The organism is Caulobacter sp. SRI_014 (assembly GCF_057586315.1).
The window spans coordinates 52,963-159,388 of sequence record NZ_JBYCZQ010000001.1 but is presented as its reverse complement, the minus strand read 5'-3'; the positions used below and the strand labels follow the sequence as shown (position 1 = coordinate 159,388).

115 protein-coding genes, 1 tRNA gene and 1 pseudogene (2 of these 117 running past the window's edge) are annotated in these 106,426 nt (G+C 68.7%); 44 read left to right on the top strand and 73 right to left on the bottom strand.

The annotated features are described in order from the left end of the window. From rpoD to AC2YG9_RS00860, 6 genes are all read right to left on the bottom strand, one after another. Positions 1 to 1,327, bottom strand: the 5' portion of a protein-coding gene (gene rpoD, locus AC2YG9_RS00885; protein ID WP_487296035.1) for an RNA polymerase sigma factor RpoD. The gene continues 626 nt to the left of window position 1, outside the view; the window shows 1,327 of its 1,953 coding nt (coding positions 1-1,327); it begins with the start codon at positions 1,325 to 1,327; the stop codon falls past the left edge of the window. A gap of 447 nt (positions 1,328 to 1,774) precedes the next feature. After that, positions 1,775 to 3,157 (bottom strand): peptidoglycan DD-metalloendopeptidase family protein, encoded by a 1,383-nt coding sequence (locus AC2YG9_RS00880; protein ID WP_487296034.1) that lies wholly within the window; start codon positions 3,155 to 3,157, stop codon positions 1,775 to 1,777. Positions 3,158 to 3,337: 180 nt separating this feature from the next. Beyond that, complete coding sequence (arsC, locus tag AC2YG9_RS00875) at positions 3,338 to 3,685, bottom strand: arsenate reductase (glutaredoxin) (protein WP_487296033.1); 348 nt, start codon at positions 3,683 to 3,685, stop codon at positions 3,338 to 3,340. Next, positions 3,682 to 4,347: an aquaporin gene (locus AC2YG9_RS00870; protein WP_487296032.1), complete on the bottom strand. Its 666-nt coding sequence runs from the start codon at positions 4,345 to 4,347 to the stop codon at positions 3,682 to 3,684. The genes arsC and AC2YG9_RS00870 overlap by 4 nt, the downstream gene beginning before the upstream one ends. 1 nt (position 4,348) lies before the next feature. Further along, the gene (locus tag AC2YG9_RS00865) at positions 4,349 to 4,699 is read right to left on the bottom strand and encodes an ArsR/SmtB family transcription factor (RefSeq protein ID WP_487296031.1); all 351 of its coding nucleotides are present in this window, start codon (positions 4,697 to 4,699) and stop codon (positions 4,349 to 4,351) included. Between the two features lie 43 nt (positions 4,700 to 4,742). Then, positions 4,743 to 5,174: an ArsI/CadI family heavy metal resistance metalloenzyme gene (locus AC2YG9_RS00860; protein ID WP_487296030.1), complete on the bottom strand. Its 432-nt coding sequence runs from the start codon at positions 5,172 to 5,174 to the stop codon at positions 4,743 to 4,745. A 129-nt stretch (positions 5,175 to 5,303) separates the two neighbouring features. Between AC2YG9_RS00860 and AC2YG9_RS00855 the strand changes: the two genes are divergently transcribed. Beyond that, on the top strand, positions 5,304 to 5,867 hold the full coding sequence (locus AC2YG9_RS00855) for a DUF4287 domain-containing protein (protein ID WP_487296029.1): 564 nt from the start codon (positions 5,304 to 5,306) through the stop codon (positions 5,865 to 5,867). 3 nt (positions 5,868 to 5,870) lie between these two features. Here the strand turns inward: AC2YG9_RS00855 and AC2YG9_RS00850 are convergent, their stop codons facing one another. From AC2YG9_RS00850 to AC2YG9_RS00835, 4 genes are all read right to left on the bottom strand, one after another. Continuing rightward, complete coding sequence (locus AC2YG9_RS00850; RefSeq protein WP_487296028.1) at positions 5,871 to 8,297, bottom strand: M28 family peptidase; 2,427 nt, start codon at positions 8,295 to 8,297, stop codon at positions 5,871 to 5,873. A gap of 119 nt (positions 8,298 to 8,416) precedes the next feature. After that, positions 8,417 to 9,112, bottom strand: coding sequence for a response regulator transcription factor CtrA (gene ctrA / locus AC2YG9_RS00845; protein WP_487296027.1), 696 nt, complete (start codon positions 9,110 to 9,112; stop codon positions 8,417 to 8,419). 339 nt (positions 9,113 to 9,451) lie between these two features. Beyond that, positions 9,452 to 10,360 (bottom strand): hydroxymethylglutaryl-CoA lyase, encoded by a 909-nt coding sequence (locus AC2YG9_RS00840; protein WP_487296026.1) that lies wholly within the window; start codon positions 10,358 to 10,360, stop codon positions 9,452 to 9,454. Further along, on the bottom strand, positions 10,357 to 12,117 hold the full coding sequence (locus AC2YG9_RS00835) for an ArnT family glycosyltransferase (protein ID WP_487296025.1): 1,761 nt from the start codon (positions 12,115 to 12,117) through the stop codon (positions 10,357 to 10,359). Before AC2YG9_RS00835 ends, AC2YG9_RS00840 begins: the two co-directional genes overlap by 4 nt. A gap of 221 nt (positions 12,118 to 12,338) precedes the next feature. Between AC2YG9_RS00835 and AC2YG9_RS00830 the strand changes: the two genes are divergently transcribed. The 3 genes from AC2YG9_RS00830 to AC2YG9_RS00820 all read left to right on the top strand — a co-directional run bounded on the left by AC2YG9_RS00830 (position 12,339) and on the right by AC2YG9_RS00820 (position 15,036). Further along, on the top strand, positions 12,339 to 13,061 hold the full coding sequence (locus AC2YG9_RS00830; RefSeq protein ID WP_487296024.1) for a glycosyltransferase family 2 protein: 723 nt from the start codon (positions 12,339 to 12,341) through the stop codon (positions 13,059 to 13,061). Between the two features lie 366 nt (positions 13,062 to 13,427). After that, positions 13,428 to 13,943, top strand: a complete 516-nt coding sequence (locus AC2YG9_RS00825; RefSeq protein WP_487296023.1) for a hypothetical protein — start codon at positions 13,428 to 13,430, stop codon at positions 13,941 to 13,943. A 97-nt stretch (positions 13,944 to 14,040) separates the two neighbouring features. Then, positions 14,041 to 15,036 (top strand): fatty acid desaturase, encoded by a 996-nt coding sequence (locus AC2YG9_RS00820; protein ID WP_487296022.1) that lies wholly within the window; start codon positions 14,041 to 14,043, stop codon positions 15,034 to 15,036. A 24-nt stretch (positions 15,037 to 15,060) separates the two neighbouring features. Here the strand turns inward: AC2YG9_RS00820 and AC2YG9_RS00815 are convergent, their stop codons facing one another. The 4 genes from AC2YG9_RS00815 to AC2YG9_RS00800 all read right to left on the bottom strand — a co-directional run bounded on the left by AC2YG9_RS00815 (position 15,061) and on the right by AC2YG9_RS00800 (position 20,406). Continuing rightward, entirely contained in the window at positions 15,061 to 16,110 is a 1,050-nt protein-coding gene (locus AC2YG9_RS00815; protein WP_487296021.1) for a hypothetical protein, read from the bottom strand. Positions 16,111 to 16,210: 100 nt separating this feature from the next. Continuing rightward, positions 16,211 to 17,938, bottom strand: coding sequence for a CHASE sensor domain-containing protein (locus AC2YG9_RS00810; RefSeq protein ID WP_487296020.1), 1,728 nt, complete (start codon positions 17,936 to 17,938; stop codon positions 16,211 to 16,213). Further along, on the bottom strand, positions 17,938 to 18,510 hold the full coding sequence (locus tag AC2YG9_RS00805) for a TOL_0243 family YfiR-like periplasmic protein (protein WP_487296019.1): 573 nt from the start codon (positions 18,508 to 18,510) through the stop codon (positions 17,938 to 17,940). Before AC2YG9_RS00805 ends, AC2YG9_RS00810 begins: the two co-directional genes overlap by 1 nt. Beyond that, a complete protein-coding gene (locus tag AC2YG9_RS00800; RefSeq protein ID WP_487296018.1) occupies positions 18,511 to 20,406 on the bottom strand; it encodes a TOL_0244 family TonB-dependent receptor in 1,896 nt (631 codons plus the stop codon). A gap of 206 nt (positions 20,407 to 20,612) precedes the next feature. Here AC2YG9_RS00800 and AC2YG9_RS00795 point away from each other — a divergent pair, with 206 nt between their 5' ends. After that, complete coding sequence (locus AC2YG9_RS00795) at positions 20,613 to 21,044, top strand: hypothetical protein (RefSeq protein WP_271068014.1); 432 nt, start codon at positions 20,613 to 20,615, stop codon at positions 21,042 to 21,044. Between the two features lie 141 nt (positions 21,045 to 21,185). Continuing rightward, positions 21,186 to 21,494 carry a helix-turn-helix domain-containing protein gene (locus tag AC2YG9_RS00790; protein ID WP_487296017.1) on the top strand — a complete coding sequence of 103 codons (309 nt, stop codon included), beginning with the start codon at positions 21,186 to 21,188 and terminating at the stop codon, positions 21,492 to 21,494. 170 nt (positions 21,495 to 21,664) lie between these two features. On the opposite strand, the gene AC2YG9_RS00785 is transcribed toward AC2YG9_RS00790, so the two are convergent. Continuing rightward, positions 21,665 to 22,006 carry a hypothetical protein gene (locus AC2YG9_RS00785; RefSeq protein WP_487296016.1) on the bottom strand — a complete coding sequence of 114 codons (342 nt, stop codon included), beginning with the start codon at positions 22,004 to 22,006 and terminating at the stop codon, positions 21,665 to 21,667. Positions 22,007 to 22,031: 25 nt separating this feature from the next. Next, complete coding sequence (gene phaR / locus AC2YG9_RS00780) at positions 22,032 to 22,649, bottom strand: polyhydroxyalkanoate synthesis repressor PhaR (protein ID WP_487296015.1); 618 nt, start codon at positions 22,647 to 22,649, stop codon at positions 22,032 to 22,034. 208 nt (positions 22,650 to 22,857) lie between these two features. Here phaR and AC2YG9_RS00775 point away from each other — a divergent pair, with 208 nt between their 5' ends. The 3 genes from AC2YG9_RS00775 (at position 22,858) to AC2YG9_RS00765 (ending at position 25,722) form a co-directional block, all read left to right on the top strand. Beyond that, positions 22,858 to 24,033 carry an acetyl-CoA C-acetyltransferase gene (locus AC2YG9_RS00775; RefSeq protein ID WP_487296014.1) on the top strand — a complete coding sequence of 392 codons (1,176 nt, stop codon included), beginning with the start codon at positions 22,858 to 22,860 and terminating at the stop codon, positions 24,031 to 24,033. A gap of 95 nt (positions 24,034 to 24,128) precedes the next feature. Continuing rightward, a complete protein-coding gene (gene phbB, locus AC2YG9_RS00770) occupies positions 24,129 to 24,854 on the top strand; it encodes an acetoacetyl-CoA reductase (RefSeq protein ID WP_487296013.1) in 726 nt (241 codons plus the stop codon). Between the two features lie 94 nt (positions 24,855 to 24,948). Next, positions 24,949 to 25,722, top strand: coding sequence for a DUF4908 domain-containing protein (locus AC2YG9_RS00765; protein ID WP_487296012.1), 774 nt, complete (start codon positions 24,949 to 24,951; stop codon positions 25,720 to 25,722). 239 nt (positions 25,723 to 25,961) lie between these two features. Here the strand turns inward: AC2YG9_RS00765 and AC2YG9_RS00760 are convergent, their stop codons facing one another. From AC2YG9_RS00760 to gloB, 3 genes are all read right to left on the bottom strand, one after another. Next, a complete protein-coding gene (locus AC2YG9_RS00760) occupies positions 25,962 to 26,864 on the bottom strand; it encodes a hypothetical protein (RefSeq protein ID WP_487296011.1) in 903 nt (300 codons plus the stop codon). 106 nt (positions 26,865 to 26,970) lie between these two features. Next, on the bottom strand, positions 26,971 to 27,414 hold the full coding sequence (locus tag AC2YG9_RS00755) for a cupin domain-containing protein (protein ID WP_487296010.1): 444 nt from the start codon (positions 27,412 to 27,414) through the stop codon (positions 26,971 to 26,973). After that, positions 27,411 to 28,160: a hydroxyacylglutathione hydrolase gene (gene gloB / locus AC2YG9_RS00750; RefSeq protein ID WP_487296009.1), complete on the bottom strand. Its 750-nt coding sequence runs from the start codon at positions 28,158 to 28,160 to the stop codon at positions 27,411 to 27,413. Before gloB ends, AC2YG9_RS00755 begins: the two co-directional genes overlap by 4 nt. A gap of 88 nt (positions 28,161 to 28,248) precedes the next feature. On the opposite strand from gloB, the gene AC2YG9_RS00745 reads away from it, so the two are divergent. The 5 genes from AC2YG9_RS00745 to AC2YG9_RS00725 are packed head-to-tail and all read left to right on the top strand — an operon-like array spanning position 28,249 to position 31,674. Further along, positions 28,249 to 29,016, top strand: a complete 768-nt coding sequence (locus AC2YG9_RS00745; RefSeq protein ID WP_487296008.1) for a class I SAM-dependent methyltransferase — start codon at positions 28,249 to 28,251, stop codon at positions 29,014 to 29,016. A gap of 28 nt (positions 29,017 to 29,044) precedes the next feature. Then, a complete protein-coding gene (locus AC2YG9_RS00740; RefSeq protein WP_271068025.1) occupies positions 29,045 to 29,389 on the top strand; it encodes a P-II family nitrogen regulator in 345 nt (114 codons plus the stop codon). A 23-nt stretch (positions 29,390 to 29,412) separates the two neighbouring features. Beyond that, positions 29,413 to 30,291: an S-methyl-5'-thioadenosine phosphorylase gene (gene mtnP, locus AC2YG9_RS00735; RefSeq protein WP_487296007.1), complete on the top strand. Its 879-nt coding sequence runs from the start codon at positions 29,413 to 29,415 to the stop codon at positions 30,289 to 30,291. Between the two features lie 16 nt (positions 30,292 to 30,307). Further along, a complete protein-coding gene (locus AC2YG9_RS00730; protein ID WP_487296006.1) occupies positions 30,308 to 31,021 on the top strand; it encodes a TMEM175 family protein in 714 nt (237 codons plus the stop codon). Between the two features lie 56 nt (positions 31,022 to 31,077). Continuing rightward, positions 31,078 to 31,674 (top strand): DUF1579 domain-containing protein, encoded by a 597-nt coding sequence (locus AC2YG9_RS00725; RefSeq protein ID WP_487296005.1) that lies wholly within the window; start codon positions 31,078 to 31,080, stop codon positions 31,672 to 31,674. Position 31,675: 1 nt separating this feature from the next. Here the strand turns inward: AC2YG9_RS00725 and AC2YG9_RS00720 are convergent, their stop codons facing one another. From AC2YG9_RS00720 to AC2YG9_RS00655, 14 genes are all read right to left on the bottom strand, one after another. Beyond that, positions 31,676 to 32,362: a dienelactone hydrolase family protein gene (locus tag AC2YG9_RS00720; protein ID WP_487296004.1), complete on the bottom strand. Its 687-nt coding sequence runs from the start codon at positions 32,360 to 32,362 to the stop codon at positions 31,676 to 31,678. Continuing rightward, positions 32,362 to 33,042 carry a dienelactone hydrolase family protein gene (locus tag AC2YG9_RS00715; RefSeq protein ID WP_487296003.1) on the bottom strand — a complete coding sequence of 227 codons (681 nt, stop codon included), beginning with the start codon at positions 33,040 to 33,042 and terminating at the stop codon, positions 32,362 to 32,364. The genes AC2YG9_RS00720 and AC2YG9_RS00715 overlap by 1 nt, the downstream gene beginning before the upstream one ends. Before the next feature lie 58 nt (positions 33,043 to 33,100). Then, positions 33,101 to 34,027: a hypothetical protein gene (locus AC2YG9_RS00710; RefSeq protein WP_487296002.1), complete on the bottom strand. Its 927-nt coding sequence runs from the start codon at positions 34,025 to 34,027 to the stop codon at positions 33,101 to 33,103. A gap of 69 nt (positions 34,028 to 34,096) precedes the next feature. Beyond that, the gene (locus AC2YG9_RS00705; protein ID WP_487296001.1) at positions 34,097 to 34,846 is read right to left on the bottom strand and encodes a hypothetical protein; all 750 of its coding nucleotides are present in this window, start codon (positions 34,844 to 34,846) and stop codon (positions 34,097 to 34,099) included. Between the two features lie 91 nt (positions 34,847 to 34,937). Next, positions 34,938 to 35,879, bottom strand: a complete 942-nt coding sequence (locus AC2YG9_RS00700; RefSeq protein ID WP_487296000.1) for a hypothetical protein — start codon at positions 35,877 to 35,879, stop codon at positions 34,938 to 34,940. Positions 35,880 to 35,888: 9 nt separating this feature from the next. Then, a complete protein-coding gene (locus AC2YG9_RS00695; protein WP_487295999.1) occupies positions 35,889 to 36,719 on the bottom strand; it encodes a hypothetical protein in 831 nt (276 codons plus the stop codon). A gap of 92 nt (positions 36,720 to 36,811) precedes the next feature. Next, complete coding sequence (locus AC2YG9_RS00690) at positions 36,812 to 37,564, bottom strand: SIR2 family NAD-dependent protein deacylase (protein WP_487295998.1); 753 nt, start codon at positions 37,562 to 37,564, stop codon at positions 36,812 to 36,814. A 24-nt stretch (positions 37,565 to 37,588) separates the two neighbouring features. Next, positions 37,589 to 38,683 carry a redox-regulated ATPase YchF gene (ychF, locus tag AC2YG9_RS00685; RefSeq protein WP_487295997.1) on the bottom strand — a complete coding sequence of 365 codons (1,095 nt, stop codon included), beginning with the start codon at positions 38,681 to 38,683 and terminating at the stop codon, positions 37,589 to 37,591. An 82-nt stretch (positions 38,684 to 38,765) separates the two neighbouring features. Next, entirely contained in the window at positions 38,766 to 39,524 is a 759-nt protein-coding gene (locus AC2YG9_RS00680) for a tetratricopeptide repeat protein (RefSeq protein WP_487295996.1), read from the bottom strand. 31 nt (positions 39,525 to 39,555) lie between these two features. Continuing rightward, positions 39,556 to 40,164, bottom strand: a complete 609-nt coding sequence (gene pth / locus AC2YG9_RS00675) for an aminoacyl-tRNA hydrolase (protein ID WP_487295995.1) — start codon at positions 40,162 to 40,164, stop codon at positions 39,556 to 39,558. 77 nt (positions 40,165 to 40,241) lie between these two features. Continuing rightward, a complete protein-coding gene (locus AC2YG9_RS00670) occupies positions 40,242 to 40,853 on the bottom strand; it encodes a 50S ribosomal protein L25/general stress protein Ctc (protein ID WP_487295994.1) in 612 nt (203 codons plus the stop codon). Between the two features lie 187 nt (positions 40,854 to 41,040). Continuing rightward, entirely contained in the window at positions 41,041 to 42,111 is a 1,071-nt protein-coding gene (locus AC2YG9_RS00665; RefSeq protein ID WP_487295993.1) for a hypothetical protein, read from the bottom strand. Between the two features lie 125 nt (positions 42,112 to 42,236). After that, entirely contained in the window at positions 42,237 to 43,175 is a 939-nt protein-coding gene (locus AC2YG9_RS00660) for a ribose-phosphate pyrophosphokinase (RefSeq protein ID WP_487295992.1), read from the bottom strand. 77 nt (positions 43,176 to 43,252) lie between these two features. Next, entirely contained in the window at positions 43,253 to 43,765 is a 513-nt protein-coding gene (locus tag AC2YG9_RS00655) for a CPBP family glutamic-type intramembrane protease (protein ID WP_487295991.1), read from the bottom strand. Between the two features lie 104 nt (positions 43,766 to 43,869). Here AC2YG9_RS00655 and AC2YG9_RS00650 point away from each other — a divergent pair, with 104 nt between their 5' ends. Next, positions 43,870 to 44,463, top strand: a complete 594-nt coding sequence (locus tag AC2YG9_RS00650; RefSeq protein ID WP_487295990.1) for a DUF1134 domain-containing protein — start codon at positions 43,870 to 43,872, stop codon at positions 44,461 to 44,463. 228 nt (positions 44,464 to 44,691) lie between these two features. Here AC2YG9_RS00650 and AC2YG9_RS00645 read toward each other — a convergent pair whose 3' ends face one another. Together AC2YG9_RS00645 and AC2YG9_RS00640 are read right to left on the bottom strand one after the other, a co-directional pair. Next, positions 44,692 to 45,291: a TIGR00645 family protein gene (locus AC2YG9_RS00645; protein ID WP_487295989.1), complete on the bottom strand. Its 600-nt coding sequence runs from the start codon at positions 45,289 to 45,291 to the stop codon at positions 44,692 to 44,694. A 20-nt stretch (positions 45,292 to 45,311) separates the two neighbouring features. Further along, a complete protein-coding gene (locus AC2YG9_RS00640; RefSeq protein ID WP_487295988.1) occupies positions 45,312 to 45,698 on the bottom strand; it encodes a VOC family protein in 387 nt (128 codons plus the stop codon). Here AC2YG9_RS00640 and AC2YG9_RS00635 point away from each other — a divergent pair. Beyond that, positions 45,687 to 45,858, top strand: a pseudogene (locus tag AC2YG9_RS00635) (hypothetical protein). The gene AC2YG9_RS00640 and the pseudogene AC2YG9_RS00635 overlap by 12 nt on opposite strands. Here AC2YG9_RS00635 and pheT read toward each other — a convergent pair. The 9 genes from pheT to AC2YG9_RS00590 form a co-directional block, all read right to left on the bottom strand. After that, entirely contained in the window at positions 45,855 to 48,293 is a 2,439-nt protein-coding gene (pheT, locus tag AC2YG9_RS00630; RefSeq protein WP_487295987.1) for a phenylalanine--tRNA ligase subunit beta, read from the bottom strand. The pseudogene AC2YG9_RS00635 and the gene pheT sit on opposite strands and share 4 nt — an antisense overlap. Next, a complete protein-coding gene (locus AC2YG9_RS00625) occupies positions 48,290 to 48,682 on the bottom strand; it encodes a hypothetical protein (protein WP_487295986.1) in 393 nt (130 codons plus the stop codon). Before AC2YG9_RS00625 ends, pheT begins: the two co-directional genes overlap by 4 nt. Next, positions 48,679 to 49,098, bottom strand: a complete 420-nt coding sequence (locus AC2YG9_RS00620) for a hypothetical protein (RefSeq protein ID WP_487295985.1) — start codon at positions 49,096 to 49,098, stop codon at positions 48,679 to 48,681. Before AC2YG9_RS00620 ends, AC2YG9_RS00625 begins: the two co-directional genes overlap by 4 nt. Further along, positions 49,098 to 50,210, bottom strand: a complete 1,113-nt coding sequence (pheS, locus tag AC2YG9_RS00615) for a phenylalanine--tRNA ligase subunit alpha (RefSeq protein ID WP_487295984.1) — start codon at positions 50,208 to 50,210, stop codon at positions 49,098 to 49,100. Before pheS ends, AC2YG9_RS00620 begins: the two co-directional genes overlap by 1 nt. 40 nt (positions 50,211 to 50,250) lie before the next feature. Then, complete coding sequence (locus AC2YG9_RS00610) at positions 50,251 to 51,183, bottom strand: polysaccharide deacetylase family protein (protein WP_487295983.1); 933 nt, start codon at positions 51,181 to 51,183, stop codon at positions 50,251 to 50,253. Further along, positions 51,180 to 51,650 carry a YdeI/OmpD-associated family protein gene (locus tag AC2YG9_RS00605; protein ID WP_487295982.1) on the bottom strand — a complete coding sequence of 157 codons (471 nt, stop codon included), beginning with the start codon at positions 51,648 to 51,650 and terminating at the stop codon, positions 51,180 to 51,182. The genes AC2YG9_RS00610 and AC2YG9_RS00605 overlap by 4 nt, the downstream gene beginning before the upstream one ends. 111 nt (positions 51,651 to 51,761) lie before the next feature. Further along, positions 51,762 to 52,118, bottom strand: a complete 357-nt coding sequence (gene rplT, locus AC2YG9_RS00600; protein WP_271068045.1) for a 50S ribosomal protein L20 — start codon at positions 52,116 to 52,118, stop codon at positions 51,762 to 51,764. Between the two features lie 16 nt (positions 52,119 to 52,134). Further along, positions 52,135 to 52,335, bottom strand: coding sequence for a 50S ribosomal protein L35 (rpmI, locus tag AC2YG9_RS00595; RefSeq protein WP_166575389.1), 201 nt, complete (start codon positions 52,333 to 52,335; stop codon positions 52,135 to 52,137). A 141-nt stretch (positions 52,336 to 52,476) separates the two neighbouring features. Beyond that, positions 52,477 to 52,725 (bottom strand): hypothetical protein, encoded by a 249-nt coding sequence (locus tag AC2YG9_RS00590; protein WP_487295981.1) that lies wholly within the window; start codon positions 52,723 to 52,725, stop codon positions 52,477 to 52,479. An 83-nt stretch (positions 52,726 to 52,808) separates the two neighbouring features. Here AC2YG9_RS00590 and AC2YG9_RS00585 point away from each other — a divergent pair, with 83 nt between their 5' ends. Together AC2YG9_RS00585 and AC2YG9_RS00580 are read left to right on the top strand one after the other, a co-directional pair. Further along, on the top strand, positions 52,809 to 53,198 hold the full coding sequence (locus AC2YG9_RS00585) for a VOC family protein (RefSeq protein WP_487295980.1): 390 nt from the start codon (positions 52,809 to 52,811) through the stop codon (positions 53,196 to 53,198). Continuing rightward, positions 53,195 to 54,085, top strand: a complete 891-nt coding sequence (locus AC2YG9_RS00580) for an alpha/beta hydrolase (RefSeq protein ID WP_487295979.1) — start codon at positions 53,195 to 53,197, stop codon at positions 54,083 to 54,085. Before AC2YG9_RS00585 ends, AC2YG9_RS00580 begins: the two co-directional genes overlap by 4 nt. Here the strand turns inward: AC2YG9_RS00580 and AC2YG9_RS00575 are convergent. Next, positions 54,082 to 54,606: a hypothetical protein gene (locus AC2YG9_RS00575; protein WP_487295978.1), complete on the bottom strand. Its 525-nt coding sequence runs from the start codon at positions 54,604 to 54,606 to the stop codon at positions 54,082 to 54,084. The genes AC2YG9_RS00580 and AC2YG9_RS00575 overlap by 4 nt on opposite strands. Positions 54,607 to 54,819: 213 nt before the next feature. On the opposite strand from AC2YG9_RS00575, the gene panD reads away from it, so the two are divergent. From panD to AC2YG9_RS00560, 3 genes are all read left to right on the top strand, one after another. Beyond that, entirely contained in the window at positions 54,820 to 55,176 is a 357-nt protein-coding gene (gene panD / locus AC2YG9_RS00570; protein WP_487295977.1) for an aspartate 1-decarboxylase, read from the top strand. Between the two features lie 111 nt (positions 55,177 to 55,287). After that, positions 55,288 to 55,749: a hypothetical protein gene (locus AC2YG9_RS00565; RefSeq protein WP_487295976.1), complete on the top strand. Its 462-nt coding sequence runs from the start codon at positions 55,288 to 55,290 to the stop codon at positions 55,747 to 55,749. 117 nt (positions 55,750 to 55,866) lie between these two features. After that, positions 55,867 to 56,943 carry an alkene reductase gene (locus AC2YG9_RS00560; RefSeq protein WP_487295975.1) on the top strand — a complete coding sequence of 359 codons (1,077 nt, stop codon included), beginning with the start codon at positions 55,867 to 55,869 and terminating at the stop codon, positions 56,941 to 56,943. Positions 56,944 to 56,997: 54 nt separating this feature from the next. Here the strand turns inward: AC2YG9_RS00560 and AC2YG9_RS00555 are convergent, their stop codons facing one another. The 3 genes from AC2YG9_RS00555 to AC2YG9_RS00545 are packed head-to-tail and all read right to left on the bottom strand — an operon-like array spanning position 56,998 to position 59,905. Further along, complete coding sequence (locus AC2YG9_RS00555) at positions 56,998 to 57,741, bottom strand: SIMPL domain-containing protein (RefSeq protein ID WP_487295974.1); 744 nt, start codon at positions 57,739 to 57,741, stop codon at positions 56,998 to 57,000. 56 nt (positions 57,742 to 57,797) lie between these two features. Continuing rightward, complete coding sequence (locus AC2YG9_RS00550) at positions 57,798 to 58,889, bottom strand: acyltransferase family protein (RefSeq protein WP_487295973.1); 1,092 nt, start codon at positions 58,887 to 58,889, stop codon at positions 57,798 to 57,800. Next, on the bottom strand, positions 58,886 to 59,905 hold the full coding sequence (locus tag AC2YG9_RS00545; RefSeq protein WP_487295972.1) for a sterol desaturase family protein: 1,020 nt from the start codon (positions 59,903 to 59,905) through the stop codon (positions 58,886 to 58,888). The genes AC2YG9_RS00550 and AC2YG9_RS00545 overlap by 4 nt, the downstream gene beginning before the upstream one ends. A gap of 84 nt (positions 59,906 to 59,989) precedes the next feature. On the opposite strand from AC2YG9_RS00545, the gene AC2YG9_RS00540 reads away from it, so the two are divergent. The 3 genes from AC2YG9_RS00540 (at position 59,990) to AC2YG9_RS00530 (ending at position 62,577) form a co-directional block, all read left to right on the top strand. Beyond that, positions 59,990 to 60,065: transfer RNA gene (locus AC2YG9_RS00540), tRNA-Ile, on the top strand. 67 nt (positions 60,066 to 60,132) lie between these two features. Next, complete coding sequence (locus tag AC2YG9_RS00535) at positions 60,133 to 61,212, top strand: phosphotransferase (protein WP_487295971.1); 1,080 nt, start codon at positions 60,133 to 60,135, stop codon at positions 61,210 to 61,212. A 45-nt stretch (positions 61,213 to 61,257) separates the two neighbouring features. Further along, a complete protein-coding gene (locus AC2YG9_RS00530; RefSeq protein ID WP_487295970.1) occupies positions 61,258 to 62,577 on the top strand; it encodes an acyl-CoA dehydrogenase family protein in 1,320 nt (439 codons plus the stop codon). Between the two features lie 37 nt (positions 62,578 to 62,614). On the opposite strand, the gene AC2YG9_RS00525 is transcribed toward AC2YG9_RS00530, so the two are convergent. Continuing rightward, complete coding sequence (locus AC2YG9_RS00525) at positions 62,615 to 63,028, bottom strand: EVE domain-containing protein (RefSeq protein WP_487295969.1); 414 nt, start codon at positions 63,026 to 63,028, stop codon at positions 62,615 to 62,617. A gap of 18 nt (positions 63,029 to 63,046) precedes the next feature. Next, complete coding sequence (locus AC2YG9_RS00520) at positions 63,047 to 63,727, bottom strand: VOC family protein (RefSeq protein ID WP_487295968.1); 681 nt, start codon at positions 63,725 to 63,727, stop codon at positions 63,047 to 63,049. Positions 63,728 to 63,865: 138 nt separating this feature from the next. Between AC2YG9_RS00520 and AC2YG9_RS00515 the strand changes: the two genes are divergently transcribed. Further along, the gene (locus AC2YG9_RS00515) at positions 63,866 to 65,020 is read left to right on the top strand and encodes an alpha/beta hydrolase family protein (protein WP_487295967.1); all 1,155 of its coding nucleotides are present in this window, start codon (positions 63,866 to 63,868) and stop codon (positions 65,018 to 65,020) included. On the opposite strand, the gene AC2YG9_RS00510 is transcribed toward AC2YG9_RS00515, so the two are convergent. After that, complete coding sequence (locus tag AC2YG9_RS00510) at positions 65,017 to 65,571, bottom strand: TetR/AcrR family transcriptional regulator (protein WP_487295966.1); 555 nt, start codon at positions 65,569 to 65,571, stop codon at positions 65,017 to 65,019. The two genes, AC2YG9_RS00515 and AC2YG9_RS00510, sit on opposite strands and share 4 nt — an antisense overlap. A gap of 92 nt (positions 65,572 to 65,663) precedes the next feature. On the opposite strand from AC2YG9_RS00510, the gene AC2YG9_RS00505 reads away from it, so the two are divergent. Further along, positions 65,664 to 66,830 (top strand): acyl-CoA dehydrogenase family protein, encoded by a 1,167-nt coding sequence (locus AC2YG9_RS00505; RefSeq protein ID WP_487295965.1) that lies wholly within the window; start codon positions 65,664 to 65,666, stop codon positions 66,828 to 66,830. Between the two features lie 250 nt (positions 66,831 to 67,080). Here the strand turns inward: AC2YG9_RS00505 and AC2YG9_RS00500 are convergent, their stop codons facing one another. Genes AC2YG9_RS00500 through AC2YG9_RS00490 form a run of 3 tightly spaced genes read right to left on the bottom strand, consistent with a single transcriptional unit; the run spans position 67,081 to position 69,894 of the window. Then, entirely contained in the window at positions 67,081 to 68,076 is a 996-nt protein-coding gene (locus AC2YG9_RS00500; RefSeq protein WP_487295964.1) for a glutathione S-transferase N-terminal domain-containing protein, read from the bottom strand. Between the two features lie 49 nt (positions 68,077 to 68,125). Then, positions 68,126 to 69,142, bottom strand: a complete 1,017-nt coding sequence (locus AC2YG9_RS00495; RefSeq protein WP_487295963.1) for a serine hydrolase domain-containing protein — start codon at positions 69,140 to 69,142, stop codon at positions 68,126 to 68,128. Beyond that, positions 69,142 to 69,894 (bottom strand): enoyl-CoA hydratase/isomerase family protein, encoded by a 753-nt coding sequence (locus tag AC2YG9_RS00490; protein WP_487295962.1) that lies wholly within the window; start codon positions 69,892 to 69,894, stop codon positions 69,142 to 69,144. The genes AC2YG9_RS00495 and AC2YG9_RS00490 overlap by 1 nt, the downstream gene beginning before the upstream one ends. A 123-nt stretch (positions 69,895 to 70,017) precedes the next feature. On the opposite strand from AC2YG9_RS00490, the gene kynA reads away from it, so the two are divergent. Beyond that, complete coding sequence (gene kynA / locus AC2YG9_RS00485; protein WP_487296902.1) at positions 70,018 to 70,809, top strand: tryptophan 2,3-dioxygenase; 792 nt, start codon at positions 70,018 to 70,020, stop codon at positions 70,807 to 70,809. On the opposite strand, the gene AC2YG9_RS00480 is transcribed toward kynA, so the two are convergent. Genes AC2YG9_RS00480 through AC2YG9_RS00465 form a run of 4 tightly spaced genes read right to left on the bottom strand, consistent with a single transcriptional unit; the run spans position 70,806 to position 73,803 of the window. Continuing rightward, a complete protein-coding gene (locus AC2YG9_RS00480) occupies positions 70,806 to 71,825 on the bottom strand; it encodes an FAD:protein FMN transferase (protein ID WP_487295961.1) in 1,020 nt (339 codons plus the stop codon). The genes kynA and AC2YG9_RS00480 overlap by 4 nt on opposite strands. Beyond that, positions 71,794 to 72,600 carry a DUF4198 domain-containing protein gene (locus tag AC2YG9_RS00475; RefSeq protein WP_487295960.1) on the bottom strand — a complete coding sequence of 269 codons (807 nt, stop codon included), beginning with the start codon at positions 72,598 to 72,600 and terminating at the stop codon, positions 71,794 to 71,796. The genes AC2YG9_RS00480 and AC2YG9_RS00475 overlap by 32 nt, the downstream gene beginning before the upstream one ends. An 8-nt stretch (positions 72,601 to 72,608) precedes the next feature. Further along, positions 72,609 to 73,130, bottom strand: a complete 522-nt coding sequence (locus tag AC2YG9_RS00470) for a DUF2271 domain-containing protein (protein WP_487295959.1) — start codon at positions 73,128 to 73,130, stop codon at positions 72,609 to 72,611. 7 nt (positions 73,131 to 73,137) lie between these two features. After that, positions 73,138 to 73,803, bottom strand: coding sequence for a PepSY-associated TM helix domain-containing protein (locus AC2YG9_RS00465; protein ID WP_487295958.1), 666 nt, complete (start codon positions 73,801 to 73,803; stop codon positions 73,138 to 73,140). A gap of 240 nt (positions 73,804 to 74,043) precedes the next feature. Between AC2YG9_RS00465 and AC2YG9_RS00460 the strand changes: the two genes are divergently transcribed. The 5 genes from AC2YG9_RS00460 to AC2YG9_RS00440 all read left to right on the top strand — a co-directional run bounded on the left by AC2YG9_RS00460 (position 74,044) and on the right by AC2YG9_RS00440 (position 78,363). Further along, a complete protein-coding gene (locus tag AC2YG9_RS00460; protein ID WP_487295957.1) occupies positions 74,044 to 75,009 on the top strand; it encodes a response regulator in 966 nt (321 codons plus the stop codon). Positions 75,010 to 75,045: 36 nt separating this feature from the next. Further along, the gene (locus AC2YG9_RS00455) at positions 75,046 to 75,543 is read left to right on the top strand and encodes a GAF domain-containing protein (protein ID WP_487295956.1); all 498 of its coding nucleotides are present in this window, start codon (positions 75,046 to 75,048) and stop codon (positions 75,541 to 75,543) included. 54 nt (positions 75,544 to 75,597) lie between these two features. Continuing rightward, a complete protein-coding gene (locus AC2YG9_RS00450; protein ID WP_487295955.1) occupies positions 75,598 to 76,506 on the top strand; it encodes a glycosyltransferase in 909 nt (302 codons plus the stop codon). Positions 76,507 to 76,550: 44 nt separating this feature from the next. Further along, complete coding sequence (locus AC2YG9_RS00445; protein WP_487295954.1) at positions 76,551 to 77,069, top strand: flavin reductase family protein; 519 nt, start codon at positions 76,551 to 76,553, stop codon at positions 77,067 to 77,069. Positions 77,070 to 77,190: 121 nt separating this feature from the next. Beyond that, a complete protein-coding gene (locus tag AC2YG9_RS00440; RefSeq protein ID WP_487295953.1) occupies positions 77,191 to 78,363 on the top strand; it encodes an acetyl-CoA C-acetyltransferase in 1,173 nt (390 codons plus the stop codon). Positions 78,364 to 78,426: 63 nt separating this feature from the next. Here AC2YG9_RS00440 and AC2YG9_RS00435 read toward each other — a convergent pair whose 3' ends face one another. The 4 genes from AC2YG9_RS00435 to AC2YG9_RS00420 form a co-directional block, all read right to left on the bottom strand. Further along, positions 78,427 to 79,740, bottom strand: coding sequence for a PQQ-dependent sugar dehydrogenase (locus AC2YG9_RS00435; protein ID WP_487295952.1), 1,314 nt, complete (start codon positions 79,738 to 79,740; stop codon positions 78,427 to 78,429). 43 nt (positions 79,741 to 79,783) lie between these two features. Then, entirely contained in the window at positions 79,784 to 81,103 is a 1,320-nt protein-coding gene (locus AC2YG9_RS00430) for a PQQ-dependent sugar dehydrogenase (RefSeq protein WP_487295951.1), read from the bottom strand. A gap of 71 nt (positions 81,104 to 81,174) precedes the next feature. Continuing rightward, the gene (hutC, locus tag AC2YG9_RS00425) at positions 81,175 to 81,885 is read right to left on the bottom strand and encodes a histidine utilization transcriptional repressor HutC (protein ID WP_487295950.1); all 711 of its coding nucleotides are present in this window, start codon (positions 81,883 to 81,885) and stop codon (positions 81,175 to 81,177) included. Next, the gene (locus tag AC2YG9_RS00420; RefSeq protein ID WP_487295949.1) at positions 81,882 to 83,225 is read right to left on the bottom strand and encodes a formimidoylglutamate deiminase; all 1,344 of its coding nucleotides are present in this window, start codon (positions 83,223 to 83,225) and stop codon (positions 81,882 to 81,884) included. Before AC2YG9_RS00420 ends, hutC begins: the two co-directional genes overlap by 4 nt. 67 nt (positions 83,226 to 83,292) lie before the next feature. Between AC2YG9_RS00420 and hutI the strand changes: the two genes are divergently transcribed. From hutI to hutU, 4 genes are all read left to right on the top strand, one after another. Then, on the top strand, positions 83,293 to 84,495 hold the full coding sequence (hutI, locus tag AC2YG9_RS00415; RefSeq protein ID WP_487295948.1) for an imidazolonepropionase: 1,203 nt from the start codon (positions 83,293 to 83,295) through the stop codon (positions 84,493 to 84,495). A 2-nt stretch (positions 84,496 to 84,497) separates the two neighbouring features. Then, positions 84,498 to 86,018 carry a histidine ammonia-lyase gene (gene hutH, locus AC2YG9_RS00410; RefSeq protein ID WP_487296901.1) on the top strand — a complete coding sequence of 507 codons (1,521 nt, stop codon included), beginning with the start codon at positions 84,498 to 84,500 and terminating at the stop codon, positions 86,016 to 86,018. Between the two features lie 181 nt (positions 86,019 to 86,199). After that, positions 86,200 to 87,003, top strand: coding sequence for an N-formylglutamate deformylase (gene hutG / locus AC2YG9_RS00405; protein ID WP_487295947.1), 804 nt, complete (start codon positions 86,200 to 86,202; stop codon positions 87,001 to 87,003). 13 nt (positions 87,004 to 87,016) lie between these two features. Next, the gene (hutU, locus tag AC2YG9_RS00400) at positions 87,017 to 88,675 is read left to right on the top strand and encodes a urocanate hydratase (RefSeq protein WP_487295946.1); all 1,659 of its coding nucleotides are present in this window, start codon (positions 87,017 to 87,019) and stop codon (positions 88,673 to 88,675) included. Between the two features lie 208 nt (positions 88,676 to 88,883). Here hutU and AC2YG9_RS00395 read toward each other — a convergent pair whose 3' ends face one another. Continuing rightward, complete coding sequence (locus AC2YG9_RS00395; RefSeq protein WP_487295945.1) at positions 88,884 to 89,252, bottom strand: hypothetical protein; 369 nt, start codon at positions 89,250 to 89,252, stop codon at positions 88,884 to 88,886. A gap of 162 nt (positions 89,253 to 89,414) precedes the next feature. On the opposite strand from AC2YG9_RS00395, the gene AC2YG9_RS00390 reads away from it, so the two are divergent. Together AC2YG9_RS00390 and AC2YG9_RS00385 are read left to right on the top strand one after the other, a co-directional pair. Beyond that, complete coding sequence (locus AC2YG9_RS00390) at positions 89,415 to 90,269, top strand: hypothetical protein (RefSeq protein ID WP_487295944.1); 855 nt, start codon at positions 89,415 to 89,417, stop codon at positions 90,267 to 90,269. A gap of 92 nt (positions 90,270 to 90,361) precedes the next feature. Continuing rightward, positions 90,362 to 91,153, top strand: coding sequence for an SDR family NAD(P)-dependent oxidoreductase (locus AC2YG9_RS00385; protein WP_487295943.1), 792 nt, complete (start codon positions 90,362 to 90,364; stop codon positions 91,151 to 91,153). Positions 91,154 to 91,222: 69 nt separating this feature from the next. On the opposite strand, the gene AC2YG9_RS00380 is transcribed toward AC2YG9_RS00385, so the two are convergent. Next, positions 91,223 to 93,067 (bottom strand): alpha/beta fold hydrolase, encoded by a 1,845-nt coding sequence (locus AC2YG9_RS00380; RefSeq protein WP_487295942.1) that lies wholly within the window; start codon positions 93,065 to 93,067, stop codon positions 91,223 to 91,225. 173 nt (positions 93,068 to 93,240) lie between these two features. Here AC2YG9_RS00380 and AC2YG9_RS00375 point away from each other — a divergent pair, with 173 nt between their 5' ends. Then, positions 93,241 to 94,341, top strand: coding sequence for an NADH:flavin oxidoreductase (locus tag AC2YG9_RS00375; protein WP_487295941.1), 1,101 nt, complete (start codon positions 93,241 to 93,243; stop codon positions 94,339 to 94,341). Between the two features lie 208 nt (positions 94,342 to 94,549). Here the strand turns inward: AC2YG9_RS00375 and AC2YG9_RS00370 are convergent, their stop codons facing one another. The 8 genes from AC2YG9_RS00370 to AC2YG9_RS00335 form a co-directional block, all read right to left on the bottom strand. Beyond that, positions 94,550 to 95,461, bottom strand: a complete 912-nt coding sequence (locus AC2YG9_RS00370) for an SMP-30/gluconolactonase/LRE family protein (protein ID WP_487295940.1) — start codon at positions 95,459 to 95,461, stop codon at positions 94,550 to 94,552. A gap of 83 nt (positions 95,462 to 95,544) precedes the next feature. Continuing rightward, positions 95,545 to 95,925, bottom strand: coding sequence for a hypothetical protein (locus AC2YG9_RS00365; RefSeq protein WP_487295939.1), 381 nt, complete (start codon positions 95,923 to 95,925; stop codon positions 95,545 to 95,547). Next, positions 95,922 to 96,437, bottom strand: coding sequence for a dihydrofolate reductase (locus AC2YG9_RS00360; protein WP_487295938.1), 516 nt, complete (start codon positions 96,435 to 96,437; stop codon positions 95,922 to 95,924). Before AC2YG9_RS00360 ends, AC2YG9_RS00365 begins: the two co-directional genes overlap by 4 nt. 38 nt (positions 96,438 to 96,475) lie before the next feature. After that, the gene (locus tag AC2YG9_RS00355; protein WP_487295937.1) at positions 96,476 to 97,186 is read right to left on the bottom strand and encodes a ribonuclease T2 family protein; all 711 of its coding nucleotides are present in this window, start codon (positions 97,184 to 97,186) and stop codon (positions 96,476 to 96,478) included. 40 nt (positions 97,187 to 97,226) lie between these two features. Continuing rightward, positions 97,227 to 97,769 carry a hypothetical protein gene (locus AC2YG9_RS00350; protein ID WP_487295936.1) on the bottom strand — a complete coding sequence of 181 codons (543 nt, stop codon included), beginning with the start codon at positions 97,767 to 97,769 and terminating at the stop codon, positions 97,227 to 97,229. Between the two features lie 18 nt (positions 97,770 to 97,787). After that, the gene (locus tag AC2YG9_RS00345) at positions 97,788 to 98,303 is read right to left on the bottom strand and encodes a hypothetical protein (protein ID WP_487295935.1); all 516 of its coding nucleotides are present in this window, start codon (positions 98,301 to 98,303) and stop codon (positions 97,788 to 97,790) included. Between the two features lie 2 nt (positions 98,304 to 98,305). Beyond that, positions 98,306 to 99,157, bottom strand: a complete 852-nt coding sequence (locus tag AC2YG9_RS00340) for a thymidylate synthase (RefSeq protein ID WP_487295934.1) — start codon at positions 99,155 to 99,157, stop codon at positions 98,306 to 98,308. An 80-nt stretch (positions 99,158 to 99,237) separates the two neighbouring features. Beyond that, positions 99,238 to 101,634: a hypothetical protein gene (locus AC2YG9_RS00335; RefSeq protein ID WP_487295933.1), complete on the bottom strand. Its 2,397-nt coding sequence runs from the start codon at positions 101,632 to 101,634 to the stop codon at positions 99,238 to 99,240. Between the two features lie 128 nt (positions 101,635 to 101,762). On the opposite strand from AC2YG9_RS00335, the gene AC2YG9_RS00330 reads away from it, so the two are divergent. Both AC2YG9_RS00330 and AC2YG9_RS00325 read left to right on the top strand, forming a co-directional pair. Further along, positions 101,763 to 102,659 carry a hypothetical protein gene (locus AC2YG9_RS00330; RefSeq protein WP_487295932.1) on the top strand — a complete coding sequence of 299 codons (897 nt, stop codon included), beginning with the start codon at positions 101,763 to 101,765 and terminating at the stop codon, positions 102,657 to 102,659. Between the two features lie 53 nt (positions 102,660 to 102,712). Beyond that, on the top strand, positions 102,713 to 102,976 hold the full coding sequence (locus AC2YG9_RS00325) for a hypothetical protein (protein WP_487295931.1): 264 nt from the start codon (positions 102,713 to 102,715) through the stop codon (positions 102,974 to 102,976). On the opposite strand, the gene AC2YG9_RS00320 is transcribed toward AC2YG9_RS00325, so the two are convergent. Beyond that, positions 102,977 to 103,531: a DUF924 family protein gene (locus AC2YG9_RS00320; protein ID WP_487295930.1), complete on the bottom strand. Its 555-nt coding sequence runs from the start codon at positions 103,529 to 103,531 to the stop codon at positions 102,977 to 102,979. A 168-nt stretch (positions 103,532 to 103,699) separates the two neighbouring features. On the opposite strand from AC2YG9_RS00320, the gene AC2YG9_RS00315 reads away from it, so the two are divergent. The 3 genes from AC2YG9_RS00315 to ilvC all read left to right on the top strand — a co-directional run. Beyond that, on the top strand, positions 103,700 to 104,824 hold the full coding sequence (locus AC2YG9_RS00315) for an RcnB family protein (protein ID WP_487295929.1): 1,125 nt from the start codon (positions 103,700 to 103,702) through the stop codon (positions 104,822 to 104,824). A gap of 71 nt (positions 104,825 to 104,895) precedes the next feature. Further along, entirely contained in the window at positions 104,896 to 105,522 is a 627-nt protein-coding gene (locus AC2YG9_RS00310) for a hypothetical protein (RefSeq protein ID WP_487295928.1), read from the top strand. Positions 105,523 to 105,653: 131 nt separating this feature from the next. Further along, positions 105,654 to 106,426, top strand: the 5' portion of a protein-coding gene (gene ilvC / locus AC2YG9_RS00305; protein ID WP_487295927.1) for a ketol-acid reductoisomerase. The gene runs 247 nt beyond the window's last position; 773 of the gene's 1,020 nt are visible here — the first part of the coding sequence; its start codon is at positions 105,654 to 105,656; its stop codon lies off the right edge, out of view.

Sequence of the window (106,426 nt, the reverse complement as noted above, 5' to 3'; positions counted from 1 at the left end):
GGATCAGGTCCAGGAACTGCAGGCCGCGGTTGGTGTACTTCTTGGCGATGGAGATCACGAGGCGCAGGTTGGCCTCGACCATTTCCTTCTTGGCCTGACGGGCCTCGCGCTCGCCCTTCTGCACGGTCTGGACGATGCGGCGGTAGTCGTCGATCGGCACGCCGGTTTCGGTGGCGAGCGCCGCCACTTCCTGGCGGATGTCACTGACGGAATTGACGTCGTTCTCGACGAACTTGGTCCAGCGGACGCCCAGCTGTTTGACGTTGTCCTGCCAGTTGGGGTTCAGCTCCTGGCCGAAGTAGGCCTTGAGAAACTCGGCGCGGCTGATGCCGTAGCTGTCGGCCAGGCGCAGCAGGCGCCCTTCCAGGGCCATCAGGCGCTTGTTGATCGCATAGAGCTGCTCGACCAGCGCCTCGATGCGGTTGTTGTTGAGCTTGAGGGTCTTCAGCTTGCCGACAATGGCGCTGGAGGCCTCCAGGTAGGCTTTGCGGTCGGCCTCCGACAGGTCCTCGCCGCGCAGGCGGCGGTCGACCAGCTTTTCCTGCAGCGGGCGGAAGCCCTCGAACTCGCCGGCGATGCTGTCCAGCGTCTCCATGACGCTCTCGCGCAGTTCGCCTTCCATGGCGCTGACGGTCGGACCGGCGCCGTCATCGAAGTCGTCGTCGTCCTCTTCGCCCTCGGGCTTCTCCTCGCCCTCGGCCTTTTCCTCAGCCTCGGCCGGCTCACCGTCTTCCGACGGAACGATGGGCGGGGCGGCCGGGAACATGACGCCGTAGGTGCCTTCCAGGTCGATCACTTCACGCAGAAGGATGCGCCCCGAACCCAGTTCCTCGCGCCAGACCATGATGGCTTCGAAGGTCAGGGCGCTTTCGCACAGGCCGCGGATCATCGCATCGCGGCCGGCTTCGATACGCTTGGCGATGGCGATTTCGCCCTCGCGGCTGAGCAGCTCGACGCTGCCCATCTCGCGCAGATACATCCGCACCGGGTCATCGGTGCGGTCGTAGGCGGCCTTGGTCTCGGCCTCGGTGGTGATCGAGGTCTCTTCGCGGTTTGCGACCGCGCCGCCTTCGCCGTCGCCGGCGTCTTCTTCGGCCTCGACGACGTTGACGCCCATTTCCGACAGCATGGCCAGGGTGTCTTCGATGGCGTCGGGGCTGACCTCTTCGCTGGGAAGCACCTTGTTCAGCTCGTCCATCGTGACGTAGCCGCGGGCCTTGGCCTGCTTGATGAACTTCTTGACGCCGGCATCGGTCAGGTCGAGCAGCGGGCCGTCAGCGGCGGGGGCTTCGGCGGGCTCTTGCGGCTCGGCGGTGGTGTTGCTCATCAATGTCTCCGATAGCGTCGCCAAACCCTGGGGAGTGGGCTGCGTCGCTTAAAAATTCCTGTGCGTCGATCTCTCAGGGTTCGACCGGGCCGAAAGGTTCCTGTGAGCGCCGCACATACCTGTGTCAAAACGTCGCAAGTTTCGCGCCAGGTCAGCCATGCAAAAGCGACCCGCGGAGAATCCCCCGTCGGAGCCCATGGCGTTCCGGGCGCCTCGCCACGGTTTTTCAGGCCGAAGTCCAGCGTTCCCAGGGACCTTCACGGGCGGCGACGTACGACATCATTTTCGAGCTGTGGGCGCGCGCTACGGCGGCCCGGTCGATGTCGGTCACAACCTGTGGAAATCCACATTGGGCATGTGGCTTTCCCGCCCCCGTGAGTCAAGGGGCGGGCGCGGCCGCATGCGAATGAATTTGCAAGGCTATTCGCCCGCCATCCACAGGCGGAGCTAGTTCTGCCCCTGAGCTTTCCGCAAGCCAGCCGACCTGGCGTCGGTGAAGTTGGCGGATGCCAGCTTCTTGGTGGCGGGGGTGGTGTCGTGGCCCTTGGCGGCCAGCAGGCCGTCGAGGCGGGCCTTGGAGGCCTTGAACCGGGCGACGTCGGCGCCGCTGAGGATGCTGCCGGTCGGCACCTTGGCGCCGATCGGGTTGACCCGGCCGCCCTTGAAAAAGATCTCGTAGTGAAGGTGTGGGCCGGTCGAGGCGCCGGTCGAGCCGACGTAGCCGATCACCTGGCCCTGGCTGACGTGGACGCCGGGACGGATGCCCTTGGCGTAGCGCGACATGTGGCCATAGCCGGTGGCGTAACCGCCGGCATGCTTGATCTTCACCCAGTTGCCGTAGCCGCCGTAACGGCCGGCCATCTCGATGACGCCATCGCCGGCGGCGAGGATCGGGGTGCCGGTGCCGGCTCCGAAGTCGATGCCCTGGTGCATGCGGCTGTAGCCGAGGATCGGGTGGCGGCGCATGCCGAAGCGGCTGGTGATGCGGGCCCCGTCGACGGGCGTGCGCAGCAGGGCGCTTTTGATGTTCTTGCCCAGATCGTCGAAGAACTGGACCTTCCCGTCGGTGCGGGTGAAGCCGTAGAACTTCATGCCCTTCACCTGGGCATATTGCAGGTCGCCGGCCTCGATGGTGCGGCCGCTGTCGGTCACCTTGCGGTCGAACACCAGGCAGAACTCGTCGCCTTCCTTGATGTCGCGGCTGAAGTCGATCTTGTGGCTGAACAGCTTGGCGGCCTGGCTGACGATGGCCGAGTTGGCGCCGACGACGCTGGCGCTCTCATGGAAGCTGCCCTTCATCTCGCCGCAGGCAACGGTGGTCTCCTCGCGGACCTCCTCAGCCATTTCGCGCAGGCGCAGGGCGCCGTCGAAGGTGCGCGAGACGGTGATGGTCTTGGCCTGGCCGGTGCGCATGGACAGGCCGATCAGGCGGGCCGGACCACGCTTGTTTTCGGGACGGGCGACGGAGGCGATGAAGTCCATGCCGGCGCGGATGTTGACGGTGTCCATGACGCCCGACAGCGTCTTGATCACGGCGCGGGCGTCGGCTTCGCCGACCCCGGTGCGCTGCACGGCGTCTTCCAGGGTCTCGCCGGGACGAACCTCGACGGCGATGCTTTCGCCACGGTTGAAGCCGGGCAGGGCTTCGGCCTGGGCAAAGGCCATGTGCTGCAGGGCCGCGAAGGCGGCAGGATCCATCGGCGGCGTGATTGAGGTTTCAGCAGGCTCGCCCATCCGCCAGGCCAGCGCCAGAACCGCGAAGCCGGCGATGCCGACAAACAGTTTGGGCGCAATGCGGGTGGTCGGGCGTCGCGGATCGAACTCTTGCATTCATTCCCCCGTCGCGGATCGGTCCTCTCGATAAAGACCGATCAGTCGCTTCAGAATGGTACGGCTGGGACGCCCCCCAGCAATTCACGGGCCGTCTTGCCCGGCCCGCCCCTAGAAAGGCAAGCAATATTCAGTGCTTCGGTCCATTTGTCACGCCGGTGGTTAACAAACGGCGGACTTTCAGAGCAGGTCGAGCACCGTTTCCTGCGGCCGGCATAGCGCCGCGCCCCTGGGTGTGACCACGATCGGGCGGTTCACCAGGATCGGATCGCGGACCATGGCGTCGAGAATGGCCTCTTCGGTGGCGTCCGGCGCGGTCAGGCCAAGCGCCTCGGCCTCGGTGCCGCGCTCGCGCAGGATGTCCCTGGCCGACGCGCCCATCGTGGCCAGCAGGTCCTTCAACTGCGGCTTGGTCCAGCCGGCCTTCAGGTATTCGACGACAACCGGTTCGACGCCGCGTTCCCGCAGCAGTTCGATGGTCTTGCGCGAGGTGCCGCAGGCGGGGTTGTGGAAGACGGTGACGGTCATGCGGGTCTCTCCCTTGGGATCAGCCAGCCCATCACCCCCCAGGCGAGGAGGGCGCCCAGCAGCTGGGCGACGATGAAGGCCGGCGCGGAGGCGGGGGCGATGCCGGCAAAGCTGTCGGTCAGGCTGCGGGCGACCGTCACCGCCGGGTTGGCGAACGAGGTGGAGGCGGTGAACCAGTAAGCGGCGACGATGTACAGCCCGACGATGGCCGCAACCTGATCGGGTCGCCAGCGCACAGCGCCCAGAATGGCCACGACCAGGCCGAAGGCGGCTACCGCCTCGCTGAACCACTGGTCCGGCCCGCTGCGGACATGCTGCGAGACCTGCCAGAGCGGCAGGCCGAACATGGCATGGGCGGCCCAGACGCCGGCCATGGCCCCGATGACCTGGACAATCAGGTAGACGATGGCGTCCCGCGCCGACAGCTCGCGGCGCAGGGTCATGACCAGGGTGACGGCCGGGTTGAAATGGGCCCCGGAGATCGGCCCGAAGACGGTGATCAGCACGACAAGCGCCGCCCCGGTGGCGATGGCGTTGGCCAGCAGGGCCAGGGCGACGTTGCCGCCGGCCAGCTGCTCGCCCATGACGCCGGAGCCGACCACGGCGGCCAGCAGAAGGGCCGTGCCCAGGGCCTCGGCGGCCAGTCGCCGGGGCAGGGTCATGTCAGCAGGGCCTGGTCGAACAGGCGCCGGCCTTCGCCGCCGCGATGGCCGGGTCGCAGATGGCCGGCTCGCCGCCGCAGCAGTCCTCCATCAGGAAGGCCAGCAGGGCGCTCATGGCCTCGTAGTCGGCGCGATAGATGATCGACCGGCCGTCGCGCCGCGAACTGGCCAGTCCGGCCTGGGTCAGGATGGTCAGGTTGGTCGACAGGGTGTTGGCCAGCATGCCGGCCGCCCGGCCGATGTCGCCGGCCGCCATCCCCGCCGGGCCGGCGCGAACCAGCAGGCGGAAGATGGCCAGCCGCCCCGGGTGGGCCAGGGCGGACAGGGCGGAGACGGCGTCGGTCGATTCCATGCTTCCGGAATAGCCGAAAGATGTGACGGCCGCGAGACCGGTCTCACCCACAGCAGGCGACGGCTGTTGGCGTCGTGGCCGGCTCGTTGCGGGACTCGTCCTCGCCGTAGCGGGTGGCCTCGCCAAGCGTGTGGAAGGTTTCCCAGCGCACCCCCGAGGGATCGACGACCCAGCTCTTGTCCGATTTGGCGTAGCAGCAGGTGGTCGCTTCCTGGTCGAGGGTCGTCTCGCCGGCCGCCTTTAGCCGCTGGGCGATCTCCGCCAGTTCAGCGCTGGTCTCGGCCTGGACGCCGACATGGTCGATGCCGGCCAGCCGGCCGCGCTGCGAAATTGCCAGGTTCACGCGCGGATCCTCGAGCATCCACTTGGCGTAGTCCGGCTTCACCACGGCCGGCTGGGCGCCGAACAGGGTGGAATAGAAGCCGATCGACCGGTCCAGGTCTTCGACGGCGATGTGCAGGTGCAGGCGTTTCATCGGGTTCTCCATATTTCGATAATTCGAGAAATATGGAATCAACGGGTCGGCGTCAAGAGGGACTTGACGAAATCGCTGAGTTGAACGCTCAATCAACTTCATCGAACCTGGGCTGGTGAAAGGGCTTCCATGAGCACCCTGGACGAGGCGACCCTGACCATGGTCCGCAATCTGGAGAGCAAGACCGGCAAGCCGCTAGCCGACTGGGTGGCGTTGACCAGGGGCAGTGGTCAGGAGAAGCACGGCCAGATGGTCGCCTGGCTGAAGGCCGAGCATGGCCTGGGCCACGGCTACGCCAACCTCATCGCTCTGGAGACGCGCCAGGGGGTGATCACTGCCGCCCCGGCCTCGGCAGACGAGGGCGTGGCAGCGGTCTTCGCCGGCGACAAGGCCGCCCTGCTGCCGCTGTATGAGGCCATCGAGGCCTACGCCCGCTCGCTCGGTGAGCTCGAGGTGGCGCCCAAGAAGGCCAACGTCTCCCTTCGGCGGTCCAAACAGTTCGCCCTGGTCCAGCCCTCGACCAGGACCCGGCTGGATCTGGGTCTTCAGCTGAAGGGCGTCGCCCCGGCGGGCCGGCTGGAAGCTTCCGGCTCGTTCAGCGCCATGGTCAGCCACCGGGTTCGGCTGGAAGCCGCCGCCGACTTCGACGCCGAGGTGAAGGCCTGGCTCAAGGCCGCCTGGGACGCAGCCTGAGCCCTACCAGCGGACGACGGCCTTGCCGGTCACGCCGGTGGAGCCGCTCATCCCCCAGGCCATCAGCGGGATGATCTGGCCAGGCAGGGGCGGAGCGTCCTTGGGCCAGGCCTCCAGCACCGTGCCGTAGTCGACCTCGGCCTGGCCGGCGTCGGGCTTCACCGGGCGGAAGCTGATGACCAGGGGCCGGTCGGCCCCCGCCCAGCGCAGGTGCTGCGTCTTGCCGGCGTCCGTCAGCCAGGTTGCCTTGCGGCCCTGCACTGTGACGTCGTTCACCGCCGCGCTCAGCTTGATGTTGAGACGGGAAATCCGGGCCCCGGGCGGTGGGGTCAGGACGATGGTCACCCGGCCGTCCGGCTCTATGCGGCTGGTCAGGGTGGGGGCGGCGACCGTGACGGCGGGTGTCGGGGTCATGAAGGTCGGCTGATCGTAGAGCGGCGGCAGGCTGGCCTTGACCAGGTCCTTGGCGCTGACGCCGGTGATCGGCGTCGCGAACGACTCGTTGTTCAGGAAGGTCAGCCAGGCCTTGCCAGCGTGGCTGTCGGTCACGTGCACGATGCTGTAGGCGGACGGATAGCGGCCGCTCCAGGTGTTGGTCGAACCGGCCATGGCCAGGCCGTAGCCGATGCCGATGGCGACCAGGGTGATGGCGAAGACCATCGGCCGGGACTTCTCCATCCCTCCGCCCTCGCCGAGCCGGGCGGGCAGGGCGAGAGGCCAGAGCACGAAACTGGCCAGCAGGGCGAAGACGCCGAGCAGGGCCGGGAAGTCCAGTCCCTGGGCGGTCAGATGGACATAGACGCCCAGCCAGCCGCAGACGATGGCCGCGAGCACCGCCAGCAGCGAGGTCCAGCGCCCGTCGGCGCCCCACCGGCTGGCCGCCGCGCCGACGGCGGCCAGGGTCAGGGGCCAGGCGACGAGGAAGGCGACCTGCGGGACGAAGGCCTGCAGGGCGACAGCCAGGACGAAGCCGAGGCAGAGCAGGCCGGCCCAGGTGGCGTTGCGGGGCGCCGGTCGGCCGACAACGGCCATGGACAGCAGTCCGGTCGCGACACCGAGGCCGAGGCCCACCGCATCGAAGCCGCCGAAAAGGCTGCTGAGCGCTCCGACCAGGATGCCGGTCGGCAGCAGGATCCATCGGCGCCTGGCCGGTAGGCCGATCCACATCGGGATGATCAGGGTCAGGCCGAGTCCAATGACGAAGATGGCCGTCTCCCACATCGGCCAGCCGGCGAGGATGGCGCGCTGCTCCATGAAGCCAAAGCCGACGCCGGTGGCCCGGCGGATCAGGTTGAGCGCCAGCGCCACCTCGACAAGGACAAGCAGCCCGCCGGCCGCGCCCTTGAGCCCGTCTCGCCAGTCGAGCCGCTCGCCGACCCGCCTGGCCCGCCATCCGGCCAGGACTAGCAGACCGCCGCAGATCGCCAGCACCAGCCAGCCCATGATCGGCGGATAGGCCAGGATGTGGTCGCCGAAAGTCTGGCTATAGACAGCGCTCGGCGCCCTTTTGGGCAGGGTCGGATCGAGGGCGAAGGTCTTCGTCGCGTTGAGCACCTGGTCGCCCATCGACTGCACCGAGCCCGGGTCGAGGTTGGCCACCGTCGAGGTCGGGGAGTGGTAATCGAACTGGCGGCCGATGAAGGCGAAGTTCAGGCCCGTCATCCCCATCCGCTTGGGCACGGAGAAGTCGGTGTCGTTGGGCATCTTCTCATAGAGGAAGACGGCCAGGGCGCTGCTGATCGGGCCGACGGCGGTCTTGCGGTAGCGGGCGATCAGCTCGCCGTTGTCGGCGCCGGTCTCGAACATGTTGGCCCGGCCGCCGCCGCCGCGCGCCTCCATGTTGATGATCAGGCCGGTGCGTTTGGCCAGCGGGTGCTGGTTGAACCAGGCCTCGGCGCCGCTGAGGCCCCATTCCTCGCCGTCGGTGATCAGGACGACGATGTCGCGGGCCGGCTGGATCTTCGCCGTCTGCAGGTCGCGGATGACCTCCAGGCTGACGGCCACGGCGGTGGCGTCGTCGGCGGCGCCGGGCGAGCCGGGCGCGCTGTCGTAGTGGCTCATCAGGACCAGCGGCGGCAGGCTGCGGTCCTTGCCGGGAAGGATTCCGATCAGGTTCTGCACACGGGCGCCGGCCAGCCACTGCGGGTAGTCGGGCGAGGAACTTAGGGCGTCGGTTTCCTGCACGGTGGGCGACAGGCCCAGCTGCGTCATCCGGCCCAGCAGATAGTCGCGGACCTTTGCATTGGCGGGCGAGCCGACCGGGTGCGGCTCGCGGGCGATGACGGCGATGTCGCGCAGGGCGCGTTCAGCGGAAAAGCCGGCTGCGTCCAGTGGGGCAGGTCTGGGCGTGATCGTCCCCTGCCAAGCCAGCAGCGCCGCCCCCAGCAAGGCCAGCGCCAGCCAGCCGCTCCGCATCCAGTCCTGGTTCATGACCGCTCCCCTGACCGGGGCAGGGGGCCATGGCCGGTCAGCGGGCGCAAGGCCATCCGAAACGGAAAACGCCCGCCGGTGAGGGCGGGCGTCTCCGTACGCGTAAAATCAGGAGCCGGTCAGGCGGCGACGACGCCGTCCTGCGGGTCGCGCAGCACGTAGCCGCGGCCCCAGACCGTCTCGATGTGGTGCTGGCCGCCGCTGGCCGTGGCGAGCTTCTTGCGCAGCTTGCAGATGAAGACGTCGATGATCTTCAGCTCGGGCTCGTCCATGCCGCCGTACAGGTGGTTGAGGAACATCTCCTTGGTAAGGGTCGTGCCCTTGCGCAGGGAGAGCAGCTCCAGCATCTGGTATTCCTTGCCGGTCAGGTGGACGCGTTGGCCCGCGACCTCGACCGTCTTGGCGTCCAGGTTCACGGCGATCTCGCCGGTGTTGATGATCGCCTGGGCGTGGCCCTTGGAGCGACGGACCACCGCATGGATGCGGGCGACCATCTCGTCCTTGTGGAAGGGCTTGGTCATGTAGTCGTCGGCGCCGCCGCCGAGCGTCTTGACCTTGGTGTCGATCTCCGCCGTGCCGGAGAGGATCATGATCGGGGTGTTGATCTTGCCGTTGCGCAGGGTGCGCAGGACATCCATGCCGCTCATGTCGGGCAGGTTGAGGTCCAGCAGGATGAGGTCGTAGTCGTAGATCTTGCCCAGATCGACGCCTTCCTCGCCCAGGTCCGTCGTGTAGACGTTGAACCCTTCGGACTTGAGCATGAGTTCGATCGTTTGCGCCGTGGCGCTGTCGTCCTCGATCAGCAGAACCCGCATCAATTCTCTCCCCGCGCCCAGCGGCCCGTAAAATCTTGCACCGGCGGAATCCGCCGTCCTTGCCCGCCGTTAACTTCCGGCGGGGTCGGTTTAAGACTGGTTAATGGTGAACGGCCCGTTGGAAAGAATCGTTAAGCTGATTTGCGAATCGGGGGCAACCGGGTGATTCCGCAACACGAGTCCTGGCTGAGTTGACTCTTTCGTGATCGGTCGTTCGGGGGTCTCGAAAGCCTTACAGCACAGGGGTTGGGCGCGGTCGTGGCGAGAAAGACTCACAATGTGGGCGCGACGCTTTGACTCAAGATGGCCGGCGACGGGATGTCGCGGCAAAAATTAAGGTCAGGCCGCCGCCTTCGGGAAAACACCGGCCCGCCACAGCGAAGAGGCGGGCTTCTTGCCGATCTTCTCGCCGACCCAGCCGGCGGTTTCGATCAGGCCGTTAAGATCGAGCCCGGTGTCGAACCCTGCGCGTTCCAGCATGTAGACCAGATCCTCGGTGCCGATGTTGCCGGTGGCGTTCGGGGCGAAGGGGCAGCCGCCGAGGCCGCCGACGGAGGCGTCCAGCACATCGACCCCGGCCTCGACCCCGGCGAAGGCGTTGGCCAGGCCGGTGTTGCGGGTGTCGTGGAAGTGCAGGCGCAGCCTGGTGTCGCCGGTGACGTGGCGGACGGCCTCGACACGCTTTTTCACCGTCCAGGGGTCGGCGACGCCGATGGTGTCGGCCAGGGCGATCTCGTCGACGCCGAGCGCCGCGCCGGCCCGGGCGATGGAGACGACGGTTTCCAGCGGCACCTCGCCCTCGAACGGGCAGCCGAAGGCGACCGAGATCGTCAGGGTGATCGGTGGGCCGCCTTGCGCGCGCTGCTTGGCGACGATGGCCGAGAGGGTGTCGACCTGTTCGCTGACATTGGCCGCCTGGTTGCGGATGCCGAACTCGTCGCTGGCGCAGACCACGACGTTGGCCTCGTCACAGGCGGCCGCGACGCAACGGTCCCAGCCGCGCTCGTTGAGCACCAGGCCGATGCGGCTGCGCGAAGCGTCGGAGGGCAGGGCGGCCATGATCTCCTCGGCGCCGGCCATCTGCGGAACGCGCTTGGGGTTCACGAAGCTGACCACCTCCTGGCGTTTGACGCCGCAGGCCTCCAGCCGGGTGATCAGCTCGACCTTGTCGGCGACCTCGAGAATGGCCTTCTCGTTCTGCAGCCCGTCGCGGGCGCCGACTTCGACGATCTCGATCAGGCGGCTCATTCTTCCACGTCCTTCAAGGCTTCACTGTTCTTCGGCGCCACCGGCTCGCGGGAGGCGGGCGTGGCGGCGGCCGGCTGGCGGGCCAGGTCGGTGGCCCGGGGCAGGCCGCGATAGATGGTCAGGTCCATCTCCTGGCCCTTGGCGTAGTTGAAGCCCTTCAGCCGGGTGATCGGATCGACCGGCACCCCCTCGGCCTTCATGAGCTTGAGAAACTCTTGTTGCTCCCGCTTTTCGACGATTGCGGGGCGGCCTTCGGAGAGGGCCCGGACGGCGTCCTCGGGGCCACCGAGACCGGCCTTGGTGCCCAGGGCGAAGACCAGGCTGGGCTCGGAATAGCCGGCCGTCTCGATGGGGCCGGGGGTGCGGCCGACCTGCGGGTCGAGGCCGGTGCGCTTCAGCGCCATGGCCAGGCGCGGGGCCAGCCACAGGGGCTCCAGGCGCGGCATCAGCTGGCCAACCAGAAGGGCGTGGCCCAGAGCGCCGATGACGCCGATGGTCAGCACCGTCCGCAGGTTGGACCCGCGGTAGATCATCACCGCGCCGGCAACGCCCACGGCCAGGAAGACGGCGGCGGTCAGAAGGCTCCAGACCAGGTCGGGGTTATCGCCGTATTCCTGCATGCCGTAGAGGGCGACGAAGGCCAGGGCGATACTCGCCAGGGCCAGCAGCACGACGCCGATGATGCGGCTCCAGAGCTGCGGCGCCGCCATGACGGCGGCGGCGACCAGCCAGTAGACGGCCGCATGGGTCGGCAGGGTGTAGTGCGGCAGCTTGGTCGGCAGGATCTCGAACAGGAGCCAGGTCGGGATCAGCCAGCAGAGGGCGAAGCGGACGCCGGGCTCGCCGCGCTGTTTCCAGGCCAGCATGACGGCGGCCGGGACCAGCAGGATCCAGGGGAACAGGGTCAGGGGCGCGACCAGCAGGTGATAGCCGATGGGCCCGCCGTGCCGCTCATGCCCGCCGACGAGCTTGGGCGCCAGATCGCCGCCGATGGCCGAGCCCCAGAAGGCGCCGTCGGTGGCGACAGTGATCGCCAGGGCCCATGGCCCGCAGATGCCGAGGATCAGCACCAGGCCCCAGCCCCAGCCGATGTCCTTCATCCAGCGGACCTCGCGGTCCCAGGCCCAGAGGGCGGCGAGGGTCAGCAGCAGGACCATCAGGACGACAGGCCCCTTGACCAGCATGCCGATGGCCACCGCGACCCAGAGGATCAGCTTGGTGCGCCAGGCAAAGGGTTTCCCGACCCCGCGGTGGGCGGCGTACATCCGGGCCAGGGCGGCCAGGGCGACGGTGGTGCAGGCGGCCAGGACGGAGTCGGTCTTGGCGATGAAAGCCTCGGTGCTGAGCAGGAAGCCTGCGCCGAACATGGCCCCGGCCAGCATGGCGGTGCGCTCGTTCCAGAAGGCCCGCGCGCCCCAGACACAGGCAAAGGCGGCCAGCATGGCCCCCAGCAGGGAGGGCAGACGGTAGGGCCAGATGTCGCGGTTCTCGACATCGGACAGCAGGGCGACGCTGGCCGCCTGCATCCAGTGGATGCCGACCGGCTTCTTGTCGCGGGTGCGGTCCTGGAAGTTGATCGAGACGTAGTCGTCGGTCTCCAGCATCTGGGCCGTGGCCTGGCTGAAGCGGGCCTCGTCGCGGTCGATCGGCGGCATGGCCATCAGGCCGGGCAGGCCGCACAGGAAGGCGACAAAGGCGGCGACCGCGGCGCCGCGCCAGCCCTTGGCCAGCCAGTCGAGACGGGATTCGAGGCTCATGGGGGGGTTGATAGCATTGGGTGTTGGTCTCGCATAACTCTGGACCCCCAAACCCCGCTCATCCCGACGAAAGTCGGGACCCAGTGTCCGCTATCGGATGTGGTTTCGCTCTGATTTGCGCCAGCCTGTCTTCCGGTTTGCCAGCTGGGTCCCGACTTGCGTCGGGATGAGCGGAAGAGGTGGAATTTCCACTTCCCGCAAACCCGCACTATTAGGGGCCTATGAGCACCCCCGACTATTCCATCGTCGTGCCCGTCTATGACGAAGGCGAGGCCGCCCCGGCGCTGGCCCGCGAGATCGCCGCCGCCTTCGGCGACCGGTCCTACGAGATGATCTTCGTCAACGACGCCAGCAAGGACGATACCCAGGCCCGGCTTACGGCGCTGAAGGGCGAGATCCCGCAGCTGCGCGTCCTGGCCCACCGCAAGAACAGCGGCCAGAGCCGGGCCATCCGCTCAGGCATTCTCGAGGCTCGGGCCCCGATCATCGTCACCCTTGACGGCGACGGCCAGAACGACCCGGCCGACGCCCCGCGCCTGGCCGAACGGCTGAAGGCCTCGCCGGTGGAACTGGCCCTGGTTGGCGGCGAGCGGGTCAAGCGCCAGGACAGCGAGGCCAAGCGCTGGGCCAGCCGCTGGGCCAACCGCATCCGCCGCCGGCTGCTCAACGACAACTGCAACGACACCGGCTGTGGGCTGAAGGCGTTCCGGCGCGAGGCGTTCCTGCGGCTCCCCTATTTTGATCACATCCACCGCTACCTGCCGGCCCTGATGCTGCGCGAGGGCTATGAGGTGGCGTTCGAGCCGGTCAACCATCGCCACCGCGAGACCGGGGTGTCGAAGTACAACAACTGGGGCCGGCTGAAGGCCTCGGTCAGCGATCTGCTCGGCGTCATGTGGCTCAACACCCGGGCGCGCAATCCGCAGGGTGTCGACGAGGTCTAGGCGGCCCTTGCGGGTGGTCTGGCCAATCGAAGCGATTATAGCACGGATAGGGGCTGGGCGGTTCGGCTTTTATTGTGTCTATTCAATAGGTTGATATGGCCGCACCGGCCTGCTGGATGCCCCTCTGGGGTCGGCGTTCAGCGCCGAACTGACCTACCGAGGACCACCCTGCGCCGATGGGTGAGAGGGGACAGATTGAATCGCCGCGCCCCGTTGAAGCGGCCGTGAGTCCGGCGCGGGCGGCCATGCAATGTGTCCCCGTTTCCGACGATGAATAAGTCTAGACATATTGCCGAGCGACAGTGCTTGACGCCGATCTACAAGTGTAGCTTCAATGATTTAAGTTTGTAGCCCGGAGGTCTTCCCATGCGCGCCGCCGCTGTCCTTCTGATCCCGCTCGTCCTGCTGGCAGCCTGCGACGGCAAGGCGGCGGGGGAGCGCTACAAGGCCCGGGCGGCGGCGATCGATCCGCCGCACCTGTGGTCGGTCGAGGTGGTTCCGGCACAGGCGGGCGTGGCGGCGGTCAGGCTCTGCGCCGACAGCCGTATCCACGAGGGCCTGAACCGCCCGACGGTGACGGCCGGCGACACCCCCTGCCGGCCGCTCGGCGCCGAGGTGGTCTCCGGCGACACCCGCATCCAGCGCTGCGAGCTGAACGGCGAGACCTGGGTCGCCACCGCCTCCGTCAAGGGCGACCTGACCCGCGACTTCGTCTCCGTCCAGGCCGCCGAACCGGTGAGCGGAGACGGCGGCTACAGCCAGACGCGGCGCTACCGGCGGATCGGCGAGTGCCCGGAGGGCTGGAACGTCGGCGACAGCACCGACCAGCAGGGGAACCATGTGAAGGGGCGCTCGGGGCTGGCGGCGCTGATCGGGGGATAAGGCCGCTCCGGCGCCGGCGCGCGGGAACAAAGGCCGGCGAGCGGGCTTAGCTATTGGTCGGCGCCCATGCGGTGCGGCGCGCGCAGCCAGAGACCCCATGCCTTCACTTCCGGAAGACCGGGCCGTCCGCCAGGCCCTTGCCGCCTATCAGGCGCCTGAAACCCGCCGCAGCCTGTTGGAACTGTGGATCACCGCCCTGCCGCTGGCCCTGCTGTGGATCCTGGCGGCCAAGGGGGTGGCCCACGGCCATTGGTGGTCGCTGCTGCTGGCCCTGCCGGCCGGCGCCTTTCTGGTGCGGTTGTTCCTGATCCAGCATGATTGCGGCCACCGGTCCTGGTTCGCCTCGACCGCCGCCAACGACTGGACCGGCCGGGTCATCGGCGTGCTGACGGTGACGCCCTACGACTACTGGCGGCGCACCCACGCCATCCATCACGCCACCTCGGGCGACCTGGACCGCCGCTCGCTGGGCGGGGTCGAGACGCTGACGGTCGAGGAGTACCGGGCCCTGCCGCCGCTGCGCCGGGCCGCCTATCGCTTCTACCGGAATCCGCTGGTCATCCTGGGGCTGGGACCGGCCTATCTGTTCGCCCTGCAGCACCGCATTCCGGTCGGTCTGATGAAGGACCCCGCCGCCTGGCGCAGCGTGCTGGGCAACAACCTCGGCCTGGCGCTGCTGATCGGCTGCGAGGTCAGCCTGGCCGGTTCGCCCCTGGCCCTGCTGGCGCATCTGGCCATCGTGGTGGTGGCGGCGACGATCGGGGTCGGGCTGTTCTATGTGCAGCATCAGTTCGAGGGCGCCTCATGGCGCCGGCACCCCGACTGGACGGCGCTGGACGCGGCCCTGCACGGCAGCTCCCACCTGACGATGCCGGCCCCGCTGCGCTGGATGACGGCCAACATCGGGGCCCACCACATCCACCACGCGGCCGCCCGCATCCCCTTCTACCGCCTGCCCGACGTGCTGCGCGACCACCCGAACCTGACCGGCCAGCGGGTCAACCTGGCCGGCGCCTGGCGGGCGCTGTGGCTGTCGCTGTGGGACGAGCGCCAGGGCCGGCTAGTGGGCTTCGCGGTCGCCCGGCGCGGCTGAGGCGGCGCGGAAGCGCGCGATCGCTCAATACACCGCGCAGCCGATGTTGTTCTTGCCGGTTGGCGAAACCATATCGACCAACTGCTCCGAGCCCTCCTTCAAGGTCGTCAGATTGGCCATGACATCGGCCGGGCAGCGCGCGTAGCGGGCCTTTCTGTGGGCATTGCGCATTTCAAAGCAGACCCGGCCAGCCTTCTTCTGCCTCGTCAGAAGGGTGTCGTCCGGCAGGAATTGCTTCGTCAGGCGCTGGTACAGGTCGCCGGCGGCCTCCAGGTCGCTTTGGCAGGTTTCCACTTCGGCCAGTGTCAGCGGCGGCGGGGCGATCTCGGGCAGCGGCACGCCGACGGAGTGGCCGTAGTGCTTGTCGCAGATGCCGATGATCTCGAGCCGCTTGACGTGGCTGATCCGGCCCTCCCGATCGGCGAGGCCAAGGCGCTCGACACGCACAGCCAGGCTCTTGTTGGTTTCCTCGGCGGGCAGGCCCGAGGCCTCGGGCAGGCGCGCGGCAACGGCGTCTCCGGCCGCCTTTGCCCGGTCCTTCGCACGGGGATCGCGGCTTATCAGGGCTTCGTACAGATAGATCGCCGCGCAGGTTTCGATGGCGTCGACACCGGTGAAGTAGGCGTCCCCATCCCGGACCGCCGGCTGCGGTGGCAGCTTGTGCTTTCGCGCCAGTTCGGACGTCGACGTGTAGAGCGCGCCTTGCATGACGGTGTGATTGTTGACCTCGTCGCAAAGCCGGGTCGCGTCGATCCGCTCGTCCTCGGTAATCTTTCCGTCCTTCAGGCCGGCCTCAACGTAGGCTGTGCGCTCGGCCACGACCCGTTCGGCTTCGGCCGGGGCCACCCCGGTGCGGCTTTGCACCAGCTTCACCTGACCGTCCGCGGCCGTCTTCGCCTTGCGGCGGCTTTCCGGGGAGCCCAGGCGCATTTCGACCCGATAGAGGCTGCCGCAGACAATGGCGCCGGGGCCGGACCGGACGAAATCCTCCTCCGAAGTCGTCTGTTGTGAACTGGCCGTGCCGGCCAGAAGCACCAGGCCGGCGCCGAACCAGCAGAATCGTCTGAACATCATCGTCGTGTCTCCGGCCCCCGATTTGGCAGGCGCACGGGGTCGCGACACCAGCCAAAAGGGTGGGGGGTCGAAAGTTCGTTGTTGTGAGTTGGCGACCGATTCAGGCCGCCCGCTCCTCACCCCTCAGCACGTCCAGCTCCGCCGCCAGGTCTTCCAGCCGATAGGGCTTGGCCAGCAGGCGCAGGCCTTCATCCGCCGCCGTCAGGGCCGCCTCGCTGTAGCCCGTGGTCAGCAGGATCGGCATTCCCGGGCGCAGTTCGGCGATGCGTCGGGCGAGGCCGACGCCGTCCATCTCGCCGGGCATGACCATGTCGGAGAAGACCAGGTCGAAGGGCTCGTCGGCCTCGATCAGGTCCAGGGCGCTGCCGGCGGTGGGGGCGCGGCGGAAGCGCCAGCCGAGCTCCTCGAACATCTGGCAGACGAAGGCGGCGACGCCCTCGTCATCCTCGACGATCAGCACCCGGCCGCCGTGGCCGGCGACCAGTGGCGCGCCGGCGGGCTTGCGGACCGGCAGCGGCTTGTCCGAGCGCGGCAGGTAGAGGAAGACTCTGGTGCCTTCGCCGGGCTCGCTCTCGATGCGGATCTCGCCGCCCGAGGCGCGGATGAAGCCGTAGACCTGGCTGAGGCCGAGGCCGGTGCCCTTGCCGACCTCCTTGGTGGTGAAGAAGGGCTCGAACACCCGGGCCAGAACCTCGGGCGTCATGCCCACACCGCTGTCGCAGACGCCGAGCTTGACGAAGTCGCCCTTGAGGTCGGGCTCGTCGAGGCCCGCATGGTTGCCGGCGACGATGTGAATGACGCCGCCGCCCGGCATGGAGTCGCGGGCGTTGACGGCCATGTTGAGGATGGCGACCTCGAGTTGGCTGGGGTCGATCTCGACCGGCCAGAGGTCGGGCGGGATCTCCATCTCCACCCCGATGTCCTCGCGCAGCGAACGGTCGAGCAGCAGGCGCATGCCCTCCAGCCGCTCGGCGACATCGACGACCTCGGGGTGCAGGGGCGAGCGGCGGGCGAAGGCCAGCAGCTGGCGGGTCAGGCTGGCGCCGCGGTCCAGGGCCTGGCGGATGCCTTCGCGCAGGCGCTGGCGGCGGGTCTCGTCGGTGGTGCGGTCGAGAAGGTCGAGGCCGCCGGAGGCGACCATCAGCATGTTGTTGAAGTCGTGGGCGACGCCGCCGGTCAGTTGGCCCATGGCCTCCATCTTCTGACTTTGGCGCAGGGCCTCCTCGGCCTTCTCGCGCTCGGCGATCTGGATGGCGAGGTCCTCGTTCTTCGTCTGCAGCAGGCGGTTGGCGCGGACGGCGGCGGCCTGGGCCGATCCGAGCACGACGATCAGCAGGCTGGCCATCAGCACCAGCAGGGCGATGCCGCCGTGCCGCGCCAGGATGGTCAGCAGGGGCTCGGGCCGGGTGCGGAGGTAGACGAAGCCGATGGTCTGGCCGTCCTGGACGATCGGGGCCCTGGCGGCGGTGCGTCCGTCCCAGCGATCCTGGCCGCGGACTTCGTCCCAGGTGGCGACGTAGGAGCCGGGGCGACCGTAGCGGGCGATACGCTGGCCCTGGGCGTCGAAGATGCTGGCCGCCTCGATGTCGGTGTTGGCGGCCATGGCGTCGACGTATTCGCGGGCGGCGGCGCGGTCCTCGAAGAAGACGGCCGCGCTGGCCGTCGCGGCCAGCACCTGGGCCTGGGCGTCGAGATCGTGGCGCAGGCGGTCGCGGTAGATGTCTTCCGAGTAGAGGCCGATCAGAATGCCGGCGACGAGCAGGGCCACGGCGCTGAGCAAGGTCAGGGTCTGTTTCCACTGACGGGTCAGGGTGCGGAAGTCGGCCATCAGGTCCTCCGCCGGACGCTCAGAGCCAGGCTCATCAGCTTGGAGCTGATGGTCAGGCCGTTGTCGGCCGCCTGCTGGTCGTCGATGACGAAGCGGACACGGCTGTCTTTGACAACAAAATGGACGATGCCCCGGACGCCGCCCTGGCGGGCCCCATCGGTGATGGTGAGGACCGGGGCGCCGCGCACGGCCTTCAGGGACTCGGCGACCGACTGGCTGTTCTGCTGGCCAAGGTAGAGGACGTGGCAGTCGCGGCTGGCGGCGGCCAGGCGACGGACGACGATCGGGTGGTCGGCCAGGCGCTGGCCGGCGGCGGCCTTGTCGAGCAGGGCGCCGAAGGGATCGGGGCCGATGACGCAGATGACGAAGGGACTCTGGCCGCCGGCGAAGGCGCGGGCCGGCCAGTCGATGAAGGGGCCGAGCTTGGGCAGGTAGGCGGCCTTGACCGGGTACTCCAGCGACTGGGCCCAGGCCGTGCGGCCTGCGCCGGGCAGGAGCAGCAGGCAGGCGAGCGCCAGCACCGGCCAGGTCCCGGTGGTCCTACCGCCGATCAGGCGACGGGGGACGAACACTCAGTACCTCCAGTGCAGGCCGACAAGGACGGTACGTCCGATCTGTCTGCGGGTTCCGGCGTTGTCGGATTCGAAGTGGCGCTCGTCGAGCAGGTTGGCGCCGTTGAGGGACAGTTCGACATGATCGTTGATGCGCCAGCCGAGGCGGGCGTCGGCCTCGACGTAGGAGGGGACAGTGCGCAGGGCGTCGACGGCGCGCAGGGAGACGTCGAAGTCGACGGCGTCGGTCAGGTCGACCTGGGAGCGCAGGGTAGCCTGGAAGTCCGGATCGTCGCCGGCCGAGGCGATGCCGCTGATGTCCCGGCTGCCGGGCTTGAGCTCGAAGTCCTTCTCCATGGCGAACAGGCCGGCGCTGAGACGCCAGCGGTCCGTGACGTCCCAGGTCCCCCAGACCTCCGCCCCCCAGGTCGTTCCCCGGGCGGTGTTGGACAGGCGGATGGGGAAGCTGAAGCCCGGGCCGATGTCGGCGGTCCGCAGGTCATCGTAGTCGTTGTAGAACAGGGAGACCGACAGGGTGGTGGCGGGGCTGGGCCGGCCGCGCCAGCCCAGTTCGTAGGCCCACAGCTCCTCGCGCTCGAAGCCGCCGCCTTCGAGGAAGCCCGGGAAGGTCAGGTTGCGGTCGATGCGCGAGGGGATGCGGACCGCGCGCGAGGCGGCGGCCCACAGGAAGGCGTTGTCATTGACCCGCCAGCCAAGACGCAGGGAGGGCAGGGGTTCAAGGTCGCGGAAGGTCCCGGTCTCCAGCTTGAGGCCGAGGGTCAGGGTCAGGTCGTCGCGCAGCCGCCACTGGTCCTGGACGAAGAGGTTGGCCTGGTAGAGGTCGCGCTGTTCGGGATCGAGGAAGGCGACGGAGCCGGGTGGGCTGATCACCTCGTCGTCGATGAAGCGGTAGCCGGCCCCCCAGACCACCTTGTGGCTGGTCCCCAGGGTGAGGGCGTGCTGCAGGGCGATGTCCCAGGTCTCGGTGTCGCTGTTGAGGCCGTTGAGGTCATCGCGGAGGTTGCGGTCGTAGTAGGCCTGGACCTCCAGGCTGCTGGTGTCGCTGAAGGCGTGGGTCCAGCGGCCGAGCAGGTTGCCGCCCGTAAAGTCGCCGCCGACCGGTCCGGCCTCGATGCTGCGGCTGTACCAGTCGCCCTGGACGGTCAGGGTGTCGGCGCCCAGCCGCCAGTCGGTGCGGAAGCCGACCTGGCTGCCTTCGAGCTCGTCACCGGTCTCGGCCCCGGACGGCAGGAAGCTGGAGCGGCGGGCGATGCCGCTGGCGTAGATCCGGTAGGCGCCGTTCTGGCCGATCAGCCCGCCGTGGCGGGCGCCGACCTGGCCGTCCGCCTCGCCGAAGGTGGCGTCCACGGCCAGGCCCTGGCTGTCGAAGGCGCTCTTGCTGACCACGTTGATGACGCCGTTGACGGCGTTGGCGCCATAGAGGGCGCCGCCCGGGCCGCTGATCACCTCGATGCGGTCGATCTCGCCGAGCGGCACGTCGTGGACGTCCCATTGCACGCCCGAATAGAGGGGGGTGTAGATGCTGCGGCCGTCGATCATCACCAGCAGCTTGTTGGCGGTTTCCTTCGAGTTGAAGCCGCGCGCCGTGATCGCATAGTTGGCGCTGTCGATCTGCTGAACCTGCAGGTTGGGCGCCAGGCGCAGGGCTTCGGGCAGGGTCTCGGCGGCCGACCGGCGGATGTCGGCGCCGTCGATGACATAGACGGCGGCGGCGGCCTCGCCGACCGCTTCGGGACGGCGCGAGACCGAGGTGATCTGCAGGTCGGTGAGTTCCTCGAGGCTCAGGCGGTTGACGTCGGGGGCCTCGGCGACGGTGTCGGCGGCCTGGGCCGCGCCGGCCAGCGCGCAGGCGGCGACGAGCGCGAGGGCTCCGGCTCCAGATCGGCTGTTCTTCAATCCCATCCCCAACCCTGGCTGTCTTTGCGGGCGATGCACGCCAGACGCACCCGCCCTGATCGACGAAAACGTCAGGGGACGATCTAGGTTCCGGGCGGAGGCCGGGGGTTTTCGCAGGCCGGGCGAGGTCGCTTCACCGACCGGCGAAAACGCGTTAACCCTTAGGACAACGCCGGCTGAGCCGGATGCGAGAAGGGGGCTTTGCCATGTTCGCCGCGTTTCCGCTGCTGGCCATTCCGGTGGTCGTCTACAACCTGATCGTCCTGACCATGGGGGGGTTCGGGTCTCAGGACATCCAGATGCAGATGACCGGGCCGCTGTTCACCATCACCATGACCTCCGGGTCGCCCTGGTCGGTCAGCCTTTCGGACCTGTTGCTGGCCGGCAGTCTGGTGGTGCTGTTCATCGAGCTGCTGAAATCGACGACCAGCCGGCGGATCGCCATCATCAACCACTCGCTGTCGATGCTGCTGTTCATCATCTGCCTGGTGGAGTTCCTGCTGGCCCCGGCGTTCGCGACCTCCACCTTCTTCCTGATGACGGTGATGGTGCTGCTCGACGTGCTGGCCGGCTTCATCGTCACCATCGTCGCCGCCCGTCGGGATGTCGACTTCGGCGTGGGCAACGACGGGGTCTAGGTCAGGATCGTAAAGATCAGGGCGACGACGGCGACGTCCATGGCTTTGATCAGGATGCTGGTCACTTTGGGCTCCGAAACACGGTTTATTCCGGGTTAAGCAAGACCGGCGCCAGTTGGCCCAAGCCTGGAGTGTGCCCGTTTGGCTCTGTTCTTCGATGTCGAGTGGTACGCGGCGCGGATGGCCGAGCGCGGGCTGTCGCGCGCCGTGCTGGCGGCGGTTTCCGGCATGAGCGAGGCCGAGCTGGCGCTGGTTTTCAAGGACCAGCGGGAGGTCTCGGCGGCCGAGGTGGCGGCGTTCGCCGAACTGCTGGGGGTGAGCGCTGTCGAGGCGGCGGTGCGGGCGGGGGTGTCTACACCCGTGCCCGGAAGTGACCCCCTGGCAAGGATTGCCGAGCTGGAACGGCGGGTGGCGGCGCTGGAGGCGTTGGTGAAGGGGCTGGCGCGGTAACCTCCCTCCCCGAATGGGGAGGGCAGGCGCGCGTTGCGCGCCGGGTGGGGCAGTGGGTCACTGGCCGCGCCGGATGAGGCGTCTCAGCGCATTGTCTTGAAGGTCGGGAGCAGACTTCCCCACCCGACCCGCGTAACCGCGGGTCTGCCCTCCCCATTCGGGGAGGGAGGTTAGATGGCGGTTTTCTTGATCAGGCCCTTGGGCGGGCGGCGGTCGGCGGGGCCGCTGTATTCTGTTTCGAGGTAGGCGGAGCGGGCCGTCTCTACCGTGCCCGGTTGCTTGAGGCCGCGCTTCGCGCCGGGTTGGCCGAGGAGCTGGGCGGCGAAGGCGGCCTGGCCATCGAGGGGCGGGGGGCTGGTGTGTTCGTGGGCGTGCACGCCGGAGGCCGGGACGGGCAGGGTCCCGCCGGTGGGCTCCGACGCATGGGCGTCGGGCGCGTCGCGGTCCTCGCGCCGGCGCTCGAACTGGCGCCGGTCGCCGTAGGGCCTGGTCGGGTCTAGCCGCTCGGTCATGGGCCCCAGTCTGGGGCCAGGCCGGTTAAGATTTCGACGCCAGCTTGTCGATCTGGGCGCGCATGGCCTCGACCTGCTTTTTCAGCTCGGTGAGGCTGTCGTCGTCGGTGCTGCTGGCCGGGGCGGCCGGCGCGGCGCCGGCGGCGGGTTCCTCGCCACGGCCGTAGGCGAAGGGCGAGAACATCTTCATGGCCCGTTCGAACAGCTGCATGTTCTGGCGGACCTGGTCGTCGAAGGCCTGCATGCCGGTGGCGGGTCCGAACTGGCCGCCGAACTGGGCGCGCATGCGCTCCTGCTGCTGGGCGAAGGTCTGCAGGCTCATTTCGAGGTAGCTGGGCAGGAAGGCCTGCATCTGGTTGCCGTAGAAGCCGATCAGCTGGCGCAGGAACTGGATGGGCAGCAGGTTCTTGCCGTCGCCGCGGTTCTCTTCGTCGAAGATGATCTGGGTCAGGACCGAGCGGGTGATGTCCTCGCCGGACTTGGCGTCGAAGACCACGAAGTCGATGCCCTCGCGGGTCATGTCGGCCAGGTGTTCGAGGGTGACATAGGAGCTGGAGGCGGTGTTGTAGAGGCGCCGGTTGGCGTACTTCTTGATCACCACCTTGTCGCCGGCCTCCCTGCCGGCGTCGGACTTGTCGGACATTTCGTTCCCGTATCTTTGCGGTGAGGCCGCATATCTTGCGCCGCACTATCGCGTAAGCGAAGGCTTTGCGCCACCCTTGCTCGCATTTGCGAAAAAGCCAACCAAATGCCCGTGACCGGATGACTCCCGCCAAGGGTTGGGGCAGGGTGCGTCCGCTTAGAAAATGCGGCGGCGCAGCATGAGGCCGCCTGGACCGGGAGCCTTACCCATGAGCGACATCGTCATCGTTTCCGCCGCCCGCACGCCCGTTGGCTCGTTCAACGGGGCGCTGTCGAGCCTGCCGGCCCATGAACTGGGCAAGATCGCCATCCAGGCGGCGGTGGAGCGGGCCGGCATCTCGGCCGCCGACGTCGACGAGGTGATCATGGGCCAGGTGCTGCAGGCCGGCGCGGGTCAGGGGCCGGCGCGGCAGGCGGCGGTCAACGCCGGCATCCCGGTCGAGAGCCCGGCCTGGAGCGTCAACCAGCTGTGCGGCTCGGGGCTGCGGGCGGTGGCGCTGGCGGCGCAGCAGATCTCGTCCGGGGATGCGAGCATCGTCGTGGCCGGCGGCCAGGAGAGCATGAGCCAGAGCCCGCATGCGGCGCAGCTGCGCAACGGCACCAAGATGGGCGACCTGGGCATGGTCGACACCATGATCAAGGACGGGCTGATCGACGCCTTCCACGGCTATCACATGGGCCAGACGGCCGAGAACATCGCCGCCCGCTGGCAGATCACCCGGGCTGACCAGGACGACTTCGCCGTGGCCTCGCAGAACAAGGCGGAAGCCGCGCAGAAGGCCGGCAAGTTCGACGCCGAGATCTGCGCGGTGACGATCAAGGGCCGCAAGGGCGACACCGTCGTCGACAAGGACGAATACATCCGCCACGGGGCGACGCTGGACAGCGTTTCGGGCTTGAAGCCCGCCTTCAACAAGGAAGGGTCGGTGACGGCGGCCAATGCCTCGGGCCTGAATGACGGGGCGGCCGCCCTGGTGCTGATGACGGCGGACGAGGCCAAGAAGCGTGGTCTGAAGCCGCTGGCGCGGATCGCGTCCTGGGCGCACGCCGGCGTCGAGCCGGAAATCATGGGCACCGGGCCGATCCCTGCCATGAAGAAGGCGCTGGAGAAGGCCGGCTGGAAGGTCTCCGACCTCGACCTGGTGGAAAGCAACGAGGCGTTCGCGGCCCAGTCGCTGAGCGTGGTGCGGGAGCTGGGCCTCGATCCGGCCAAGACCAACGTCAACGGCGGCGCCATCGCCATCGGCCACCCGATCGGCGCCTCGGGCGCGCGCATCCTGACCACCCTGCTGCACGAGATGCAGCGGTCCGGCGCCAAGAAGGGGGCCGCGACCCTCTGTGTCGGCGGCGGGATGGGCGTGGCCATGTGCCTGGAAGCGGTCTGATCTGACATTTCTGCAGAACCTTGATCGCGGGCGGTGGCCTAATGGCCGCCGCCTCGCCTAAGGTGGCCTCGCGGGGAACATCGCGAGGGAAGATCATGACCAGGGTTGCATTCGTCACCGGCGGTACACGCGGCATCGGCCGGGCCATTGTCGAGCGGCTGGTCGCCGACGGCATGAAGGTCGCGGCCGGCTACAGCGGCAATGAAGAGGCGGCCAAGGCCTGCGCCGACGAGCTGGGCGTGATGGTGGTCAAGGGCAATGTCGGCAATTTCGACGACTGCAAGAAGGCCGCCGACGCGGTGGCCGCCGAGCTCGGCCCCATCGACGTGCTGATCAACAACGCCGGCATCACGCGGGACGGCTTCTTCCACAAGATGACCTACGAGCAGTGGTCGGAAGTGATCCGGGTCAACATGGACTCGGCTTTCAACATGACCCGCCAGGTCATCGACGGCATGCGCAACCAGGGCTGGGGCCGGGTGGTGAATATCTCCTCGATCAACGGCCAGAAGGGCCAGGTCGGGCAGACCAACTACAGCGCCGCCAAGGCCGGGCTGATCGGCTTCACGAAAGCCCTGGCGCTCGAGAACGCCAAGAAGGGCATCACCGTCAACGTGATCTGCCCGGGCTACATCGACACCGAGATGGTTTCGGCCGTGCCGCAGAACGTGCTGGACGGCATCATCGCCGGCATCCCGGTCGGGCGCCTGGGCAAGGGCGAGGAGATCGCCGACATGGTGTCCTACCTGGCCGGTGAACGGGCCGGGTTCGTGACCGGGGCGACGTTCACGCTGAATGGCGGGCAGTATCTGGCGGCCTAGCGGTCTGTGGTTCTTGCGCAACAGGGGGCGGCGCCTTGATCGGCGCCGTTTCCCAGTCCAAGATTCGCCCCAGTCGGAGTGCAGATACCGGGGCATGGCCGTAAGAGGTGCGAGATTTCCAGCCGCCGCATTGGCGCTGGCGGCGGTGATCGCCGGTGTGTCCGCGCCCGGGGTGTATGCGCAGCCCAAGGGCGGCTCACCCCTCGGCTCGCTCGGCGACATGCTGTTCCCGAACAAGCCGGACAACCGGCCGGCCCCGCCGCCGGTGGCCCGCTACGTCTCCGAATCCGGCCAGGCCTTCACCCTCGACCGCTCGACGGCCAAGCCGATGCTGCGCTTCGAGGGCAGCAACGAGATCTGGGTGCTGGAGCCGCATACCGGGGCGCGGGGCGATATCCTCTACAAGAACGACGCCGGGCGGGTGGTGCTGCGCGACACCAAGGTCGGCGGCATGATCCTCTATTCGCCGGACCGCCGCGAGGGGGCCGCCGCCGCCCTGTCGGGCGAGTCGCGGCCGATCCGGCTGACGCCGGTCGATCCCAAGGCGCTGATCCGCCGGCTGCTCGGGGCCAGCGCCGTGGTCAGCAAGGCCGCCCGCCGGCAGATACCCTTCCAGGCCGAGGCCTCGACCGCCTCCTCGGCCCTGATCGCCGACGCCGCCCTGGTGGCCGCCGACGGCCTGGTGCGGATGTCGCGGACGCCACAGGGCCAGGCCCAGCTGCGCCGGGTCAACCTGGTGTTCCTGACCGAGGGGCCGCGGCCCGGGGTCATCCTGCGCCAGGGGGTGCTTATCGTGGTGGTGACGCCGAGGCTGGGAATCAGCGGCCGGCCATCGTCGGAACGGATCGTTTTCGCCGCCGCGCGGTAAACTCTATCGGCCGACTGACATTCCAATGCTTCGAAAAGTGTCCGACGGGTAACACCCCACCCGAAATGAGGTAGGATCTCCATAAATCGGGTCAGTCAGCCCTTTGCGACTGACCGAAATGGGCACAGCTTGCGCCCGTCCTTCGGGGGGAGGGCTAGTCCCTGGCCAGGCTCCCGAGCTCGGTAGCTCGATGCCTGGCCAGGGCGACCCCCGCGCATTCCCTTGAAATTTCAGACCTTTCAGGCCGCGTTGGCTTGCGTCTCGAGCGCCAGGCCCGTCTGGGCGACGGCCTGGACCAGTTGGCCGAGGCGCTGGACGATCATATAGGCCCCGGCCAGCAGCTCGGGCTGCTGCATCCGGTCGACGCGGCAGAGGTAGCCGGTCCCGGCCCTGGACACCCAGCCGCGCTCATGGAAGTCGACCAGGCGGCGGCGGACCACCTCGTAGGGCAGGTTCAGGCGCTCGGCGATCTCGCGCGGGCGGGCCGGGCGACGAAGGGCGTCGGGCGGCGGGGTGTCGGCCCCGGCATAGCGCAGGGCCAGTTCGGGGTCGTAGGTGATGCGCTCGGCGTTGGCCGACATGGCCCCGACGAAGATCAGGGCGTTGAACATGGTCTCGTGCGGCTCAACCCCGGCCTCGAGGGTGCGCAGGAAATAGTTGTGGATCAGCCGGTGGGCGGCGAGCTGGGCCTGTGCCTGGTCGGCGACCGGCGGCGGCAGCGCACCTCCGTTGTTGAAGGTGGTTGGGCTGACGCCCAGGGCGGCGAGGTTGCCGAGCAGGATGTGGAAGCCGTCGCAGACGCGGGCGGCCTCGGCCTGGGCCTGGGCCTCGCCGACCGGGGCGGCGACCGGGCGTCCGTCGGCGGCGGTGATGCAGAGGCGCTTGTCCTCGAGTTCCTTGACCTTGCGGCGCACGGTCTCGAACGGCAGGTTCAGCGACCGGGCCAGGGCGCGGATGGAGATGCCCCGCCCGGGGTCGGCCGAGGCCTGGACCAGGGCCAGGAAGACCACGGCCTGGATGAAGTCGCCGCCGTGCCGGCCGGTCAGCAGCCCCATCTCGTCGAGCAGATAGTCGGATGCGCAACGGAAAATCAGCCGCTGTGTGGCCTTGCGGGCTTCGGGATCGGATCCCCAATCGGACATGGAACGGTACGCCTCTAAGAACTAAGCCGACCCGTTTCGAGGGTTTGCATCCTAGACGCCATCAGGCGTTCTGACGCTGCGACATCGCGCCATAGTTAGGAATGAACTAGAGGGCGTGGGGCTCCCAGCCGGGCACGGCCATTTCGAAGCCCGAGAAGTCGAAGCCCGGGGCCACCGTGCAGCCGACCAGGGACCAGTCGCCGGTCGGGACGGCGCTCTGCCAGACGCCGGAGGGGATGATGGCCTGGGGGCGCTCGCCGTTGGACAGATCGGGGCCGAGCAGGACGGTGACGGCCGGCTCGCCGTCACGGGCCAGCTTCAGGGCCAGCGGGGCGCCGTCATAGAAGTGCCAGACCTCGACGGCGTCGATCCGGTGCCAGGCGCTCTCCTCGCCGGCCTGCAGCAGGAAGAAGATGGCGGTCGATCTGGCGCGGCCGTCCGGGCCGGGCTCGTCGCGGAAGGTTTCCTTGAACCAGCCGCCCTCGGGATGCGGCGCGAGCTCGAGCAGGCTGATGATCTCGGGGGCGGTGATCCGGGGCGCGTCGCTCACCCCTTGAACGCGTCCTTGGCGGCGCGGACGGCGCCGAAGGCCTGGGCCGGATCGGCGATGTCGGGGCGCAGCAGCGGGGCGCGCAGGAAGGGGTTGGTGGCCTTCTCAAGGGCGATGGTGGTCGGCACCGTCGGCCTGCCCTGTTCGCGGGCGGCGAAGATGGCCTCGGCGCGGGATTTCAGGGCCGCGCTGTCATCGACCGACAGGGCGAAGCGGGCGTTGGAGGCGGTGTACTCGTGGGCGCAGTAGACGGTGGTGTCGTCCGGAAGATGGGCGATGCGCTGCAGGCTGGCCCACATCTGCTCGGCGTCGCCCTCGAACAAGCGGCCGCAGCCGAGCGCGAACAGGGTGTCGCCGACGAAGGCGATGTGGTTCTCGGCATCGAACCAAGTGATGTGGCCCAAGGTGTGGCCGCCGGTGTCGATGACCTCGAAGGTGCTCTCGCCCAGTTCGAAGGTGTCGCCCGGTTCGATGACGTGGTCCGGCTCGGCGATTCGGCTGACCTCGGCCGGGCCGATGACGACGCAGCCGGTGGCGGCCTTGAGGGCATCGTTGCCGCCGGCGTGGTCGGGATGCCAGTGGGTGTTGAGCACGAAGTGCAGGTCCCAGCCGGCCTTGGCGAGCTCGGCCAGGATGGCGTCGGCGTCGGGCGTGTCGATACAGGCGACCTGGCCGGTGGCGTCGTCGCGGACGAGGAAGCCGTAGTTGTCTGACAGGCAGGGGAACTGGCGAACGGTCAGGGTCATGCCTTGGCCTCAAACTGCGATTCAAACGACGGGTGACGCCGCCGCGTGGCGCACCTTACATTGCCTCAACGACGAAACGGGAGACGCAATGCGTCGCGACGTGCTGGAACTTCGCGCCTTCTACGCCTCGCCTCGGGGGGCGGCGGCGCGCGAGATGCTCGGCCGCAAGGTGGTCGAGGCCTGGGGCGACGCCGCGGGCCTCGACGTGCTGGGGCTGGGCTATGCGACGCCCTTCCTTGATTCCCTGCGGCCCAAGGCCCGGCGGGTGATCGCCGCCATGCCGGCCCAGCAGGGGGTGGAGGTCTGGCCGGGTGGGCGCGGGAACCTGACCGTGCTGGCCGACGAGTTCGCCCTGCCGCTGGCCAACGCCCTGTTCGACCGAATCCTCTGTGTCCATGCGCTGGAGGAGAGCGAGAGCGCGCCGGCCCTGCTCAGCGAGGTCTGCCGTGTGCTGGCGCCGTCGGGCCGGGTGATCGTGGCGGCGGCGGCGCGCAACGGGCTGTGGTCGAACGCCGAGGGCACGCCCTTCGGGCACGGGCGGCCGTTCACCCGTGGCCAGCTGGAGGACCTGCTGCGCGAGGCGGGGCTGGAGCCGACGGGCTATACGCGGGCCCTTTATGCGCCGCCGTTCGCCTGGGCCGCGCGCTGGGCCGACGGGTTCGAGCAGGTCGGGGCGCGGCTGTGGCCGGGCTTTGCCGGGGTGATCCTGATGGAGGCGGTGAAACAGACCTTCGCGGTCAAGCCGCGCGGGTCGCGAGCCAGAATCCGCAGCCGAGCGCCCGGAATTTTGGCGCCGGTTCCCACCGGCCGCGTTTCACGATCCAAGCCCTTTGACGGCAAGGCGCCACACGCCTAGCTAAGGGGAGCGCGCAGAGGACCTCGCCATGAAGATGATCGTCGCCGTCATCAAGCCCAGCCGTCTGGACGCGGTGCTCGACGCCGTCACCGAGGCCGGCGCCTCCGGCCTGACGGTGACCGAGGTGCGAGGCTACGGCCGCCAGAAGGGCAAGACCGAGGTCTATCGCGGCGCCGAGTACGAGGTGAAGCTGCTGCCCAAGGTGAAGCTGGAGATCGCCGTGTCCGACGATATCGTCGAGACGGTGATCGAGGCCATCGTCCGCGCCGCCAACTCCAGCAAGATCGGCGACGGCAAGGTCTTCGTGCTCGACCTAGAACAGGCCCTGCGCATCCGCACCGGCGAGAAGGACGCGGCGGCGATCACCGGCTAGGCTGGCGGCGCAGGGGAGCGCGCATGGCCGGCTGGATGTTGGGAATCATAGGGGGCTCTGGCCTCTACGACTTGCCGGGGCTGGAAGAACGCCGGACGCATGACATCAGGACGCCATTCGGCGCACCGTCGGGGCCCATCATCACCGGGCGGCTGGGAAGCGTCAGCCTGGCCTTCCTGCCGCGCCATGGGCCAGGGCACGCGATTCCGCCGACCGATCTCAACCCGCGCGCCAACATCCACGCCCTGAAGCAGCTGGGCTGCACCGACCTTCTGGCCATCTCGGCGGTCGGCTCGCTGGCCGAGGATCTGAGCCCCGGAACTTTTGTTACGGTCGGGCAGTACATCGACCGGACCTTTGCGCGGGAGAGCAGCTTCTTCGGCGAGGGGCTGGTGGCCCATGTGTCGATGGCCGAGCCGGTCTGTCCCCGGTTGTCGCGTTTCGCCGCCCGGGCGGGCCGGGCGGTCGGGGCGCCGGTGACCGAAGATGTGACCTACCTGGCCATGGAGGGGCCGCAGTTCTCGACCCGGGCCGAGAGCCGGCTTTATCGCAGCTGGGGCGCGCAGGTGATCGGCATGACCGGCATGCCGGAGGCCAAGCTGGCCCGCGAGGCGGAGCTGCCCTACGCCTGCGTCGGCATGGTCACCGACTATGACGCCTGGCGCGAGGACGAGGCCGGGGTCGAGGTCACCGATGTGCTGGCTGTGCTGCACGCCAATGCGGCCCGGGCGCGGGATCTGGTCGCGGCGCTGGCGGGCGCGTTGCCTGCGGTGCGGGAGGCCTCGCCGATCGACACCAATCTGGACCACGCCATCATCACCGCGCCTTCGGCGCGGGATCCCGCCGTTATCGCGAGGCTGGACGTGATCGCCGGGCGCGCGCTACGCAAGGGCCCTGCATAACCCTGGGGAGGGGCGGATGAGCGAGGCGGCGCCGGAGCGCACCACTGAGAGCAAGCGACTGGACGCCTTCGTCGATGCGGCCTTCGCCTTCGCCGTCACCCTGCTGCTGGTGGCCGGGGCGGACACCACAGCCACACTCGCCGGGCTGAAGGCGGCCCTGCTGCAGATACCGGCCTCGGCCGCGGCCTTCATGCTGATCGCGCTGTTCTGGGCCGCCCATCGCGACTACGGGCGGCTGGCGCCCAAGCGGGATGGTCTGTCGACCCTGCTCAGCCTGGCAATCGTCTTCTCGGTGCTGGTCTACGTCTTCCCACTGCGCATGCTGGTCAGTTCCGGGTTCCACTGGATTTCCGGCGGCCGGCTGCCTGGCTCGACCCTGATCAACACCGTCCGCGATCTCTCGGACCTGTTCTTCCTCTATGGCTTGGGCTTCGCCTTCCTCGGCCTGCTGTTCGTCGGCCTGTTCGCCCATGTCGCCCGCAGGGGCGAGACCCTGGACTCCGGTCCGGCCGAGCGGCAACAGGCCGGCGAGCATGCGGTGATCTGGCTGATCAGCAGCCTGGCCGGCATCGCCTCCGCCCTGCTGGCCATCTTCGGACCGATGCGTCAGGCGCCCTGGCTGCCGGGCATGGCCTACTGGCTGATCCCTGTCGCCATCTGGATCAGGCTGGCGCTGGTTCGGCGGGCCCAGCGAAAGCAGGCAAGCGCCCCCACCAAGGTTGCCGCTTGACGTAGAGTGCTTTGCATTGCAGAGTGAAGTCCTCAGCCATTTGGGGAGGAGCGCTCATGCGCCGTCTGTTCGTTTCCGTCAGTCTCGCCGCCGCCCTGGCGGCCAACCTCGGCGTCGTGGGCCTGGCCTCGGCGCAGTCGCCTGATCCGGCTGTCGCGGCCGCCCGAATGAAGGAACAGTCGGCGGCGCTCGCGCCCCTGGCCAAACTCGACGGCGAATGGCGCGGCGAGGCCTGGTTCATGGACCGCACCGGCAAGAAGACCACCCTGGTGCAGACCGAACGGGTCGGCTCGGTGCTGGATGGTTCGGTCAAGGTGGTCGAGGGCCGGGGCTTCGAGGGCGACAAGCAGGTGTTCAACGCCTTCGCCGCCATCAGCTACGACCCGGACAAGAAGACCTTTTCGATGCGCTCCTACACCCGGGGCTATCAGGGCGACTTCCCGATCGAGGTGACGGCCGACGGCTTCATCTGGTCGATCCCGGCCGGCCCGAACGCCCAGATCCGCTATACGGCGGTGATCAAGGACGGGGTCTGGGTCGAGAAGGGCGAGTACGTGCCCAATGGCGGCAAGGGCATGCAGTTCATGGAACTGACCGTCAAACGCGTCGGCGACACCCGCTGGCCGGCCGAGGGCGGCCTGGGCCCGAAATAGCCTATTCCTCGCTCCGGCTGCTGATCGTGCGGTGGAAGAGCTGCAGGGTGCGCAGCCGGGCGAGCCTGGCCGAGTCCGGGTCATAGTCGGTCCGGCGGTCCGAAAAGAAGCCGTGGCCGGCGTCGTAGAGGTAGATCGGCAGATCGGGGTGCAGGGCCCGGATGTCCTCGACCCGCTCCATCGGAATGGAGGCGTCGGTCTTGCCGAAGTGCAGGATGGTCGGGCAGCGGGGCGTCTCGTCCTTCAGCTCGCTGATCCGTCGGCCGTAGAAACCGGAGGCGGCGGTGACGCCGTCGCAGCGGCAGGCTGCCAGCCAGGTCGCCGCTCCGCCCCAGCAATAGCCCGCGACGAAGACCGGGCCCCGGGTCTTCAGCAGGTCGATGGCCGCCTGGCAGTCGCCGGCCACCTGGTCCCAGGGGGTGGCGGTCGAGTACTGGACCCCCCGCTGAATCGACTCCTGGTCGTACGTCGCCTCGAAGCCGGGTTCGAGCCGGTCATAGAAGCTGGGGGCAATGACCTCGTAGCCGTCGGCGGCGAAACCGTCGGCCAGCTCGTGGATGTGGTCGGTGACCCCGAAGATTTCCTGGATCAGCAGCAGGCCGCCGCGCCGGGCGTCCTGGTGCGGAGCGTGGTAGGCGGCCAGGGCGAACCCGTCATGCTTGCTGGTGAGTTTGATGGTCTCGCCCATCAGGCCGCTCCGTTGGCCTCGAACAGGTCCAGGGTCCGTTTGCGGGCCAGCTGGGCGTCCTCGAGGTTGGAGTCGGGCCGGCCGTCGTTGTTGAAGCCGTGGCCGCTGGCTTCGTAGATGTAGACCGGGACCTCGGGGTGGGCGGCGGTGACCTTGGCCTTGACCTCGTCGGCGGGGATGTGGGCGTCGGTGCGGCCGAGGTGGACGATGACCGGGCATGAGAGGGGCAGGCCGGCCATGCCGGCGACCTGGCCCCCGTAGTAGCTGGAGCCGGCGCTGAGGCCCTTCACGCGGGATGCAGCCAGCCAGACCATGGTGCCGCCGTAGCAGTAGCCAACGATGAACACCGGGCCCTTGTCCTTCAGCGCGCCGACGCAGGCCTGGATGTCGCTCATGGCGTTGTCGGGGCCGTTGCCGGTGGCCAGCTTGACGCCGGCCTGCAGGCCCTCGGGATCATGCTCGGCGGTGAACCCCTTCTGGCCGCGGTCGAACATCGACGGGGCGAGGACCTCGAAGCCGAGGCCCGACCAGCGGGCGACGTCGGCGTGGACGTACTGGTCGAGGCCGAAGATCTCCTGGATGACGATGACCCCGCCGCGCCGCCGCCCTTGCGGCTCCGCATGGAGGGCCTCGAACAGGAAGCCGTCGTGCGGGCTGGTCAGAGTGATGCGATCGGTCATGAGGCGTCTTCTCCTTGGGTCGCCCAAGTTTGCCACGCCTGCCGTTCGGGAAAGAAGCCTATTCCTTCGGATCGGCCATGCAGACCCCGGCGTGGTCGGCCAGGGTGACCAGGTCGCCCTTGTCGTAGAAGGCGCGACCCCAGCGATAGTTCTCATCCTTGAGCTTCGACCAGCTCTCGCCGCTGGGATATTTTTTCTCCTGGGCCTGGACCCACTTCTCCCACTTCTTCACGCGCGGGCCGACCGTCTCCGGCAGGAAGACCTTGTCCGGCAGACCCATGCGGCCGTACTCCGGGATGGCCTCGTTCATGGCCAGGTATAGGCCATAGCAGCGCCACTTCTCGTCGGTGGTGACGGCGGTCAGGCCGCGGCTGCGCTCGACGATGGGGGTCAGGTCGACGCCGGGTTTCTGCGGTGCGGTCCCGGCCTCGCCCTTGAGGCGCTTACGGGCGTCATTGGTGGCGGCAAGGCCGGGCTTCACGAACAGCGAGCCATAAGAGATCGGCGCGCTGTAGCGGGTCGAACCCTCATCGCGGTAGACGGCCCATTCGCCGAACGAGGCGCCGCTCAGCTCGTTGGCCAGGGCGCCCTTCCACATCACCCCATCCTTCCAGGTGACGGTGACCTCCCACATCAGACCCTTGCGAAACTTGCCTTCGACGATGCTGCCGTCCTTGCGCTCGAGCCGGCCGTGCCCCTTGCCGATGTAGCGACCATCCAGGGCGCCGTCGTAGATGCCGTCCTCGACCTTGACGACGCCGCCGCCGTTGCAGCCCTGCGAAAGGCAGGTTCCGACATCCAGCTGGTCGAAGGGCACGTCCTGGCAGACGACAGTGGCGTTGGCCCAGTTGACCCAGGCCTTGCAGGTGGCGGTCGCCGTCGAGGCGACCTGGCGGGGCGACTTGACCTGGGCCGCGGCCGGGCCGGCGGGCAGGATGACGGCGAGGGCGCCGAGCATGGCGGCGGCGAGGGCGTAGAGGCGCATGGCAGGCTCCGGTGATCGGGGCCCAGAGTGTGTGCGCTGGCCGGGAGCTTCGACCCTAAAAGCGGGGGCTCAGTCCGTCTTGACGTAGCATTTCTTCGCCTTCTGCATTTTCGCCGCCTCTTCGAAGGCGCGGTCGGAGAGGTCGGGGATCGCCTTCAGCAGGGTGGTGTCGACCTGGGCGGCGCCCAGCCGGGCGTTTTCGCGGGTCAGGAAGACCAGGACGAAGGTGTCGCCGGCCGACAGCGCCTTGATGAAGTCGGTCCGCTGGACGGTCTTGGCGGCGGCGTCGACCTCGCCGTCGGAACGCTCGTAGGACAGCCCGACGACAGCCCGGTGCGGCGTGTCGCGGGGCGTCATGTAGATGTAGTTGGACGCCTTGATCTGCACGCCGTTCGAGCCCCAGGCGACATAGGTCCAATCCTTGTCGGGCGTGGCGCTGGCCGGCAGCGGCGGGCCGACGAACTCATCGCCGACCGGCCACCAGGCGTGTTTTGCGCCGGCCTTGCTGAAGGCGGCGGGCGGCTTGTCGCCGATCCAGTCCCAGCTCAGGTGAACACGGTACTCGGCGGTCTGGCCGGCGGGGTCTGCGAGGTCGAAGGCATGCGGCGGGTCGGCGACCAGGAAGTCCTTGGCCACCGGAACGATCAGGACAGCGCGGGATAGGTCGGGGTTGAACGTCTTGCCGTCGCCGAAGATCGTCGCCTCGAGACGGCCGCCGGGCAGGTCGAGCTTGACGTCGCACTGGACGAAGGTGTCGGCCAGGGCGGGCGTGGCCACCAACGCCGAACAAGCGGCCAGGACAGCGGAAATACGGCGCATGGAACCCTCCGACAACGCCGGTATCCTACGCCGCCGGGCGGTCAGGGAAAGGCCTTGCGGCAGGCGGTGGCCAGGGCGGGGCTGGCCTGTTCTAGGGCGCGCGGCCTTGCCGCCTCCAGGTGAGCAGGGCGCGGACCTGCTGCACCGCGCCGTCCCGGGTTACGGGAGGCTGCAGGTAACCGACCCCGGACTGGGGTTTGCCGAAGTAGGTGATCATGGCGCCGCCCCCGACCTCCACCTTTTCGATGCCGATCGCCTGGCCGTCGTCGAGCAGGAGTATGCCCCGGCCCTGAAGGTCCAGTTTGACCTCAAGGGTCTCGAAGACGAGGTTGCTACGCTCATCCTTGCCGCCGATCAGCTCGAACACGACCACGCCGGACCCCATGTGGTCGGTGCTGTCGATGTAGCCGCCGCGCACACCCTTGTAGCGGACGCCGATGATCTCGCTGATGGCCGGCGCAGCGGTCGGCGCGTAGGACACCGGCTTCTTGATGTCCTCGGCCGTGCCCCGGAACCGCACCTGGAAGGCGCTTTCAGGCGGAGGGAAACTCGCCTCGAACAGCTTGTCGAAGTCGCCGTCCTGATCCTCGTCGCGATAGCAGTAGAAGGGGCCGTTGGGCAGGTTGATGGCGGTCTTTCCCCGCAGGCACCAGTATTCCGCGTTGTCGGCGCGCACCTGCCATAGGACCGAGCCCGCCGATCCGTATGCGCCTCTGACGGGGGCCGAGGTGAGCCGCACCGCGGCGGCGGGGGTGGCCTTCTGGAGCAGCACCATCTTGCCGGGCTCGATGCGGCGGGGAAGATTGGAAACCTCCGCGGCCTGGATGTTCAGGACGCTCTGGAAGGCGAGGCGGCCGAGCCTCGGCTGATAGCGGGTTCGAACCCCTTCCGGCAGGTCTTCCCACGTCTGGGGCAGGGTGATCGTGGCCGGCTGGTTCCGTGGCGGCGCCAGAACGGGCGGCGCCGGCGTCTGGGCGAGGACGGGCGCGGCGATCACCGAGGCGACCAGGACGGCAAGAAGACGGATACGCATGACCGGGCCCTAGTAGGTGACGACGTAGTAGTAGGTGGATGTCCGCAGGGTCATCTCCATGGGCTGAACCTGGGCCGGCATCGTGCGGTCGATGCGGTAGCGCAGCTGGCCTTCGGGCGTGAAGCCCAGCAGGGTGATGACAGCGCCGTCGGAGCGAATGCTGGCCGTCTGCCCGGCGGGAGGCATGGTGATCGTCTGCGGCTGGCTGATCGCTTCGGTTCGGCCATTGGGGAGAACCGCGGAGACGGTCCAGGTGATCTGGCGGGGAATGGGCGGGGGCGCGCCGCGCGCCCTCGGCTGTTCGACGGGTTGCCAGACGATGGCGATGTCCGTCGTGGGCCCATCCCTGTAGTTCAGGACGCTGTAGCGGACCGGCGCGGGCAGCCGCTTGGCCGGGCCAGGCTGGAAGACGAACAACGGCACGCCGTTGAACGGCAAGCCCGAGGGGCGGGCGACATCGAAGCGGCCATCGTCATCGACATCCTGATAGCAGGCGAACTGGTCGGCGAAGAGCCAGGCAGTGCTGCTCTTGGCGACGGCGCAATAGATCCAGCCATCCGGAACCTGAACCCCGAACAGCCTGGCCCCGGCGGGGAAGGTCTTCTCGACGGCGAACCCGAACGTCGTCGGCGCGGCCTCTTCCAGCTGGGCGGCCCGGGTCGAAGCGATCTTCTGGCGCAGCAGCGGGCCCTTGCCGGAGGCCGTCAGTTCCCCGGCGGGCGCCTCGGCCGGGAGGATGACGAAGGTGGTGGAAGACCGCTGGACCTGTGCGGCCGCCGGTTGGACCATCAGCGAAAGGGCGAGACAGGCCGCCGTTGCAGCCATTGAAAACCAACGCATGGAGCCCCCCGGCAAACTGTAGAGGACTGCTCATAGCGGGCCATGCAGGGGGGCCGCAAGCGGGGCGTCAAACTGTCGCCGACCCGAACGGGTCAGGCTTCAAAGGGCGGAACGACCCGGGAGAGGAGCGGGCCGATTTCCTCGTGCAGCACGAGGTCGGCGTATCGGTCCTGCTCCGTCTCTTCGCGGTTGACGATGACCAGGCGGGCGCCGTTTCGCTTGGCGTGCAGGGGGAAGCCGGCGGCGGGATAGACCACGAGGGACGAGCCCAGCACCAGGAACAGGTCGCAGGCGTTGGTCTCGTCCTCGGCCCGCGCCATGGGGCCGAGCGGCATGGACTGGCCGAAGGAGATGGTCGCGGTCTTCACCAGGCCGCCGCAGGACCGGCAGTGCGGAATCTCGCCGCGCTCGACGAAGGCGGGTTTGAGGTGATGCAGCTCGTGGCGCAGGCTGCAATCGAGGCAGGTGGCGTAGGAGGCGTTGCCGTGCAGCTCGATGACGCGGTCGTCGGGGATGCCGCTGTCCTGGTGCAGGTTGTCGACGTTCTGGGTGATGACGGCGCTGCATTTGCCGGCGGCGACCAGGCGGGCGACGGCGTCGTGGCCGGCGTTGGGGCTGCGGCCGGTCCAGCCGGCCGTGCCGTTGAAGGCGCGGGTCCAAGCCTCGCGGCGGCGCTCCTCGGAGGCGACGAAGTCCTGGAAGTAGATGGGCGTCATCTTCGACCAGACGCCGCCCGGACTGCGAAAGTCGGGAATGCCGGACTCGGTAGAGATGCCGGCCCCGGTGAAGACGACAATGCGTTCGGACGCGTCGATGAGCTGGGCGAGGCGGTCGGCAGGGGTCATGCCCCCTAACCTAGGTGCGCCCAATCAAACGTTGAAGCGGAAGTGCATCACGTCGCCGTCCTTGACGACGTATTCCTTGCCTTCGGAGCGCATCTTGCCGGCTTCCTTGGCCCCGGCCTCGCCGTTCAGACGGACGAAGTCGTCGAAGGCGATGGTCTCTGCGCGGATGAAGCCCTTCTCGAAGTCGGTGTGGATGACGCCGGCCGCCTGCGGGGCGGTGTCGCCGACGTGGATGGTCCAGGCGCGGGCTTCCTTGGGGCCGACCGTGAAGTAGGTCTGCAGGCCGAGCAGCTTGTAGGCCTCGTGGATCAGGCGGTTGAGGCCGGGCTCCTCAAGGCCAAGCGCGCCGAGGAATTCTGTGCGCTCCTCGGGGTCGAGCATGGCGACCTCGCTCTCGATCTGGGCCGAGATGACGACGCTGTTGGCGTTGTCCTTGCGGGCCCGTTCGGCGACCAGGTCGGAGAACTTGTTGCCCTTGTCGGCGCTGCCTTCATCGACGTTGCTGACGTACAGGGCCGGCAGCGAGGTCAGCAGCTGGAGCATGGCCCAGGCCTTCTGGTCTTCCTTGCTGATCTGCGCGGTGCGGGCCGGGCGGCCTTCGTTCAGTTGGGCCAGGGCCAGGTTGACCAGGCGCAGGGTGTTGGCGCTGTCCTTGTCCTGGCGGGCGCGCTTCTCCAGGTTGGGGACGCGCTTTTCCAGGCTTTCGAGGTCGGCCAGCATCAGCTCGGTTTCGATGATGTCCAGGTCGCTGATCGGGTCGATGCGGCCCTCGACGTGGGTGATGTCGTCGTCCTCGAAGCAGCGGGTGACGAAGGCCACGGCGTCGCAGTCGCGGATGTTGGCCAGGAACTGGTTGCCCAGGCCCTCGCCCTTGCTGGCGCCGCGGACCAGGCCGGCGACGTCGACGAAGTTGATGCGGGCCGGGATGATCTCTTTCGAACCGGCGATGGCGGCCAGCTTGTCGAGGCGGGCCTCGGGCACGGCCACGTCACCGACGTTCGGCTCGATGGTGCAGAAGGGATAGTTGGCCGCCTGGGCCGCCGCCGTCTGGGTGAGGGCGTTGAACAGGGTCGATTTGCCGACGTTGGGCAGGCCGACGATCGCGACTTTCAGGGCCATTGGAATGCAGTTCGCCTAGGGGAGAAGATCAGGGGGCGCGACCTAGCACACCCCCGCCGCAAAGCGAAACGGTCAGGCCTTCTCAGGCTCTTGGGGGGCCGCCCGGGTAGAGGGCCTCGTAGGCGAAGTCGCGCCACTGTTTGGCTTCCTTGCGGAAGTGGGCGGTGGTGCGCTTGGCCCGCTTGTCGATCTCCGTCATGGCGTCCTGGGCCTCGGCGCGGCGGCCTTTCTCGCACAGGAAAGCGACGTAGCGGGCCATGCCTTCCAGCCCCGGCAGGCGGCCGGCGGCCCATTCGTAGGCGGTGTCGGCTTCGCTATCGCGGCCCAGCATGTGGTAGGCGCGGCCCATGGCCAGGGCGGCCTGGGGCGTGCGGCCCGCCTCGCCCAGCTCGCCCAGCTTCTCGAGAATCGGCAGGGCCTCGGCCGGGCGATCGAGCTCGATCAGGGCCTTGGCGCGGCCGAGCAGCAGGGTGGCGTCCTCGGCATGAATGCCATGGGCGGCGTCGGCGTACATCCGCTCGGCCTCCTCATAGCGGCCAAGGCCGGAGGCGGCGGCAGCCAGGCGCATGCGGTTGGCGACGGTGGGGCTGTCCTGCACCAGGGCCTGGGCGGCGCGGTATTCGCCCTCCGGGTTCAGCGCCTGTCTGGCGGCGGCCTGCAGCCGGCGCGAGGTCGAGCCGCCGGTCAGCTCGGGCAGGATGTGGATCACCCCATAGACGATGCCGCCCAGCGGCATGAACGCCAGGATGATGAACAGCCAGTACATCTCCCGGCCCGTCTTCACGACGTGGATGCACATCAGGATGGAAAAGACGACGCCGAGGCCGATACCAAAGAACATGATGTGACTATTCCCCCGCCCGACTCTTAGCTCAATCGCTGTCGCGCAGCGAGCGGCGGGGATCGGATTTCACCGCCGGCGCCAGACGCAACACCTCGGCCTGATAGCGCTCGTCGTCACCGTCCAGGGCGAAGGGCAGGGCGTCGCAGATCGCTTCCAGCATCGGGTTCAGCCAGTCGCGGTCGACCTTGTGGAAGTCGCTGAGCACATGGCCCTGCACCAGGTCCTTGTCGCCCGGATGGCCGACGCCGATTCGGGCGCGGCGGAAGTCGGGGCCGATGGCGGCGATGGTCGAGCGGATGCCGTTGTTGCCGGCCGCGCCGCCGCCGGTCTTCATGCGGAAGCGGCCCGGGGCCAGATCGATCTCGTCGTGGAAGACGATGACGTCGGCCGGGGCGATCTTGAAGAACTTGGCCGCCTCGCCGATCGAACGGCCGCTCTCGTTATAGAACTGCTGGGGCTTAAGGAGGAGGATGCGGTGGTCGCCCAGCGTCCCCTCGCAGGCCAAACCCTGGAAGCGCGCGCGCCAGGGCGAGGCGCTGATGTGCCGCGCGATGGCCTCGACCGCCACCCAGCCGACGTTGTGCCGGGTCTTGGCGTAGCGTTCGCCCGGATTGCCGAGGCCGGCCAGCAGCAGCATTGCGGGGTCCCTCTCATGCAAATGCGGCCGAGCGTTTCCGCCCGGCCGCATTCAAAAGCACTGGCGTCGAAGAAGCTTTAAGCTTCGCCGCCCGAGTTGGCTTCGTCGTTGATTTCCGACAGGGCCGCCGACGAGACCTTCAGGGTCGCGATGACGAAGTCACGGTCGCTGATGGCCGAGGTCACGCCCTTGGGCAGGGTGATGTCGCTCATCCGGATGGTTTCGCCCATTTCGCGGGTCGAGATGTCGACGATCAGTTCTTCCGGGATGGCGTTGGCCGGGCAGTTCAGCTCGACTTCGTGACGGACGATCTCCAGCGAGCCGCCCTTCTTCATGCCGGGGCTGACGTCCTGGCCCTTGAAGTGGACCGGAACGTTGATCTTCACGGTGCCCTTTTCGTCGACGCGCATCAGGTCGAAGTGGAAGGGGTTGTCGGTGACCGGGTGGAACTGCACGTCCTTGGCGATGACCGGCTGGCTTTCGTCGCCGTACTTCAGCGTCACCAGGTGGCCCAGCAGCTTGCCGGTGTAGAGCGCCTTGCGGAACTCGTTTTCCTTGACCGCGATGGCCACCGGGGCCTTGTCGCCGCCGTACAGGACGCCGGGGACCTTGCCGCCACGGCGGGCTTCACGGGCGCCACCGGTGCCGGTGCGATCGCGGACTTCGACGTTGAGGATGATCTCGGCCATTGCTCTTGCAGTCTCAAAACGAAGTCGCCGCGCGAAATCTCCACGCGGCGACGGTCGGTGAATTCAGGGTCCGGGTCGATACACTCTTTGGGTTTGGAGTGCAACGGCCCGGGTAAGGAATCTGAAGGGCTCTCTAGTGGTCGCGCGTTTGATCCGATAACCGGTTCCCACTTATCGGAACGCGCTCCTAGCCGCCCTTGGCCTTGGGCTTGGCGGCCGGCTTGGCGGGAGCCTTGGGGGCGGGGGCCTTGGTGGCCACCACGACCGGTTTGGGCGGCTCGATCGGCATCGGGGCGCCGGCGCTCTTCAGCGTGCATTGCCCGGTGTCGATCAGTACGTGCTGGCCGAGGCAGAAGACGTCCTCGTAGTGCGGCTTGGCGGCGGCCAGGCACTGGTAGAGCATGAGCTTGGACATGTTCAGGCAGAACATGCTGGGCTCGTCGGTGAACAGCGGGCCAAGCGCGATCAACTTGTCATCGCCGGCTTCGCCCAGAGCGGCCAGCGCCGCCAGGGCCAGGCCACGGACCACGACCGGCGAGTAGGGGGCGCTGGCGGTCTGCCCGACGATGCCGTCGGGGCCGGCGGGCGAGCCGCCGCTCAGGCTGACCGACTGCATGCGGCCGACTTCCTCGATGTCGCCGCGGATCGGGGTCGAGGACAGGGTGCGCACGTCGGCCAAGCGGCCTTCGCGGTTGGGCACGAATTCCTTGGACCACTTCTGGCGCTGGACGTCATAGGCCGACTGCTTCACGGCCCGGCCGGTCAGCAGCACCTTGGTGGCGTCGTTGCCGAGCGCCGAGATGATCAGGCCGGCGGCGCGGTCGGCGCCTGGATAGTTGGTCACCGTCCAGGGATTGGCCAGGATCTGGGCGGCGATGCGCTGGCGCTGCACGGGATCGACAGCGTAGGTGCGGATGTTGGCGATATAGGCCTGGTCCTGCAGGGCGATGACCGCCGCATAGGCGATCGAGCCGCGCAGCAGCTGCTTGGGCTCATAGGCGGCGCCGGCCCGCAGGGAGCTGGCCACCATCGTGGGGTCCGAGAAGTTGGTCGGGGTGGCGGCGGCGCGGGTCATGTAGCCGCGCCAGGCGCTGGCTTCCTCGAACAGCGAGGCCGAGAGGGTGATGGCCGGCGGCGGCGGCGGTGGCGGCGGCAGGACGGCAACGGGCGTCGGCGGCTCGGGCGTCGAGCAGGCGGCGACAACAAGCGTTGCGGCGATAGCGGCCAGACCGGCCAGCACGGAAGATCGAATGGTCATGATTTGAAGCTTTCCCCGGAGCCCATAGACCGGTCAATAGCACGTCGCTCCGGGCGGGAATGTGACCGGTGCGCGTTAACCATACCTTGACGCGGCGTCGATCGCCTATCGGGCAAATTGCCCAATCAATCGAACAGCTTGGAAACCGACTCTTCGTTGGCGATGCGTCGAATGGCCTCGCCGATCAGGGAGGCGGCCGAGAGCTGGCGGATCTTGCCGTTGCCCTTGATCAGGTCGGGCTGCTCGATGCTGTCGGTGACCACCACCTCGCGCATGACGCTGTCGGCGATGCGCTGGTTGGCCGGATCGGACAGCACGCCGTGGGTGACATAGGCCGAAACCTCGGTGGCGCCGTGCTTGGTCAGGGCCTCGGCGGCGTTGCACAGGGTGCCGGCGGAATCGACGATGTCGTCGAACAGGATGCAGCTGCGGCCCGAGACGTCGCCGATGATGTTCATCACCTCGCTCTTGCCCGGCCCTGAGCGGCGCTTGTCGACGATGGCCAGGTCGCAGCCCAGCCGATTGGCCAGGGCCCGGGCGCGGACCACGCCGCCGACGTCGGGCGAGATGATCATCAGCTCGCTGGACTTGCGTCCATGCTGGTCGCGGATGTCCTGGGCGATCAGGGGTGCGGGCAGCAGGTTGTCGGTCGGGATGTCGAAGAAGCCCTGAATCTGGCCGGCGTGCAGGTCCATGGTCAGGACCCGGTCGGCCCCGGCGCGGGTGATCAGGTTGGCCACCAGCTTGGCCGAGATCGGGGTGCGGCCACCGGTCTTGCGGTCCTGGCGGGCGTAGCCGAAGTAGGGCAGCACGGCCGTGATCCGCCGGCCCGACGCGCGTTTGAGCGCGTCGATGCAGATCAGGAGTTCCATCAGGTTGTCGTTGGCCGGGTAGCTGGTCGACTGGATGACGAAGACGTCCTCGCCGCGCACGTTCTCGTCGATGGTGACGAAGACCTCGTTGTCGGCGAACCGGCGGACCTGGGCCTTGGTCAGCGGCATGTCGAGGTACTGGGCGATTTCGCCCGCGAGCGTACGGTTGGAGTTGCCAGCCAGCAGCTTCATGGGACGACTCTTCGCGGGAGGAATGTTGGGCGGTCTGTAGGGGGCAGAGGCCGTCCGGGCAAGGCGGATTCGGGCGGTTATCCCAGAGAGTCGAGCGACGGGCCGCCCAGCCAGGTCTTCCAGGTCACGACCACCGCCCAGTGCAGCAGCACGGCGGGCCAGATCGAACCGGTGCGCCAGCGGGTAAGGCCGCAGGCCAGCCCCAGCAGGCCGGTGACCAGCAGGAAGTCGGGGCGGGCGAACAGGTCGCGGGCGCCGGGCAGGAAGGTGAAGCCTTCGAGCGGGTGCCAGAGGACGTAGAGCAGGGTGGTGACGGCGATGGGCAGGGCCGGGTTGGCGGTCTCGGCGCGGGACGGGAGCAGGCCACGGAACACCGCCTCCTCGCCGATGGCCGGGACGAAGAGGACCGTCAGCATGGTCAGGGGCAGGGCGGCGAGGTTGCCGGGGCCGAGGCTGTAGAGGCCGGTGGCCAGGCCGATGACGGCCATGGCCAGAAGGGTCGATGCTCCGACGAGGGCGGTGAAGGTCCAGCCGGCGCGGTCCGGCAGGGTGCGGAAGCCGGCGATCAGACGGGTCAGGTACAGCCGCATGAACTCTCCTCAGGCCAACATGGTTAACGGCGCCTTTACCTCTCCGCCCCAAACCCGTCCCAAAGGCGTGGGACTTGAAACGCCTCGCCAGCAGGAGACCCCCCATGGACCGCCGCAGCCTGATTCTCTCCGGTCTTGCCACCGCCGGCCTTTCCGCCTGTGCGTCGACGTCGGGCAATGGGGCCGATCCGGGCGTGACGCCGGACCGCAGCATCGAGACCTACACGGTCGGTGAAATCCGCGACCAGACCAGCGACTTCCTGGGCGTCGCCGCCGAGACCGTCGGCCAGGTCGTCGAGCGGGTGTTCCGCGACCAGGGCGAGCCCACCGCCTACATCGCCGGCGAAGAGGGCAGCGGCGCGGTCGTCGCCGGCCTGCGCTACGGCCGGGGCCTGATGTACATGAAGGACAAGCCGACCATGGAGGTCTTCTGGCAGGGCCCGTCGGTCGGTTTCGACTGGGGCGGCAACGCCAGCCGTGTCTTTACCCTCTGCTACAATCTCTACTACCCGGACATGATCTTCCGCCGTTACCCGGGCGTCGACGGCTCGGCCTATCTGGTCGGCGGCCTGGGCGTGAACTACCAGCGGGCCGACGGCATCACCCTGGCCCCGATCCGCACCGGCGTCGGCCTGCGGCTGGGCGCCAACCTTGGCTACCTGTCCTACAGCCGCCAGCGCAACAACTGGCCGTTCTAGGCGAAGCGAAGCTATTTTAACCGATTGGGGTCGTTCTGTCGCCCCAGTTTTCTTCGTAAAATCAACCGCTTGAGGGAGACGAAGCGACCCCTCGGGGAGCCTGTTTCGACCTCTGTACGACCAACCGCGATGCGGCCTGAAACCACCCTGTAGCCGCCTGAGGGCGGTGACCAGGCGCGGGCGTCCCCACAGCGTCGTCCGGGCGGTTTTGAATTCCGGGTATGTCGGTCAGCCCGGGTCTTCCGGCGCCTCGGTGTGGTCGGTGCGGGACTGAAGCCAGTCGGACATGGCCATGGTCACGCCGCTGACCACGAAGGTCAGGTGGATGATCACCTGCCAGAGGATCGGCTGCCAGTTGAAGGGGCCCTCGGCGGTCTCGACGATCTTCAGGAAGCTGCGCAGCAGGGAGATGGCGCTGATGGCGACGATGGAGCCGATCAGCTTCATCTTCAGCCCCGAGAAATCGACCGAACCCATCCAGGTCGGCCGGTCCTCATGGTCGCCGGTGTTGATCTTCGACACGAAGTTCTCGTAGCCGGAGAAAATGACGATCAGCACCAGGTTGGCGGCCAGCGACAGGTCGATCAGCGACAGGGCCAGCAGGATGGCGTCCTCGGCCTTGGCGTGGCCGCCCAGGAATAGCGGCAGCTCGTGGATGATCTCCTGGAAGAAGACGAGCAGCAGGATCAACAGGGCGGCGATCAGGCCGACGTAGAAAGGGGCCATCAGCCAACGGCTGCCGAACAGGCCGGCCTCAAGCCATTTCTCGAGGAAGGTCCCGACGCGCTCGACGGAGCCGGGCGGTTTGAGGGGCGGGGTCTTGGGCATGCGGGAACCTCTGGCGGGCGTCAGGGCCGGGGCTGCAGCAGGTCCCAGCGGTTGCCGTAAAGGTCCTCGAACACGGCAACGGTTCCATAGGGCTCGTGGCGGGGGGCTTCGAGGAAGGTGACGCCGGCGGCGGTCATGGCGGCATGGTCACGGGCGAAGTCGTCGGTGTGCAGGAACAGGAGGACGCGGCCGCCGGCCTGTTGGCCGATGGCGGTCGATTGTTGCGGGTTGGCGGGTTCGGCGAGCAGCAGGGCGCAGCCGCCGCCGGGCGGGGTGGCGGTGACCCAGCGCTTGCCGCCGCCGAGGTCGGTGTCGGTGATCGTGAAGCCGAGGCGGTCGCGGTACCAGGCGATGGCCTGGTCGTAGGATTTGACGACCAGGGTGAGGGCGGCGATGTGGGGGCGCATGGGAACAATCCTCAATACCGTCATCCCGGCCGCAGCGTAGCGGAGAGCCGGGACCCAGGGGCGGCGGCCGCCCCTGGTTGAAGCCGCCTGTTCGGTGCTTTGTCACCCCCTGGGTCCCGGATCGGCCCTTCGGGCCGTCCGGGATGACGGGGATGGTTAGGCCCGAAGCTTGGCCCCGACCTTTTCCGCCGCCGCCAGGATCCTGGCGGACAACGCCTCGATCTCGGCGTCGGCCAGGGTCTTTTCGCGGGGCTGGACGGTGACCTCGACGGCCAGGGACTTCTGGCCTTCGGGGACGCCGGCGCCCTGGTAGACGTCGAACACCCGCACGCCGTCGATCAGCGCCTTGTCGGCGCCGGCGACGGCCTTGACCAGGTCGCCGGCCGGTTTGGCGGCATCGACCAGGAAGGCGAAGTCGCGGCTGAGCGGCATGAGCTGGGAGAGCTCGAGGGCGCTCTTGGTCTTCACCGACTTCTTCTTCGGCTCGGGGATGGTCTCGACGAAGATCTCGAAGCCGAGCATCGGGCCCGAGGCGTCCATGGCCTTGAGCACCGCCGGATGCAGTTCGCCGAACTCGGCCAGCACTGCCTTGGGACCCAGCTGCAGCCGGGCCGAGCGGCCGGGATGGTACCAGGGCGAAGCGGCGCCTTGCGCGACCTGCAGGTTGGCGACCGGGGCGCCGAGTTCTTCCAGCAGGGCGAGGAGGTCGCCCTTGAGGGTGAAGAGGTCTTCCGAACCGCCTTTCGCCCAGTCACGCGGGGCGTGGGGGGCCAGGAGGGCGGCGATGACCATGCGCTGGTCCTGGGGCTGATCGCCCCCGAAGACCGGGCCGATCTCGAACAGGGCCGCGTCGGGGAAGCCCCGGCGGGCGTTGCGGGCGGCGGCCTCGATCAGATTGGGCAGGATCGAGGGCCGCATGCAGTCGAGCTCGGCCGCAATCGGGTTGGCGAGGACGAGGCTGTCATCGCCGCCGCCGAACAGTCTGGCCGTGGCGCGCGAGGTGAAGCTCCAGGTTACGGCCTCGGCATAGCCGCTGGCGGCCAGAAAGCGGCGGGCGGCGCGGGCGCGGGCCTGACGAGCGGTCAGCACGCCGCCGACGGCGCGCGGAACCTCCGGCAGGGGCGTCGAGGGCAGGGCGCCGTAGCCGGCGATGCGGGCGACTTCCTCGACCAGATCGGCCTTGCCCTCGACGTCGCGGCGCCAGGTCGGCGGGGTGACGGAGAGGTTGGGGGCGGTCCCCTCGACCTTGAAGCCGAGGGCTTCGAGGATCTCGATGGATTTGGAGGCCGGGATGTCGAGGCCGGCGAGGGCCTTCACATAGGCCGGGTCGAAGGCGAAGGCCGTCGGCGGGGCCGGGGCCTCACCCGCGACGGTGATCTCCGAGGCCTCGCCGCCGCACAGCTCCAGGATCAGGGCCGTGGCCAGTTCGAGGCCGGGGACGACCGACTGGGGATCAACGGTGCGGGCGAAGCGGTACTGGGCGTCGCTGTGGATGCCGGTCACGCGGCCGGTCTGGGCCGTGCGGATCGGGTCGAACCAGGCGCATTCGACGAAGACGTCGGTGGTGGTTTCCGAACAGCCGGTGCTCTCGCCGCCCATGACGCCGCCGAGGCCGATGGGGCGTTCGCCGCCGGCGTCGGCGATGACGCTCATCTCCGAGGACAGGTCGTAGGTCTTGCCGTCGAGGGCGATCAGCTGCTCGTCCCGGTGGGCGGCCGGGCTGGGCTGGTCGCCCGGGGTCGGCTCGTCGGGCCCGCGGCCGAGACGGGCGACAATCTTGTCGCCGACCAGCAGGGCGCGGTCATAGACGTGCAGCGGCCGGGCGCGGTCGTAGCTGATCAGGTTGGTGATATCGACCAGGGCGTTGATCGGACGCAGGCCGATGGCGCGCAGGCGGTCCTGCAGCCATTGCGGCGAGGGGCCGTTCTTCACACCCTTGATCAGCCGGCCGGCGAACACCGGGCAGGCCTCGCCGTCGACCTCGATGGAGATCGGGCAGGGGAAGGCGCCGGGGACCGGCTGGATGGCGGGGGTCTTCAGGGTTCCGACGCCGGCCGCGGCCAGGTCGCGGGCGATGCCGGCGACGCCCAGCCAGTCGGGGCGGTTGGGGGTGACCTCGAAGTCGATGACCGCTTCCATGCCGAGCGCATCAACGGCCGGGGTTCCGACGCCGAGGCTGTCGGGCAGCTCCATGATGCCGTCGCTCTCCTCGGCCGCTTCCAGCTCGGAGGCCGAGCAGAGCATGCCGTTGGAGACGACGCCGCGCACCGGCTTCTCGACCAGGGTGACGCCGAGGCCGGGCACGAAAGCGCCGATCGGGGCGTAGATGGTGGTCAGGCCGGCCCGGGCGTTGGGCGCGCCGCAGACGATCTCCTTCATGCCGTCGACGGTCTCGACCTGGCAGACGCGCAGACGGTCGGCGTTGGGGTGCTGTTCGGCGGAAACGATTTTGGCGACCGTGAACGGCGCCAGCTTCGTCGCCGGGTCGTGCACCTCTTCGACCTCAAGGCCGGCCATCGTCATGGCTTCGACGATCCGGGCGACGGTCGCGTCGGTCTCCAGATGGTCCTTCAGCCAGGAAAGCGTGAACTTCATTGAACGGGCCCCCCGAGGGCCAACAGTTGGTTGAGGAAGCCTTCGCCGCCGGTGTAGCCGATGGCGAACAGCTGGCCGCCGCGGAAGGTGCAGTCGCGGACCGGGATGGCCCCGACCACGCCGTTGGGCGACATGGGCTTGAGCAGCAGGGTGCGGATGTCGCCGCCGGCGAAGCCGAAGTCGACAGCATCGAACTGGCAGCCGCCGATCACCAGCATAATGGCCGGGCCCTCGATGCGGCAGTTCTCGAAGGTGATGCCGGTCAGGGTCGGCTGACCGATCTTCAGCCGCGCCCGGTGCAGGTCGACCAGCGACAGGGCGACGTTCGAGAAATGATCGACGGTCAGGTCTTCGGCGATGGTCCAGCTTGAGGGGTTCTGGACGGTCATCGGGGCGTACCCATGGCGATGATCTGGTCGAGGAACTGGTCCACGCCGGTGTAGCCGAGGCCGACGAACTGGCAGGCGGTGAAGGTGCAGGCGTCGACCGGGATGGCGCCGATCACGGCCGTCTGCGAGGCCGGGCGGAGGATCAGGTTGCGGATGTCGCCGGCCGGGTTGCCGAAGTCGCTGCCCTCGAACTGGCAGCCGAGCACCAGTACGACGCCGGGGCCTTCGATGCGGCAGTTCTTGAAGGTCACGTCGCGGATCACGGCCTGGCCGTCGACCATGCGGGCGCGCAGCAGGTCGACCAGCGACACGGCCTGGTTCTCATAGGAACTGGCGGTGAAGTCGGTGGCGCGGGTGATGCCGGCCGGCAGCGGGCCATAGATTTCCGGCGCCGCTTGGGTGGGTTTCTTGGCCATTAGCTGAGTCCCGAGACGAGGTTGGGGGCCTGGAAGGCCGAGAATCCGTAGTGAGATAGCCAGCGGGTGTCGCTGGCGAACATGTCGCGCAGGTCGGGCATGCCGTACTTGAGGGTGCCGAGACGGTCGACGCCCATGCCGAAGGCGAAGCCGGAATAGACGTCCGGGTCGATGCCGCAGTGGCGCAGGACGTTGGGATGGACCATCCCGCAGCCGAGGATCTCCAGCCAGTCGCTGCCCGTGCCGATCTTGACCTCGCCGCCGGAGCGGTCGCAGCCGACGTCCATCTCCGCCGAGGGTTCGGTGAAGGGGAAGTGGTGGGGGCGGAAGCGGGTGGTGACCGCGTCGGTCTCGAAGAACCGGGCGATGAAGGTCTCCAGGGTCCACTTCAAGTGGCCCATGTGGATGCCCTTGTCGATCACCAGTCCCTCGATCTGATGGAACATCGGGGTGTGGGTGGCGTCGCTGTCCATGCGGTAGGTGCGGCCGGGCACGATGATGCGGATCGGCGGCTCCTGGCCGGCGGCGATCCAGGGCGCGGGCGGGGGCGTGTTGCCCTTGCGCATGGCGCGGACCTGCACCGGGCTGGTGTGGGTGCGCAGCAGCTTGCGTTCGCCGTCCGGACCTTCGTTGAAGAAGAAGGTGTCGTGCATCTCCCGCGCCGGGTGCTTGGGCGGGAAGTTGAGGGCGGTGAAGTTGTGGAAGTCGTCCTCGATGTCCGGGCCCTCGGCGACCGCGAAGCCCATCTCGGCGAAGACGGCGACCATCTCGTCCATGGTCTGCATGGTCGGGTGGACGCTGCCCTTGCGGCGCGGCCGGGCGGGCAGGGAGAGGTCGAGGCTTTCGCGGGCCAGGCGGGCGTCGAGCTCGGCGCCTTCGAGGGCGGCCTTGCGCTCGGCGATGGCGGTGGAGACCGTATCGCGCAGGGCGTTGATCAGCGGGCCCTTTTCCTTGCGCTCGTCCGGGGACATGGCGCCGAGGGTCTTCAAGAGGGCGGAGACGGAGCCGGACTTGCCGAGGGCGGCCACGCGGATGGCTTCGACGCCGGCGGCGTCGGTCGCGGCGGCGATCTGGGCGGTCAGGTCGGACTGGAGTTGGGTCAGGTCGGTCATGGTTGGGCTCGTCTAACGAGGTTGATCGCATTCGTCACGGTCAGAGCGCCTTGTAGGCGTCGAGGATGTCCTGCGGCGGGTCGGGCTCCCAGCGGATCGGCAGGCCGGCGGCCTGACGCCAGCGGTGCAGCCAGGACACCCCGTTGGCCTTCATCCAGTTTTCCGGCAGGGCGTAGATCGGGTCGGCGAGGGCCTCATCCAGGCTGACGAAGCGGTAGCCCCGGGCCAGCAGCATGGCGTGGACGCGCGGATAGTAGTCGCGGTTGAGGCTGTTGGCGTGCAGCAGCAGGACCTGGGCGGGGTCGCGGCCGTCGGCCAGCTCAGCCGCGTAGGGCTCGTAGTGGATGATGACCGCCGTCATGTGGGCGACGTAGGACTCGCCGAGCTCAGCCATGCGTTTCCTGTCGCCGGCCTTTTCGGCGGCCTGGTAGAGGGCCGAGTAGATCCATTCGGTGTTGTCGATGGTGACCGGGGCGATGGCGTAGCCGCGCTCGGCCAGACCGGTCGCCAGAGCCGTCTTCTTCTCAGGCGTGGCGCCGGTGAACAGGAAGGGGTGGCGGAAGTAGCGCAGCGCGCGGCCACGCGCGGCCAGCACCCGGCGCGTATAGGTCGCGCCGAGGTCGACGTCGGCGAGATAGGCCTCTGCCGTCACCTGCTGGATGTTGAGATGGCCAAAGCCGTGGTTGCCCAGATCGGCGCCGGCGCCCAGCCAGGCGTCGAGGATTTTCGGCAGTTGGGCGGCGCGGTGCTCGTCGCAAATCTTGCCCTCGTTGACGAAGGCCGTGACCTTCACCTTGAGGGGCCCCAGCATGGCCAGGAAGTCGCGGGTCCGCGTCAGGGCGGTGTCGGCGTCGCAGAACTGCGTGCCCTGGTAGGGCAGGTCGTCGAAGGTCAGGGCGACGGTCTTGCCCTGGGCCAGGGCCGGCGTGACCAGCAGCAGGGCCGCCAGGACGCCGAGAATCGGGCGGATCATCGCGGGCGCTCCTTCTGGCGGGTCTGCAGCAGTTGGACGGTCGCCGCGATGCGTAGGGCGCGCTTTTCCGGGCTCTTCTTGGTGGCGTCGATCCAGGCGAGGTAGGCCTTGCGGTAGAACTGGGCCAGTTCGTCGAAGAAGGCGCCGGCCGCCGGTTCGGCGTCGAGGGCGGCGGCCAGATCGGGCGCCAGGCCGTCACGCTGAGGCCCTTCGGGGACCAGAGCGACCTCGACCGCGTCGCCCGCCGCCAGGCCGCAGTCGCGCCGCCAGGCGGGGCCCAGGCGCAGGGCCCAGCCGTCTGCCATGGCCTCGAGCACGCCGCGATAGCCCATGCCGTTGATCGTCCCGGCCAGATGATACGCCGGCCGAGCGCCCCAGACTTCCGACGGGTCGAGCGGCACGGGCAGCAGCACGGCGCCTTTCGGTCCGGCGATCAGGATGGTGGAGAAGCGCTCTGCCTTGGTCACGGGGGTGATCCTGGGAGGGGACGGGTTGGGGCGGGCGAGGGCGCAAGCAAAAGGCCCCCCGGCTCACACCGGAGGGCCTTTTTCAGGTCTTGAGGGCCTAAGCCCAAACCATCAAGCCAGCGCGGCGCGAACCTTGTCGGCGATGGCCTTGAACGCGGTCGGATCCTGGCCGGCGATGTCCGCAAGAACCTTGCGGTCGATCTCGACCCCGGCCTCGTCAAGGCCGTGGATAAACTGCGAGTAGGTGAAGCCTTCCAGACGGGCGGCGGCGTTGATGCGCTGGATCCAGAGGCTGCGGAAGCTGCGCTTGCGGACCTTGCGGTCGCGGTAGGCGTACTGGCCGGCCTTGTCCACCGCGGCCTTGGCCGTGCGGATGGTGTTCTTGCGGCGCCCGTAGAAGCCCTTGGCTTGCTCGAGAACCTTCTTGTGCTTGGCGTGGGCGGTAACGCCCCGTTTGACGCGAGCCATGTGTCAGCGCTCCTTCTTACAGGCCGTAGGGCAGGTAGGTCATGATGGTCTTCTTGTCGGAAGCACTCATGACTTTCGTGCCGCGCTGCTGGCGGATGTACTTGGAATTGTGGCTGATCAGGCGGTGGCGCTTGCCGGCGACGCCGGCTTTCAGCTTACCCGTGGCCGTCAGTTTGAAGCGCTTCTTGGCGCCCGACTTGGTCTTCAGTTTCGGCATTTTGCTCAGGGCGAACCCTGTCCTCTAAGAGTAGCAGATGGACCGCCAAGGCATGCCATTAGGCCCGGCAGTCGCGGAAAGGCGAGGCTGATAGGCGAAAAGGGGGGGGATGGCAAGGCTCCAGTTCCTCCCCCGTCAGGCCTACGGCCCGCCGGAGGAGGACCTGACAGCGCTGTATTCCTTCCACCACCGCCAGCCGACCACCACGGTCCAGACCAGCTCCACCACCCCGAACGGCCAGGCGCCCTGCAGGAAGCCGTAGGCCGAGCCCAGCAGGCAGGACAGGGAGAAGGCCAGGATGAACAGGTGGTGGCGCTTCTCCAGGGCGTAGAAGACCAGCATCAGGATCACGGCGAACAGGCCGAACATGTCGAGGGGCGTCATGGTCATGGGCCGCTCCTGCACCGGGAACATCCGGCCCGCAAGACGCCTGAGCCCTTGCCGCCGGCGCGCCGACACCTAACTGGTCCCCCATGCGTCTCAACCAGGTCACCGTCCCGGCCCATGATCTCGAGGCCTCGATCCGCTTCTATGAGGCGCTCGGGCTGATCCTGATCGTGAAGAGCCCACACTACGCGCGCTTCGAGTGCCCCGGCGACGAGGGGGGCGAGCCGCCGACCTTTTCGCTGCATCTGGAGCCGGAGGCCGTCGCCGGCGGGGTCAGTGTCTATTTCGAGATCGAGGAACTCGATGCCGAGGTGGAGAGCCTGATGGATCGGGGCTTCGCCTTCGAATCCGGACCCGAAGACCAGACCTGGCTCTGGCGCGAGGCCTGGTTGCGCGATCCGGCCGGCAATCGGGTCTGCCTCTACAAAGCCGGGGGAAACCGCCGCTTTCCGCCCTGGAGACTTGCCGCCAAATGACCCTGCCCACACGCCGTCTCACCCTGCTTGCCGGTCTCGGAGCCCTTGCCGGCGCCTGCACGCCCGCGCGGCTGGTCAACACCATCACCCCCCGGGATCGGGCCGATGAGATCGCCATCAACCAGGACTACGGTCCGCTGCCGCGCCAGCAGATCGACGTCTTCGGGCCGCCGGACAGCCCGGCCAAGGCCCCGATCGCCATCTTTGTCTACGGCGGAGCCTGGAACTCCGGGTCGCGCAAGGAATACGTCTGGGCCGGCAAGGCCCTGGCCCACGAAGGCTTCGTGGCCATGGTGCCGGATTACCGGCTGACCCCCGAGGTCACCTTCCCCGCCTTCGTCGAGGACCTGGCCCTGGCCGTGCGCTGGGCGGTCGATAACGGGGCGAAGTTCGGGGGCGATCCCGAGCGGATCGTGCTGATCGGTCATTCGGCCGGGGCCTACAACGCCGCCATGGTCGCCCTGGACCCGAAGTACCTGAAGGCCGTCGGGGTCGAGCGGCGGCGGATCAAGGCCTTCGCCGGCCTCGCCGGTCCCTACTACTTCCCCAAGCTGGCCGGGCCGGTTCTGACCAAAGCCTTCGCCGCCCCCAAAGGCCAGACTTACCAGGCGATCAACTTCGCCAGCGCCCAGGCCCCGGCCGCCTTCCTGGCCGCCGGCGACCGCGACAAGGTGGTGGTTCCGATCAACACCGAGAAAATGGGCCAGACCCTGCGCGCCAAGGGCGTCGATACCGAGTGGCACATCTATCCCGGCCAGACCCACGCCTCGGTTCTGCTGGGTCTGTCACGGCCGCGGCGGGGCAGCAGCCCGGTCTATGACGACATGATCCACTTCCTGAAGCGGCAGGTCGGCATGCCGCAGCATCGGCCGATCGCCGCCCGCTAGTCTTCCTCGCGGGCGTATTTGAGGATCAGCGACAGGGTCCAGGCGTAGCCCTCGTCGCCCTCGACCACGTCCAGCGATTCCACGTCGTCGATCAGCCAGCGGCCGCCGATCTTCTGGAAATAGAACAGCAGGCTGTTCTCCTGGCCGAAGTTGCTGAAGCTGACCGCCACCACCTTGCGGTCGGGCCGGCGCCACACGCTGCGTTCGGTGACCTCGACGTCGCCCAGTTTCCAGTCCTGACCGTTGACCCAGAAGAAGAAGTCCAGGCGGCCGAGGTCGCCGTTCGCCTCCTTCTTCTCGTCGGCGAAGGCCCTGGCGAGGGCCGGGGTGTAGATGTCGTCCGGCGGATCGATCATCTCGTCACCAGCGCCGGCGTCGGTCTGGCCTCGCTTCAGGTCGGCGTAGACCTTGGTGATGAAGGCCTTGGGATCATCGATCCTGGTGGCCGCGGCGGCCGGTCCCGCGAGCCAGAGGCCGCCCAAAATCAGGAATGATATCAAGGCTGCGATGATGCGGCGCATGGTAGGGGCCTCCCCTTGCGTGAGGTCCAATGATCGCTTGGGATTGCGCCGTTCGCCAGCCCGGAAAAGGGGGTTGCTTACACGGTATCTGATCAACGTTCATATTGCGCTGCATTGAAGAGGAGTTCCGGAGTCGCTATATGCACCGTCCCCGGATGCCCAATGTGTGTGCTGGCTCCGCTTCTCGATCACCGGCCTGAGGTTTTTCTCCCCATGCTCCTGACCATGATGAAGTCCAAGCTGCACCGCGCCACGGTCACCCAGGCGGACCTCGACTACGAGGGGTCCATCGCCATCGACCGCGACCTGCTGGACGCTTCCGGGATCCTGCCGCACGAGCAGGTCGATGTGCTGAACATCACCAACGGCGCCCGCTTCACCACCTACGCCATCGAGGCCCCGCGCGGGTCCAAGGTGTTCGGCGTCAACGGCGCGGCGGCCCGCCTGGTCCAGAAGGGCGACAAGATCATCGTCGTCACCTACGGCCAGCTGCCGGCCGAGGAAGCCCGCAACTACAACCCGGTTGTGGTGCTGCTCGACGACCAGAACGAGATCAAGCGCGCCGCGTAAGGTCGCCCCCGTCTCAGCCCGGCTGTGCCGGGATGAGCGGAAAAGGAATAGGGGGCTTTCGGGTCCCTTCCGGATCGCGCACTCTGGCCTCCGAACTCCGGAGGATGTCCCATGCGCGCCCTGCTGCCCCTGACCGCCGTCACATTGCTGCTGGCCGCCTGCGAGCCGGCGCCCAAGGGCGTCGATGGCCAGACCCTGTCCAACACCGTGGCCGACGCGGTGGGCGGTGAGAATTCCTGCGTCTTCCTGGTCGAACAGGAGACCGGCAAGAAGACCTTCCAGTACGGCGCGCCCTCGGCCTGTGGCCGCGAACTGCCCGACTGTTCGGGCGCGACGCTCAACGCCACCGACTTTGCCCAGCTGGCCGCCAAGGGCGCCGACCGGGCGATCAGCTGCGACAGCACCGCCGATGGCGCGCGCACGGTGGCCTGGGCCTCCGGCGTCGTCGAGACCAAGCCCGGAACCCCGACGCTGGCCTATGCGGCGGTGATGGAGGGGCCGAGCGAGCAGTCGCTGCCCGGCCGCGAAATGAAGGCCCGGCTCGCCACGGCGTTCAAACGGGCCGGCCTCTAGGGCCCCCAAGAATCCTTGGCTCGGCCTTCAGATTTATTCCGGGCCTGAGCGGGTTGAGCGTGGCGCGACAAACGCCACATGGCTGGTTACCGATTTTCGGCCCCAGGAGCCCGCCCGATGCCCAGCCTGTTCGATCCCCTTCGTCTCGGTGATCTCGATCTGCCCAACCGGGTGATCATGGCGCCCCTGACCCGTTTGCGGGCCGGCGAGACCCATATCCCCAACCCGCTGATGGCCGACTACTACGTCCAGCGGGCCTCGGCCGGGCTGATCCTGACCGAGGCGACGCCGGTGACGCCGCAGGGCGTCGGCTACCAGGGCGTGCCGGGCGTCTGGAACCAGGACCATGTCGAGGGCTGGAAGGGCGTGACCCGGGCCGTCCATGAGGCGGGCGGGCGCATCTTCATGCAGCTCTGGCACGTCGGCCGGATCTCCGACCCGATCTTCCACGGCGGCAGGCCGCCGGTCGCCCCCAGCGCCATCGCGCCCAAGGGCCAGGTCAGCCTGCTGCGGCCGCAGCGCGACTATGTCACCCCCCGCGCTCTGGAGCGTGAGGAGATCCCCGGCGTCATCGAGGCCTTCCGCCATGGCGCTGAACTGGCCCAGGCCGCGGGCTTCGACGGGGTCGAGCTGCACGGCGCCAACGGCTACCTGCTCGACCAATTCCTCCAGGACCGCTCCAACAAGCGCACCGACGACTATGGCGGCCCGATCGAGAACCGCGCCCGGCTGCTGCTCGAGGCGACCGATGCGGCGATCAGCGTCTGGGGCGCCGACCGCGTCGGCGTGCACCTGGCCCCGCGCGCCGACTCCCACGACATGGGCGACAGCGATCTGGCCGGAACCTTCGGTTATGTCGTCGACCAGCTGGACCGCCGGAACATCGCCTTCATCGCCGCCCGCGAATACCAGGCGCCCGACAGCCTGGGTCCGGACCTGCGCAAGCGGTTCAAGGGCGTCTACATCGCCAACGAGGGCTTCACCGGGGCCAGCGCCCAGGCGGCGCTCGATGCGGGCGTCGCCGACGCGGTCGCCTTCGGGAAGGACTTCATCTCCAACCCCGACCTGCCGCTGCGGCTGAAAACGGGCGCGCCGCTCAACGCCCTGGTCCCACAGACCATCTACGCGCCCGACGCCACCGGCTACACCGACTATCCGGCGCTGCGCGAGGCGCTGGCGGACGTCACGGCCTGACCGGCTGACGGATGAAGGCCCGCCGCGCGGCAGTGTCGCCGGCGGGCCTTTTGCCTACTTCACCAGTTCGTAGGTCGCCGAGACGTCGATGCGGACCTTCAGCTGGCCGGCCTCGACCGGGGTGCCGGCGTCCATCTTCTCCGCCCGGGCGAAGCTGGCGTAGACGACTGGCGGCTGGGGCGCGTAACCGCCAGACTCGCTGAAGGTGACCAGACGGGCGACCTTGTAGCCGAGCGACTTGGCGTAGAGGTCGGCCTTGGCCTGCAGGGCCTTCACGGCCTCGAGGCGGGCCTTGTCCTCGGAAGCCTGGCTGTTTTCGATGCCGAAGCTGATGCCGCCGACATTGGTGGCGCCGCTGTTGACGCTGGCGTCGACGACGCTGCCCAGGGACTTCAGATCCCGCACCACGATGGTGACGGTGTTGGAGGCCTGATAGCCGTTCAGCTTGGGCGGCTGGTTCTCGACATAGACGTACTGCGGATTGAGATTCAGGCCGCTGGTCTGGATGTCGCGCGGATCGACGCCGGCCTTCTTGAGGCTGGCGATGACGCCGGTCATGCGGTCGGCGTTGAGCTTCATGGCGTCGGAGGCGTTGGGGGCCTCGGTCGTGACGCCGAGCGTGATGGTCGCCATGTCCGGAGCCTGGCGGGTCTCGCCATAGGCCGACAGGTTCAGGGTGGTCGCCTTGAAGGCCGATTCGGCGGAAGGGGCGGTCTGGGCCATGGCTACTCCGGTAGCGCCGGCGGTCCCGGCCAGGATCAGGGCGCCGATAGCGGCGGCGCGGAACAGCGTCTTCATCTTGTAGTCTCCGACCAAATTTGCGGGGTCCTTGATCGGCCCCGTCTGCGGCTTCTTTAAGCCGGTCCAGCCTGAACAGGGGCTGTCAGGGCCGTTGGGGTTTCGGCAGCATCGCGGCGGGCGGCCCAGCGGCGCACCGGCCGATCGATCCAGCGTTCGGCCAGCGCCGCCGCCCCGATGGCGGTCAGGGCCGCGAGACCATACCAGCCAAGCTGCAACGGCGGCGCCAGATCGGCCGGCGCAAGGGTCTTGAACAGCAGCAGGATCGGCCCGTGCAGGACATAGACGCCATAGGACAACCGCCCGAGCAGGTCCTGGACCCGGCCGCCGCCGGTGGCGTTGGCGGCCAGCACGACCAGCAGCGGGAACAGAAGGAAGACAGCCGCCAGGTCGTAGATCGGCGTCAGCCCGGGCGCCGGCAGGGCGACGACGACCAGCGCCAGCGGCAAGAGCCAGGGTGTGAAGCGGCTGGCGACGGCGGTCAGCCGTCCCGCCGCCCACAGGCGATGCAGCAACAGGCCGAGCGGGAAGGAGAACCCGACCCGGGCCCAGCCGCTCAGCCAGCCGTACGGACCCGCCGCACGGCCCGGGTCGTTGTTGGCGAAGCCGCTGTCGAACTGGCCGTTGGCCGCTACGGTCAGGACCAGCAGCAGCGCGGCGAGGCCGGTGAGCGCGACAAGCCGACGGTCGGTCAGCCAGCGGGCGACGAACCCCCAGACCAGGTTGATCCACAGCTCGAACTGCAGCGACCAGACCGGCCCGTTGAACGGAACCACCAGCCCGCCGCCCAGCCAGGGCAGGAACAGCGCCGCCAGCAGGGCCAGCAGCAAGGGCTGGTCCTCCAGCGGCCGCAAGCCGCCCATCGACAGGGCCAGGGCGATACCGCCACCCAGCAGCAGCCCCACCGCCGCCAGGGGATAGAGCCGCAGGGTCCTCTTGCGGGCGAACCACAGGCCCTGGCCGCCTTGCGCCAGTCGATGGCCGTATCCGGCCGACAGCACGAAGCCGCTCATCAGGAAGAACAGGTCGACCATCAGATAGCCGTGGCCGAGCAGCGGCGAGCCCAGATAGCCGGCGATATGCAGGCCCATGACCAGCAGGGCGGCAACGCCCCGCACGCCATCGAGCGCGGCCAGCCGGCCGTTCACTCGGCCGCCTCCAGGGGCCGCCCCGGCAGGGCCGTCCGGGCGGCCCGCGCCACCGGCAAGACCATGCCTTCCATCAGGGTGTCGTGTTTCGACTCGCCCGGTTCCAGCCCGAACTCCAGCCGCATCTTCTCGCGGCTGGGGGTGTAGAGGGTGCCGAACAGCCAGTCCCACAAGGTGGTCAGGCTGCCCAGGTTGCTGCCGAAATGGGCCGGGTTGGTCGAGTGGTGAATCTGGTGGTGGGCCGGGCTGTAGAAGATCTTGCCCAGGATGCCCGGGAAGGTGATCCACAGGTGCGAGTGCTGCAGGTGCTGCACCAGGTAGAGGCCGGCCAGCGCGATGACGTTGCGGTCCCAGACGGTGAACAGCACGGCCGGCTCGCCGAGGCCCCATGTCAGGAGGGCGGTCATCGTGCCCATCATCACGGCCAGCAGGTTGGCGAACAGCACGCCCTCGACAGGATGGACCCGCAGATTGGTCAGGGGCGAGAGGTGTTCAGCGCTGTGGTGGACCTTGTGGATCTCCCACATCCAGCCGATGCGGTGGCTGAGGAAATGGATCAGCCAGTAGGCCAGCTCGCCGGTCAGGAAGAGCAGGATGGTGCCGACGGCGAGGGCCCCGAAGGGGCCGATCAGCGAGTCGGGGCCGGGGCCGAAGAGCGCGGTGAGGCCGCTGGTCAGCAGGCCCGCAATCACCGCCTGAGAGCCGATGGCCCAGCCGAACAGCAGGCCGAAGATCAGGGTGTTGAACAGGAAGAAGCCGATGTCGGTGCGGCCCGAACGGCTCTTCCAGAACCGGCGCGGCAGGAGGGCGCGGACCAGGACCTTGAGCGGCACGGCCCGTTTGGCGGGCCCGCGCCGCGCCAGCAGGAACAGCCCGCCGACCGCGCCGGCCGCCAGCAGCGAGGCCAGCGACATGGCTGAACCGGGGCCCAGCAGCACGCCGACAAACCCCATGCCGGCCCGTCCCAGCGCCTCAAGCGCGGACCCCGCCAGACCCTGAAGGCTCGAAACGTCCATGTGTGGTGTCGTAAAGGGATGTGGTGTCCCCTTCCTTAAGGCCGCCGGGCCATGTTAGGCGCGGACCTCTCCGGAGACTTTTTCGGGGGCGTAGCTCAATGGTTAGAGCCGACCGCTCATAACGGTCTGGTTGCAGGTTCGAGTCCTGCCGCCCCTACCACCCCCATTTCAAACATTTGTTCGAAATCCGTTGTTCCGGGAGAAAACTCGGTGCATCACTATGCGTAATGACTGTCCGGACCCAACCAGACATCCGCTCCCCGGGCGAGATCGACGCCGAATGGCTGACCGCGGTGCTGCAGGCCGGCGGGGTCGACGCCGTCGTCAGCGGCTTTGTCGCCAAGGCCGTGGGCACCGGACAGATCGGCGACAGCGTGCGGTTTTCGCTGGAGTACGCCCGCAAGGGCCTGGACGCGCCGGCCTCGCTGGTCGGCAAATTCCCGGCCGCCGCGCCGGAGAGCCGGGCCACCGGCGTGATGCTGAGCAACTACATCCGCGAGGTCCGGTTCTATCAGGACCTGGCGCCCAGCGCCCTGATCAGCACCCCCCGCGTCTATTTCACCGACGTCGATGAGGCGACCAGCGACTTCGTCCTGATGATGGAAGACCTGGCCCCGGCCGAGCAGGGCGACCAACTGGCCGGTGTCACCCTGGAGCAGGCCCGGCTGGTCATCGTCGAGGCGGCGAAGCTGCACGCCTCCCACTGGCAGGACCCGGCGCTGGACGAGATGCCCTGGGTCTCGGGCTCCAGGGCCGCGCCGCAGCGGGAAGACCACGACGAGCAGGTCGTCATGCTGTGGCAGGCCTTCAAGGCTCGCTATGACGGTCGGCTGCAACCGGCCTGGATCGAGGCCGGCGACTGGCTGGCGCCGCGCGCCAGCAGCGTGGCGGAGGCGCTGGGCTCGCCGCGCTGCCTGACCCACAACGATTTTCGGCCCGACAACATGATGTTCGGCACGGATCGCGGCGGCCGCCCGCTGACGGTGCTGGACTGGCAGTCCTATGCCCATGGGGTCGGGGCGACCGACGTCGCCTACTTCCTGGCCGGGGCGCTGACGCCCGACCAGCGTCGGGCGGCGGAGCCGGAATTGCTGGCCCTTTACCTCGACACGCTGACCCGCCTCGGCGTCAGCGGCTATGCGATGGAAGACCTCAAGCGTGACTACGGGCGCGGGGCCTATCTGCTCTTCCTCACCGCCTTCTTCGCGGCGATGATCGTCACACAGACAGAACGCGGCGACCGCATGTTCCTGCAGATGCTGGGCAGCGCCGCGGACCACATGTGGGACCACGGCCTTATCAACTGACACACAACACACGGCCGCTGCTTGGCCAGACAGGGAGACCAACCAATGAGTGAAGTCCAGACGAAGGCCCAATCCTCCTTCAACCTGAACCCGCAGGACGATCTGAACGACCTGCGCATGTCGTCCAAGGCCCTGCCGCTGCTGGAGCACGTCAAGCGCTTCATCAAGGAAACGGTCAACCCGATGAGCGAGGAGTTCGAGCGCCTGGGTCAAGGCAAGACCGACATCTGGTCCTATGCGCCGGGCCAGCTGGAAGTGCTCGAGAAGGCCAAGGACAAGGCCAAGGCCGAGGGCCTGTGGAACTTCTTCCTGCCCAACGCCGAGACCGGCGAGGGCCTGTCCAACCTCGACTACGCCTACATCGCCGTCGAGCTGGGCAAGAACCGGATGGCCTCCGAGGTCATGAACTGCGCCGCCCCCGACACCGGCAACATGGAAGTGCTGGAGCGCGTCGGCACGCCCGAGCAGAAGGAAAAGTGGCTGAAGCCCCTGCTGGAAGGCAAGATCCGCTCCGCCTTCGCCATGACCGAACTGCACTCGGCCTCGTCCGACGCCAAGAACGTCAACACCACCGCCACCCTGGTCGGCGACGAGTACGTCATCAACGGCGAGAAGCACTACATCTCGGGCGCCGGCGATCCGCGCTGCAAGATCATGATCACCATGGTCCAGACCAGCCCGGACGGCCCGGCCAACCACCGCCAGTCGCAGATCCTGGTGCCGACCGACGCGCCCGGGGTGAAGATCGTCGGAGCCCAGCACGTGTTCGGCGATCCCGACGCGCCGCACGGCCACATGCACATCGTCTTCGACAACGTCCGCGTTCCGGCCAGCAACATGCTGCTGGGCGAGGGCCGTGGGTTCGAAATCTCGCAGCTGCGCCTCGGCCCCGGCCGCATCCACCACTGCATGCGCGCCATCGGCTCGGCCGAGAAGGCCCTCGACTACCTGGTGACCCGCGGCATGAAGCGTGAGGCGTTCGGCAAGCCGCTGGTCCAGCTCGGCGGCAACATCGAGATCATCAGCAAGGCCCGCATCGACATCGAGGCCATGCGTCTGATGGTGCTGAAGGCGGCCAAGGCGATGGACGTGCTCGGCAACCAGGAAGCCCGGGTCTGGATCCACATGGTCAAGGCCATGGTCCCGGTCCGCGTCTGCGAAATCATCGACCAGGCGATCCAGATGCACGGCGCCCTGGGCGTTTCGCAGCACACGCCGCTGGCCCGCATGTACGCCCAGACCCGCACCCTGCGCATCGCCGACGGCCCGGACGAGGTTCACCACATGGTGGTCGGCCGCAACGAGCTGCGCCAGTACCGCGAGACGCCGCAGGACGAGAGCCTGGCGGCCGTTTTCCGCCACTAGGGCTCAAGCGGCGCGCATCGCCAGTGGCGGTGCGCGCCTAGCCTCCGGCGACACGGAGGATGTGCTTCCACTCGTCCGCCGTCACCGGCTGTACCGACAGCCTGAAGCTGGTGATCAGGCTCATGGCCGCCAGCGCCTTGTCCTCTTTCGCTTCGGCCAGCGTGAAGGGGCGGGGCAGGGGCGCCTTGGCGGCCAGGTCCACGCAGTAGAACTTGCCGGTGGCGTCGGTTGGGTCGAGATAGGCTTCCTTGACCACGGTGGAGACGCCGACGATCTCCTTGCCGGCCTGGGAGTGATAGAAGAACACCTCGTCGCCCAGTTTCATGGCCATCATGTTGAGCTTGGCAGTGTGGTTACGCACACCGGTCCAGGGCTCGCCGGTCTTGCCGGCGGCGACGAGGTCGTCCCAGGAAAAGACGTCCGGTTCGGATTTGACGAGCCAGTAGTTCATGCGGGCAGCCTAGCCGATTCAGGCCGGAACCGGAGGCTCCTTGTAGGAGGCGCCGGCGGTGATGGCCGCGTCGGGGACCTTGAGCATCCCCAGGTACTGTTCCTTCGGGTATGCCATGTGCGGCTTGGTCGGATCGTATTCCGGCTGCGGCACCGGCGAGGGGCCGGCGTAGGGGGCAGGGGCCTTGAAGCGGGCGGCTTCCTCGGCGCTGATGCCGGCCTTTTCCAGGGTGGTGGGGTCGATCCAGCGGGCCGGGTCGATGGGCTCGTGGCTGGTGGCGACCTCCAGGGTCATCTGGTCGGGACCGGCGAAGTAGATCGAGCGGCACATGCCGTGGTCGATGGGACCGATGACGTTGACGCCGTGGCTGCGGATGCGGTCGCGCATGGCGGTCAGCTGTTCGTCGCTGTCGACCCGGAAGGCCAGGTGCTGCAGCGTGCCGGGCGCGGAGGGCAGGGCGCCGTTGCCGGCGTGGGTCTTGCCGAGCTCGATGGGGATGTCGTCGACGCCCGGCAGCTGGACGATCGAGAAGTAGCCGTGGTCGTTCATCCGCAGGAAGGCGTGCAGGCCGCCCGGCACGCCGTGCATGTCGAACAGGGCGACCAGCGGACAGCCCATGACCTCGCTGAAGAAGGCGATGTGTTTCTTGATGTCGCCGGCCATGAAGGCCAGGTGGTGAATGCCGCTCGGCTGGGTCATCGTCGTCCGCCCTTGTATCGTTGGCGATATTGAGCGGCCGGAAGCGCCGCGCCGCAAGCCCAAACCGGCTTGCTTGCCGCGACGTCGCCCTGCCAAATCCGCGTGATCGGCCCGAAAAGAGCCTCAGGGAGACGCAGCATGGACATCCTCCGCGAGCCCTACGGCTACACTTACGCCGAGCAGAGCCGGCTCAAGGAGGTCTATGGCGGGGCCCACGGCCGGGTGTTCGTCGAATGCATGCGGATCTATCCGGCCGACCGGCCGTCGAAGACCGTGGTGCTGTTCAGCCACCCCATTGGAGGCGGCAGCTTCCTGCCGCTGGTCACGGCCCTGGCCCGGGCCGGCAAGCACGTCATCTATTGCAACACCCGCTACCGCGGGAACGACAACGCCCTGATCCTAGAGAAGTGCGTGATGGATCTGGGGGCCTGCGTCGCCGATCTGAAGAAGCGGTTCGGCTATGAGAAGGTCGTGCTGGGCGGCTGGTCCGGTGGCGGCTCGCTGTCGATGTTCTACCAGGACCAGGCGACCAACCCGACGATCACCCACACCCCGGCCGGCGACGAGGTCGATCTGGTCGGGGCCAATCTGATCCCGGCCGACGGAGTCATGCTGCTGGCCGCCCACATCGGCCGCAGCGTGACCATGACCGAATGGATCGATCCCTCGATCCTCGATGAGAGCAAGCCGTTCGAGCGTGATGTCTCGCTCAACATCTACGATCCCGACTGCCCCGATCAGCCGCCGTACTCGGCGGCGTTCGTGGCGAAGTTCCGCGCCGCCCAGATCGCTCGCAACCGGCGGATCACTACCTGGGCCAAGGACCAGCTGGCGGCCCTGAAGGCGGCCGGCGATCCGGACGCCGAGCGCTGCTTCATCGTCCAGGGGACGATGAGCGACGTGCGCTGGACCGATCCGACGCAGGAGCCTTCCGACCGGGCGCCCCACACCTGCTACATGGGCGACCCCAAGATCGCCAACGACGGGCCGATCGGGCTTGGCCGCTTCACCACCCTGCGCTCCTGGCTGTCGCAGTGGAGCTATGACGAGAGCCGCGCCAACGGCCTTATCAACGCCCCCAACATCAGGGTCCCGTCACTGGTGATCAACAACACCGCCGACCTGGCCTGCACCCCCAGCCATGCCGCCCGGCTGTTCGAGGCGCTGGGCTCGGCCGACAAGACCTATGTCGATATCGAGGGCGCCGACCACTACTACATCGAGAAGCCCGAACTGCTGCCGCTGGCGACGAAGACCGTGGTGGACTGGATGGACGCGCGGGGTTTCGCCTAGTCCTCGGACCCGGCGATGATCTCCAGCATCAGGTCGCGCAGGTCCAGGCCCGTGGGCAGGCCGGCCGGCGGCGGCATGTCGGAGGTGGCCGAGGCGACCATCAGGTAGGCGCGGGCCAGGGCCATCTGGGGCGGGTGGCCCATGCCCTCCAGGCAGTCGGCGAAGAAGGCGGTCAGGGTCTCGTCGATGATGCGGACGGCGGCGGCGGCGCGGGTGTCGCTGCGGGCCCAGGCGCGCATGGCCATGGCCAGGCGGGGCAGGTCCTGGCTGAGGGCCAGGTCGGAGGCCAGCAGGATGCGGCGGATCGGGGTGGGGGCCTCGGCGCGGACCTTCTCGAGGTTGGACATCAGCTGCTCGCCGCTGAAGTAGTCGGCCAGCTGGCCGAGGTAGTCCTCGAAGTCGGTGAAGTGGTGGTAGAAGCTGCCGGTCGAGATGCCGAGGCTGGCCGCCAGCGGCCGGAGCTTCAGCGCCCGCAGGCCTTCGTCGCGCAGCACCGCCTGACCGGCCAGCAGCCAGTCCGTCCGCGTCAGATCCTTGCGCCCTTTGACCATGCCTCTCCCTAGCTGCGATCCGCCGTCGTCGTAAATGCGGCGCTTGACCATAACATAAGTTATGTTATTGCGAAATCTGAGGGAGCGAGATGATGAGCCAGCCGCAAACGCACGAAGACTGGATGGCCTGGGCCGACGCCGCCGCGCTGCGGCTGGCGGACCGGGCGGCGGAGGCCGAGGGCCTGCGCAGCGTGCCGCAGGCCAGTATCGACGAGGCGATGGAGGCCGGCTTCTTCCACCTGCTGGCGCCGAAGACCAACGGCGGGGCGGGCGCCTCGATGACCACCTTCCTGAACGTCGGGCGGTGGATGGCGCGGGGCTGTCCGTCGACCGCCTGGACCCTGTCCTTCCTGGCCGAGCATGCCTGGCTGGTGTCGCGCTTCGAGCCGGCATTGCAGGACGAGCTGTTCGTGGGCGGGGCCATGCCGATGATCCCGGCGCCGCTGGCCCCGACCGGCAAGGCCGAGACGGTCGACGGCGGCTACCGCATCACCGGCCGGTGGGAGTGGGCGACGGGGGTCAACCACTGCGACTGGGTGATGGTCAGCGCCATGGACGGGCCGATGCCGCGCTTCTGCGTGCTGCCGCTGGCCGATGTAGCGGTCGAGGATGTCTGGCATGTATCTGGCATGGCGGCGACGGGCAGCAACACCGTTGTGGCCAGGGACGTGTTCGTGCCGGCCTATCGGACGCTGTCAGCGCTGGAGATGCGTTATGGGCCGATGCCGGGGCTGGCGCGGCATCCAGGCAGCACGGTGGGCTATGCCATGCCGCCGCTCCTGGCCCTGGTCGCGGCCGGGCCGGCCCTGGGGGCGGCGGAGGGGGCGCTGGCCGCTTTCACCGAACGGATGAAGGCCAAGATCCAGGCCCACGCCGGCGGGGCCAAGGCGGTCGATTCCCCGGCGACGCATCTGCGGCTGGGCGAGGCGCTGGCGACGGTGCGGGCCGCCGCCTTGGTCTGGGAGAATGCGCTGGCGCTGTATGAGCGGGAGGGGCCGCTGGGCGGGGGGATGAGCACCGACAGCCTGGCGGCGGTGCGGCTGGCGGCGGCCCATACGGTGAAGCTGGCCTGCGAGGCGGTGGACATCATGTGCCGCGCGGCCGGGGCCAGCGCCGGGTTCCTGAATTCGCCGCTGCAGCGGTATCTGCGGGATGTGCAGATGATCCGGGGGCATGTGGTGTTCGACTGGGACCGGGCGGCGCAGATTGGCGGGCGGATCGCCCTGGGGTTCGATCCGACGCCGGCGGATTTGTTGTAGGCGCGCGGGAGGGGGGCGTTAGCTCTCCGCCCTTGGGGCGGAGGACCGTTTTGGAGCGTGAGCGACAAAACAGGAGGCGGGACTTCCACCGGCGGTCGTGCGCTGAAGCTGCCGCTGGTGCGCAAGGGAACGCGCCAACCTTCCAACGCCGGTGGGCCCGCCTCCTGCTTTCTCGCTTGAAGGCTCGAAAGCGGTCCTCCGCCCAGAGGGCGGAGAGCTTGGGATGTTGGCGCCGGCTTTTGGCTGGTTCCTAGAACAGCGTCTCCCAACCCGTTCCGTTGATCGCGGCGTCGACCTGCGCCTTTGAGGCCGCCGGGAGCGCGGCGTATTCCTCACGCAGCCAACCCAGACATTTCGCCTGATACGGAAACGCGTTCTGGACCCAGACCCGGCCGTCGATCTCTGTCTCGACCATCTTCTCGCCCGCCATCACCGCCTTGGCGTTGGCGATCAGCAGCGGTGCGTATACCCGGCCCATTTCGGCGAGCAGCGCCTTCAAGGTCGCCGGGATCGCGCCGGCGTCGACCATCGGTCCGGGCTCGAGGCCTGACAGGTCCTCGACCATGCCGATCCAGCCCATCACCCGATGGCCAGACTTCTGGGCGAGCCCGGTCGGGGTCGGATCGACGCCGGCCAGTTGGGTCAGCTGGCCGAACAGGCCGAAGTCGCCCGCGCCCGGCGCGGCGCCGAGCATGAAGGGGGAAGCTGCCAGGTGGGCCTCCAGAGCCGCGAGCAGGCGCACGTAGCTGTCCTCGATCACCGGCCCCGTCGTCGGGTTGGAGCCGACGTAGGCCAGGCGGCCGATCTGGCGCTCGCTGATGTAGCTGGCCATGGTCTGCAACGTCGGCTCGTCCAGCGGCGCGGGGCCCCAGCTCGGCAGGAGGCGACCGGCGAAGGTGGCGTCCGCCTCGTGGGCCCAGCGGTAGTGGAACATGCATTTGGTCAGCCACTCGTCGGCATAGTCCTCGATCAGGCTGTCGAGGAAGGCCACGGCCGGGTCGGTCGGGCGCACCGGGCGGCCGGGGATCTCGGCGTCGAAGCGTCGGATCAGCGGGGTGGAATCGGTCACCGCCGCACCGCCGATGAAGAAGGTCGGCAGCAGCGGCACCTTGGCGGTCGGATAGCCGGCCGGCTCACGGCCCCGGTAGTATAGCCGGTAGGGGATGCGCCGATAACGCAGCACGGCCAGCATCTTGCGGGTGTAGGGCGATCCGGGGGCGCCGGAGAGCTCGAGGGGCGTTTCCACGTTTATGACATCCTGAGTGCCAATTGTTTGGCGGCACGATGACCCCGGATCACCCGGCGCGCAAGTCCCCGACCACTGATCGCACCCAAGCGGCCAGGTTGTCCTTGCACTCCAGCGGCGTACGGCCGTGGCGAACCATGACCACGTCGAGGTCCGGCAGGCAGAGGGTGTACTGGCCCTCGTAGCCGTTGGCGCTGAACGACCCTTCGCCGCCGAGGCCCAGCCACCACTGGGCGCCGTAGCCGAGCTCCTCGGTGGCCGGCACGGCCGGGGTTGGGGTGCGGGCGTAGTCGACCCAGGCGGCGGGGAGGAACTGGCGATCCTCCCAGACGCCGCCGCGCAGGTAGAGCAGGCCGAAGCGGGCGAAATCGCGGGCCGTGCAGAAGCAGTAGGACGAGCCGATGAAGGTCCCGGCGGCATCGAACTTGGGGATCGGGCTGGTCATGCCGAGCGGTTCGAACAGCGCCCGGCGCATATGGGCCTCGAAGGCCTCGCCCTTCAGGCCGAGGGTGCGCTGCAGGATGTCGCAGATGATGTTGGTCGTGCCGCTGGCGTAGGACCAGTGGGTGTCGGGCGGTAAGGCCAGCGGTTGGTCGATGGCATAGGCGGCAACGTTCTCCTTGCCGCTCCCGAACAGCATCTCGATGACGTCGGATACACTGCCCGGCACATAGTCCTCGACGAATTTCAGGCCGCTGGACATGCGCAGCAGGTGGTCGAGGGTGATGGCCGACCGTTCGTCATCCTTCCAGGCCGGCACGTCGGCGGGGGCGTGGATGTCCAGCTTTCCCTCGGCGACGGCCAGGCCGACCAGGGCCTGGGTGATGCTCTTGGCCTTGGACCAGGACGGGAAGCGGCTCTGGTGGTCGAGCGCGTCGCCATAGCGTTCGTAGCGGATGGCGCCGCCCTGGATGACCAGCACCGCGTCGGTGATGCCGAGCGTCTCGTCGCTGAAGGCGGCGTCGAGCCTGGCGGCCAGGGCGTCCGGCAGCGGGGTCCCGGTCGGCCAGTCGGCGGTGGGCCAGGAGGTGTCGGCGGGCTGGGCGGGGAGGGGTGCGAGGGCCATCAGCTGACCTTGGTCGTCTTGTTCTGGAAGGCGGCGATACGCTCTTCCATGTCGGGACCCCGGCCTTCGCCGCGGAATACCTCGTGCGCCAAGCCGACCTTCTGCGGCAGGCCGTCGGTGTCGACCAGCAGCTTCTTGTTGGCCGCGTGGCTGAAACTGCTGTTGGCCAGGATGCTGTCGGCCAGGGCGGCCAGGCCGCTTTCGTAGTCCTCGTTGGCGACGCAGATGTTGGCCAGGCCAATGCGCTCGGCTTCGCGGCCGCTCCAGGTGCGGCAGGTGAACATCATCTCGCGGGCCTTGTAGGTTCCCACACGCCGGGGCAGGCGCTGGCTGAGACCCCAAACAGGGGTCAGGGCCCATTTGGCGTGGGTGTCGCCGAACTTGGCCGCCTCGCTGGCGAAGATGATGTCGCCGGCCAGGGCCAGTTCCAGGGCGCCGGTGTAGCAGTGGCCGTGAACGGCGGTGATCACCGGCATGGGCAGGTCGGCCAGGCGTTCGATGACGCTGGCCTGGAAGTTGGGGCGGGGCAGCTTTTCGCCGGCGGCGATGTCGCCGAGGTCATGGCCGGCGGAGAAGCATTTGCCGGCCCCGCGCAGGATGACGAGGCGGGCCGACTTGTCGGCCTCGATGGCGGCGACATGGTCGTCCAGCGCCTTGAACAGGGGCACGTTGAGGGCGTTCAGCTTGTCCGGCCGATTGAGGGTCAGGGTCACCGCCCCGCCCCGGTCCTCGCGCAGCACCAGATCGCTCATCGCCGTCCTCCCTGATTTTCGCCGAGACTAGCAGGACGACGTGGGGGAAGGACAAGCGGCCGCGAAGCGCTTAAGAACCGCCTCATGAGCGAGCAAGACCCCTATGAAGGCGTGACCTGGGACCTGTCGAAGTCCCTGAGCTATGGCCAATATCTGCAACTCGACAAGGTGCTGGGCGCCCAGGCCCCACGCTCCGGCGAGCATGACGAGCTGCTGTTCATCGTCATCCACCAGTCGAGTGAGCTGTGGATGAAGCTGTGCCTGCATGAGCTGCGCGGCGCCGTGGCCCATCTGCGCAACGACGATCTGGAGCCAGCCTTCAAGATGCTGAGCCGGGTCGGGCGGATCCAGACCCAGATGATCCAGGCCTGGGAAATCCTGGCGACCATGACGCCGTTCGACTACAGCCGCTTCCGCGACGCCCTGGGGACCAGCAGCGGCTTCCAGTCGCACCAGTACCGCCAGATCGAATTCCTGCTTGGGGCGAAGAACGCCCGCACCCTGGAGGTGTTCGAGAGCGATCCGGCGGTGCATGCCGAACTGACTGCGGCCCTTGGCGCGCCAAGCCTCTACGACGAGGCCCTGGCCCTGCTGGCCCGGCGCGGTTTTGCCATCCCGCAGGCCTATCTCGATCGCGACTGGACGCAGGGCTATGAGGCCAACGCCGAGGTCGAGGCCGCCTGGCTGGCGGTCTATCGCGACGTCGAGACCCACTGGGATCTCTATGAGCTGGGCGAGAAGCTCGTCGACATCGAGTATCGCCTGCAGCAGTGGCGGTTCGCCCATATGAAGACCGTCGAGCGGATCATCGGCTTCAAGCGCGGCACCGGCGGCTCGGCCGGGGTGGCCTATCTGGTCAAGGCGCTGGAGCGGCCGTTCTTTCCGGAATTGCTCAGCCTGCGGACGGTTATCTAGTCGTCGAGCATCGCGGCGAAGGCGGGCGTCGTTCGCTCGCCGCCATCGCGGAGCTGCCAGTAGGCCGCAACGCCTTTTGCCGTCGCCCAGGCCGGCCCGGCCTCGGGTCCGAGCACCATAAGCACCGTACACAGAGCATCGGCGTCCATGCAGGTGTTGGCCAACACGCTGACCGAGGCGGCGGCCGCCTCGACCGGCTGGCCGGTGCGTGGGTCGATCGTGTGGGAACGGCGTCGGCCGCTGTCCATCCGGAAGCGGCGGTAGTCGCCGCTGGTAGCCAGGGACAGACCGTGCAGGGCGACGACGACGGGCTCATCGACGGTGACGCCGGGCGGCGTCTCGATCTGCACCCACCAGGGTTGGCCGCCCGGCTGGACGCCCTCGCCGCGCAGCTCGCCGCCGATCTCGACAAGCGCGTGGCGGACGCCGAGCGCTTCAAGAGCGCGGATCACGGCATCGACGCCGAAGCCCTTGGCGAGGCCCGACAGATCGAGTTCGAGACCGCCGGGTTGCAGGAGCGCCTGGCCCCGTCGTTCGAGCCGGGTCCAGCCCGACTGCGACCACAGCCCGTCCAGTTCCTGCCCGGCAGGCGGGCCGTCGCGCGGCCCGGCGGGGCCGAAGCCCCAGAGGTCGGTCAGGCGGCCGACGGTGGGATCGAAGGCGCCGTCGCTCTCCCCGGCCCAGTAGAGGGCGCGGTCGATGACGGCGGCGAAGTCGCTAGGAAGGTCATGCCAGCTTTCGGCGTCCGCGCGGTTGAACCGGCAAAGATCGGAGCCCGGCTCCCAGCCGCTCATCTGCATGACCACGGCGTTGACCGCGCCCTGGGCCGCGGCACGGATGTGCTCGGCCGTCACGCCGGCCGGCGGGCAGGCCTGCACCGTCCAGCTGACGCCCATGGTCGGACCGGTCAGCTTGAGGACCGGCCCCGGGGGCGGATCGCTGGCGCCGGGGTCCAGCGCCGGAGGGATGACGACCCGGTTCAGCTTAGTCTTTGAGGACTTCGAAGGTCGCCACATAGCCGGCGTTGCGCTCGACGCCGTCCGCGTCGGCCGGGCCCTTCACGGTGGCTTCCAGCCAGTAGAAGCCGGCCCTGGGCCAGGTGACGGTGAACTTGCCGTCCTTGTCGGTGGTCGTCCTGATCTCGCCGCGCTCGTCATTGAAGCGGGTGCCGCCCGGTTCGATCAGCACCTCGACGCCAGCCGCCGGCTTGCCGTCCAGCACCAGGCCGAAGGTCGCCTTTTCGCCGGCGATGACATCGTTGGGGTGGCTGACCGGGACCAGTTCCAGGCCCTTGCCGGTGGCCTTCAGCGCCGTCTCGGTCGGGGCGCCGTTGGTGACGAAGAACTCGACGCGGCGGTCGCTGAGGGACTTCTTCACCTCGGTGGCGGCGGCCGGAATATTGGCGGCCGCGTCGGCCGGGGCGCCGCGCCAACGCTTCTGCTCGCCGTTCACCTTGTAGGACACGTTCAGGCCGCCCGAGACATTGGCCACCCGATAGGTGCCCTGCTGGCTCAGCTGGATGTCAAATACGGAGCGGTATTTACCGGTGAACTTGTTCTGGGCCTCGACCGGGGCGCCGTCCGGACCGGTTATGACCAGGCCTTCGAGGCGCATGGGCACATGTTCGAAGACGAACAGGTCGTTGGACACGGCGGCGTCGACGCTGACCCAGGCGTTGTCACCCGACAGCACGGTCATCGAGGGCAGCATCCACTGGCGGTGGGCGCTGGCCTGGCCGGCGGCGGCGAGAACGGCGGCGAAGGCGCCAAGCGCGATGAGGGTCTTCTTCATGGTCTCGCTCACTTGATGGTCAGGGTGACGGCGGCCAGCTCGCTGGCGCCCTTGGCGGTTCCGCCCTTCCCGGCCCCATTCTTGTTATTGGGCCCGGTCCAGGTGAAGGGGATCTTGACGACCTCGCGGCCGCCGACTTCGCGGGCGGCCTCGACCACCAGGGTGTAGGACCCCGGCTTGAGGCCGGCCAGGCGGGCGGCGGGGACGACCAGCTGCTGCTTGCCTGGGGCCTTGGTCGGGGCGCTGACGGCGTTGATCGCGCCCTTGTCGAGGCTGCGGCCGGTGCGGCGCCACCACTGGCGCATGTCCTTCAGCCAGGTGGCGCCTTCGCCCTTGGGGTTCTTGGTGTCGTACCAGACGGCCAGGGTCTTCACGGCCGTCTCGTCGGGAGTTTCGATCCAGATCGCGACGTAGGGACGATGGTACTCGGCCACTGTCATCTTCGGGATTTCGACGCCGACGGTCAGGTCGCCCGCGAGGACGGGGCTGGCGATGCCGGCGAGGAGGGTGGCGGGCAGGACGATACGCATGGACATCTCAGGGCATGAAGTGGAGTGCGAGGACGAGCGGGATGAACAGCCCCAGGCCCACGTACCACCAGGTGGTCTTGCGGGCGTGGGCGTGCATGAACAGGAGGATCAGGCCGGTGACGCAGAAAACGATGCAGCCGGCCGCGAAGATGTCGAGGAACCAGGCCCACACCGGCCCGGTGTTGCGGCCCTTGTGCAGGTCGTTGAGGTAGGAGACCCAGCCGCGCGAGGTCAGCTCGGCTTCGGTGGCGCCGGTCTGGGTATCGATGGTGACCCAGCCGTCCCCGCCCGGGCGGGGCAGGGCGATGTAGGCCTCGCCGTCCGACCATTCGATGGCGGCCTTCTTCGGCGCCTCGACCTTGAGGTCCTTGTTCAGCCAGGCCTGGGCGGCGTCGGGCAGGGCTCCCCCGGCGGTCTCCGCCGCCTGCATCGCCTTGATTACCGGGGCCGGGGCGGTGGCCTCGCGGTTGGTGACGACCGGCTTGGCCTCGATCTGGCGGGCATGGTTCAGGGTGATGCCGGTGACGGCGAACAGGATGATGCCGACCAGGCAGATGGCGGCGCTGATCCAGTGCCAGCGCACGGTCTCGCGCAGGAACCCGGCCCGCATCTGCGCCCGCTTTTTCGCCTTAGCCTTGGCGGCCAGCTTCGCCTCGTCCACCGCGACGTCCATGGTCAGCGACGGCCTCGCCCTGTTCCTGCCTGGCTAAGGAGGTGGGCCGAAGGATGGGACGAAAAGCGCATGCGGGGAGGCGGGCCGAATTATTGAGAACGTCTCGCAATAGCAGACTTGGCCGCCGGCGCAAACCTGCAGTGAGAAAAAGCGGCGAGGCCGGGCTTGCGGCGTTCGGGCGCAGGGGATGAGACCGGCCGGTAACCCCGCTGAAACGCTTGCCCGATAGGGTGTTCGCCCATGGACGCGGCGCTGCCTGATCCCCTCGAGGGCCTTTGCGTGATGGTGGTCGACGACCACCACAGCACGCGCCGCCTCGTCGCCGACGTCCTGCGGGCCGGCGGCGTTGACCGGGTGATCACCGCCGAGAGCGGCTCGGAGGCGCTCGCCATGATGGCCGGGACGCGGCCGGACGTGGTCATCACCGACTGGCTGATGCCGGTGATGGATGGCCTCAGCCTGATCCGCGCCATCCGCCAGGCGGCGATCACCGAGGACCCGCGCATCCCCGATCCGCGCCTGCCGATCATCCTGCTGACCACCGAACGCACCCGTCGAGACGTCGAGATCGGCCGGGCGGCCGGGGCCGACGCCTTTCTGGTCAAGCCCTTCACCCCGGCCCGGGTGCTGGAGCGGGTGGCCACGGTGCGCCAGCGCGAGATCGATTTCGTCATTTCCACGGGCTACGTCGGCCCCGACCGCCGACAGGGCCGTGAGGACGACGAGGGCTATGCCGGCCCCCTGCGCCGCCGGGGCGATGCGGCCAACGGCGTGGACATCGCCGCCCGCGCCGCCCTCTGCGCCCAGATCCTCGACGAGATGGCCACCTTCCAGCGCCTGATCGTCGCCCGGGGCGGCCTCGACCACCTGTTGCGCCAGATGGCCTGCCGGGTGATGCACGCCATTCGCCAGCGGGCCAGCGAGGTTGGCGACCGGGTGCTGACCCGCGCCGCCGCCAGTCTGGGGCGCTATGTCTCGGCGGTCGGCGGGGCCGGCAAGTCGGACCCGGAGGTGGTGCAGATCCACCTCGACACCCTGCGCTCCCTGGCCCTGCTGCCGGCCAGCGACCTGAAGGGCAGCGCCCTGATCACCCGCCAGCTCGATCGCGCCGTTTCGCGCCGGATCGAAAACCATCTGGCGGGCCTGACCCTCGACTACGGCCCGGTCACGGCGCCGGGCAAGCGGCTGGCCGTCCTCGACGTCTGATTGCGGATGGGGGCTAAGGGCCTATATGGCTGAGCCATGGCCGAAGCCTTCAACGACCTCACCCTTTCCGCCGACAAGGCCGCCCGCTACGCCGAGGTGGCCCTGGAGATCGCCTCGGTGCTCGACGGCGAGCCGAACGTCACCGCCCGGATGGCGACGGTGGCCTCGATGCTGGCCAGCAGCTTCGACCACTATTTCTGGACCGGCTTCTACGTCGTCGACGAGACGCGCGAGCGCGAACTGGTCGTCGGCCCCTACCAGGGCACGCTGGGCTGTCTGCGCATCGCCTACGGCCGCGGCGTCTGCGGCGCGGCGGCGGAGACGGGCGAAACGCAACTGGTCGAGGACGTGCATGCCTTCCCCGGCCACATCGCCTGTGATGCGCGGAGCCAGAGCGAGATCGTCGTGCCGGTAAAGGATGCGAGCGGCAAGCTGCTGGCCGTGTTCGACGTGGACAGCGACAAGCCGTCAGCGTTCGACGCCGTGGATCAGGCGGGGATTGAGACGATCCTGCGGGCGACGTTCGCGCAGTAACCTCGGGGCGGCCCGGGAGAGGGTTTCTAAACCTGCCTGGGCTATGCAATCGGCATGACCGCCCGCGTCAGCCTCATCGTTCCGACACAACGCCGCCCTGACGGGGTGGCGACGGCGCTGCGTTCGCTGGTGGCCCAGATCGGGGTTGATCCCGCGCAGCTGGAGCTCATCGTCGCCGACAACGACGCTGTTCCCTCGGCCCAGGCCTTCGTCGAGGCTCTCACCGCGCCGTTCCCGGTTCGCTACGTCCACGAACCGCGCCCCGGCGTCGCCAATGTCCGCAACGCCGCCCTGGCCGTCGCCACGGGCGAGTTGATCGCCTTCCTCGATGACGATGAGGAAGCCCCGCCGACCTGGCTGGCCAATCTGCTCTCGGCGCAGCAGGCCCTCGGCGCCGACGTCGTCTTCGGCCCCGTCCGTGGGCGCGCGCCCACTGGCGTCCGCCACCGCGCCTATCTCGAAGACTTCTTCTCCCGACACGGCCCCGCGACCACCCAGGTCCTCGACAGCTGGTACGGCTGTGGCAACAGCCTGATCCGCCGCACCGCACTGCCGCATCCGACCGCCCCGTTCGACCCGGCACGCAACGCCAGCGGCGGCGAGGACGACCTGCTGTTCGCCCAGATGGCCGCCGCCGGCGCCTCGTTCGGCTGGGCCCACGCCGCCTTCGTCTGGGAAGACCCTGTCCCCTCGCGGCTGACCCTGGCCTACGCCCTGCGCCGCGCCTTCGCCTACGGACAGGGGCCGAGCGAACACTGCGCCGAGCACAGGGACATACCCGGCATCGCCCGCTGGATGCTGGCCGGCTTGGTCCAGACGGCCCTCTGGACGCCGGTCGTCGCGGTCAAATGGGTCCTCTTCGCGCCCGACCGCGCCATGCCGCTGGACCGGCTGATGCGGGGCCTCGGCAAGACCTTCTGGTTCCCGCCCTTCAGCCAGAGCTTTTACGGCCGGGCTGCGTAAGGGAAGCCTTGCACCGCCTGCCGTAGCATCCCAAAAAGGGTTCAATGAGCCCGTCCCGCACCATCACTCTCGACGGCGACCTGATCGCCGACGCCCGGGCGCTGAGGGACGCGTTCGGCTGTTTCACCACCGGCGTCACCGTGGTCACCACCTGCGCCGCCGACGGCCGCCAGGTCGGCTTCACCGTCAACGCCTTCTCCTCGGTCAGCCTCGACCCTCCGCTGGCTCTGGTCTGCGTCGATCTCAAGGCCTCCAGCCTGCCGGTGCTGGAACAGGCCGGGAAGTTCTCGGTCAACGTCCTGCACGCCGAGCAGGAGGACATGGCCCGCCGCTTCACCGTCAAGTCGGCGGACCGCTTCGAAGGCCTGACCTGCGAGACCTGGGACCACGGCGTGCCGATCCTGCCCGGCTGCATGGCCAACTTCGAACTCGAGACCACCCAGGTCATCGACGCCGGCGACCACCGCATCTTCATCGGCAGGATCCTGAAGGTCCGTTTCGATCCCGAGCACGAGCCGCTGGTTTACCTGCGCGGCCAGTTCCGGCGGGTGCATACGGACTGACAGGGAATCTGCGGGGGGCGTCAAAAATTGCCACCCACACCTGCCGTTAGGTCATACTTACGCGTCCCAGTCGCTTGGCTTATCTTACCGCGAACGTAAACGAGAACCTCGGGAGCACCCCATGGCCGAAGCCTATATCGTCGCCGCCAAACGCACCGCCGGAGGCCGTAAGGGTGGCCGTCTGGCCGGCTGGCACCCCGCCGACCTCGCCGCCCAGGTGCTGGAAGGCCTGATCAAGGACGTGGACGCCGATCCCGCCCTGGTCGAGGACGTCATCATGGGCTGCGTCGGCCAGGCCGGCGAGCAGTCGGTGAACATCGCCCGCAACGCCATCCTCGCCTCGTCCCTGCCGGAAAGCGTGCCGGGCACCAGCGTCGACCGCCAGTGCGGCTCCTCGCAGCAGGCCATCCACTTCGCAGCCCAGGCGGTCATGTCGGGCGCCATGGACATCGTCATCGCCTCGGGCGTGGAGAGCATGACCCGCGTGCCGATGGGCACCCCGGCCATCCTGGCCCTGAAGGCCGGCATGGGCAGCTACATGAGCCCCAACATCCAGGAGCGCTACCCGAACATCCAGTTCAGTCAGTTCGCCGGCGCCGAGATGATCGCCAAGAAGTACGGCCTGACCAAGGACCAGCTCGACGAGTACGGCTACAACAGCCACCGCAAGGCGATCGAGGCCACCAAGGCCGGCAAGTTCGCCAACGAAATCGTGCCAGTGAAGATCAAGACCGCCGAGGGCGTGGAAGAAGAGCACACCGTCGATGAGGGCATCCGCTTCGAGGCCAGCCTGGAAGCCATGCGCGGCGTCAAACTGCTGCAGGAAGACGGCGCCCTGACCGCCGCCACCTCCAGCCAGATCTGCGACGGCGCCTCGGGCGTGCTCGTGGTCAACGAGAAGGGCCTGAAGCAACTGGGCGTCGAGCCGCTGGCCCGTATCCACCACATGACGGTGATCGGCGCGGATCCGGTGATCATGCTGGAAGCCCCGATCCCGGCCACCCTGCGGGCGCTGGAGAAGAGCGGCCTGAAGATCGACGACATCGACGCCTTCGAGGTCAACGAAGCCTTCGCCTCGGTGCCGGTCGCCTGGCTGCAGGCCACGGGCGCCGACCCGGACCGCCTGAACGTCAACGGCGGCGCGATCAGCCTCGGCCACCCGCTCGGCGGGTCGGGTTCGAAGCTGATGGCCACCCTGGTCAACGTGCTGAAGGACCGCGGCGGCAAGTACGGCCTGCAGACCATGTGCGAAGGCGGCGGTCTGGCCAACGTGACGATCATCGAGCGGCTGTAAGCCTCTCGGTCATCGAGATAACGGAAGGGCCGTCGGAGCGATCCGGCGGCTCTTTCTCTTTACCTAAGGAACCGCCGAGGGCGTGACCCGCCAGATGATGTTGCCGACGTCGTCGGAGACCAGCAGGCCGCCGGTCTTGTCCTGCGCGAAGGCGACGGGGCGGCCCTGGGCTTCCTTCCTGGCGTTCAGGAAGCCATCCAGCACCACGACCGGTCCACCGGACGGATTGCCGGCCACGAAGGGCACGTAGATCACCCGGTAGCCGCTGGGCGGGTCGCGGTTCCAGCTGCCGTGCTGGGCGACGAAGACGCCTCCGCGCCAGACCTCCGGCAGCAGCGGCCCGCTGTAGAAATGGATGCCGAGCGAGGCGGTGTGGGCGCCCAGGCCGTAGGAGGGCTTGAGGGCCTTGGCGACCATGGCCGGGTTGGCGGGCTCGACCCGGTCGTCGACAGTCTGGCCCCAGTAGCTCCAGGGCCAGCCGTAGAAGCCGCCGTCCTTGACCACCGTCATGTAGTCGGGCGGCGTGTCGTGGCCGATCATGTCGCGCTCGTTGACGGCCGCCCAGAGCTGGCCGGTGACGGGCTCCCAAGCCATGCCGTTGGGGTTGCGCAGGCCCGACGCAAAGGTGCGGCGGCCGGAACCATCCAGGTTCATCTCCAGGATGGCGGCCCTTTCCTTTTCGACCTCCAGCCCTTCGTCGGCGATGTTGCTGGATGAGCCGACCCCGACGTACAGCTTGGAGCCATCGGCCTTGGCGATGATGTTGCGGGCCCAGTGGCCGTTGGAGCCGGTGGCCGGCAGGTCGGCGATCTTCTTGCCGGCGCCGTCGATCTTCGTCGCGCCTTCGATGTAGTCGAACACGACCACGCTGTCGGTGTTGGCGACGAACAGCTGATTGCCGACCAGGACCATGCCCGACGGCGAGTTCAGGCCGGTGATGAAGGGCGTTTTCAGCTCGGCCACGCCATCGCCGTCGGCGTCGCGCAGCAGGGTGATACGGTTGGGGCTGGGGACGCCGGCCCCGGCCTTCTTCATCATGTTCTTGGCGACCATGGCGGTCAGCCCCTTGCCCTCGCGCGGCGGGCTGTTGCTCTCGGACACCAGGATGTCGCCGTTGGGCAGGGCGTAGAGCCAGCGCGGGTGCTCCAGGCCCTCGGCGAAGCGGGCCACCTTCAGGCCCTCGGCGGGAACGGGTGCGGCGTCCTTGGCCCAGCCGACGGCCTGGCGGGCGTTGACGGTCGGCAGGGGAGAGGTCTTGGCCGCCGGCATGGTCGGGTTGGGGCCGTAGCCTTCGGAGCCGTCTGACGTGGTCGGCTTCTGGCAGGCGGCCAGCGACAGGGCGGCCAGCGCAAGGCCGGTCAGCAGCAGACGTTTCATGGATCGTTCCCCGACAGTCGTTGGGAGAACGCTACTCCGCAAATCAGCCCGGCGTCACGCGCCAGATGACATTGCCGACGTCATCGGCGACCAGCAGGGCCCCGCGCCGGTCCACGGCCACGCCGACGGGGCGGCCCTTGGTGTGGATGTTCTCATCGAGGAAGCCGGTCAGCACATCCTGGGCCGGGCCGCTGGGCTTGCCGCCGCTGAACGGGACGAAGACGACCTTGTAGCCGCTGACCGGGTCGCGGTTCCACGAGCCATGCTGGCCGATGAAGGCGCCGCCGCGATACTGGCCGAGCAGGTCGCCGCGATAGAAGGTCAGGCCGAGCGAGGCGGTGTGGGCCCCGAGCGCATAGTCGGGGGTCAGGGCGACCGCCACCTTGGCCGGGTCCCGCGGTTTGACCCGGGTGTCGACACGGCCCCAGTAGCTGTAGGGCCAGCCGTAGAAGCCGCCGTCGCGGACGCTGGTCATATAGTCGGGCACCAGGTCGTGGCCGATCTCGTCGCGCTCATTGACCGTCGTCCACAGCATGCCCGAGACCGGCTCCCAGTCGAGGCCATTGGGATTGCGCAGGCCCGTGGCGAACAGGCGCTTCTGGCCGGACGCCAGGTCGATTTCCCAGATGGCGGCGCGGCCTTCTTCCTTGTCCAGGCCGTTCTCGCCGACGTTGCTGTTCGAGCCGACAGTTGCGTAGAGCTTCGTCCCGTCCGGACTGGCGATGATGTTCTTGGTCCAGTGGTGATTCAGCGGGCCGGCCGGCAGGTCGGCGACCCTGGTCCCCGCCGCGCTGATGCGGGTGGCGCCGGGCTGGTAGGGGAAGCTGACCACGGCGTCGCTGTTGGCGACGTAGAAGGTGTTCCCGACCAGGGCCATCCCGAACGGCGAGTTGAGGCCCGACAGGAAGACGGTCTTCGTCTCGGCCACGCCATCCCCGTCGCTGTCGCGCAGCAGGCTGATGCGGTTGGCGCTGGGCACGCCGGCTCCGGCGTTCTTCATCACCGCCTTCATGACCGCGCCCTTGATGCCCTTGCCGTCCTCGGGCTTGGGCGGGGCGTTTGACTCGGCGACCAGGACGTCGCCGTTGGGCAGGACGTAGAGCCAGCGGGGGTGGTCGAGGCCGCTGGCGAAGGCTTCGACCTTGAGGCCGGCGGCGGCGATCGGCTTGTCGCCGGCCGGCCAGCCGACGGCCTTGCGGGCGTTGATGGTCGGGATCAGGGCCGACTGAGGTTCGACGATGGTCGGGTTGGGGCCGTAGGTGGCGGAGGCGGGCAGGCTGGTCTTGCCGGCGCAGGCGGCGAGGGCCAGCAGCGAGGCGGCGCCTGCCAGGGTGAGGGGCAGGACGCGGGAGAGGGCGGTCACGGGCAATGTCCTTCTTGGCCGGACGTGGCGTCCAGCGAAGGCAAAGCGTTCGGTGGTTAAGCTTGTTCCCCTCAGCCCCGAGGCTGGCGCAGGCGGGCGGTGAAGCGCTGGGCGCCGGCCGGGTAGAGGAAGCGGGCGGCGGTGACGCCGGCCCCCGAGGCCCAGGTCTTGCGCTCCAGCGACAGCAGCGGTGAACCGGTGGAAATCCCTAGTCTTTTGGCGGTCTGGCTGTCAGCGGCCAGGGCGGTGATGGCGTGCTCGGCCTCGGTCCAGGGGACGTGGGTGAGCAGCCAGGCGCCGGGGGGCGCGTCCTCGAACCGCTCGCGGGCGGCGGCGGGGGCGGCGTCCAGGCTGATCAGCCGCTCCTCGAGGGCGTGCGGCTCGCCGTCGGCCAGGTGCAGGCCGATGACCAGCAGGACAGGCGCGCCCTCGGGAACGCCCAGGCGGGCGGCTTCGTCGGCCGAGGCGCCGGCCTCGCGGCGGGCCAGGCGGCGGAAGGCGTAGTCACGGCCGGAGGCGCGCACCTCGGCGGCGACATCGCGGATTTCCAGCACGGTCTCCTGCACCGTGCGGCGGGTGACGAAGGTGCCGGCCCGCTTGCGGCGCTGGACCATGCCGGCCTCGGCCAGGGCGTTCAGGGCCCGCGACACCGTCATCCGGGCGCAGTTCCATTCGGCGGCCAGGTCGGTCTCGTTGGGTAGTTTTTCGCCGGGCTTGTAGATGCCGGCGAGGATGTCGGCCTCGAGCCGGGCGCGGATGGCTTCGTGGAGCGGCTGGGTCATGCGGTGAGGCCTTTGAGGACGGCGCTGTAGCGGGCGTTGATGGCGCTGCGGTCAAGGTGGCGGCCATTCTCGACCACGCGGCGACCGTCGGCATAGACCGAGTCGATGGCGGTGCGCCCCTGGCTGAACACCCAGGTGTCGATGGCCAGGTCGTCGGAGCGGCCGGCCATGTCCGGATGGTCCATGTCCAGGCAGACGACGTCGGCCCGATGGCCAACGGCGAGGGCGCCGAGCGGCTGGCCCAACGCCTGGGCGCCGCCCCGATGCGCGCCCGTGAGCAGGGCCCGGCCGGTGCTTTCGCCTTCGGTCCGGGAGAGCAGGTTGCGGCCGCGCAGGGCCAGGCGCTGGGCGTATTCGAGCTGGCGCAGCTCGCCGGCGGCGTCGACGGCGATGTTGCTGTCGGTGCCGACTCCGAAGCGGCCGCCGGCTTCCAGATAGCGCGCCGAGGGGAATATGCCGTCGCCGAGGTTGGCCTCGGTGATCGGGCAGAGGCCTGCGACCGCGCCGGATCTGGCAAGGTTTTCAGTCTCTTGGCGGGTCAGGTGGGTGGCGTGGATCAGGCACCAGCGCTGGTCGACGCCGGCGTGGTCGAGCAGCCATTCGACCGGCCGCTGGCCGGACCAGGCCAAGCAGTCCTCGACCTCCTTGACCTGTTCGGCGGCGTGGATATGCACCGGGCCGTCGGCCAGGGGGAGGATGGCTTTCAGCTCGTCCGGAGTGGCGGCGCGCAGGCTGTGGGGGGCGACGCCGACCACGGCGCCATCGCTCTGCAGGGCCTCGACGATGCGGGCGAAGCGGCCCGGATCATTGATGAAACGGCGCTGGCCCGGGGTCGGCGGCTCACCGCCAAAGGTGGCGTGGGCGTAGAAGACCGGCAGCATGGTGACGCCGATGCCGGTGTCGGCGGCGGCCCTGGTATGGCGGCGGGCCAGTTCGGCGACGTCGGCGTAGGGGGAGCCGTCGGGGCTGTGGTGCAGGTAGTGGAACTCGGCCACGGCAGTGAAGCCGGCCTCCAGCATGTCGGCGAAGGCGTAGGCCGCGATGGCCTCGACATCGTCGGGGCCGAGGCGGGCCAGGAAGCGGTACATGACCTCGCGCCAGGTCCAGAAACTGTCGGCCGCCGGGCCTCGGCGTTCGGCCAGGCCGGCCATGGCGCGCTGGAAAGCGTGGCTATGCAGGTTGGGCACGCCCGGGACACCGAGCGCCTGGCGGGATTCGCCCGAAATGGGCGGTTGGTCGGTTTGCAGCGCGGTGATGATCCCGTCCTCGCACGTGATCCGGACGTTCGAGGCCCAGCCGTCGGGGAGCAGGGCGCGGTCGAGGAACAGGGTCGTCTGCATGACCCCGAGGATCAGGTTGCAAGATGAATATGTCTAGACATATTGTGCGGGCCTTCGCGGAGGATTCATGCATTTCGACCGGCTCTGGCGTGGCGGACGGCTGGCGACTCTCGACGAGTCGCGAACCGGTCTTGGCCTCGTCGAGGACGGCGCGGTGGGCTGTGTCGCCGCGCGGATCGCCTTTGTCGGGACCGACCTGCCGGACGGCTGGAGCGCCGATGAGGTGGTCGAGCTTGAGGGGCGGCTGGTCACCCCGGGACTGATCGACTGTCACACCCATCTGGTGTTCGCCGGGGACCGGGCGGACGAGTTCGAGATGCGGCTGCGCGGGGAGACCTACGAGACCATCGCGGCGGCGGGGGGCGGGATCGTTTCCACGGTCGCCAGGACGCGGGCGGCCAGTGAGGGCGAGTTGGTGGCGAGCGCGCTGGAGCGGCTCGACCGGCTGCTGGCCGAGGGGGTCACGGCCATCGAGGTGAAGTCGGGCTATGGGCTCGATCTGGACAGTGAGCTGAAGATGCTGCGGGCGGCGCGGGCTCTGGAGAGCGCGCGGGCGGTGAGCGTGGCGACCAGTTTGCTGGCGGCGCACACCCTGCCGCCGGAGCATCGGGACAGCCGCGAGGACTATGTCGCCAAGGTGGTGGATGAGATCATTCCGGCCGCCGTGGGCCTGGCCGATGCGGTCGACGCCTTCTGCGAGACCAACGCCTTTACGCCGGACGAGGTGCGGGCCGTGTTCGATGCGGCCAGGGCGCATGGCCTGCCGGTGCGGCTGCATGCCGACCAGCGGACGGCCGGCGGCGGGGCGCAGCTGGCGGCGGAGTACGGGGCGCTGAGCGCCGATCATCTGGAGCGGACGGACGCCGAGGGCGCGGCGGCGATGGCCAGGGCGGGGACGGTGGCGGTGCTGCTGCCGGGGGCCTTCTATGCGCTGCGGGACGAGGAGAAGCCGCCGGTGGCGCTGTTCCGCCAGGCGGGGGTGCGGATGGCGGTGGCGACGGACTGCAATCCGGGGAGTTCGCCGCTGACCTCACTGCTGACGGCGGTGAACATGGCGGTGATCCTGTTCGGGCTGACGGTCGATGAGGCGCTGGCCGGCGTGACGCGGGAGGCGGCGCGGGCCATCGGGCGCTGGGATGACATGGGGTCGCTGGCGGTGGGCAAGGCCTGCAACCTGGCGATCTGGGATGCGACGCGGCCGGTGGAGCTGGCCTACTGGCTGGGGCGCAATGCGTTGCGCACCCGGGTGTTTCAGGGAGTGGATGCGTGACAGTGGTGTTGACCCCGGGCGAGGCGAGCCTGGCCGACTGGCAGGCGGTGTTCGCGGGTTCGAATCCCACCCTCTCCGCCGGGGCCTGGCCGGCCATCGCGGCCAGCGCGGCCGTGGTCGAGGCCATCGTGGCCAAGGGCGATGCGGTCTATGGCGTCAACACCGGCTTCGGCAAGCTGGCCAACATCCGCATCGAGACGGCGGACCTGGCGCGGCTGCAGGAAAACATCGTGCTCAGCCACAGCGCCGGCGTGGGTGAGCCGCTGGAAGCCGACGTCGTGCGGCTGATGCTGGCCCTCAAGGCCGCGAGCCTGGGGCGCGGCGCCTCGGGCGTGGCGCCGGCGACGGTGGAGATGATCCTCGAGCTGCTGGCTCGCGACTGCCTGCCGCTGATCCCGCGCCAGGGCAGTGTCGGGGCGTCGGGCGATCTCGCGCCGCTGTCGCATATGGCGGCGACCATGATCGGGGTTGGAGAGGCTTTCGTGGCCGGCGAGCGGATGCCGGCGGCAGACGCCCTGGCCAGGGTCGGGCTGAAGCCGCTGGTGCTGGGGCCCAAGGAAGGGCTGGCGCTGCTCAACGGGACGCAGTTCTCGACCGCCTGTGCGCTCGCCGGGCTGTTTCGGATCGAGCGGGTGTTCCAGGCGGCGATGGTGGCCGGCGCCCTGTCGGTGGAGGCGGCCAAGGGCTCGGTGGCGCCGTTCGATCCGCGTATCCATGCCCTGCGCGGGCATCGGGGACAGGCCGAGGCAGCCGCCTCGTATCGAGCAATGTTGGCGGGCAGCGCGATCCAGGTCAGCCATGCCCACTGCGAGAAGGTGCAGGATCCCTACTGCCTGCGCTGCCAGCCGCAGGTGATGGGGGCGATCCTCGATCTGGGGCGGCAGGCGGCGACGACTCTGGGCATCGAGGCCGGCGGGGTGACGGACAACCCGCTGATCTTCACCGAGACCGGCGAGGCGATCAGCGGCGGCAACTTCCACGCCGAGCCGGTGGCCTTTGCGGCCGACATGCTGGCCATGGCGGTCTGCGAGATCGGCTCTATGTCGGAGCGGCGCACGGCGATGCTGGTCGACCCGGCGTTGTCGGGGCTGCCGGCGTTCCTGACGCCGCGGCCGGGGATCAACAGCGGCTTCATGATCCCGCAGGTGACGGCGGCGGCGCTGGTGTCGGAGAACAAGCAGCGGGCCTATCCGGCCAGCGTGGACAGCATCCCGACCAGTGCGAACCAGGAAGACCATGTGTCGATGGCGGCGCATGGCGCGCGGCGCCTGCTGGAGATGGCCGAGAACGCTGCCCAGGTGGTGGCCATCGAGGTGCTGGCGGCGGCGCAGGGCTGCGATTTCCACGCGGGTTTGGCGTCGAGCGAAGGTCTCGAAGCGGTCCGGGCCTTGGTGCGCGGGCGGGTTCCGCACCTGGAGGATGATCGGTTCTTCGCGCCGGACATGGCGGCGGCGGCGGAGCTGGTGAAGAGCGGGGCGCTGGCCAAGGCGGCGGGAGTCGAACTGCCGGGGATGGTGGAATGAGGGCGCGCACATCTCCCTTCCCCCTCGAGGGGGGAAGGGTCGGGGTTGGGGGTGTGTCCACCGGGCGTCGGGTTGATCCCGAATGGGCGACGACGCCTTCTGCGCGCTTCCGGGCGCCTCGCGCGTTCACCCCCACCCAACCCTCCCCCCTCGAGGGGGAGGGCTATTTCAGGCGCCGTCCATGACCGCGGCGTGGCTCCACGTCCGCCGGGGTCAGGCGCCCCTCGTCATCTCCATCCCGCATGCCGGGACGGTGATCCCGCCGGAGATCGCCGACCATCTGGTCAGCCATGCGCTGGCGATCCATGACGCCGACTGGTTCATCCCGCAGCTCTATGGGTTTGCCGAGGCGCTGGACGCCACCGTCGTGCGCACCGACATCTCGCGCACGGCCATCGATGTGAACCGCGACCCCTCGGGCCAAAGCCTGTATCCCGGCCAGGCGACGACGGGCCTGTGCCCGACCGAGACGTTTGACGACGCGCCGCTCTACAAGCCGGGCCGCAATCCGCGAGACGCCGAGATCGCCCGGCGGCGGATCAGCTATTTCGCGCCCTACCACGACGCCCTTGAGGGGGAGATCGACCGGCTGCGGCTGATCCATCCGCGCATCGTGGTCTACGACGCCCACTCGATCCGCAGCCATGTCGAGCGCCTGTTCGACGGCGAACTGCCGGCCCTGAACCTGGGGACCAACAGCGGGGCCAGCGCCGATGCCGGCGCCGTGGCCATCGCCGAGAAACACATGGCGGCGTCGGGCTTCACCCACGTCACCAACGGCCGCTTCAAGGGCGGCTGGATCACCCGCCACTACGGGCGCCCCGAAGAGGGCGTGCATGCCCTGCAGATGGAAATCGCCCAGCGGGCCTACATGGACGAGCCCGCCGGCCTCGACATTCCGACCTGGAACCCCGACCGCGCGGCCGCCCTGCAGGGGCCGCTGAACGCCATGCTGACCGACCTGATCGACTGGACGCACTCTTGAAGGAAGTTGGGGAATGACCCGCATCGACAACACCCGCGTCATCCGCAGCCCGCGTGGCCTGGAGCTTTCGGCCAAGTCCTGGCTGACCGAGGCGCCGATGCGGATGCTGATGAACAACCTCGACCCGGAGGTGGCCGAGCGGCCGGAAGACCTGGTGGTCTACGGCGGCATCGGCCGGGCGGCGCGGGACTGGGAAAGCTTCGACCGGATCGTGGCGACCCTGAAGCGGCTGGAGGCGGACGAGACGCTGCTGATCCAGTCGGGCAAGCCGGTGGGGGTGTTCCGCACCCACGCCGATGCGCCGCGCGTGCTGCTGGCCAACTCCAACCTGGTGCCGCACTGGGCGACCTGGGACCACTTCCACGAGCTCGATCGCAAGGGGCTGATGATGTACGGCCAGATGACGGCCGGGTCGTGGATCTACATCGGCAGCCAGGGGATCGTTCAGGGCACCTATGAGACGTTCGTGGAGGCCGGCCGCCAGCACTACGGCGGCGACTTGTCGGGGCGCTGGATCCTGACGGCGGGCCTGGGCGGCATGGGCGGGGCCCAGCCGCTGGCGGCGGTGATGGCGGGAGCGTCCTGCCTGGCCATCGAATGCCGCGAGAGCCGGATCGAGATGCGGCTGAAGACCGGCTATCTCGACGTGAAGGCCAAGAATCTGGATGACGCCCTGGCCCTGATCGAAAAGGCCTGCGCCGAGAAGCGGGCGATCAGCGTCGGGGTGGTCGGCAACGCCGCCGAGATGCTGCCCGAGATGGTCCGGCGCGGCGTGCGGCCGGACCTGGTCACCGACCAGACGAGTGCGCACGACCCGGTCAACGGCTATCTGCCGGCCGGCTGGTCGGTGATGGAGTGGGACGAGCGGCGCGAGCGCGACCCCAAGGCCGTCGAGCAGGCGGCGCGGCGGTCGATGGCGCGGCACGTCGAGGCCATGCTGGACTTCCACAAGTCCGGGGTGCCGACCGTCGACTACGGCAACAACATCCGCCAGGTGGCGCTGGAGGAGGGGGTGGCCGACGCCTTCGCCTTCCCGGGGTTCGTGCCGGCCTATATCCGGCCGCTGTTCTGCCGGGGCGTCGGGCCGTTCCGCTGGGCGGCGCTGAGCGGCGATCCCGAGGACATCCGCAAGACGGATGCGAAGGTGAAAGAGCTGCTGCCGGACAACAAGCATCTGCACCGTTGGCTCGACATGGCGGCGGAGAAGATCCAGTTCCAGGGCCTGCCGGCGCGGATCTGCTGGGTGGGCCTGGGCGACCGTGACAAGCTGGGCCTGGCGTTCAACGAGATGGTGGCCAGGGGCGAGATCGGGCCGGTGGTGATCGGGCGCGATCACCTGGACTCGGGTTCGGTGGCGAGCCCGAACCGTGAGACCGAGGCGATGAAGGACGGGTCGGACGCGGTGTCCGACTGGCCGTTGCTGAATGCGCTGCTGAACACGGCGAGCGGGGCGACCTGGGTGTCGCTGCATCACGGCGGCGGCGTGGGCATGGGCTTTTCCCAGCACAGCGGCATGGTCATCGTCTGCGACGGCACCGAGGACGCGGCGCGGCGTCTCGCCCGTGTGCTGTGGAACGACCCGGCGACGGGGGTGATGCGGCATGCCGACGCCGGATATGAGGAGGCAGCGGACTGGGCGCGTGAGAAGGGGCTGGATCTGCCGTCGCTCTAGCGAGGGATCAGACGTTCAAGCTCTCCCCCCGCGAAGTGGGGGGAGGACAGATTTCGAGCCCAGGCGAGAAATCAGGAGGCGGGTCCCACCGGCGACAGGGAGGTTCCTCCTGCCGACAGACTTGCCCCCCTCCTGCATTGTCGCTCGCGCTCCAAAGCGGTCCTCCCCCCACTTCGCGGGGGGAGAGCTATAGCCCAGCGACCTCGGGCTACCTGCTCACCCGGCCCTTGACCAGCTTCAAGGTGATCGGCTTGCCGCCGGGGTCCTTGGCGGCGACCGTAGAGCCGAGCCGCGCCGGCATCCGGTTGCAGAGGCTGCCGGGCAGGGCCGGCTTCGACTGGCTGATGCAGACCTTCTCACCCTTCACCGTCCACTTGCCGGCCAGAGACAGACCCCGGCGGCTGAGGCCTGTCCAGCGGCCGCCCGGCTCGAGCCAGATCTTGCGGGAGCGGCCGTCGGGTTCGACGATGAGCACGGTGTTGCCGAAGGCGGCGGCGACGTTGGGCGCGGCGGCGGCGGGCGCTGCGGCGGCAAGGCTGAGCAGAACAGCCAGGGCGAGGGTGGGCATGCGGGTCATGGATCGCGCAACGCCCGGCGCGCGGGAACGCTCCTCGAAGCGTTGTCCTTGGCCTGGAAGAGCGATCTGGTCGGGTGGTCGCATTAGCCCCCCGTTCCGAGGGCGCGCGCCCGGGGCCGGCGCTGTCTATTGGCAGGGTTCAACGGCCCGGAGCCCCCCGACATGCGCTGGAGCGCCCTTTCCCTGCTGATGCTGTGCTGCGGACTCGCTGGACCCGTGGCGGCGCAGGAAGCCGCCGTCCCCTGGCGCATCCTGACCGTCGAGGCGGGCGAGGCGCAGGCCTATCTGGCGACGCCGCCCCGCAAGGTCGGCGCCCAATGGCAGGTGTCGGTGCTCTGGCGCTATCGCGATCCGATCGACCCCAAGGCCGCGCCGCCCAGCCTGATGGCGCGGCGTGGCGACCTTCGCCAGCTGCAGATCGACTGCGCGGCCGGGACGTTCAAAATTGCCCGGATTCGCTATTTCGGACCCGACCTGAAGCCGATGGGCGGTCCCGGCGGTGAGCAGGACGGCGGCAAGTTCGATCCGGCCTGGCCGCTGTTCGCGGCCCTCTGCGGTGGCAAGCCGATGCCGGGCGAGGCGGCCGTCAATCGCACGGTCTTCGACCAGCTGACGGAGATGGGGCGCCGGATGGAGGCCGAGGACAAGCGTCTGGGCGCGGTGAGCTTCACGCCCCGCCAGAGCCTGGCGATCCGTTGCTCGAACCGGCTCCTGAGCCTGCAATTCCTGCTCGAGGACCTGATCGGCGCAAGCAGCGACCCGGCCGCGACGGGGCGAATGGAGGCAGACTACGCCGCCGTCAACAAGGCGATCGGGGCCGCCGAGGCCCTCATTCCCAAGGCTGCGCAGACACCCGAGGGACGACGCCTGCTCGACGCGCGCAATCGGGTTAAGGCCGACGACCCGGAGCTGGCCGCCGCGTACGACAGCAACGACAGCGGCGTCTTCGTGGCGATGGCCAGGCGATGCAATGCCGACCTGAAACTGGGCATTCCCGCCACCTTTGGCCGTTGGTGAGTCCAGACCGAGGCCTCGAACAGTTGTTTGAATTTGCGCTGGCGCTTGCCGTCGCGGCGCCCTAGCTTCCGGGTTAAACAAGGGAGCACGTCATGGGTCGTCTGTCGGGCAAGGTCGCCATCGTTACCGGGGCCGCCAGCGGCATTGGCCGGGCCAGCGCAAAACTGTTCGCCGCCGAGGGGGCCAGCGTGGTGGCCTTCGACCGGGCGGCCGAGGTCAATGAGACCGTGGCCCAGATCGTCGCCGACGGCGGAGCGGCCATCGCGGTGACCGGCGACGCCGGCTCCGAGGCCGAGATCAGCGCCCTGGTCGACAAGGCGGTGGAGACCTATGGCGGCCTCGATGTGGCCTTCGCCAACGCCGGGGTGTCGGGCGGCTGGATCACCCTGCCGGAGCTGACCGAGGCCAGCTTCACCGAGCTGCTGCGGATCAACGTCGTCGGGCCGGCCATGCTGATCAAGCACGCCAGCCGGGTGATGGCACCCAAGGGCAAGGGCTCGATCATCTGCACGGCATCGGTGGCGGCGCTGCGGTCGGGGGCGGGCGGCACGCCCTACAGCGCCTCCAAGGCCGGGGTGATCTCCATGGTCCAGACCACGGCCCAGCAGCTGGGCGGCACGGGCATCCGGGTCAACGCCATCTGCCCCGGCCTGATCGAGACGGGAATGACCAAGCCGATCTTCGATGGCGCCCGCGCCAAGGGCTCGGAAGGCAAGATCGGCCAGCTCAATCCGCTGCGCCGCGCCGGCCAGCCGATCGAGATCGCCCATATGGCCCTGTTCCTGGCCTCGGACGATGCGTCCTACGTCAACGGCCAGGCGATGGTCGTCGACGGCGGCCTGTCGAGTTCGCACCCGGTCGCGCGGCCCGGGTCGCTGAGCTGAAAGCAGAAAGAGGGGACAGATTGAAATCGTCGATTTCAATCTGTCCCGCTTTACCCGCGGCATGGGGCGTCAAGCCTCCAGCGCCGCGATGACCTCCGCCGGGTGGGTGTAATAGGCCAGGAAGCCGGCGTCATGCAGGTTGGCGACCGGGGCGCCGGGCAATGCATCGCGCCAGAAGCCGGTGTGGATCGGCCAGTCGAGGCCGCCGCAGAGCAGGATGGACCAGTGCTCGCCGCCGATCGTGGCCGGCAGGGCCCAGTCATGGGCGTAGACCGCCATCTCGGCCGCCCAGCCCGCGCTGGTGCGGGCCGACATGCCCCGGGCGTCGCGCAGGATGCGGGCCATGGTCAGCGGGTCGTCGACGGCGGCGCGGTCGGCGGGCGCCGATTCCAGTGAACGGCGGATGGTGCGGGTCAGAAGGTCAGTGCGCGTCTGGCGACGCAGCATCTCGCCGAGCGGCGCGATCAGGTCCGGGCGCTTCAGCATGCTGCGGGAGATGGCCCCGATCAGCGAGCGGTGGGTCCGCTCGACCTCTCGCGGGGGCCTGGGGTTCATCAACAGGCCGCGGGCGACGCGGTCGGCGTGGCGCGAGGCGAAGGTCAGGCCGGCGGCGGTGGCGCCATCGCGGACCAGGATGTCGACCTTGCGCAGCTTGAGGGCCGTCAGCACGGCGAGGAGGTCGTCGGCCTGGACCTCGAGGTGGCTCTCGGGGGTCGGGGCCGGGTCGCTCAGGCCGAACCCCGGGCGCTGCACGGCCAGCGGCCGATAGCCGGACTGGTGCAGGAGGGCGACGAAATTGATCGGCAGGATGCGGCCCGTCGAATAGCCGTGGAAGACGACCACCGGCCGTCCGCCCTTGGGCCCGTAGTCCATGAAGGCCACGCGGCGGCCGTCAGGCAGGCTGATGATGCGCGCCCGGCCCTCGGGATCGACCGGCTCGACGACCGTTTCGGAGGCCTCGGTGAAGGCGGTCAGGGCGCCGGCCTCGACGGTCAGGCGGACAAGGTCCTTGGCCTTGTTGACCCCGGTCTTGGCGAACACCGCCTTGAGCTGGCCGCGGACGGTGGCCTCCTTGACGCCCAGAGCGGCGGCGACCTCGCGGGCGGTCATCCCCTCGGCAAAGCGGGCGGCGGCCTTGGCCTCGGCGGGCGTGGCGCCGAACAGGGCGCGCAGCACGGCCTCGACGTCACCGATCGGGGCGCCCATGCCGCTCATCAGGTCCATCATCCGGCGGACCAGGTCGGGGCTGCGGCGGGCGCCGGCCTTGCGCATGGCCTTCTTGAGGGCCTCACGGGCGGTTTCGCGGCCGACCCCGATACGCTCGGCGGCCTCGTTGAGGCTGGGGGCGTCGAGCAGGGCCTCGGCCAGGCGCGCTTCCAGCGGGGTGAAGCCGAAGGCCTGGGCGGCGCGCTGGGCCAGATCGCTGACCCGGGAGGGGGCGAAGCCGAGCAGGGCGACCCGGCGGCCGGGGAGCAGCAGCTGGGCGCGGCTGGCCTCGGACAGCGGCCAGCGCAGGGCCAGGGATTCGACGGCGGCGCAGGCGGCGATGACGCCGCCGTCCTCGGTCTCGACCAGGCCGGACGCCTGACCCTGCTTCTGGGCCAGGCGGACGAGGCGGCGGAAGGCGGGAATGTCGGTGGGATCGCCGAACCATTTGATGAACTGCGGATCGGCCTGGGCCAGGGCTCCGGTCGGAGAGATGACGGCGGCGCCGAGGGACCCTTCCGGCGCGATGGCCGCGAAGCCGGCGGTGGTGTCGAGCTTGGCTGCCTCGCCCAGCGCCTCGGCGAAGGCGGCCGGATCATGAACCAGGGTCGAATCCAGCAAGGCCCAGCCTTCCAGCACCGCATCCACGGGCTGGCCCTCGGCCAGGCGGCCGCGCAGGGTTTCAGACAGGGTGGCCTGGGCGTTCAAGGCGCGGGGTCGAATCCTCGGAATGTGATCATTGGATCGAATACCACGGGTCCGTCATGGGGCCATGCGCCACATCAAATCCGTACGCACTGCGGCTCCGGTCAGATTTTCTGACTGGAGCCTAAGCTCAAACGGTCGTTTAAACAGGCAAAGACACCCCACCGGAGAAGACTGTGAGCACCAAGGCGCTGTTCAAGCCCATTTCGATCAAGTCGATGACCCTGGCCAACCGCATCGCCATGGCTCCGATGACCCGCAGCTTCTCGCCGGGCGGCGTGGCGACGCAGGAGGTCGTGGACTACTACCGGCGGCGGGCGGAGAACGGCGTCGGGCTGATCATCTCCGAGGGCACGGGGGTGGCGCGGCCGGCCTCGCTGAACGATCCGAACATTCCGCGCTTCCATGGCGAGGACGAGCTGGCGGCCTGGAAGCAGGTGATCGAGGCGGTGCATGCGGCCGGCGGCAAGATGGCCCCGCAACTGTGGCACGTCGGCGCGGTTCGCACCCGGTCGCCCGACTGGACGCCGCCGGGGCCGTACGACAGCCCCTCCGGCCTGTCCTCGCCGGGCAAGCAGTTCGGCGAGCCGATGAGCGACGCCGAGGTGGCCGACGCCATTGACGCCTTCGGCAAGGCGGCGGGGGCGGCCAAGGCGCTGGGCTTCGATTCCGTCGAGCTGCACGGGGCGCATGGCTATCTGATCGACCAGTTCTTCTGGCACGGGGTCAACGTCCGCGAGGACCGTTGGGGCGGCAAGAGCCTGGCCGAACGCTCGCGGTTCGCGGTGGAAATCCTCAAGGCCGTGCGGCGCGAGGTCGGCGAGGATTATCCGGTGATCATCCGGCTGTCGCAGTGGAAGCAGCAGGACTTCACGGTCAAGCTGGCGGCCGATCCGCGGGAGATGGAAGCCTGGTTGCAGCCGTTGGCCGACGCTGGAGCCGATGTCTTCCACTGCAGCCAGCGGCGGTTCTGGGAACCGGAGTTCGAGGGCAGCGACCTCAACTTCGCCGGCTGGGCCAAGAAGCTGACCGGCAAGCCGACGATCACCGTCGGGTCGGTGGGCCTGTCGGGCGAATTCATCGCGGCCTACGGCGGCGAGGCCAGCCAGCCGGCCAGCCTCGATGGCCTGGTCGAACGGCTCGAGCGCGACGAGTTCGACCTGGTGGCGGTCGGCCGCGCCCTGCTGCAGGACCCCGAATGGGTGGTGAAGGTCCGCGACGGGCGCGACGACGAGCTGAAGAGCTTCGAACGCTCGGCGATGGGGGTGCTGTACTAGGGGCGCGAAGGCGGCGGATATCACAAGCTCTCCGCCCTTTGGGCGGAGGACCGCTTTCGAGCCTTCAAGCGAGAAAGCAGGAGGCGGGCCCACCGGCGGTCGGGGAATGTCTTCAGGCAGGGGTACCCCCCTCCTGCTTTGTCGCTCGCGCTCCAAAGCGGTCCTCCCCCCGCTTCACGGGGGGAGAGCTTGATTTCTGCTTCGTGCCCTACGCGTTGAAGTTCAGCTTCAGGCCGGGACGCGGCCAGGTCGCCTTGTACAGTTTCCCGGTCCCCGAGGCCGTGATCCACGCCGTGCGCATGTCCGCACCGCCGAAGCAGATGTTGGTGCACAGCAGGTCCGGGAACGGATAGTGCTCCGTCGTGCCGTCCGGGTCGAAGGCGGTGATGCCGCCGTTGATGATGGTGGCGACGCAGACCTTGCCCGACGCCTCGACGGCCAGGCTGTCGAGCAGCTGGTAGCCCGGCAGGTTGCAGACCACGTGGCCCGGCTGGAAGGGCGGCGGCTCAGCCAGTTCGCCGGGGGCGGTGACGTCGAAGGCCCAGAGGCGGCCGAGCATGGTGTCGGCCAGGTAGACGCGTTTCTCGTCCGGCGACAGGCCGACGCCGTTGGGGCTGACCATATGGTCCTTGTGGCGGACGATCTTCGAGCCGTCGGGCAGGGCATAGTAGAGGCCGCCGAACTTCTTGCCCTCGGGGGTCGAGCAGCCGTGGTCGCTGAACCACATGCCGCCCTGCTTGTCGAAGACCAGGTCGTTTGGGCCGACCAGGCGCTTGCCGTCACAGGCGTCGTAGACCGTCTCGACCTTGCCGGTGGCGATGTCGACCCGCTGGATCGAGCCGCCGACGTGGCTGGGCGGGGTCGGGCCGGGGATGGTCAGGCCGCCCATGTCGAGCCATTCGAAGCTGCCGCCGTTGTTGGTGACATAGATCTTGCCGTCCGGACCGATGGCGGCGCCGTTGGGGCCGCCGCCGGTCTCGGCCACGGTGCTGGTCTTGCCGTCGGGGGTGACGCGGGTCAGCCGCTGGCCCTTGATCTCGGTGAGGATCACCGAGCCGTCGTTCATGGCGATGGGGCCTTCCGGGAACAGCAGTCCCTCGGCGACGAGTTCGATATCCACCTGGCGTTCCTCTCAGCGTTTTCTCTTTGCGCCGATAGAACCCGCTGACCTTCCGTCAACGCAAGGGGCGTCAACGCGAGGGATCAGGGCAGCGGATGGTATTGCGACATCACCACGGCGCCGCTCGGGCCCAGGAAGGCGCGGCCGCGCCCGGCGGCCTTCAGGTCGCGCAGGTCCTGGTAGAGGATGCCGCTGGCCGGGGTCTCCGCGCCGGGCCGGAAGCAGTCGACGGCGAGGACGACCTTGTCGCCGGTCCGGTAGCGCTGGCCGCGTTCGACCGCCTCGACGCGGCCATGGACCTTGCAGTCGCCCAGCGGTCCCGGCGGCGGCTCGACCCGCGAGACCTTCAGGACAATGACATTGGCCGCCTTGGCGCGTGCCTCCTCGTAGTATTTCGGATGCAGGGCGGCCTGGGCGGCGCCGGCGGTCAGGGCGATCGCAAGGGCCAGCAGGACAGGCTTCATCGTTTGCGCTCCAGGATGCGGAAGACGAAGGGGTGGTCGTCCTTTTCACCGGGGGCGTGGGCCTCGCGGTGAACCTCGGTCCAGGCGGACTCGTCGAAGGCCGGGAAGAAGGCGTCGCCCTCAGGCTCGGCCTCGACCTCGGTGATGTAGAGCCGCCTGGCGCGCGGCATGGCCAGCTCGAACAGGGCGGTGCCGCCGATCACGCAGACTTCCCTGGCGCCGTCCTCCTCGGCCTGCTCGCTGGCCATCTCGACCGCTTCGTTGAAGTTCTCGACGTGGACAGCGGTCTTCGGCTCGAAGCTGCCGTCGCGGCTGAGCACGATGTTCAGCCGGCCGGGCAGGGGCTGCAGCGGCAGGCTGTCCCAGGTCTTGCGGCCCATGATCACCGGCTTGCCAAGCGTGTTGGCCTTGAACCAGGCCATGTCGGACCTGATACGCCAGGGCAGGTCGCCCCTGTTGCCGATGACTCCATTGCGGGCGCGGGCGACGACGATAGCGAGGGGAAGGACCATGGCCGGACCCTACGCCGCGTCGCCCGGAGGCGTCATCCTCAGTTTGGTGGGGTGATGGTCAGCACCACGTCATCGCGCGCCCCGAGCGCCTTTGGCGCGCAGGCAGCCGGCTTGAAGGCGAGGTCGTGGCACAGGCGCACCTCGCGCAGGCGGTTGTCCTGGCTGGTGGCGATGGCGATGGCGCCGCGCGGCAGGCCTGGGTTGGCGGCGGCGAAGGCGTCGCGCAGGGCGCCGGCGGTGAGGGTCGGCGCCGTCAGGGCCGGCTTCTTCAGGCCGTCCCACAGGGTGCGGGACTGGTCGAAATAGGCCTCCGGGCTATCCCAGGCGCACACGCCGTGGGCGGCCCACTCATGCTGCTGCAGCCGCGCCGAGGGCATCATGCAGAAGTTGCGGGCCGTTGTGGCCTGGCTGATCGCCTGCGAGGCGCGGCAGTAGCGGGGATGCTTGCCATCGGCGCTGTTGGGCCAGAGGCCGTGCAGCGTCCAGGTCAGGCCGCTGTCGCAGGCGCTGGGATCGGAGGTGTCGGCGGCCTGGCTGCGGCAGGCTTCCGGCTGCCAGGCGATGGCCAGGAGGTAGGTATCGGGGGTGAAGTCGGCGACCACCTTGTCCGCCGGGCCGACCTCCACCGGGGCCGGCGTCAGGTCGGTGGGAACAGCGCACTCGCCGGCCGGGCCGGCGGAGACCCCGGCCTCGCGGGCGACGCAGCCTGTGAGGGCCAGAATGGCGAGAAGGGTCACGGCAAGGCGCATGTCGGCGGGTTTACCGCCGTGATCGCCGGCGCGGTAGGCCCTACTTCCAGATCACCGAGAGGGAGGTGGTGGCGACCTTGCCGCCCGCGCCCGGCCGGTCGGTGATGGCCAGCACGATCAGGCCCGTCCCGCTCATGTTGGCGTAGCCGTCCATCACGCCGCCGCCAGCGATAGGGCCGCTGCCCATCGGCGGCAGGCTGCCGGCCCGCGCCCTCAGCGCGCTATTGAGCAGGGACTTGTCGGCGATCCGGGGCGTTGCGGTGATCTCGCAGAGCTTCACCGGCGCGCCGCCCATGACGTTTGACCCCATGGCCGAGGCGATCACTGTGCCGCCGATGGGTTTGACGCGGCCACCGCTCGAGGTGATCGTGTAGCCCAACATGTCGAGACCGGATGGCCAGCTGGCCTGACCCTTCAGGACGCGCAGGCAGAGATCGACGGTGGCGACCATGGCCCGGGAGACGGCGGTCTCGTCGGACTGGGCGGCGGCGGGCGCGGCCAGCAGCAGGGCGGCGGAAACGGCGAGGGCGAGGCGGCGGGTGATCATGCCGGGCAGGATGACCCCGTCGCCGACCGCCCGCATGCCCAAAACCGGGGCCCGCTACGACTGCCGCCAGATGACCGACAGGCCGGTGGTGGCGGGGGTCTCGCCGGCGGCCGGTTGCTCGGTGATGGTCAGGCTGATCAGCGGGCCGTCGGGGTTCTCGAAGCCGCTGATGGTTCCGCCGGCCTTGTTGGGTCTGGGTCCCATCGGCCGCATCGGAAAGCCCGCCGCGCGCTCGGCCAGGGCGACCCGCAGGCCGGCCAAATCGACGGTGGCCGGCGACAGGATGCCGGAACAGACCCGGAAGGAGCCGTTGGGCAGGTTGGTGACCGCCAGATTCAGCGCCAGCCGCGACTTGCCGACCTTCTTGTCCCAGCCGCCGGTGGCGTGGGAACGGTTGTAGGCCTTCTTCGAGGCGCCCTTGTCGAACACCACCTCGCCCTTCATCGCCGACAGACAGAGGTCGAGCATTTCAACCAGCGCCCGGGTGGCCGGATCGGTCATCGGCGTCTGGGCCGCGGCCGGGGCGGCGAGCAGCATGCCGGCGGCAAGAACGGCGGTCAGTCTGCGCATGGTCAAACCGCGATCGGCGCCTTGATCGTCGGGTGGGCCTGGTAGCCTTCGACCAGGAAGTCGCCGAGTTCGAAGGCGAACAGGTCGTCCTTGTCGGCGATGGTCATGGTCGGGAAGGAGTAGGGTTCGCGGGCCAGCTGCAGTTTGGCTTGGTCCAGATGGTTCAGATAGAGGTGGGCGTCGCCGAAGGTGTGGACGAACTCGCCGGGCTCAAGGCCGGTGACCTTGGCCACCATCATGGTCAGCAGGGCGTAGCTGGCGATGTTGAACGGCACGCCCAGGAAGACGTCGGCGCTGCGCTGGTAGAGCTGGCAGGAGAGGCGGCCGTCGGCGACGAAGAACTGGAACAGGCAATGGCAGGGCGGCAGGGCCATGTCCTCGACATCGGCCGGGTTCCAGGCGCTGACGATGTGGCGGCGGCTGTTGGGGTTCTTGCGGATGGCCTCGACCACGGCGCTGATCTGGTCGATCACGCGGCCGTCGGGCGCGGTCCAGGAGCGCCACTGCTTGCCATAGACCGGGCCAAGATCGCCCTCGGCGTTGGCCCATTCGTCCCAGATGCTGACGCCGTGGTCCTTGAGGTAGCGGATGTTGGTCTCGCCGCGCAGGAACCACAGGAGTTCGACGATGATCGAGCGCAGGTGCAGCTTCTTGGTGGTCAGCAGCGGGAAGCCCTGGCTGAGGTCGAAGCGCATCTGGCGGCCGAAGACGCCCAGGGTGCCGGTGCCGGTGCGGTCGCCGCGCTCGATGCCCGTGGCCATGATGTCGGCCAGCAGGCCGAGATACTGCCGCTCGGCATGGTAGGCGGGGGCCGGTTGCGGCGGGACGGACAGGACGGGTGCGACGAGGGCCATGGGTGTGAAGCCTCGCCGCGAATCAACGCCCTGCAAAGTGGCGTTGGCGTGAACATCCACAGGCGCGACGATTTATCCGCCTAAAGCAGCCAGTCGCCGCTTTCCCCCGTCACGTCGCCGTTGATCTTCATCTGGTAGTCGGCCCTGCCGTCGCCGTTGATGTCGAGCTTGAGGGTGGTGATCCCGCCGGCGAAGCCGAGGGTCATCTGTCCGGCCTGTTTGTTGAAGGCGCTGACCAGCGACAGCGTCCCGGCATAGACGCCCGACAGGTCGAGGATGTCGCCCTCGGCGGCGCTGAAATCGTAGACCTGATCGGTCTCGAGCACCGAGCCGAAGGCGTGGGCGACGACGAAGTTATCGGCCCCCGTGCCGCCGCGCAGCAGATCGTTGCCGAGGCCGCCGATGATGGTGTCGTCGCCGTCATTGCCGTTGATTGTGTCGACGCCGCCGAGGCCGGACAGGGTGTTGTCGCCGAGGTTGCCCTGCAGGTTGTTGGCGTCGCCGTTGCCCGCCCCGTCGATGTCGGCAGAGCCGCCCAGTTCGAGGGCTTCGAGGTTGGCGGCCAGGGTCCAGGTCAGGTCGGCGCGGACGATGTCGTAGCCTTCGCCCGCCGCTTCGATGGCCTGGTCGAGGGTATTGTCGACGATGAAGACGTCGTTGCCGAGGCCGCCGAACATCAGGTCGGCGCCCAAACCGCCATCGAGATAGTCGTTGCCGTCGCCGCCGGTCATCAGATCGGTATCGGCCTCGCCGGCCATGCGGTCGTTGCCGGCGTCGCCATCCAACTGGTCGGAGCCTACGCCGCCGTAGAGCTTGTCGGCCCCGTCGCCGCCCGACAGGGTGTCGCCGTCGCCGTCGCCGAACAGGCTGTCGCCGCCCAGGCCTCCGATCAGGTCGTCGGCCCCGTTGCCGCCATAGAGCAGGTCGTTGTTGGCCGCGCCGTCCAGGATGTCGTCGCCGTCTCCGCCTTCCAGCCGGTCCTTGCCGAGGTGGCCCGTGAGGGTGTCGCCCGCCCCCGTGCCGATCTTCACCAGGTCCCGCGCCTGGCCGTAGATGATGTAGGCGAGGCCGGTCACACCGCTCGTGCCGTTACCCGTTGGGGAGCCGACGATCAGGTCGTCGAAGCTATCGCCGTTGAGGTCGCCCGCCGAGGAGACCGACGCGCCGAGGGCCGAGTTGGACGTGCCCCGGATGCGGAAGCCATCCTGGCCGTCCAGAGCTGAGATATCGACTGCGCTGTCGAACGTGGCCTTGCCGTACAGGACATAGACCTCGCCGTAGCCCATTGAGGCCGAGGCTGGGGCGCCGATGATCAGGTCGTCGTAGCCGTCGGCGTCGATGTCGCCGGCCGAGGAGACCGAGGCGCCGAACTCGATAAACTGGGTGACCCCGGGAATGAGGAAACCGTCCGGACTGTCGAGGTAGAAGAGAGGAACGGCCGGGTCGGGCGTGGCGCTGCCGAACACCACATAGGCTCCGCCGTACTGGCTCAAGCCGGGCCGCCAGATCGAGCTGACGATCAGGTCCTCGTACCCGTCGCCGTTAACATCGCCCGCCGAGGCGACCGATCGGCCCAGGTAGTCGTTGGGTTCCGCGCCCTGCAGCATGCTGGAGTTCTCAGGCGTGGGCGCGACGCTGGCCGCGAAGCCGCTCGCCTTGCCATAGACCACATAGGCCGCGCCATAGGTCAGGAAGCTGTAGATCGGGGCAGTGACGAGGATGTCGTCGAAGCCGTCGCCGTTGACATCGGCCACGCCGATTGCCGAGCCAAGCTCGATCGGATCGGGGCCGCCGACGATGCGGAAGCCGTTGTCGCCGTCAAGATCGCCCGGCGCAAGGACCGCGTCCATCGGGTCGATCGTGCCGAAGATCACATAGACCACGCCGCTGCTGGGGCCGTTGTCGTCGTTGAGCGGGGCGCTGACGATCAGGTCGGTCAGGCCGTCGCCGTTGACGTCGCCCGAGCGGACCGACTGGCCGGCCAGGTCGTCGGCGGCGACGCCCGGGCCGAAGCGGAAGCCGTTCGTTCCGTCGAGAGCGGACAGCTGCAGATCGGCGTCGAAGCCGGAGGCCTTGCCGAACACGAGATAGGCCCCGCCGCCGTCGCCGGTCGCGCCGATGATCAGGTCGCCATAGCCGTCGCCGTTGAAATCACTCGCCGAAGCGACACTGTATCCGGCGAACCCGCCGGCGTTGCCATGGATGCGGAAGCCATTGGTCCCGTCGAGGCTTGCGGCATTGACGCTGGCCGGGAAGCCCGCGGCGGTCCCGAACAGGACGTAGGCGGTTCCCGAGTCGGTCCCGTTGGTTGAGTTGCGCCTGGCCCCGACGATGAGGTCCAGATAGCCGTCGCCATTGACGTCGCCGGCGCTGGCGACGCTGCCCCCGAACCGCTCACCTGGATCCGAGCCATTGATGACGGTTACGCCCGGCTGGGTGACGAAGGGGTTGAGCTGGAGGACGGATGGAAAGTTCATGGCGGGCCTCGGCGTTGAGCCCGGGACAGGTATGCCCAAATCGGTGAGCCCGGCAGTGTGCAAATTTGACAGGGGGCGGCCGCCAAACCGCTTGGCCACCCCGTTGGAAATCGGGCAAGCTGCCGCCCATGGCCTGGGGAGAGGACCATATCGGCCCGGCGCCGGACGCCGAGGCCCAGCTTGCGCTGGACGCCTGGCTCTGGTGCGACGGCTATCAGCCCTACCTCGATCATCCGGCCTGCGGCGCGGTGGCGCGGCAGACGCTGAACAACTGGCTGGTTGTTCCCGACCGTGACGGTCCCCTCGCCGGATCCCTGCGCGATCTGGTTCACTGGGTGGCGGCGGAGAAGGCGATGATCCTGGCCGCCGAGCCGGAGGGGCTGACGGCGGTGACCCTGGCCCGGCTGATGCGCCGCTTGCAGATATCCAGCCGGGGGCGGGCGCGGGCGACGCTGCTTTACCTGCAGTACCGGCGGATGATTGAGCCCGTCCCGGGCGGGGAGGGGGAGCGGCGGTATCGCCCGACCGAGGCGCTGCGGCTGTTCATGAACGGCCGCTTCCGCCGCGACCTGGAGGCGCTGGCGCCGGTCGAGCCGCTGGCCGGGGCGGTAGTGGAGCGGTGGGAGGAGCCGGGCGTCTTCGAACGCTTCATGGCCGCCGGTGAGGCCCTCACCCTGGCGGCGGTGCACCACAAGCCGGAGCAGCCGCTGTCGCTCGGGGTCTTTGCTGAGCGCAACGCGGGCCTGACCCTGGTCGGCCAGATCCTGCTTACCGACGACCCGGGCGGAGCCTTTCCGCCGCCGGGGCCTGTGCGGTTGAACGTGCTGGATCTGGCCCGCCGCAGCGGCGCGCCCCGGCACCAGGTCAACCACCTGATCAAACTCGGCCGGCAGGCGGGCTTCCTCATTCCCCAGGCCGACGGTTCGACGGCTTTCGGCCTCGACCTGCCCGGACGGGTGGCGCGGACACTCGGCTACTACTGGCGCAGCCTGGCGTGGCGGGCCCGCGAGGCCGTGAGCGTCTGAGGCTTGTGCCTGGCCCCGTTCTTCGACAGCATGGCTCAAAACGGGGGGAGCCAATGCTGATTGTGACGCTTCTCGCCTTGTCCCTGGCGACGACTGAACCGGTTCCAGCGCCGGCCAGCGCCGCCGAGCCCACACCGAAGACCAAGGCCGAGCGCGACAAGGAAAAGGTCTGCATCGATGTTACCCCGACCGGCAGCGTGATCGCCAAGCGGGTCTGCAAGACGCGCAAGCAGTGGCGCCAGCTGCAGGACGCCCAGCGGCGGGCTGGCGAGTCCATGCTGGACACCGGCTCCAGCAACCAGATGCGCCGCGAATAGTCAGCCGGCGAAGCCGCCCTCATCGAGAAAAGCCTGTTCCTCCGGGGTCGTTTCCCGGCCCAGGGCCTTGTTGCGGTGGGGGAAGCGGCCAAAGCGCTGGATGATGTCGCGGTGGATGATGGCGTAGCGCACCGTCTCCTGGTCGTTCAGCTCGTCGGCCAGGCCCTGGCAGAGGGCGACCGAGACATCCTGGTCAGCCGGGTCCTCGCTGTGCTCGAACGGCAGGTAGAAGAAGGGGCGGAGTTCAGGCGCGACCTTGCCGTCGAAACCGCGCGCCATGGCGTGGCGGGCGATGGAGCGGGCCTTGGGGTCGGTGGCGTAAGAGTGGGCGCTGCCCCGGAACAGGTTGCGGGGAAACTGGTCGAGCAGGATCAGCAGGGCCAGGCAGCCATCGGCGCTGTCCATCCAGGCGTCGTACTCGCCCCGGGCGGCTGCAAAATGCACCGGTTCGAACTTCAGGCGGATGGCGGCGTCGAAGCGGTCGTCCTTGGCGAACCATTTCTGGCGGCCGGCGGTGGTCCAGAAGGTCAGGACATCGTTGGGATGGGCGGGCATGGCGCCTTCATAATTCGGGGCCGGCGGGGGCTGCAACAAGGCGCCGCACCCCGTGGTTAACGAGGCTGGCTTTTCGTTCAACTGCCGTTCAGGTTGGAAGTCGCATCTGGACAGTTCGTTGGGACCATTGCGCCCGTCACCGAACGTGTCCGGGCCTGGAGATTGGGAATGAAGAAGGTTTTGCTGGCCGGCGCCGCCCTGGCCCTGCTGATGGGAACGGCCGCCGTGGCCCAACCCCGTGAAGGCCGTGACGGTCGTGGCCCGCAGGCTCAGGCCGAGCAGGAAAAGCCCCGTCCGCCGCGCGCCGACCGCGGTGACCGCGGCGGCGGTCGCGGTGATCGCGGCGCGCGTCCGCCGCGTCAGGAGCAACCGGCCCAGCCTCCGGGCGGCGGCGGCCAGAGCGGTTTTGACCGCGGCGCCCCGGCCGGCAGCGGCGGTGGCGGCGGCGCCATCAGGCCGCGCCCGGACCGTCGCGGCGGCGGCACCTTCACCCCGCCGCAGCAACAACCGGGCGGCAGCGGCAACTGGGACCGCAACAACGACGGGCGCGGTGATCGCGGTGATCGTGGTGGTCGCGGCGGCGGCCGTGGCGGCAACGGCAACGGCGGCGTCGTGCCTCCGGCGCAGCAGCCAGGCGGTGGTTGGGACCGCAACAACGATGGACGTCCCGACCGGGGCGGCCAGCCGGGTCGCGGCGGCAATGACGGCCGTGGTGGTAACGACGGCCGTGGCGGTCGCGGCGACTGGGATCGCAACAACGACGGACGTCCTGACCGGGGCGGCCGTGGCGACTGGGATCGTAACAACGACGGACGTCCGGACCGTGGCGACTGGGACCGTAACAACGACGGACGTCCGGACCGGGGCGGCTGGGACCGGAACAATGACGGCCGGCCCGATCGTGGCGGCCAGGCCGGCCGCGGCGACCGTGACGGACGCAACGACGGCCGCTGGGACGGCCGCCGTCCGGGCGAAGGCCGCCAGGCCCGCAGCCGGGACCGTGGTCGCCACTGGTACGACAGCCGCAACTGGCGGCACGAGTACCGCTCGTCGCGCCGCTTCCGGCTGGGCGTCTACGTCTATCCGCGTGGCTGGTATTCGAATTCCTGGCGCTACGGCGATATCCTGCCCTACGGCTGGTACGGCTCGAACTACTACCTGAACGACTGGTGGAGCTACGGCCTGCCGATGCCGCCGATCGGCTGCGAGTGGGTCCGCGTCGGCGACGACGCCTACCTGGTCGACGTCTGGTCCGGCCGCGTGCTGAGCGTCTACTACGACCTGTTCTGGTAAGGCTTGCCGCCTTGCCGACGTCTGAGGCCCCGGGGGTGACCCCGGGGCCTTTTTCGTGATCTGCTGGACGTATGGCCCGCTGTCTGACCGCCGCGACGATCGCCGCCCTTGCCCTGCTTGCGCCGGCCGAACCCGTCTTGGCGAGGGTCGCCCCGCCCGCCGCGCGAGAAGCCTGCCCGTTCCTCGCCAACCTCGACCCGGCGCGGTACCGGCCCAACCCGCGGGACATCGCCGACGGAGAGGCCGAGGCGCGCAAGTTGCTGGGGCGCACTCGGCTGAATCTCAAGGCGCCGAACGGGTACAACGCCGGCCGGATCATCGTCGTCCAGCAGCAGGGCAGGGGTGGACCGGCCTACGCGACAGTCGCCTTCCGGTCGGCGGCCGGTGGCTGGTGGATCCGCACGGTCTGGCCGCGCTTCGCCTGGCGATCGGGCCGCGCCTTGCCAGCGCCGCTGGCGGCGCGCCTCAATGCCGCCATCGCCAGCCCCTGCCTGGCCAGCGATCCGCCGGTGGCGACCCGGGGCTGGCCGACGCTGGACGGGAACCTGACGATCTGCGCTGACGGTTCCGACAGTTGGTACGCACTTGACCTGCCTCCCGCACTTCCCAGCCGCCGCTTCCACGCCTGTTCGCCGCGTGGCGTGGTGGCCGATGTGCAGGCGGTTCTGGAGGAAGCGATCTTCGGTCCCGCGGATTGATCCGGCGTCCATTTTGATTTGCCGGTGAGCGACTGTCCTTGACGTTTGCGCAAAATTCCGCTGGATAGCCTCGCTTTGCTGCACTGCCGTTGCGCAGGTGCGGCGTAAATCGCCACCTTGGAGAATAAATCATGCGCGTCTACTACGACCGCGATGCTGATCTGGCCCGCATCCTGGACCGCAAGATCGCCATCGTAGGCTATGGCAGCCAGGGTCGGGCGCATGCGCTTAACCTCAAGGACAGCGGGGCGGCGAACGTCGCCGTAGCCCTTCGTCCCGATTCCTCGACGGCCAAGAAGGTCGTGGCCGACGGCCTGAAGGTGATGACCGTCGCCGAGGCCGCCGCCTGGGCCGACGTGCTGATGATCCTGGCCCCTGACGAGCTGCAGCGCGGCATCTACAACAATGAGATCGCGCCCAACATCCGCGACGGCGCGGCCCTGCTGTTCGCCCACGGCCTGAACGTCCACTTCGGGCTGATCGAGCCGAAGTCGACCATCGACGTGTTGATGGTCGCGCCCAAGGGCCCCGGCCACACGGTGCGCGGCGAGTACGAGAAGGGCGGCGGCGTGCCCTGCCTGATCGCCGTACATCACGACGCCACGGGCAACGCCCTGGACCTCGGCCTCGCGTACGCCAGCGCCATCGGCGGCGGCCGCTCGGGCGTCATCGAGACCAACTTCCGCGAGGAATGCGAAACCGACCTGTTCGGCGAGCAGGCCGTGCTGTGCGGTGGCGTGGTCGAGCTGATCCGGGCCGGTTTCGAAACCCTGACCGGGGCCGGCTACGCGCCGGAAATGGCCTATTTCGAATGCCTGCACGAGGTGAAACTGATCGTCGACCTGATCTATGAAGGCGGTATCGCCAACATGAACTACTCGATCAGCAACACCGCCGAGTACGG

What these genes read in the sequence shown, in the direction of transcription:
- AC2YG9_RS00695 (WP_487295999.1), bottom strand. Translation starts at nt 36,719, where the DNA reads ATGCGTTGGTTTTCAATGGCTGCAACGGCGGCCTGTCTCGCCCTTTCG.
- AC2YG9_RS00360 (WP_487295938.1), bottom strand. Translation starts at nt 96,437, where the DNA reads ATGGTCCTTCCCCTCGCTATCGTCGTCGCCCGCGCCCGCAATGGAGTC.
- AC2YG9_RS00585 (WP_487295980.1), top strand. Translation starts at nt 52,809, where the DNA reads ATGCGTCTCAACCAGGTCACCGTCCCGGCCCATGATCTCGAGGCCTCG.
- AC2YG9_RS00775 (WP_487296014.1), top strand. Translation starts at nt 22,858, where the DNA reads ATGAGCGACATCGTCATCGTTTCCGCCGCCCGCACGCCCGTTGGCTCG.
- AC2YG9_RS00830 (WP_487296024.1), top strand. Translation starts at nt 12,339, where the DNA reads ATGAGCACCCCCGACTATTCCATCGTCGTGCCCGTCTATGACGAAGGC.
- AC2YG9_RS00795 (WP_271068014.1), top strand. Translation starts at nt 20,613, where the DNA reads ATGTTCGCCGCGTTTCCGCTGCTGGCCATTCCGGTGGTCGTCTACAAC.
- AC2YG9_RS00340 (WP_487295934.1), bottom strand. Translation starts at nt 99,157, where the DNA reads ATGGCCCTCGTCGCACCCGTCCTGTCCGTCCCGCCGCAACCGGCCCCC.
- AC2YG9_RS00880 (WP_487296034.1), bottom strand. Translation starts at nt 3,157, where the DNA reads ATGCAAGAGTTCGATCCGCGACGCCCGACCACCCGCATTGCGCCCAAA.
- AC2YG9_RS00575 (WP_487295978.1), bottom strand. Translation starts at nt 54,606, where the DNA reads ATGCGCCGCATCATCGCAGCCTTGATATCATTCCTGATTTTGGGCGGC.
- AC2YG9_RS00640 (WP_487295988.1), bottom strand. Translation starts at nt 45,698, where the DNA reads ATGCGCCCCCACATCGCCGCCCTCACCCTGGTCGTCAAATCCTACGAC.
- AC2YG9_RS00650 (WP_487295990.1), top strand. Translation starts at nt 43,870, where the DNA reads ATGGACCGCCGCAGCCTGATTCTCTCCGGTCTTGCCACCGCCGGCCTT.
- AC2YG9_RS00350 (WP_487295936.1), bottom strand. Translation starts at nt 97,769, where the DNA reads ATGCGGGCGGTCGGCGACGGGGTCATCCTGCCCGGCATGATCACCCGC.
- AC2YG9_RS00445 (WP_487295954.1), top strand. Translation starts at nt 76,551, where the DNA reads ATGAGCCCGTCCCGCACCATCACTCTCGACGGCGACCTGATCGCCGAC.
- AC2YG9_RS00530 (WP_487295970.1), top strand. Translation starts at nt 61,258, where the DNA reads ATGAGTGAAGTCCAGACGAAGGCCCAATCCTCCTTCAACCTGAACCCG.
- AC2YG9_RS00505 (WP_487295965.1), top strand. Translation starts at nt 65,664, where the DNA reads ATGAGCCAGCCGCAAACGCACGAAGACTGGATGGCCTGGGCCGACGCC.
- AC2YG9_RS00810 (WP_487296020.1), bottom strand. Translation starts at nt 17,938, where the DNA reads ATGGCCGACTTCCGCACCCTGACCCGTCAGTGGAAACAGACCCTGACC.
- AC2YG9_RS00730 (WP_487296006.1), top strand. Translation starts at nt 30,308, where the DNA reads ATGAGCGAGGCGGCGCCGGAGCGCACCACTGAGAGCAAGCGACTGGAC.
- AC2YG9_RS00420 (WP_487295949.1), bottom strand. Translation starts at nt 83,225, where the DNA reads ATGCAGACGACCCTGTTCCTCGACCGCGCCCTGCTCCCCGACGGCTGG.
- AC2YG9_RS00560 (WP_487295975.1), top strand. Translation starts at nt 55,867, where the DNA reads ATGCCCAGCCTGTTCGATCCCCTTCGTCTCGGTGATCTCGATCTGCCC.
- AC2YG9_RS00760 (WP_487296011.1), bottom strand. Translation starts at nt 26,864, where the DNA reads ATGTCCGATTGGGGATCCGATCCCGAAGCCCGCAAGGCCACACAGCGG.
- AC2YG9_RS00440 (WP_487295953.1), top strand. Translation starts at nt 77,191, where the DNA reads ATGGCCGAAGCCTATATCGTCGCCGCCAAACGCACCGCCGGAGGCCGT.
- rplT (WP_271068045.1), bottom strand. Translation starts at nt 52,118, where the DNA reads ATGGCTCGCGTCAAACGGGGCGTTACCGCCCACGCCAAGCACAAGAAG.
- AC2YG9_RS00535 (WP_487295971.1), top strand. Translation starts at nt 60,133, where the DNA reads ATGACTGTCCGGACCCAACCAGACATCCGCTCCCCGGGCGAGATCGAC.
- AC2YG9_RS00510 (WP_487295966.1), bottom strand. Translation starts at nt 65,571, where the DNA reads ATGGTCAAAGGGCGCAAGGATCTGACGCGGACGGACTGGCTGCTGGCC.
- AC2YG9_RS00660 (WP_487295992.1), bottom strand. Translation starts at nt 43,175, where the DNA reads ATGAAGCTGCTGGCTGGCAACTCCAACCGTACGCTCGCGGGCGAAATC.
- AC2YG9_RS00870 (WP_487296032.1), bottom strand. Translation starts at nt 4,347, where the DNA reads ATGACCCTGCCCCGGCGACTGGCCGCCGAGGCCCTGGGCACGGCCCTT.
- hutC (WP_487295950.1), bottom strand. Translation starts at nt 81,885, where the DNA reads ATGACCCAGCCGCTCCACGAAGCCATCCGCGCCCGGCTCGAGGCCGAC.
- rpmI (WP_166575389.1), bottom strand. Translation starts at nt 52,335, where the DNA reads ATGCCGAAACTGAAGACCAAGTCGGGCGCCAAGAAGCGCTTCAAACTG.
- hutU (WP_487295946.1), top strand. Translation starts at nt 87,017, where the DNA reads ATGACCCGCATCGACAACACCCGCGTCATCCGCAGCCCGCGTGGCCTG.
- AC2YG9_RS00320 (WP_487295930.1), bottom strand. Translation starts at nt 103,531, where the DNA reads ATGCCCGCCCATCCCAACGATGTCCTGACCTTCTGGACCACCGCCGGC.
- AC2YG9_RS00455 (WP_487295956.1), top strand. Translation starts at nt 75,046, where the DNA reads ATGGCCGAAGCCTTCAACGACCTCACCCTTTCCGCCGACAAGGCCGCC.
- AC2YG9_RS00365 (WP_487295939.1), bottom strand. Translation starts at nt 95,925, where the DNA reads ATGAAGCCTGTCCTGCTGGCCCTTGCGATCGCCCTGACCGCCGGCGCC.
- AC2YG9_RS00745 (WP_487296008.1), top strand. Translation starts at nt 28,249, where the DNA reads ATGCGTCGCGACGTGCTGGAACTTCGCGCCTTCTACGCCTCGCCTCGG.
- AC2YG9_RS00390 (WP_487295944.1), top strand. Translation starts at nt 89,415, where the DNA reads ATGCGCTGGAGCGCCCTTTCCCTGCTGATGCTGTGCTGCGGACTCGCT.
- AC2YG9_RS00590 (WP_487295981.1), bottom strand. Translation starts at nt 52,725, where the DNA reads ATGACCATGACGCCCCTCGACATGTTCGGCCTGTTCGCCGTGATCCTG.
- AC2YG9_RS00310 (WP_487295928.1), top strand. Translation starts at nt 104,896, where the DNA reads ATGGCCCGCTGTCTGACCGCCGCGACGATCGCCGCCCTTGCCCTGCTT.
- AC2YG9_RS00835 (WP_487296025.1), bottom strand. Translation starts at nt 12,117, where the DNA reads ATGAGCCTCGAATCCCGTCTCGACTGGCTGGCCAAGGGCTGGCGCGGC.
- AC2YG9_RS00450 (WP_487295955.1), top strand. Translation starts at nt 75,598, where the DNA reads ATGACCGCCCGCGTCAGCCTCATCGTTCCGACACAACGCCGCCCTGAC.
- AC2YG9_RS00475 (WP_487295960.1), bottom strand. Translation starts at nt 72,600, where the DNA reads ATGAAGAAGACCCTCATCGCGCTTGGCGCCTTCGCCGCCGTTCTCGCC.
- pth (WP_487295995.1), bottom strand. Translation starts at nt 40,164, where the DNA reads ATGCTGCTGCTGGCCGGCCTCGGCAATCCGGGCGAACGCTACGCCAAG.
- AC2YG9_RS00670 (WP_487295994.1), bottom strand. Translation starts at nt 40,853, where the DNA reads ATGGCCGAGATCATCCTCAACGTCGAAGTCCGCGATCGCACCGGCACC.
- AC2YG9_RS00325 (WP_487295931.1), top strand. Translation starts at nt 102,713, where the DNA reads ATGCTGATTGTGACGCTTCTCGCCTTGTCCCTGGCGACGACTGAACCG.
- AC2YG9_RS00855 (WP_487296029.1), top strand. Translation starts at nt 5,304, where the DNA reads ATGAGCACCCTGGACGAGGCGACCCTGACCATGGTCCGCAATCTGGAG.
- arsC (WP_487296033.1), bottom strand. Translation starts at nt 3,685, where the DNA reads ATGACCGTCACCGTCTTCCACAACCCCGCCTGCGGCACCTCGCGCAAG.
- panD (WP_487295977.1), top strand. Translation starts at nt 54,820, where the DNA reads ATGCTCCTGACCATGATGAAGTCCAAGCTGCACCGCGCCACGGTCACC.
- gloB (WP_487296009.1), bottom strand. Translation starts at nt 28,160, where the DNA reads ATGACCCTGACCGTTCGCCAGTTCCCCTGCCTGTCAGACAACTACGGC.
- AC2YG9_RS00335 (WP_487295933.1), bottom strand. Translation starts at nt 101,634, where the DNA reads ATGAACTTTCCATCCGTCCTCCAGCTCAACCCCTTCGTCACCCAGCCG.
- AC2YG9_RS00655 (WP_487295991.1), bottom strand. Translation starts at nt 43,765, where the DNA reads ATGCGGCTGTACCTGACCCGTCTGATCGCCGGCTTCCGCACCCTGCCG.
- ctrA (WP_487296027.1), bottom strand. Translation starts at nt 9,112, where the DNA reads ATGCGGGTTCTGCTGATCGAGGACGACAGCGCCACGGCGCAAACGATC.
- AC2YG9_RS00495 (WP_487295963.1), bottom strand. Translation starts at nt 69,142, where the DNA reads ATGGCCCTCGCACCCCTCCCCGCCCAGCCCGCCGACACCTCCTGGCCC.
- AC2YG9_RS00840 (WP_487296026.1), bottom strand. Translation starts at nt 10,360, where the DNA reads ATGAGCCGCCTGATCGAGATCGTCGAAGTCGGCGCCCGCGACGGGCTG.
- AC2YG9_RS00785 (WP_487296016.1), bottom strand. Translation starts at nt 22,006, where the DNA reads ATGACCGAGCGGCTAGACCCGACCAGGCCCTACGGCGACCGGCGCCAG.
- phbB (WP_487296013.1), top strand. Translation starts at nt 24,129, where the DNA reads ATGACCAGGGTTGCATTCGTCACCGGCGGTACACGCGGCATCGGCCGG.
- AC2YG9_RS00515 (WP_487295967.1), top strand. Translation starts at nt 63,866, where the DNA reads ATGGACATCCTCCGCGAGCCCTACGGCTACACTTACGCCGAGCAGAGC.
- AC2YG9_RS00435 (WP_487295952.1), bottom strand. Translation starts at nt 79,740, where the DNA reads ATGAAACGTCTGCTGCTGACCGGCCTTGCGCTGGCCGCCCTGTCGCTG.
- AC2YG9_RS00625 (WP_487295986.1), bottom strand. Translation starts at nt 48,682, where the DNA reads ATGACCGTCCAGAACCCCTCAAGCTGGACCATCGCCGAAGACCTGACC.
- AC2YG9_RS00720 (WP_487296004.1), bottom strand. Translation starts at nt 32,362, where the DNA reads ATGGGCGAGACCATCAAACTCACCAGCAAGCATGACGGGTTCGCCCTG.
- AC2YG9_RS00395 (WP_487295945.1), bottom strand. Translation starts at nt 89,252, where the DNA reads ATGACCCGCATGCCCACCCTCGCCCTGGCTGTTCTGCTCAGCCTTGCC.
- AC2YG9_RS00715 (WP_487296003.1), bottom strand. Translation starts at nt 33,042, where the DNA reads ATGACCGATCGCATCACTCTGACCAGCCCGCACGACGGCTTCCTGTTC.
- AC2YG9_RS00665 (WP_487295993.1), bottom strand. Translation starts at nt 42,111, where the DNA reads ATGACCATTCGATCTTCCGTGCTGGCCGGTCTGGCCGCTATCGCCGCA.
- AC2YG9_RS00620 (WP_487295985.1), bottom strand. Translation starts at nt 49,098, where the DNA reads ATGGCCAAGAAACCCACCCAAGCGGCGCCGGAAATCTATGGCCCGCTG.
- AC2YG9_RS00850 (WP_487296028.1), bottom strand. Translation starts at nt 8,297, where the DNA reads ATGAACCAGGACTGGATGCGGAGCGGCTGGCTGGCGCTGGCCTTGCTG.
- AC2YG9_RS00555 (WP_487295974.1), bottom strand. Translation starts at nt 57,741, where the DNA reads ATGAAGACGCTGTTCCGCGCCGCCGCTATCGGCGCCCTGATCCTGGCC.
- AC2YG9_RS00710 (WP_487296002.1), bottom strand. Translation starts at nt 34,027, where the DNA reads ATGCGCCTCTACGCCCTCGCCGCCGCCATGCTCGGCGCCCTCGCCGTC.
- mtnP (WP_487296007.1), top strand. Translation starts at nt 29,413, where the DNA reads ATGGCCGGCTGGATGTTGGGAATCATAGGGGGCTCTGGCCTCTACGAC.
- AC2YG9_RS00315 (WP_487295929.1), top strand. Translation starts at nt 103,700, where the DNA reads ATGAAGAAGGTTTTGCTGGCCGGCGCCGCCCTGGCCCTGCTGATGGGA.
- hutI (WP_487295948.1), top strand. Translation starts at nt 83,293, where the DNA reads ATGCATTTCGACCGGCTCTGGCGTGGCGGACGGCTGGCGACTCTCGAC.
- AC2YG9_RS00815 (WP_487296021.1), bottom strand. Translation starts at nt 16,110, where the DNA reads ATGATGTTCAGACGATTCTGCTGGTTCGGCGCCGGCCTGGTGCTTCTG.
- AC2YG9_RS00565 (WP_487295976.1), top strand. Translation starts at nt 55,288, where the DNA reads ATGCGCGCCCTGCTGCCCCTGACCGCCGTCACATTGCTGCTGGCCGCC.
- AC2YG9_RS00725 (WP_487296005.1), top strand. Translation starts at nt 31,078, where the DNA reads ATGCGCCGTCTGTTCGTTTCCGTCAGTCTCGCCGCCGCCCTGGCGGCC.
- AC2YG9_RS00690 (WP_487295998.1), bottom strand. Translation starts at nt 37,564, where the DNA reads ATGACCCCTGCCGACCGCCTCGCCCAGCTCATCGACGCGTCCGAACGC.
- AC2YG9_RS00580 (WP_487295979.1), top strand. Translation starts at nt 53,195, where the DNA reads ATGACCCTGCCCACACGCCGTCTCACCCTGCTTGCCGGTCTCGGAGCC.
- pheS (WP_487295984.1), bottom strand. Translation starts at nt 50,210, where the DNA reads ATGACCGACCTGACCCAACTCCAGTCCGACCTGACCGCCCAGATCGCC.
- AC2YG9_RS00740 (WP_271068025.1), top strand. Translation starts at nt 29,045, where the DNA reads ATGAAGATGATCGTCGCCGTCATCAAGCCCAGCCGTCTGGACGCGGTG.
- AC2YG9_RS00525 (WP_487295969.1), bottom strand. Translation starts at nt 63,028, where the DNA reads ATGAACTACTGGCTCGTCAAATCCGAACCGGACGTCTTTTCCTGGGAC.
- AC2YG9_RS00520 (WP_487295968.1), bottom strand. Translation starts at nt 63,727, where the DNA reads ATGACCCAGCCGAGCGGCATTCACCACCTGGCCTTCATGGCCGGCGAC.
- AC2YG9_RS00700 (WP_487296000.1), bottom strand. Translation starts at nt 35,879, where the DNA reads ATGCGTATCCGTCTTCTTGCCGTCCTGGTCGCCTCGGTGATCGCCGCG.
- AC2YG9_RS00480 (WP_487295961.1), bottom strand. Translation starts at nt 71,825, where the DNA reads ATGTGGCGACCTTCGAAGTCCTCAAAGACTAAGCTGAACCGGGTCGTC.
- AC2YG9_RS00765 (WP_487296012.1), top strand. Translation starts at nt 24,949, where the DNA reads ATGGCCGTAAGAGGTGCGAGATTTCCAGCCGCCGCATTGGCGCTGGCG.
- pheT (WP_487295987.1), bottom strand. Translation starts at nt 48,293, where the DNA reads ATGAAGTTCACGCTTTCCTGGCTGAAGGACCATCTGGAGACCGACGCG.
- AC2YG9_RS00465 (WP_487295958.1), bottom strand. Translation starts at nt 73,803, where the DNA reads ATGGACGTCGCGGTGGACGAGGCGAAGCTGGCCGCCAAGGCTAAGGCG.
- AC2YG9_RS00705 (WP_487296001.1), bottom strand. Translation starts at nt 34,846, where the DNA reads ATGCGCCGTATTTCCGCTGTCCTGGCCGCTTGTTCGGCGTTGGTGGCC.
- AC2YG9_RS00490 (WP_487295962.1), bottom strand. Translation starts at nt 69,894, where the DNA reads ATGAGCGATCTGGTGCTGCGCGAGGACCGGGGCGGGGCGGTGACCCTG.
- AC2YG9_RS00860 (WP_487296030.1), bottom strand. Translation starts at nt 5,174, where the DNA reads ATGAAACGCCTGCACCTGCACATCGCCGTCGAAGACCTGGACCGGTCG.
- AC2YG9_RS00460 (WP_487295957.1), top strand. Translation starts at nt 74,044, where the DNA reads ATGGACGCGGCGCTGCCTGATCCCCTCGAGGGCCTTTGCGTGATGGTG.
- AC2YG9_RS00865 (WP_487296031.1), bottom strand. Translation starts at nt 4,699, where the DNA reads ATGGAATCGACCGACGCCGTCTCCGCCCTGTCCGCCCTGGCCCACCCG.
- AC2YG9_RS00545 (WP_487295972.1), bottom strand. Translation starts at nt 59,905, where the DNA reads ATGGACGTTTCGAGCCTTCAGGGTCTGGCGGGGTCCGCGCTTGAGGCG.
- phaR (WP_487296015.1), bottom strand. Translation starts at nt 22,649, where the DNA reads ATGTCCGACAAGTCCGACGCCGGCAGGGAGGCCGGCGACAAGGTGGTG.
- AC2YG9_RS00680 (WP_487295996.1), bottom strand. Translation starts at nt 39,524, where the DNA reads ATGTTCTTTGGTATCGGCCTCGGCGTCGTCTTTTCCATCCTGATGTGC.
- AC2YG9_RS00355 (WP_487295937.1), bottom strand. Translation starts at nt 97,186, where the DNA reads ATGCGCCTTGCCGTGACCCTTCTCGCCATTCTGGCCCTCACAGGCTGC.
- ychF (WP_487295997.1), bottom strand. Translation starts at nt 38,683, where the DNA reads ATGGCCCTGAAAGTCGCGATCGTCGGCCTGCCCAACGTCGGCAAATCG.
- AC2YG9_RS00345 (WP_487295935.1), bottom strand. Translation starts at nt 98,303, where the DNA reads ATGCGCAGACTGACCGCCGTTCTTGCCGCCGGCATGCTGCTCGCCGCC.
- AC2YG9_RS00385 (WP_487295943.1), top strand. Translation starts at nt 90,362, where the DNA reads ATGGGTCGTCTGTCGGGCAAGGTCGCCATCGTTACCGGGGCCGCCAGC.
- AC2YG9_RS00820 (WP_487296022.1), top strand. Translation starts at nt 14,041, where the DNA reads ATGCCTTCACTTCCGGAAGACCGGGCCGTCCGCCAGGCCCTTGCCGCC.
- hutG (WP_487295947.1), top strand. Translation starts at nt 86,200, where the DNA reads ATGACCGCGGCGTGGCTCCACGTCCGCCGGGGTCAGGCGCCCCTCGTC.
- AC2YG9_RS00825 (WP_487296023.1), top strand. Translation starts at nt 13,428, where the DNA reads ATGCGCGCCGCCGCTGTCCTTCTGATCCCGCTCGTCCTGCTGGCAGCC.
- AC2YG9_RS00330 (WP_487295932.1), top strand. Translation starts at nt 101,763, where the DNA reads ATGGCCTGGGGAGAGGACCATATCGGCCCGGCGCCGGACGCCGAGGCC.
- AC2YG9_RS00610 (WP_487295983.1), bottom strand. Translation starts at nt 51,183, where the DNA reads ATGATCCGCCCGATTCTCGGCGTCCTGGCGGCCCTGCTGCTGGTCACG.
- AC2YG9_RS00470 (WP_487295959.1), bottom strand. Translation starts at nt 73,130, where the DNA reads ATGCGTATCGTCCTGCCCGCCACCCTCCTCGCCGGCATCGCCAGCCCC.
- AC2YG9_RS00645 (WP_487295989.1), bottom strand. Translation starts at nt 45,291, where the DNA reads ATGCCCAAGACCCCGCCCCTCAAACCGCCCGGCTCCGTCGAGCGCGTC.